Origin of the sequence: Companilactobacillus formosensis (genome assembly GCF_005405305.1) — a bacterium.
Taxonomy (GTDB): Bacteria; Bacillota; Bacilli; order Lactobacillales; family Lactobacillaceae; genus Companilactobacillus; species Companilactobacillus formosensis.
Genome location: NZ_BJDU01000005.1, coordinates 1 through 115,343 on the forward strand (window position 1 = coordinate 1; position 115,343 = coordinate 115,343).

Below are 115,343 nucleotides of genomic sequence, written 5' to 3' on the forward strand. Positions count from 1 at the left end.
AATCGTGGTTATAAAGGATATTATATATGTCCTTTTTTAATTGGTATAAAAAAATCGCGCCAGTAGAATTAATCTACCAACACGATAAAGTGTAGACCCGAGGATCGATTCTAAAAGAATCGACCCTCTTTTTGATTAGCGGAAATTAATAAATTTTTTATTTAAAAGATATTCAAATGCATATCTTTCATTTTAATCTTTAATTTTTCAAAAACTGTTTTGTTTTCACTGATACTTGAGATTACATATGCCTTGATGTAGTCCTCGTCAGTCTTTTGACCTTCACGAGTACCGGCATCTGCCAAGTAACAATACATTTCATCGAGTTTGAACAAAGTTTGTTCTCTTCTAGCAATGAAAATACCTTCATTAGCATATTCCATAGCCTTTTGATTTTCTTCAAGCTTCAATGACAAGTCTGCCATATTGCTGTAAATCAAAATACTGTCGTGGTAATTTTCATCACCAATCTTATCAAGACTTGATTTGATCAAATCTTTGGCTTGATTGTAATAAACTCGAGCCTCGTCCATTGACTTCTTATTGATGTAGGCCTTAGCGGTAAAGACGTCGATCAAAATGTCATACATATCAACATTAGCGATATTAACATTCATAGCCCGGTTGAAATCAAAAATAGCTTTGTCATAATTCTTGCTACTTACGTATTCAATCAATCCATTGAAGAAATGAATCAATTTGATTTCTTGCTTGTTATTGACATTGATGTTTTTTAGTTTACCCAGTTTGTCACTGATGCCCTCGAAATCATCTTGATAAAATGATTTCTTAATGTCACTAATGATGGAATATATTTGACTATCGTCATTGACGATTACAAGGTTCATTGTGATACCCAGTCTTTCACAAATGCGAACCAAAATTTCCATACTTGGAATCTTGTCTTTTTTTTCAATCAGGCTGACAGTTGCCTGTGTACAAATACCATCAGCTAGCTCAGATTGAGAAATACCTCTGAGCTTTCTGTAGTGGCGAATCTTTTCACCTAAAATTTTCATTCTAAACTATCCCCATTCATTTATTAATTCCATGGATAATTTAAACAGTTATTAAAAAATGTTGCAAGAAATAAGCAACGATAAAAAGATAAATTTTAAAAATTTAATTATTTACTTCAAAGAACCATGCATCTTTTTCACTACCATTTAATAATTCAGGATTATCATTTAATTTATCGTTCACTTTAACGATTTTCCCGTCAACCGGTGATTCTAGCTCTATTACAGCCTTTTGGGCTTCAATTTCACCACTAGATTCGCCTTTTTTAATTTCAGAATCTAGATCAGGTAATTCAACATATTTGACATCCCCTAAAGCCTCTTGAGCCTCTTTAGTTAAGCCTATACGAGTTGTCTTGTCACCCTTTTTTATCCAGTAATAATTTTTCTTTTCACTCATAAAAATTCCTACCTTTGCTTAAAAGTACCATTTTCAAACATGTAACTCTTATGATGGAACCTCATCGACATCACTAATCCGATACCGATCATATTACCTAACAGAGCTGACCCACCTTGCGAAATAAACGGCAGTGGAATACCCGTCAATGGCAATAATCCAACACTCATACCAATATTTTCGAAAACATGGAACAAAATCATCATAATTACACCAGTTGATACGTAAGCATAAAATTCATTCTTAGTATCAAAAGTAACTTGAACCATTTGATAAATTAATAAGAAATAAAGCAAAATCAAAACACATGAACCGATAAAGCCAAAATTCTCACCGATAACGGAGAAAATCATATCGGACTCACGGACGGGAACATAAACGTTAGAAACGTTAAAACCTTTACCAAATAACTTACCAGACCCAATAGCTTTCATGTTCTGCCAAATCTGATAACCATTCTCTGACGTATCAGCCGAAGGATTACGCCAACTATCAATACGGGCAAATTGGTAAGATCTGAAACCAAAATGTCCTAGGATCTGACGACCCCAATCAGTTGTAGCAAATAACAGAGCTGTTCCACCGATAACGGCAACAATCAGAAAACCAGTTAAGAGGATTCGCCAATCGATTCCAGATACCAAAATCATTCCACCTAAGATGGCAACGAAAACCAAAATAGTACCGAAATCATTTTGTAATTTCAAAAGAACCATGACTGGTAAAGTCCACAAGAATAATTTGCCCAATAAGATAAAGTCGTTTTTTATGGTGTGAACTTGATATTCACTGTTATGATTCGTAATAACTTTCCCCAGCATCAATATATATGCCGGTTTCATTACTTCAGATGGCTGAAACGTAAACGATCCAACGGCAAACCAACTCTTAGCACCAGTACTGGCAGCATACGAGCGGCTATAAAAAATCAAAACTAAAAACAGCAAAGCAATCCCGGCAAAATAAGCATAATTTGCCACCTGCCACAGTTGCTCCGCATCAAATTGCATGATGATTGCTATCCCAATTGCACCGATAACATACCATGCTAACTGTGAAACTACATTTCTTAATGGATTTTGTGAGTCTTGAATCGTAGCTACGTAAATAGACATTAGTCCAATCATCGCAAGCATCATTACAGAAAAAATAATTCCGTAATCGATTCGAGAATCCACATCATTCTTTTTTCTATTTTCTCTTATTTGCATATTTACACCTGCTAATGATTATGTAAATTATATTGCATTAACAATTCATTGATTGCATCGTCCAATTTTACTGATTTGAATGGAGTATCATTACTTTCTACGAATGAAAGATAACGATCTCCATCTTTTTTGATGGTACCAATATATTTCTTACGATCCCAAAGTTCATAAGTCTCAGGGTCGCTACTGATATCTTTTAAGTTGATTTCAACTGTTTTTTTTCTATTAGACATTAAATCTTTCCTATTCTTTGTTATGAAATTTTTTGGCGATAATTTCATCTTCATATTTTTCCGGATGAGGATTTCTAAAAATAGTGAAATTATCAGGTACTGGGTCTACTCCACCACGAACAAAGGGATTGCAACGTAAAATACGTGCCAACCCCATAATCGTACCTAAAATTCCACCATGCTTTTTAACCGCATCAATAAAGTAAGTCGAACATGTTGGATAATAACGACAACTAGGTGGCAAAACTGGCGAAATAAATTTCTGATAAAAACGAACTATTCCAATTAAAAGTTTTCTTAGCATCTAATTACCTTAAAAATTCAAACATGTGCATCCAAGTTCCTGGCCACAATACAGCTAGTGGGTTGGAACCACCTAAAGCTGATCCAATCAACATGCCTAAAACCAAGAAAATGAGCATTAATAGTAATACCCAACCAATTTTTTTAAAAATATCATGACGATATTCTTTGCCAAAGTCTCTTTTCATTTTTCACCCTAGTATTTTTGATGTTTTTCAATATGATCCAATAATACACCTGTACCTAAAGCAACGGAATCTAATGGACTATCAGTCAAAAGAACTGGTACTTGAAGTTTTTCAGACAACAATTTGTCTAAATTCTTCAACAATGCACCACCACCGGTCAACATGATACCTCGATCAATGATATCACCTGATAGTTCAGGAGGTGTTTGTTCCAAAACATTCTTAGCAGCAGCAACGATTTGGTCAACACCATCACGAAGAGCTTCTTGAATCTCTACTTCATTTGTAGTGATTTCTTTTGGCAAACCAGAAACGATATCGATTCCACTAGCTGAAAATGTCTTACTTTCATCAGCATCCATTACACAACCAATTTCAATTTTGATTTGTTCGGCTGTTCTTTCACCGATAATCAAATTGTGGTGTTGCTTAATGTAAGCTTGAATAGCACTAGTCATCTTATCACCAGCGAAGCGAAGCGATTGACTAGTTACAATATCACCCATTGAAATGACGGCAATATCACTTGTACCACCACCAATATCAATGACCATATTACCTTGTGGCTTGAAAATATCCAAACCTGCTCCAACAGCAGCAACTTTTGGTTCCAATTGAAGATAAACTTTACCACCACCAGCTTGTTCGGCTGCTTCGATAATCGATTTTTGTTCAACTGGCGTTACATTTGTTGGTGCACAAATCATAATTGTTGGTTTCGAGAAACGTCCACCAACATTTAGCTTTTCAATAAAATATTGAAGCATTTTTTCAGTAATATCAAAGTCAGCAATTACACCGTCTTTTAAGGGACGTATAGCTTTAATGTTAGCTGGAGTTCTACCAACCATCATATAAGCGTCTTTACCAACTGCTACTACATCATTATTATTTGTATTGATTGCCACAACTGAAGGTTCATTTAAGACGATTCCTTCACCTTTGACATCAATCAGTACATTTGCTGTACCTAAATCAATTCCTAGATATTTCGACATACTATATCCTCCAAAATCTGAACACAAAAAGTATATCATAACCAGCCTAATCATTAAATTGCCAATAAAAAAAGAAAGTGGTTTTTCCACTTCCTTAAGCGAACTTTAAGCCAATTTTGTAACACTTGGTATTGTATTCAATACTAATCTTTCTCTACCAGATTCATCGATTGAGACTCTTCTGATCTTAGCACCTAAATCTCTTAACTTTTCAGTGAAATGATAATATCCACGGTCCAAATATTGAAGGTTAGATACTCTAGTCTCACCTTCAGCGACTAATCCTGCTAATACTAGTGCTGCAGCAGCACGTAAATCAGTAGCAGCAACGTTAGCACCACTTAATTGCGCTGGACCAAACATAATAACTGAATTACCTTCAATCTTATAGTCGGCCTTCATTTTTCCAAATTCTGGGAAATGCATAAATCTATTTTCAAAGACTGTTTCTGTCATAACTGTAGTTCCCACGCTTAATAATTGAGCCAAAGTCATTTGAGCTTGCATATCAGTTGGGAAGCCAGGATGTGGCATTGTTTTAACATCAACAGGTTTTAATTGATTAGTTCCGACAACATGAATTCCTTCGTCAGTTTCTTCAATTGAAACACCCATTTCAATCAATTTGGAAATCAAAGGACGATTGTGAGCACCAACAGCATCCTTAATAAAGATATCACCATTCGTTACAGCAGCAGCGACCATGAAAGTACCAGCTTCAATACGATCTTGCATAATTGAATGTTCACATCCATGTAGAGCAGATACTCCTTTGATTCTTACGGTATTAGTACCAGCTCCTGTAACATCTGCACCCATCTTGCTCAAAACATTAGCAAGATCAACAATCTCGGGTTCTCTAGCAGCATTGTCGATGATTGTTTCGCCATCAGCTAGTGTGGCTGCCATCATAATATTTTGTGTTGCACCAACACTTGGAAAGTCTAGATAAATGTTAGCTCCGTGTAAACCATCAGTTTTTGCGTCAATGAAACCGCCTCTTTGACTGAATTGTGCACCCATTGCTTCTAGTCCCTTAAGATGCAAATCTATCGGTCTAGAGCCAATTGCACAGCCACCAGGCATTGCAACATGTGCTTCCTTGTTACGAGCTAGGAGAGGTCCTAAGACGACGATTGAAGCACGCATCTTATCAACTAGATCTTCTGGTGCAGTTGTAGCAGTTCCATTAGATGTATCAACAGTCAAAATCTCATCAGCCTCATCATAAGAAACTTCGGCATTTAGAGCTTTTAAAACTTTAGACATCGTTATAACGTCCGATAACGGAGGGATATTAGTCAAGAAGGTTTTACCTTTTGATGCTAAAATAGTCGCCGCTAAAATTGGTAAAGCGGCATTTTTTGCACCTTCAATTCTGACAGTTCCTTTTAATTGCGTAGGTCCATTAACGATTATTTGTTGCACAATATTCTCCTCCAAAACCTGGGATCATTTAAAAAAGTAAGGTTATATTTCGAGCTAAACTAAAAATACTCATGAAAAACGAACTAACTGTATAACCTAGAGCGATTGCGATAAACGCTACAAGTAATTGTAACATTTTAGGGTTGGTTTTGTTATAAATCTTTTTCCAATCAACCACTTGCAACACGTTGAAGCTGATCCAAATAAATATAACATGACTTATAAGCGTTATTATGGCATTTATTCCGATATTTGTCATTTTATAAACCTCACTTTTCTAGATAGTAACATTTTTACTTAATTTATTCTGCTTACAGTCAAATACTTTAAAATTATTTAAAACAAAAAGGATTAGGTTTCCCTAATCCTTTAAGTTAATTTCTATGCGAACTTACGTTAATTCTATTAATAGCCTTACGCAAGGATACTTGAGCACGAGCCAATTCATCAACGTTGTGTTTCTCTTCCGCAACTTTGATAGTATCTTCGGCCTTTTGCTTAGCATATTTTGCACGTCTTAAATCAATGTCTCTAGCTCTCTCAGCACTGTTGGCGACGATTGACACTAGATCATTGCTAAACTCCAAGAACCCGCCATTTACAGCGATTGAATCTTCATGATGGGGCTTATCCACACGACGGACACGAACCTCATCAATAACCAAAGGAGCGATAATTGGAGCATGGTGAGCCATAACACCAATTTCACCATCAATGGTACTTAAAACAACGAGTTTTGCATGATGATCATAAACAACACCATCGGGAGTAACAATATTGACCGTCATAATGTTTTCAGCCATATTATCTCCTCCTATCGTTAATTGGCAACTGCTTGATCAGTATTTTCATCTTGGCCATCAGCTGGTGTCCAGCCCATATCCTTAGCCTTGTCGATAACATCTTGAATTCCACCGACACCATTGAAGGCATCTTCTGGAACGTCATCGTATTTACCGTCTAGGATAGCGCGGAAGTCCTTAACTGTTTCTGCAACAGGAACATAAGAACCTGGTTTACCAGTAAATTGTTCAGCAACACTGAAGTTTTGTGACAAGAAGAATTGAATACGTCTTGCACGAGCAACGACTGTCTTTTCTTCATCAGACAATTCGTCCATACCCAAGATAGAAATAATATCTTGAAGTTCGTGATATCTTTGAAGAACCTCTTGAACTTGTGTAGCAACATCATAGTGTTCTTGACCAACAATTGCTGGATCAAGGGCTGAAGATGTTGAAGCTAATGGATCAACAGCTGGGTAAATACCTTGTTGTGTCAATCTACGTTCCAAGTTAGTAGTTGCATCCAAGTGGGCGAATGTTGTAGCTGGAGCAGGATCAGTATAATCATCGGCAGGAACATAAACAGCTTGAATAGAAGTGATTGAACCCTTCTTAGTTGATGTAATACGTTCTTGTAATTGACCCATTTCTGTAGCTAATGTTGGTTGATAACCAACGGCTGAAGGCATACGACCAAGCAAGGCAGAAACTTCTGAACCAGCTTGTGTAAATCTAAAGATGTTATCGATAAACAATAGAACATCTTGTCCTTCAACATCACGGAAGTACTCAGCAATTGTCAAACCTGTTAAGGCAACACGCATACGAGCACCAGGTGATTCGTTCATTTGTCCATAAACCATGGCTGTTTTAGAAAGAACACCGGATTCCTTCATTTCATAATAAAGGTCATTACCTTCACGTGTTCTTTCACCAACACCAGTAAATACAGAAATACCACCATGTTCTTCAGCAATATTGTGAATTAATTCTTGAATCAAAACGGTCTTACCAACACCGGCACCACCGAACAAACCAACTTTACCACCACGAACGTAAGGTTCGAGAAGGTCGATAACTTTGATTCCTGTTTCAAGAACTTCTGTTGATGTATTTAATTGATCATAAGCAGGTGCTTGTTTGTGAATACTATCTCTTCTAAAGTCAGCAGGGAATTCCTTGCCTCCATCGATAGATTCACCTAAAACGTTAAACACACGACCTAAAGTTTCTTTACCAACTGGTACAGAAATAGGCTTTGCTGTGTTAAGTACTTCGGCACCTCTTTGAAGTCCATCAGTAGAACTCATGGAAATAGCACGCAAGGCGCCATCACCTAGTTCTAGAGCAACTTCAAGGGTAATCTCTGATCCGTCGTTTTTCTTAACTTTAAGAGCATCATTGATTTCTGGCAAATCTGCATCTAAAGAAAATTCAACATCGACAACTGGACCGATTACCTGAATAACTTTACCTTTGCTACTCATTAATTTGGCTCCTTTCTAAACTATTCAAGTGCAGCAGCACCACCGATAATTTCGGTGATTTCTGTTGTAATTTGAGCCTGACGAGCACGGTTATAATGTAATGACAAACTTGAAATAAGATCGTCAGCATTATCACTGGCACTCTTCATGGCTGTTACAGAAGCGGCATGCTCTGCTGTTTTTGCATCCATCATTGCTCCTAAAACTAAACACTCAATATATTGAGGCACAATTGCAGATAGAACTGCTTTAGGGTTTGGTTCTGTGATGTATTCAGTTGCAACTTGTTGTTCTTCTGGTGTAACGTCATCAGGATCTGCCAATGGCAAAAGTTTCTGATTTGTAAACTCAGAAACCAACGAGTTAACGTGATGGTTATGACAAATATCAATTTCATCGAACAATTCTGCTTGATACATTTGTAGAATCGTCTTCATGATTGGAGTGATATCTTTAACCGTTGGAATATCAGGTAAACCACGATATTCATACGATACGTCATATCCACGTGCCTTGAAGAATTCTGTTCCAGTAGCACCTAAGGAAATGATAGTAAATTTACTTTGATCACCATGATACTTCTTTTCGAATAATTCCATCATAGCTTTCAAAATATTACTATTGTATCCACCAACAAGACCACGGTCACTAGTAATAACGACATAAGCGGTCTTTTTGACTTCACGAACTTTTAGAAGACTGTTTAGACTCAATGGATCATCGGAGTCATCAGCGATTGACAATTCTTTGAAAACATCAGCTGCTTTCAAATGTCTAACAATATCTTCAACCTTTTTTTCATACAATTGATAAGCAATAGATTTCTTTTCAATACGAGAGAGTTTAGCACCAGATACCATTTGCATGGCCTTTGTGATTTGACCGGTTTTCTTAGTAGAAGAAATTCTTCTTTTAATATCCATAAGGGACTCAGCCATTATTTAAACCTCCTGTATTATTTTTCTGCTTGCTTGCTATCTGAATCTGTTCCTGATTTTGAAGCTAAGAAGTTTTCTGTAAAGTCCTTTACAGCAGCTTTGAACTTATCTTCGTCAGGCAATGTACCTTTTTCTTTGATTGTTTGTAAAAGATCTGCATGGTTTGCATCGAAATATTCAGAAAGTGAAGTTTCATATTCTTTAATATTATCTACATCGATCTTATCCAAGAATCCTCTTGTCAAAGCAAACAAAATCAAAACTTGTTTTTCAACAGGAACTGGTGAGTGTACAGGTTGTTTTAGAACTTCTTCTGTACGACGACCACGATCTAGTTTTGCCTTTGTAGCTTCATCAAGATCTGAACCGAATTGAGCGAATGATTCCAATTCGTGATATGAAGAAAGATCTAGACGCAAAGTACCAGCAACTTTCTTCATAGCCTTAATTTGGGCATCCCCACCAACACGAGAAACAGAAGTACCAGCATCAATAGCTGGACGTGTACCTGAGTGGAACATATCACTACTCAAGAAAATCTGTCCATCAGTGATAGAAATTACGTTAGTTGGAATATAGGCTGACACATCACCGGCTTGTGTTTCAACAATAGGTAGAGCAGTCATTGAACCGCCACCTAATTTGTCACTCAACTTAGCAGCACGTTCTAGCAAACGTGAGTGCAAGTAGAAAACATCACCGGGATATGCTTCACGCCCAGGTGGTCTACGAAGCAATAGTGATATTTCACGATAAGCATTAGCTTGCTTGCTTAAATCATCATAGACGATCAAAACATGCTTGCCGTTATACATGAAATATTCACCCATTGCAGCACCAGCATATGGTGCAAAGTAAAGCATAGGTGCTGGTTGACTAGGACCAGCTTCAACAACGATTGTGTAATCCATTGCGCCATGCTTTCTTAAGGTTTCAACTTGGGCTCTAATTGTTGATTCCTTTTGTCCAATTGCAACATAGATACAAATCATATCTTCATCTTTTTGATTAAGAATTGTATCAATAGCAATTGATGTTTTACCAGTTTTACGGTCACCGATGATCAACTCACGTTGACCACGACCAATAGGAACAAGTGAGTCAACTGATTTTAAACCTGTTTGTAGAGGTTCAAAAACTGACTTACGTTGCATAACACCGGGTGCAGGTGATTCAATAGGTCTTGTTTTGTCTGTCTTAATATCTCCTTGACCATCAACTGGTTGACCCAAAGAGTTTACGACACGTCCAATCATTGCTTCTCCGACTGGAACTTCCATGATACGACCTGTTCTCTTAACAGTATCGCCTTCACGAATTTTATCGTAGTTACCTAGAATGATGATACCAACATCATCACTTTCAAGGTTTTGAGCCACACCAAAAGTACCGTCTTGGAATTCTAGCAATTCACTTGCCATAGCATTTTCAAGGCCATTAGCACGAGCAATACCATCACCGACGTATGTAACTGTACCTACTTCATCAACTGAGAGTTCATTTTTATAGTTCTTTAACTGTTCTTTGATCAGTGAACTAATCTCTTCAGTTTTGATGCTCATTCTTTTCACCTCGACTTAATTATTAACCAATAGTGTTCTCTTGATGTCATTAAATCTCTTAACAACACTACCATCGATAACTTGATCTCCCACACGGATCACAACTCCACCGATAATAGTAGGATCGACTATTTTCGTTAAATTTACTTTATTTACTGAAAATCTCTCTTTAATTACGGATTCAAGATGACTGATTTGTGCTTCATCCAAGTCAATCGCTGTTTTAACTGTTGCTTCAACGATACCGTTAACTTCATCATATTTTTCAATGAATGCATCAGCAATATCAGTAACACAGTCCATACGATTGTTGTCAAAAACTAATCCCAAGAAATCTTGCATCAATTCACCAAATTGGCTCTTCAATGTATCCAAAATTTTGATCTTTTCAGTGCGAGAAATAGAACGTCCCGCAAGAGCAAAGCTCAAGCTAGGATTTTCTTCATAGACAGTTTTCAAAGACTTTAAATCTTCAAGTACTTCTTCTATGGAATTTTGTTCTTCGGCTACTTCAAAAAGTGCCTTACTGTATCGTTTTCCCACTTGAAATTTACTTAGTTTCATTTACCGTCAACTCCTTAATATAAGAGTCGATTAGTGACTTTTGATCGTCTGCATTAAGTTCTTTAGAAATAACTTTTGAAGCAATTTCCAAAGACAAGTTTGCAATGTCATTTTGAGCATCTGACAACGCATCTTGTTTAGCCTTAGCTGCATCAGATTTAGCTCTTTGTCTTAATTCTTCAGCTTCGCTATGAGCATCGGATACGATAGACTTCTTTTGAGTCTCACCGCTTTCCTTTGCTTTGTTAACAATTTCAACTGCTTCAGCACGTGAATTTTTAAGAGCATCTTCACGTTCTTCAGCCAACTTTTTAGCACGTGTGCGTTCCTGATCCGCATAATCAAGATCGCCAGTAATCTTTTCAGATCTGGCATCCATCATTTTTGTAACAGGACCCCAAGCAAAATGTTTTACTAAGAGTGCCAAAATGATGAAAGAAATAAGAATGAAAAGCATGTCACCCAAAGCTACTTGACCAGCTCCGAGAACTAATAAACCTGCCAATATTCTTCACTCCTTCCTTTCTAATAAATACATAGCATTAAAAGGCGATTATCTTTAGACATCGCCAAATTTAAAATCGTATGTATTAAACGAAAAGAATAACGAACGCAATAGCAATGGCAATGATAGGAACAGCTTCGATAAGACCAACACCAATGAACATTGTTCCTCTTAATTTATCAGCTACTTCTGGTTGACGAGCCATACCTTCAAGAGTTTTTGAAATAACAAGTCCGTTACCGATTGATGCTCCAAGAGCAGCGATACCAGCTGCAAGAGCTGCCGCAATATCCTTCATAATTAAAAATCCTCCAATAAATGTTATTCTTGTTCCATTTTACGTGAAATATAAACCATAGATAATGTGGTAAATACGTACGCTTGGATGGCTCCAATAAATACAGAAAAGCCTTGCCAAATCATGGCTAATGGCATTGCGCCAATAAATGTCACAGCGCCAACGCTTTTGGCAACAGTTCCAATAAGTGCAAGAAGTACTTCACCGGCAAAAATATTACCGTAAAGACGTAGTGACAATGTTAGGAAGTTGGTAAATTCTTCCAGAAGGTTAATTGGTAGTAAAAACTTTACCGGTCTCGCATAATTGGATAAATAACCACCAAATCCAAATTTCTTCACAGCATAATAGTGTGAAAGTAACAATGAAACCGTCGCAAGTCCCATTGTAATCAAAGGATTAGATGTTGGTGACTTAACATATGTGAAACCGTCGATCTTTAGCTGGAAGAATAATCCTAATTGGTTAGAAACAAAAATAAATAGGAATAATACAAACGCGTAAAGATTGAACTGTTTACCTGAACCATCTGGCATTGCCGATTTTACAATACCATTAGTAAAATCAATCATCCATTCAAGTACGTTCTGTGCTTTACCTGGTCTCATTGTGACTTTACGAGATAATGCAAACACCAAAATGAAAACAAGGACTGCAGAGACAAGTACTGACAAGTCATTTGCAACATTGAATCTTAAGCCTAAGAAATCAATAAACTTATACTTATCATCCAATAATAACCCTCCTTTCTTCGCTTATTGAAAACAATTGATACCACAAAATAATAACACTAAATTTTATATATTCAAACAATGAAATTCTTATTTTGTCCCAAATAATCTGTCTCCAGCATCACCTAAACCTGGGAAAATATAACCACTGTCTGTAATCTTTTCATCTAGTGAAGCAGCGTAAATATCAACGTCTGGATGTGCGTCTTGAACTGCCTTAACACCTTCTGGTGCAGCAACTAAGACAACTAAACGCATATGCTTTGCACCACGTTTCTTCAAAGCGTCGATAGCCATATTTGCAGAACCACCAGTAGCAAGCATTGGATCAACGATAAACAATTCACGTTGATCGATATCGCTAGGTAGCTTTACAAAATATTCATGTGGTTTCAATGTTTTTTCATCACGGTACATACCAATGTGACCAACCTTGGCAGCTGGGATCAATTCTAGTACACCATCGACCATTCCTAAACCAGCACGCAAAATAGGAATAACAGCTAATTTCTTACCGGCAAGCACCTTTTGTGTAGATTTGCCCATTGGTGTTTCAACTTCAACATCCTTTAGTGGCAAGTCACGAGTAATTTCATAGACCATTAGTTCACCAATTTCGTTGGCAACTTCACGGAATACTTTTGTACCTGTGTGCTTGTTACGGATAATTGTAAGTTTATGTTGGATCAATGGGTGGTTCAATACTGTAAATTTAGACATTTTAAATCTCCTTAGTTTTTGTAATGTGCATTGCCTGCTGATTTATTCAAACGGTTGCTGTATGCAACTCCATGACCTTCATCAGGAAATCCTTGAGCCAAGATGTAATCCATATGGTCAACATCCAATTGACGCAATCCTGCAAATAATTCTTTGGAAGCGCTATAAACATCATCACCTAAAGAAAAAGTGGTGATGTTTTCAGGTACTTCTTTTAGAATTGCATCAGTTGCTAAAACTCCTAACGAAACATCCTTTTTGCTGTATTCAGCAATCGCTTCTGGAAAGTCTTTGACGTCATCAACAATAATGACTTGAGCGCTTGGTGCATAGTGCTTGTACTTCATCCCTGGTGCCTTTGGAACTTCTGTTGCAGTTACTTTATGATGATCTGAATTGACATTGTCGATAACCTTCAATAGATCATCCGAGTCAATCATCCCTGGACGCAAAATCGTTGGTACATCAACAGATAAGTCAATGACCGTCGATTCTACCCCCAATTTAGTTGGACCATCATCCAAAATAGCTGCAATCTTGCCATGTAAATCGTGGTAAACATGTTTTGCTAAAGTTGGACTAGGCTTGCCACTTGTATTAGCAGATGGACCCACAATTGGTTTGCCAAAAGTTTTAATAAGATCCAAAGTTGCCTTATTGTTAGGCATTCTAAAAGCAGCAGTCGTCAGTCCCCCTGTAACTGCCTTAGAAAGTTTTCCAGGTTGTATTGGCATAATGATTGTCAATGGACCCGGCCAAAAAGCCTTCATCATCTTCTGGGCCAAAGGTTTGTAGCTGTTGTCGGCATATTCCCAGACCATTTCTGGACTAGCAACGTGGACGATCAAAGGATTGTCACTTGGACGTCCTTTAGCAGCATAGACATCTTTGACTACATCAGGTCTTGTCGCGTCAGCACCTAAGCCATAGACAGTTTCAGTTGGAAAAGCAACTAATTGTCCTTTAGCTAGGAAATCTGCAGCTTCTTGAATCTGTGTATTCTCTAGTATCTCAGTTTCCAATACTACATCTCCTTTTTAGCTTTTAGATATCGGTAATTCCCACTTATATCTTTATGAAATTCTACAACATAATTAGGTAAATTATCACGAAAAATCGCTTTTATTGCGTTTTTTTGTCGAAAACCGAACTCCATGTACAAAATACCATCATCAGAAAGATAATTATCGATCTGTTGCGTAATATTCTCATAGAATTCTAACCCATTATCCTTTCCATATAAAGCCAAATCCGGTTCAAATTTAATAACACTTGGATCCATGTCTTTTTTTTCGTCTTCAGCAATGTATGGTGGATTGGAAACAACAATGTCAAATTTTTGCGGATCGATTGCTTTGAACAAATCGCTTTGCTTAAAGAAGACATTATTCGTTTGATAATTATCGGCATTCAACTGTGCCACTTGTAGAGCTTCTTTTGAAATATCAGTCGCCAAAATATCATCTTCGGGGAATTCAATTCCCAAAGTTATCGCAATTATTCCTGAACCTGTTCCAATATCACAAATTGTTAAATTCTTCTTTGGATGCTCATCAATAATTTGTTGGACCATTTCTTCAGTATCATTTCGTGGAATCAGTACGTTCTCATTAACAGAAAAGTTGCGATCCATAAAATATGCGTATCCTAAAATATATTGCACTGGCTCATCCATCCCTAGACGCACCAAACCATCACGAAATTTTCGCATAATGTCAGCTGGAACTTCATCGTTACGATGTAATTGCAATTGGGTATAGTTAAAGCCACTTAACTCTTCCATTAAGTATTGTGCATCTTCAGGAAATTTATTTTGGCTCTTTAACACAGAAAAAGCCCTTTTCAGGGCGTTAGAATAGCTTAGCTTCTCCACTTTGAATTTGCTCCAACTTTTGAGCTTGATCATGAACGATCAAAGCATCAATTATTTCTTCTAAATCACCATTCATAATACGGTCAAGTTTATTCAAAGATAGACCGATACGGTGATCGGTAACACGATTTTGTGGATAATTATAAGTTCTAATACGTTCAGAACGATCACCAGTACCAACAGCAGATTTACGTTGTTCATCGTATTCACTTTGATTTTGCGATTCATAGTAATCGTAAACACGAGACTTCAAAATTTGCATTGCTTTTTGACGGTTTTGTTGTTGTGAACGTTGATCTTGCATGGCAACAACGATACCTGTTGGCAAGTGGGTCATACGAACAGCAGATGAAGTTTTATTGATATGCTGACCACCGGCACCAGATGAACGATAAACATCAGTTCTAATGTCTTTTGGATCGATATCAATATCTACTTCATCGTATTCAGGCATAACCGCTACAGTAGCAGTTGATGTGTGAACACGGCCTTGTGATTCAGTTGAAGGAATACGTTGTACACGGTGAGCACCATTTTCAAACTTCAGTTTTGAGTAAACTTTCGTTCCGGTGATCATGACGGCAACATCCTTGTAACCACCAACTTCAGTGTCAGTTTCATCAATGATGTCAAAGTTCCAGCCTTGTTTTTCAGCGTATTTACTGTACATAGTCAATAAATCTGCTGCAAACAAACTAGCTTCGTCACCACCAGCGGCACCACGAATTTCCATGATAATATTCTTATCGTCATTAGGATCTTTAGGAAGCATCAACAAAGTAATTTGATGTTCAACTTCATCAATTTCTTTCTTGGAACTTTCTAATTCATCTTTGGCCATTGCTTCCATTTCTGGATCATCAGTTTCACGAAGAATCTCGTCACTATCACTGATACTTTGTTTTAATTCTTTGTAATGCTTGAAAGCAGCGACAACTTCACGCATATCAGCTTCTTCTTTTGAATAAGCCATATAACGCTTTGTATCGTTGATAACTTCAGGGTCACTCATTAGTTCTTGAAGTTCTTGATATCTTTCAAGCAATGTTTCTAGTTGTTCAAATATTTTATCCAACTCAACTATCCTTTCTTATTATTAATTTTCATCAAGCATTGGAGGATGGTTATAGTGACGACGGCAAACTGGGTAATACATTTCATTGCCACCAATCACAACCTGTTCACCATCATAAACTGGTTTACCATTAGCCATACGCATATTCATTGTAGCTTTTTTTGTACAGAACCAGCAAATTGTCTTCATTTCTTCCAATTTATCCGCGTACAACAAAAGATACTTTGTACCTTCAAATAACTCATTTTTGAAATCATTCTTCAAACCAAATGCCATAACGGGAATACCTAAGTCGTCAACAACTTGGGTTGCTTGTAAGACTTGGTCCTTAGTCATGAACTCACATTCATCAATCAAAACGCAAGATGCATTGGGATTTTCTTCTTTAACGATTTCATAAACGTTGGAATCATCTTTCAAAGCAATCGCATCACGATTTAAACCCATGCGACTTTCAATTTTTCCATGTCCAGAGCGAGTATCCAAAATACTAGTCATTAAGATAACTGACTTACCTTGTTCTTCATAGTTATGGGCTACTTTCAAAATCTCAATCGATTTTCCACTATTCATAGCACCATATTTAAAAAATAATTGAGCCAAATTTACGCCTCCAAAAATATGTCCTTCAAGATTATAACGAAAAAAATGGCTCTTGAACACAGCAAAGATTTCCCATTTTCAATCAAAAACGGATAAAATATAGTTCAGGTATGATAATATATTTTTAATTAATTCAATTTGGGGTTTTTATTAATGACATTTAAATCAAGTATAGCAACAATTACAGGTAAAACATCATATTTTATTTTAAGCAAATTTTTTAATGGCGGTTCTTCATATCCGGGAAAAATTGCTTATAAAATCGATCCAGATATTTTGAAAAGTCTTGGTAAGGATTACGATTTGATTGTCGTTACGGGTACAAACGGGAAAACTTTGACGACATCTTTGATCAATAAAATGTTGATTCAAAAATATAACGACGTCTTAACTAATCCAACTGGTTCCAATATGATTCAAGGAATCGTTACTAGTTTCGTTACACATCATAAAACAAGCAAGAAACCTTTAGCTGTTTTGGAAGTTGATGAGGCTAACGTCCCTATCATTTGTAAGTACATCAAGCCAAAATATTTCGTCTTAACTAACATTTTCCGTGATCAAATGGACCGTTATGGGGAAATCTACACTACTTATCAAAAAATTGTCGATGGTATCAAAATGGCGCCTGATGCCACAGTTATTGCCAATGGCGATGCTGCTATCTTCTCTTCAAAAGATCTACCTAACAAGTTTATCTACTATGGTTTCAGCGACAAAGGGCATGAAAATGAAGACTTCAAAGCACCAACAAATACTGATGGTGTCTTGTGTCCTAAATGTAATCACATCATTCACTACCACATGATCTCTTACGCTAACCTTGGTAGTTACTTCTGTCCTAACTGTGGTTTCAAACGTCACGAATTGAAATATCAAGTTACAAATATTTCAACTTTGCTTCCTAACAAAACTGAATTTGAAATCGATGGCAATAAATTCACTATGAACATCGGTGGAAAGTATAATGTTTATAATGCTTTAGCTGCCTATGCAGTTGCTTCAGAAATGGGCATCAGTGTTGAACAAATGCAAAAAGCCTTTACCTACGATGAAAAGGTCTTTGGTCGTCAAGAAACTATCAACGTTGATGGCAAAGACGTCAATATCATCTTAGTTAAGAATCCCGTTGGCTTGAATCAAGTTATTGAGACTGTGCTCAGTGACAAAGAACCTTATACTTTAGCATTCTTGCTAAATGCTAACTATGCTGACGGAATCGATACTAGTTGGATCTGGGACGCCAATTTCGAAGATTTTGACTATGATAAATTGCCGCTAGTTATTACCGGTGGTAAACGTGTCAAAGATGTTACTTATCGTTTCAAGATTGCCGGTTTGGATATGAAGAAAAATAAAGAAACTGTTGAAATTGAAGACTTCGTTAAAGAAATACCAAATATTCCAACAGATAAAATTTACGTCTTAGCAACTTATACAGCCATGCTCAGTCTACGTAAGAGTCTAATGGAAAAAGGATATATCAAGCAAAAATAAAAGCAGCCTAACGGCTGCTTTTTTATTTGCTCTCATTTAAAAAAGAATTCAAAATCGTTTCTCGACGTTCCAAAAAAATCTGATTGTGTTCAATTGGGTGAACTCGATTCGTCAAAACGACCATTGCATTTTGGTGTTGATAATCTAAGGCAATGAAATGTCCTGTATATCCGGTGTGAAATAAGACGTGTCCTGATCCATCAGGTTTAACATCCCATCCTAATGAACGTCCCGGATTTAACTCCGTAAAATTGTGATACAAAAATTTCTTATCCGGTTTCAACATGTCTTTGGCAAATTTCATGACATCATCTAAACTTGCAAACATCCCAGCTGAACCACAACGTTTTCCTAATTGACGAGCTTTAGGATCATTGGGTACACCACAAAGCATTTGACCATTAACTTCATACGTTGGAATGCATTTTTGGGGATCAGGTTCAAAAGTAGCATCTTTTAAGCCCTTTGGTTCAATAATGTATTTCATAATCGCATCTTGAACTGGCATATGATAAATTTGTTCAATTATCAAACCTAGAAATATCAAACCGGTATCAGTGTATACGACTTTTTTATTGAAGGTGTCAGTCACTGGCAACTTGATCAAGGCCTGGATCAACTGGTCGCTATCTAAAGAATCCCGATTAGGAATATAGCCATGGATTCCTGAGGTATGCGTCAATAAGTGAAATAATTCAACCCGATCATCCGAAAAATTCGGCAAATATTTTTTAATTGGATCGTGCAAAGCAAGCTTTTTTTCATTTATTAATTTAATAATCAACGGAATTGTTCCCATAACCTTCGTTAAAGAGGCTAAATCGTGCAATTCTGTGCCTCTAAGCGATTTTATTTCAGGACGCCATTCCTTATCACCATAAATATATTTATTCGTCTGAGAGGAGTTTATAAAGCCAAAACTGACTCCTGGAACGACTTGTTTATTAACTAAATCAATAATTTGAGCTTTGGTTTCTTCAAAATTTGCCATGGTTACCTCTCCTACTAAAAAAAGAACGTGTCATAAAAACACGTCCTAATTATAAAGCTTATATTTTTACATTGCGACATTTCCAGCAAATTGTGAATTATAAAGATCAGCATAAAAACCATTCTTTGCCATAAGTTCTTTGTGATTACCAGTTTCAACAATTGAACCATGATTCATCACAATGATCTTATCAGCATCTTGAATAGTTGAAAGTCTGTGAGCAACAACAAAACTTGTCCGATTCTTCAATAGACGTTCCATTGCATGTTGAATGTGCAATTCAGTTCTCGTATCAACTGAACTAGTAGCCTCATCCAAAATCAAAATTTCTGGATCAGCAACAAAAGCACGAGCAATAGTGATCAACTGTCTTTGACCTTGAGAAATATTAGAAGCTTCCTCGTTAAGAACTGTGTCATAACCTTGTGGCAATTGACGAACAAAGTTATCCACGTGGGCAGCTTTAGCAGCTTCAATGATTTCTTCTTTAGTAGCATCTTCACGACTGTACTTCAAGTTGTCATAAATACTACCAGTAAAGAGCCAAGTATCTTGCAATACCATTGCATAGTGACTTCTAACTTCTTCACGAGTCATATTACGGACATCTCTACCATCTAGCTTGATCGAACCTCCGCTAACATCGTAGAAACGTTCTAGCAAGTTGATGATAGTAGTCTTACCAGCACCAGTAGGTCCAACAATGGCAACCATCTCACCTGGTTTGACTTCAAGATTGTAGTCTTTTAATAGGATTGGGCTACCTTCATAACCAAATTTAACATGATCCAAAGTAACCTTGTCATCAGTCTTCACGTCTGGTACATCAACTTTGGTGTCTTCCATTTCAGGTTCATCCAAAATTTCAAAAACACGTTCTGCTGAAGCAATTGTTGCTTGAATCGTATTAGTCAAGTTAGCTAGTTGGGCAATTGGCTGTGAAAATTGATTCATGTATTGTAAGAAGGCTTGAATATTACCAAGAGAAATTCCACCATTGGCAACTTGAATACCACCATACATAGCCACGAAAACATAACCTAAGTTGTTCAAGAAGTTCATCATTGGCATAACGATACCAGAGATCAGTTGAGCTTTCCAAGAAGCCTTGTACAATTTAGTATTTTCTTTTTCAAATTCTTCAATTGATTCTTGTTCGTGATTAAAACTCTTAACAACAACGTGTCCAGAATAATTTTCTTCAACCTGGTTGTTCAAAAGACCTAAGGAATTCTGTTGACGTTTAAAGAATTTTTGTGATTGTGGCGCAATAATTCCAACTACGATCAAACTTAATGGAACAGTTGCTAAAGCAATCAGAGTCAATTTCCAACTAATCGTCAACATCATCCAAATGATACCAACAAAGGTAACTGAACTAGTTACTAATTGAGTCAAACTTTGTTGTAAAGTACCAGCAATATTATCCATATCGTTGATGGCACGAGACATGATATCACCATTAGAATGAGAGTCATAATAGCTAATTGGTAATCTTCTCATCTTACCCTTTAAATCACGTCTTAATTTGTAAACAGTCCGTTGAGAAATTCTCGTCATAACGAATTGTTGAATAAAGTTAAATAATGCTGAAGCCAAATACATCAAAATAACGATGAAAATGATGTGTTCAATCTTGTCAAAATTAATTGGCAAACCATTGATCTTAAAACCAGCTTTTTGCTGTGCTATACCGGTCATTAAACCTTTATAAATCTCAGTAGTAGCTTCACCCAAAATCTTTGGAGTCTTAATCTGGAAAACAGCTGAAGCAATGGCCAAAGCCAAAACAACAATGATTCCGACCACATAAGTCGACATGTATTTTGCTAAACGACCAGTAGTCTTCCAGAAATTCTTAGGTTTGACAACAATATTAGGCCCACGACCAGGACCATGACCGTGTCCTACTGAAGGTGATTGTGTTTCATTCTTCTTTTCAGCCATTACTTATCCTCCTTCAGTTGAGATTTAATAATTTCTTGATAAGTCTTATTATTCTCTTTCAATTCTTGATGAGTACCTAATCCGACCATCTCTCCGTTATCCAAAACAACGATCTGATCAGCATCAGCAACTGTTGAAATACGTTGTCCGACAATAACAACAACGGCTTGACTAATTTTTTCATCATTTTTCAAAGCTGTTCTTAAATTCAAATCAGTCTTGAAATCAAGCGCTGAGAAGGAATCATCGAAGACATAGATTGAGGCATCTTTAACTAACGCACGCGCAATTGCCAGACGTTGTTTTTGACCACCAGAGAAATTATCTCCACCTTGTTCAACTTCACCATCTAATTGTCCGTCTAATTCTTTAACGAAATCAGCGGCTTGGGCAATTTCTAGTGCATGCCAAATCTCATCATCAGTCGCATTTTCCTTACCATAGGCCATGTTTTCACGAATAGTTCCCTTGAAAAGAATTGCCTTTTGCGGAACCATTGAAACTTGGCTGTTGATATCTTCAGTACTCAAAGCCTTGACGTCAGTTCCATTGATACTTACGACACCTGTTTCAGCATCATAGAATCTAGGAATCAAGTTGATCAAAGTACTCTTACCAGAACCAGTACCACCGATAATAGCCAAAGTTTGACCTTTAGTAACTTTGAAATTCAAAGTATTCAAGGCTAGTCTTTCAGCACCATGGTATCTAAAGTTAACATCATTAAAGCTCAATGATGGTTCATCCTTTAATTTGGCAGGTTTTGCAACGACATCGATCTTACTCTTAGTTTCAAAAACTTCTTGAATACGAGCAGCAGATGCAGAAGCACGTGGTACGAAAACGAATACCATTGAAAGAATCATAAAACTCATTAAAATTTGCATAGCGTAAGTCATGAAAGCAATCATATTACCAATTTCCATTGATTGATTAGCAATATAATGTGCTCCTAACCAAGTAATACCAACATTAGTTCCACTCATAACTAATGTAACAACTGGAAACATAACGGCAACGATACTAAATACTTTGACGGCATTGTTAGTATAATCTTCGTTAGCTTCCTTGAAACGATCTTGTTCGAATTGATCTTGTCTAAAAGCACGAATAACACGTACCCCAGTCAATCCTTCACGAAAGACTAAGTTCAAACGATCAGTTTTCTTTTGCATAGCCTTAAACAATGGCACAGCAAAGAACATGACTAATCCAACGATAACGATTAAAACTGGAATTGAAATCAAGAAGATTTTTGTCATTTCAGCATTTTTTTGGTAAGCCATGAAACTCGCACCAATCAACATAATCGGTGCCATGATCATCATTCTCAACATCATAATCATTACGTTTTGAATTTGAATAACATCATTAGTTGTTCTAGTCGTTAACGATGATGTTTCGAACTTGTCGAATTCATCGTGCGTAAAGTATAATATTTTCTTAAATAAATCGGATCTTAACTTCCGACCCAAACCTTGTGAGGCTTGTGATGCCATCAAAACATTTCCAAAAGCGGCAATGGCTGTTATCAATGAAACGACAACCATTTCAATACCGGTATGTATGATATAATCCGTATCACCAGTAATTACACCTTTATTGACAATGTCTGATGTAAGATTAGGAATATATAACGTTGCAACGACTTGGAAAATCATAAAAATGACCGCAGCAAGTACTTGCCAGTTATTAATCCGACCTCTAGCAATCTTAAACATTTATTCACTCCCTTTAAAATTGACTAATAGCATTATAGTATTAAAGCACTAATCATCAAAAAATTCTAATAATTATCCCAATAAAGGTGGTATTTTAATGAACAATACAAAAAATACTTATCATCCTATAAAAGTTATATTTCATATTATAGCCTTTTTGGCATTATTTTTAATGGAACAATTACCGTTAAGTGTTCTGACTTTGACCAAAAAAGAATTGGGCACCAAATATTCATCCTACATTAAAATGGCTCCTTTGGTAACCTTAATTCTATTGATAATTGGCGCAACTGTCATTCTTTTGACCTTCAAAAAAGCCCAAAAGTTCCCCACTTCTAGCTTTACTAAGAGTACTTGGATTATCATAGTAATTGCAACCGTTTTAACTTTTATTATTAATATTGTAACGTTGCCCTTTATGAAAAGTAGCAATGAAAACGTTGAAGCATTACAACTAGTGGCTAATAATAGCATGATTATTTTAATAATATTTACTATTTTTGTAGCACCGATACTAGAGGAAATTCTTTTTCGGGGAATTTTTATGAACTGGTTCTTCGTTGATCATCCCCTAATTTCTGTCATTGTCAGTGGCGTGATTTTTGGTTACGTTCATGCACCCTTTAGCAGCAACACTGATTGGTTTTACGCGCTATCAAAAATTTTACTGGGAATCGTCTTAGCTGGCGTTTACTATCGAACTAAAAATATTAAAGCTAATATAACTGTTCACTTCTTGAATAACTTTCTAGCTATTTTGGCAGGGGCAATTGCTTCAGGGGTGATCCTTCTATGAGAAACAATAAAAAGAAATTTAATGAAATCTATCAAGATTTACTCCGCAAAGTTGTTATGTTTGGTGTTTTATCAATGCTCCTATTAGCTAGTGCACGAGTAACTGGTTGGATAATTATGGAATATGCTGGATTTGTTAGCGCCATTTATACAATTATTTTGATTGGTATGATGGTCTATGTCCTAATTATTAAGACTAAGGACGAGAATAATCGTAAAAAACGATAATTCTTATTGACAGATTTACCCAATTACGGGTAAAATGATGAGTGTTGTTTAATTGCCCGTTGGTCAAATGGTTTAAGACGCCACCCTCTCAAGGTGGAGTTATGGGTTCGATTCCCATACGGGTGATTTGAGAGATTTCGTTAGCTGTTATATCGGTTGAAAAGACTGATATAACAGCTTTTTTGTTTTTTAATTCTATTTTTCATTCGACTAAATTCATAACTCAGCTTAGTCAAAAGCTTAGTCAATTTCTATTTGCTTTCAAGCCTACTTTTAGTGAATAATTATATTAACAAACATTAAGGAGGCTACGAACTATGAGTTTACTAGACGGACTACTCGGTAACGCAACTAATGTCGATCAAGACGCTATCAAGCAGGAATTAAAAGATGTTTTAATCCCCAACGAAGAGGTGGACTTAGCCTTTAAATTAGTTCGCGATTTAGTAGTTTTCACTAACCACCGATTAATCGTTGTCGACAAACAAGGCGTCACGGGCAAAAAAGTTGATTACAAAACTTTTCCTTATAAAAGCATCTCCCGATTTTCTGTCGAAACTACTGGTCACTTCGATTTAGATGCCGAATTAAAAATTTGGATTTCCGGTGCAGTTGAACCGGCTCAAGTACTTCAATTCCGAAAAGACAATAGTATCACTACAATTCAGAAGGCTTTGGCAACTGCAATTTTACTTTAAAGTGTTATGATACAAAAACAAGTAAAATTATTTTCAAAAAATGAGGGAACAAAATGAACCAAACTATTGAAAACTTAATCAAACACGTATCAGTGCGGGATTTTAAAGATGAAACTATTAGTGAAAATACCAAAAAAGAATTAATTGAAGCTGCACAAAGTGGATCGACTTCTGAATTCGTCCAGGCTTTTTCAATTATTGAAATCACTGATCCTGATTTACGCAACCAATTGTCAGATATCACTATCAGTTCACCACACGTCAAAAAAGCTGATACTTTTTATATTTTTGTGGCTGATCTTAATCGCCAAGCTACAATGCTCAAACAACACAACCAAAGTTTAGATAGCATCAAGAATATGGAATCGTTACTAGTCGCTACCGTAGATACTACGATTGCAGCCCAAAATATGGCCGTTGCTGCAGAGTCCATGGGCTTGGGTATTTGTTATATTGGAAGCATTCGTAACAATATCAAACAAGTTGCTGAATTACTAAATCTTCCTAAATATACTTTCCCACTCTTCGGAATGACTATTGGAGTTCCTAAAGTACTTAACCAAACTAAACCTAGACTTCCAATGTCAAACCGAGTTTCCAAAAATACTTATGATAGTCAACTTTTCAATGATTTATCTACCTATGATAAAGAAGTAAAAGATTATTATTCCAATCGAAAGACTAATCCTCAAGATACAACTTGGACTGAAAAAAACTTAACCATTTTCAATCACGTCCACCGTCCAGAAGTTGCCGATTTTTTGTTGGAACAAGGCTTCTCACTTCATTAAATTATAAAAAGCTATTTCCGGATCATCACTGGAAATAGCTTTTTTCAAAATATTTACAAAAAAATTACACAACTTTACATTAATTGAACAGAAAATATACACTCTTTCTATATTATCTAATCATAGAAATAAATAGTGGGTGTTTATTATATGAATAATTTAGGTGATATCTTAAGAGAAACTCGACAACAACAACAATTATCGCAAAGTGAAATTTCCGAAGATATTTGTTCACAATCGACTCTCTCAGAAATTGAACACAACAAATATATTCCCAATACGCAACTACTGATTAATCTTTGCGAACGATTAGCAGTTGATTTTGACGATCTTTGTTTGGTAGGAAGTTTTCAAATTTGTCGCGAAAAATATTTCAACCAAAAAGCTGCTAGTTTTTACCACAAACGAAATTATCAGCAATTACAAGCTTTTTTGAATCGCCCTACTGTTTTAGAAATGGTTCAAAACGACCAACAAACACAGGCCTATTACTTTTATTTGGCATTGTGTTCATTACATCTTGACCGAGGATTTGACAAAGCCAAGGAATATCTTAAATTATCTTTAGCATGTTCAACCAATGGTCGTAAACAATCAACCTTAACTAGGTTGGGCAATATCACTCTAGCTTATGTTTATGCTCAGCAAGGGCTCAAGACCTCGACTTTTGATCAAATTAAATTAGCATTCCGTCATCTTGAAAAATCAAATTATGATGAGAATTTGATTTTGCTGTTTTATATCGCTGCATTATCCTATTTTCATATTTCTAAGTTTGATCTAGCTATTCAGACCTTAGAAGAAGGCATTAAATTCGCTCTTTCCAATAATTCGCATTCCATGATGATCAATAGTCTCTACTTAATGGCAAATATTGCCGAAATGGTTAAAGAAGAAAACGTCGGTCTAACAATTAAAAGCTATAACATTTTCAATTCTTTTATCAGACAGCCGCTTTATGAAGAAGCTACTTAATGAAATCGATTTCTAAAGATTAGTCTTCTAATGATATAATCCAATTAAAGGCGGTATAAAAATGGATGATATTGAATTACTAATCGAAAAATTACAAGCAATTGCCCAAACTGGTAAACATTACAGCAAGGACGTCTTCGATCGTGAACGATATGACCAATTAGAAGATGTCTCAAAGCAATTAATTACTAAATTAATTAAGAACTCTTCTCAAAAACAGCTAGATATTTTCTTTGATGCCGATACCGGTTACGTTACACCAAAAGTTGATATTCGAGCAGCAACATTTAAGGATAATAAAATATTACTTGTTCGTGAAAAAAGTAGCGGCGAGTGGTCAATTCCTGGTGGTTGGGGTGACATTGGCTATTCTGCAGCTGAAATTGCTGTCAAAGAAACATTTGAAGAAGCCGGAATCAAGGTCAAGCCTAAACGTATGATTGCTATCAAAGATATGCAAAAAAACCACTATCCTAAGAAAAATCTCAATTACGTCTACAAATTATTTTTTGAGTGCATCCCTACAGAAGACGATATTCACAGTGGCGTGGAAACTTCCGATGTTAAATATTTCACCTTAGATGAAGCATTAAAATTAAATCTATCTTTAGCTCGAAATATGCCTGATGATTTCAAACGTGCTTTTCAATGTCATAAAGCTGATATTTGGGAAACTTACTTCGACTAAAAAATGTCTAACTGAATTTTGATAATTTCAGTTAGACATTTTTTAGTCAATTAATTTTTTTAAAGCAACTCCAGTTCTTGAGTCTGGACACTTCATACTATCCTTTGGCGTGCCTTCAAAACAAACTTTACCACCATATTTACCAGCATCAGGACCCATATCTATTAACCAATCAGCCTGAGAAATAAGAGATAAATTGTGTTCAATCAAAATTAAAGTGTTGCCATTATCAACTAATTTTTCAAATAGATCAATCAAGCGTTTCGTATCATTCAAATGCAAACCTGTAGTTGGTTCATCTAAGAAATATACGCTACCTTTGTGATCCAATTCCATAGCTAATTTAACTCGTTGTACTTCCCCGCCAGATAGAGTTGTCATCGATTGACTTAGATTTAAATAACCTAAACCAACCTTCTCAAGCAAATCAACTTTTTTCAAAATATTGGGTACATCTTTAAAGAAGTCCAAGGTATCATCAATCGACATGTTCATCACTTCTGAAATATCTTTACCATGATACTTGTATTGTAGGGCTTCCTGACTGTATCTTTTACCTCCGCACAATTCACAAGTTTGAATGACGGGATCCATAAAGGCCATTTCAGTTATCGTTACACCCTTGCCTTTACAACGAGGACAAGCGCCTTTGCCATTATAACTGAATAACTGTGTTGATACTTTATTTGCTTTGGCAAAAAGTTTTCTCAAAGGATTCAAAATATTCAAATACGTTGCAGGAGTTGAACGAATATTTACCCCAACAGAATCTTGACTGAGATCAACGTAATCTATGCCTGACATCTGTTGCTTAAATGCATTAACTAAAGTACTTTTCCCTGAACCAGCTGGTCCAGATACAACCGTCAAAACTCCCTTAGGAATCTTAGCACTGACTTTATTTAAATTATGCGAAGTTACATTTTTTACATCGAGCCAATCAGTTGTCGTTCTAGGTCGACGGAATTTTATGGGAGTTCGTAACATCTGCCCGGTAATAGTATTAGATTTCAATAATTCAGAATAAGTTCCCTTAAAAGTAACTCTTCCGCCACCTTTACCAGCTTTAGGCCCAATCTCGACCACATAGTCAGCCGCCGAAATAATTGTTGGATTGTGGTCGACTAGAACAATCGTATTACCTTGATCTTTTAGTTTTTCTAATGATTTAGTAATCAGCTGAATATCATGTGGATGCAATCCAACACTAGGTTCGTCTAAAACATAAACTAAATCTGACAAAGAACTAGTTAAATACTTAGCAATTTTGATCCGCTGTGCTTCACCACCAGATAATGTATCAGTTCCACGATTCAAAGAAAGATAACCTAAACCGATATCTACCAACGATTGAACTTTACTGCGCAATTCACGGACCATTGTTTTAGCTTTAAAGTCGGTAATACTATCCAAGAATTTCAAAACGTTGACTAAATCCATCTCACCGACTTCAGCGATATTCTTGCCTTCAATCTTAGCAGTTAAGGCTTTACTATTTAAACGAGTTCCATGACATACTGGACAAGTTTTTCTCGTGACAATTTTTTCTAGTGCAGCCTGATGATGCCGACCAGAAGCACTATGAATTACCGAACGTAGCATTCGTGGGACCAAGCCTTCATATTGAGCTGTTCGAGCCCAAGTTTTAGGAGGATTCTTCAATTTTTGTTTGGGAGCATGCATAAACATTTCATATTCTTCTTTGGAGTAATCTTTGATTTTCTTATCAAGATCAAACAATCCACTGTTGCCATACTCCTTCCAACGCCACGTTCCCGGTTGAAATCCAGTAAAAGTCATTGCCCCTTCATTCAAAGACTTGTTAGGATCAATTAACTGACTTTCATCGACCTCATCAACAAAACCCAATCCCTGACAATTAGGACACATTCCTTGAGGCAAATTAAAGGAAAACCATTCAGAATAACCCACCCAAGGCTGACCAATTCGGGAAAACATCAGTCGCAACACTGAATAAATTCCGGTATAAGTTGCCAAAGTGGATCGAGAATTACGTCCGATTGGCTTTTGCTCAACTACGATTGCTACTGGCAAATGTTCAATACTGTCAAATTGTGGTTGACCATATTTAGGTAAATACTGCTGCGTAAAACTGGGAAAAGTTTCATTTAATTCCCTTCGAGAGACCGCCGCCAAAGTATCAAAAACTAAGGAAGATTTACCTGAACCCGACAATCCAGCGAAAACAGTCATTTTATGTTTAGGAATATCTAAGTCAATATTCTTCAAATTATTTTCTCGTGCACCATGAATACTGATGGCACCATTTTTGAATAAATCAGTCATATAAAACTCCTATTTTAAAAATATCATTACAATAGTAATTTTACTCCTCATTAACTTGACGGTATATTTATAGGCTTTATACAAAAAAACTCATCAACGCGTAATTGCGCCAATGAGTCCATTTACTATCTATAACAAATGTGCATCTTTCATTAATTCTTCAATGTAAGTTCCATGGATCTTCTCCATAACTTTCTTTTCTACCATACGTTCTTTGAATGGCAACTTAATATCTTCCAACTTCTTCTTGCCGTCTAAGTAATAAATTGCTCTCAACAATACTCTGACGTCATAAGCTGAACCAAAGACTTCTGGAACACCACGATCAACGTCAAGTAAAGTATAGACAGCTTCCATAGCCGTTCTGACTGAATATTCAGTTGTAAAGACTGTGTCACGTTCAGTTTCAGCAAAGTTTCCAATAAAAGCTAGATTCTTTGAGCCTTTTGGTACTACTAATGGACGATCGCCAACTTTTCTAGGCATGAAGTAAGAAGTGATATATGGCATATGAGCTGGAATCGTATTAGCATGATTCTTAGCGATATCTTCGATTTTATCAGTTGGAACGCCGATGTGATATAGCCATTCTTCACATAGCTCGTCACCACTGCATTCAGTAATCTTCTTGTGAACAAAATTACCTGGTTTATCAGAGAACAATCCATAAACCCAAACAACTAATTCATTATCCTTTTGTCTCTTGAAATGTTTTTGACGACTGATTGAATATCCATACAACCAATTTGAGTCCTTAATAGTTACTGGTCCACTTGTGACGATTGAACCACTATGAGGATCCTTTTTACTAATTTTTTCAATGTATGGAACTACTTGATCATCAGTCAAAGTAATTGTTCCCGAAATTACCCAGTTTGCTTCGGGGATATTCTTACAAAAGACATCTGGATTACCAAAAGCTGGATCTTGTTTTGCCAAATTCTCCCAAAGTGACCAACTGCTTCCTAATTCATGCTCGACTGATGCCGGGTGAGTCTTGTCACCATAAGTAGTGCTTTCAGTAATTGAACCGTTAGTAACAAAGACTAGGTCATTTTCAGTCAATTTGATTGAATTATCCTTGCCATCTGTTGTCATATCAATTTCTGTCGCAACCTTACTATCACTAGAAGTGTCAACTTGGATATTTTCAACGTGAGTATTGTAAGTAAATTGCACACCCTTATCTTCCAAGAATTTGACCATTGGTTGAATAAGCGATTCATATTGATTGTATTTGGTAAATCTCAATGATGACAAATTGGATAATGAGTCAATATGGTGACAAAAGCGCATCAAATAACGTCTCATTTCCATTGCACTAGCCCATGGCTCAAAAGCAAACATTGTTGACCAATAGAGCCAGAAATTAGAATTCAAGAAATCTTCTGAAAATACTTCATTGATCTTTTTACCATCCAAATCTTTTTCTGGTGTCATAACTAAATCGAGTAATTCTTGAACCGCCTTAGGAGTCAAAGTCAAATCTCCTTCAGTTGGTAATTCTTTTCCTTGCTCTTGAATGACACGTCCATGAGAATAACTAGGATCTTTTTTATTCAACCAATAAAATTCATCCAGCACTGATGCATCTGGATTTTCCAAAGATGGAATTGATCTGAACAAATCCCAAAGAGTTTCAAAATGTGGTTCCATTTCTCTTCCACCACGAATAATATAACCTTTTTGTTCATTCCAAATACCATCCATACTACCACCGGGTAATCCTAATTCCTCTAGAATATGGATTTTATTGGGTTTCATTTGACCATCGCGAATTAAGAACGTTGCGGCAGCTAAACCGGCTAAACCTGAACCAACAATATAAGCTGATTTATCATCAACTCCAGCTGGTTTCATTGGTCTTGCAAATGCTTCATAATTTCCATTACTTCTATACATAAGAACCGCCTCTTGTTGTATTAATTTATTTTTGTAATTGTTTACACATAGAATATAGTTCCATTGCTCAAATTTTACAATAGTAAAGTTATGTATTTTGAGACAGAATAGAAAAAGAGTGTTATTTGCGATAAAAACAAATAACACTCTCATTTTTAAAATTCTTCATATACTGCAGGATCTTGATTCTTTGTTCGACCATCTGGTTTAGTTAAAGCATTGATTTGACGCATATCTTCAGCCGATATTTCAAAATCAAAGATATTCATATTTTCACGTTGACGAATTGGCGAAGCTGATTTTGGAATTGGAATTGTCTTCAATTGCAATTCCCATCTTAGTATCATTTGACCAACAGTTTTATTGTATTTTTTGCTTAATTTAATTAATACTTCATCTTGCAACACAGAACTAGCACGCCCAAGTGGACTCCAATCCATCGTCACGATATCGTTATCCGCATCGAATTTACGCATTGATTCTTGATTGAAATATGGATGCAATTCAATCTGATTAACACTTGGCATAACGCCTGTTTCATTTTTCAATTTATTCAAGTGATCTGGTAAAAAGTTGCAAACACCAATTGATTTTACTAAGCCAAATTTCTGAGCATCAATCAAAGCTTGCCAGGCTTCAACATACATACCACGTTTAGGATTAGGCCAATGTAGTAAATACAAATCAAAATAATCCAAATGTGCTCGGTATAGTGATTCTTGTAATGCCGTTATAGCGTCATCATAAGCATAATAGCGGCCTGGCAACTTAGAAGTAACTGTTAAACGATCACGATTGATACCACTCTCCGCAATTGCTTTACCAACAGCACCTTCGTTCTCATAATTATAAGCTGTATCAAGCATCGTATAACCATTGTTAATAGCTGAAACAATACTTTGAACGCCACTACGACCATTTAACTTGTAAGTTCCGAAGCCAAAGCTAGGAATTTCTTGTCCATCATTTAATTTATACATGAATATAACCCTCCTCAATACTTACAAACTACAACAAATTGAGAAAATTGACAAAAGAAAAAGTCCTACATCAATCCGTGATGTAGGACTTTAGATTGCTTTACAGAAAACTTTGGAATGTGCAAAGCAATCATTTTAATTCACAGGTAGGCTACCTGCATAGATAATCATACAGGCATTTATTAAAAATAGCTACCATTTTTTTATTTTTTATTAATCATTTGGTAAATCGTTTTAGCTGTTGGCTTAATATCAGCTGCTAATCTTGAATAATTTTCCAAAACGATCACTGCATTTTTACCATTATGAGAAATATGCATTACAGTTTGGAAACCGTAGCCCCAACCATTAGCAAAGTTGTCGTTTTCACGATGATACAATCCACCACCATAAGTACTACCACTGCCTGGTTTAAATAATTCTTTACGTGACTTCTTACTTAAATAAGAACCAGTCATAATATACTTTTCTACTTTATATAAGTCACTAGCACTCATATAAATTTGTCCAGTACCTAATTCATCAAATTCGAACCACTTTCTCGTATAAAAAGCATTTTTATAATCAAGTCGTGATGATAATGGATCTATATTGTTATAGCCAGTAGCTTTAAGAATATTAGGATTATTGTCATATGCAAAAATCGTATTATTCAAATCAAGTTTCTTAATGAAAGTATCGGTAAATAATTGACGATAAGATTCACCCGTTAACTTTTCCAAAATACCACTTAATAAATTAAAATTAATCGCTTGATAATCCCACTTACCATGCAAAAAATTGGAAAATTTAATATTTGCAATATCTTCATGAATAATATCCTCATCAGAAAGAACGCGACTAGGTCCAATATCGCCTTTCAAAATTAGTCCAGAAGTCATATCCAACATTTGTCTAATAGTTATTTTCTTACTACCAGGAATCTGTGGATAAAATTTAGCCAACTTATCGCTCAATTTCAATTTACCATTTTGAACTTGTTTCATGATCATGGCAGCAGTCATTGATTTTTGTACTGAATCAATTTCATAAGTCGTATCTTCATCGTTATTGACACCATTAGCGTAGTTGGCAAAACCACGACTAGTTTGATAAATTGGTTTACCATCTTTAATGACCAATAACGTTCCAGAATAACCTTTTTGATCTAATAAACTATCAACTTTCTGATTAAATTCACCACCGGCTGTTGAATCAGTCGACTCTGCTAAAGCAGTTTCAGGAAATGCTCCTAAAGCAATTGCCAAAAGCATAAAAAGAACTAAAATATTTTTTTTCATAATATACACACACCTGTGAAACCTGCCTAGAAACCTTCCTCAATTCATAATTATAAAATACTTTCTGAAAAAGGAATACTAATAAACTCATTAATGTTGCTTGTTAAAGACTAGAAAATATGCGATATGGTAAAATGGATTCAATAAGAAAAGAAGGAGATTTAAATGAAAACTATAATAATCATCGTTGTTATTATCCTATTGATTGCTATTTATGCTGGCATGTACAACAGCCTCGTTAAATATCGCAATCGTGCTCAGGAATTCAGTTCTCAAATCGATGTTCAATTAAAACGTCGGACTGATTTAATTCCTAACCTAGTTGAAACTGTCAAAGGTTACGCTAAGCATGAAAAGGAAACTTTAGCTAACGTTATTCAATTAAGAAACAACGTTAATACTGCTGACTCTTTGCAAGACAAAGTTGAAGCTGACAGTGCTTTGAGTGGTGCCTTGAGACAAGTCTTCGCTTTGGCAGAAAACTATCCTGATTTAAAAGCTAATCAAGAGTTCTCTCAATTAATGGAAGAACTATCTAATACTGAAAATAAAGTTTCATATGCACGTCAAGCTTACAACAGTCAAGTCCAGGCTTACGATACAGCAATTCAAACTTTTCCACGTAATATCATTGCAGGAATTCACGGATTCAAGGAAATGAACTTCCTACAAATCCCTGACGCTGATAAGGCCGCTCCTAAAGTTAAATTTTAGTCGAGGACTATAATGATTTACGAACAGATTGACCGTAATAAACGTAAAACCTACTTGATATTTTTTATCTTCTTTTTGATATTAGCCGCTCTAGGCAGCTTTATCGGTGCCTACTTCTTCGACAATATTTACTCAGGTATCGTTATAGCGGTAATTATTGCAGTCGTTTATACATTGATAACCTACTTTCAGTCAACTAGTATCGTGATGCAAATGAATGGTGCTAAAAAACTTAACTCAGCTAAAGATGCACCTGATCTTTGGCACATTGTTGAAGACTTATCGATGGTTGCTGACATCCCATTACCGGAAATTTATATTATTGATGACCCCAGCCCGAATGCTTTTGCAACTGGACGTGATCCAGAACATTCAGCAGTTGCTGTAACCAGTGGCTTGTATAAGATGATGAATCGTGAAGAACTTGAGGGCGTCTTGGCACATGAAATATCTCACGTTAGAAATTATGACATTCGTGTTTCGACCATTTCAGTTGCATTATCATCTGCTATCATCTTGATTTGTTCAATCATTGGTAATGCTTATCGCTGGTGGATTCCGATGAATGATGACGATCGTGACAACAATAATTCCGGTGCCATTCGTCTAGTTCTTTGGTTGGTCGGCCTAATTTTTGCAATTATCGGACCAATGATAGCTACTCTAGTCCAGATGGCAATTTCTAGAAATCGTGAATATTTAGCTGACGTTTCTGGTGCTGAATTGACTAGAAACCCCCAGGGATTGATCAATGCTCTAGAGAAATTAGAGCAAAGCACCAAACCAATGAAACGAGTTGATGATGCTTCAGCAGCTCTTTATATCGATGATCCTAATAAGAAGAAACATTTTGCAGGCTTGTTTGATACTCATCCACCTTTGGATAAACGTATTGAAGCCTTAAAGAAAACTTTTCAGTAAGAAGTTGATTGATTTCAACTTCTTTTTTATTTTTTATCCTTTATTTCCGAATTAAATTTGTTGTTAATGCAAATATTGTTCAATATTTCAGAAAATCTATGATAGAATCATATTTGGAGATTGAAGAGATCTTCATAGTGAGGGGAATTTTTTTATGTATATGTTATTACTCATTGTCATAGGTTTGATCGTCTTGTTTACAGCTTTTATGATCAGACCTAAAAAACGAGTCCAAAAAAAGTTAGTATCTTTAGGAATAATCTTGGTTATTGCTGGAGGTTCAGGAGTTTACCAGACCTACCAGGGAAATCTAAACAGTGGTGACAATCCTAAACGAGTTGGAAAAACTACCACTGCCGATTCTGATTTAGCTAACTTGAATTACCAAGGCACTCAAGAAGTAGAAGTTAATAACAATACGCCTACTTTCACAAAATCCGAACTAACTGTTTCGAATGGTCCTTGGCAAAAGTTTGCTGATTTAGACAATCTAAACCGAGCCATCCAAGCAGATGCTTTATTAAGTAAAAGTCTGATGCCTACTGCTAAACGTGAAGCACTCTATGTTAACCCTACTGGTTGGCACAACAAACGGATCAAAGGTGGTTGGCTATATAATCGTTCACACTTAATCGGTTATCAACTGACTGGACAAAACAACAATCCTAAGAATTTGATGACCGGTACTCGTTCTTTGAATTCACCCGAAATGCTTAAACATGAAAACGATATTGCTTATTATCTTAAACAAAATCCTAATAATTTTATTAGGTATCGTGTCAAACCGATATATCGTGGTAATGAATTAGTTGCTCGTGGCGTTCAAATGATGGCTGAATCCTTGAATAGCAATGGACAGCCAGATCATGAAGTTTCTTTTAACGAATACATTTTTAATGTTGAAACAGGTGTGAAGATTAATTATAGTGATGGTACCAGCGTAGTTAATAATAATTAATGATTAGGAGATGGTCGTAGTGCAATATAGTACAGGTGATAAAGAAGTATTCGATTTAATTAATAAGGAAGAACAACGACAAAATAGAAATATTGAGTTGATTGCTTCTGAAAATATCGTTTCTGACAATGTTAGAAAAGCTCAAGGATCAGTTTTGACTAATAAATATGCTGAAGGTTATCCAGGGCACCGTTACTATGGTGGTTGCGAATATATCGACGGTATCGAACAAATCGCAATTGATCGTGCTAAAAAACTTTTCAATGCTGAATACGTTAATGTTCAACCTCATTCAGGTTCACAAGCTAATGCTGCTGCTTATCAAGCCGTGCTAAAACCAGGAGACCGCGTTTTAGGTATGGATCTTAATGCTGGTGGTCACTTGACTCACGGTTCAAAAGTTAACTTTTCTGGTAAAATTTATGATTTCTTCTCATATGGCGTTAATGATGAAGGTTTGATCGATTACGATGACGTTCAAAGAATCGCCGAAGAAGTTAACCCACACTTGATTGTTGCTGGTGCTTCTGCTTACAGTCGTATCATTGACTTCAAGAAATTCAGAGAAATTGCTGACTCTGTTGGTGCATATTTGATGGTCGACATGGCTCACATTGCTGGACTAGTTGCTGTTGGTTTACACCCTACTCCAGTTGGAGTTGCTGATATTGTTACTACTACTACTCACAAAACTCTAAGAGGACCTCGTGGTGGTATGATCCTTGCTAATGCCGAATTAGGTAAGAAACTTAATTCAGCTGTCTTCCCAGGCACACAAGGTGGACCACTAGAACACGTTATTGCTGGTAAAGCTGTTGCTTTTGGTGAAGATCTTCAACCAGAATTCAAAACTTATATGGAACAAGTTGTTAAGAATGCTGCCGCAATGGCTAAAGTCATCGATGCTGCTGATAACCTTTCTGTTTTAACTGGTGGTACAGACAATCACTTGCTAAACGTTGTCTTAACAGATTGTGACTTGAATGGTATGGAAGTACAAAACTTACTCGATTCTATTCATATCACAACCAATAAGGAAGCTATTCCAAACGACCCATTGCCTCCAAAATATACTTCTGGTTTACGTCTAGGTTCTCCAGCTGTTACTTCAAGAGGCTTTGACGAAAAAGACTGTGAAGAAGTAGCTCACATTATCGTTGATGCTATCAAATACCACGACGATTCTGAAAAATTACAAGAATTAGATGCACGTACTAAAGCCTTGACTGACAAGCATCCTATCAAATAATAAATATTCGAGCAGAGCTTAGGCTCTGTTTTTTTTGTTGACTTTTTTTCGAAGAGTTATTATTATAGGTTTAAACATTTAAACATATCAAAGGAGAACTATAATGGCTGAAGAAACTATGAATCTTTTCAAAAAAGGTATGCCGATTTTTTCAATTTTTCAAGATGAGAATCGTCAAAAAATTATTTTACTACTGTGTAAAAACAAAGAATTAACGGTCAATCAAATCACTGATCAGTTAAATTTATCTCGCCCCGCCGTTTCACATCATCTCAAATTGATGCTAGATGCTAAGGTTATCGCAGTAAATAAAGTTGGCAAGGAAAGATTTTATCGTGTTTCATTAGACGATACTGTACAATTGTTAAAAGAATTGACAGTCTCTCTAGAAAAAAGTATTTCATCCAAATAAGATGAAATTTATTTTTTGCCCATTATGTCTAAATGTTTAAACCTATAATCAGGAGAATACTATGACTACTATATTTGATTCCTTAACCTTAAAAACTAATACTACAATCAAGAATCGCTTCGTAAAGGCCGCTATGAGTGAGACCTTTGGCGATAAAAACTACCAACCAACTGAACAACTTATTTCACTTTATCAAGCTTGGGCTAATGGTGGCACTGGTTTACTTATTACTGGAAACGTGATGGTAGATCGTAACGCCCGCGGTGAATTTGGAAACATCGTTGTTGATCAAAACCAAGATTATCAACTATTAAAAAAATGGGCACAAGCTGGAACTATCAATGACACCAAAATTTTTCTACAATTAAATCATCCTGGAAAACAATCCCCTAAGACTATTACTAAACAACCAGTCGCTCCTAGTGCTATTCCCATGACAGGTTCAAATAGTTTTGCTTTTAATTCACCTAGAGCTTTAAGCCATTCAGAGATAAAACAAATCATCGCTAAGTTTGTCGATGCCGCAGTAATTGCTCAACAAACTGGCTTTTCCGGAGTAGAAATTCACGCCGCCCATGGATATTTGCTCAATCAATTTCTTTCACCACATGATAATCAAAGAAAAGACGAATATGGTGGTTCTTTAGAAAATCGCATGCGCATCATCACAGAAATCTATTCGGGCATCCGAGAAAAAGTTGGTAATAACTTTCCTATAGCATTAAAAATCAATTCATCTGATTTTCGTCCCGATGGCTTTTCTGAAGAAGATTCACTCAAAGTAATCCAAAAAATGGATCAACTGGGTATCGACTTGATAGAAATATCTGGTGGTAATTATGAGAATCCAAAAATGCAAGGAATCGGCAAAGGTGCTTTCTTCATCGACTATGCCCAAAAAGTTAAACAGACAATCAAAACACCTATCATCGTTACTGGTGGTTTTAATACAGCTAATGGTATGGAATCTGCCATCCAAAATAATGAGACTGACTTTATCGGACTTGCTCGCCCATTAGTCATGGTTCCAGACTTGCCCAACCAGCTCAAATGGGGTAACTTTACTTCTGTAAAACTAAATCATCTGACCACCGGTTCAAAAAAGTTGGATAAAAAAGTCGGTTCTTTGATTGGGTTAAGTTTCTATCAACAACAGATGTCACGAATTGCTGAAAACAAAAAAGTTCAACCTACCACAAATGCCTGGGGTGCTTTACTATTTTCTCTTAGACATCAAGGATTATCTGCTTTAATGCCACAACGGAATAAGGAGTAATTTATGAAAAAAATCTTAGTTGTTCTAACAAATACAATTAAATACTTAGGTACACAACAAGCTACCGGACTCTGGTTGGGTGAAGCTACCGAATTTGTCGACGAAGTTACCAAAGCAGGTTTTTCAGTTGATTACGTCAGTCCCAAAGGTGGTTTTGTCCCCTTAGATCCTCGCAGTTTCAAATATACTGACAAATCTACTATGGATATTTATAGTAGTTCTGATTTTCAACAACGAGCTCTAACTAATTCATTAAAACCCGAAGAAATCAATCCCAAAGATTATCAAGCTATTTATTATACTGGCGGTCACGGTGTAATGTGGGACTTCCCTACCAATCAAAAATTACAACAAATCACTAACGATATTTACCAACAAGGTGGCTTCGTAACTTCAGTCTGTCACGGTATTGCTGGATTACTAAATGTCAAAGATGATTCAGGAAATTATTTGATTGCTGGTAAAAAAATTACTGGTTTCACAACTGCTGAAGAAATTCTCGCTGGTAAAAGAAAGGTTGTTCCTTTTTTGAATGAAGATGTTGCCAAACTACATGGCGCTGATTTTCAAAAGAAACGAGCTTATAAAGAATTTGCTATCCAAGATGGACAATTGATCACTGGTCAAAATCCATTCTCTGCTCGTGCAGTTGCTAAGTTATTAATCAAAAACAAGAATTGAGTGTATACAAAAAAGATTCCCTACTGATTTAGAAAAATCAAAAGGGAATCTTTTTTCATAATTATTGAATATCGCTTGCTTTAACCCATTCATTTGTAGCAACACGATACATTTTTTCGCCATTAATTGTTGCACTTTGATCTGTATACCAAGGAGTGTTGGCAGCCAAGGCACGATTCGTTACCTTTTTACCATCTTTCGTATACAAGGAAGCTTGATTCTTTGTTGTAACAACATTAGGATTTGCTGCTTGTTCTGTTCCATCTCTCTTATCGACCCAAACATTATTACCTACACGATAATATGTTTCACCATACATAAACATCTTACGGTCTACTTTCCAAGATGAACCTGCAGGCAATTCTGAAAAGTCTCTTGTTCCAGTTACTTGATTTGGCAAACCAGTATCATCACAAGTTATTGCATCTGTTGTTAATGTAATAGTAGTTGAATAAGGAACCCCAAATGTTTTATTTTGTTCAGCGGTCGTTGAGTTCGTTGGTTCATAATTGAAACCACTATACAAATAAACATTTCCTTCTCCATCTAAGTCCAATTGATATGTATCATTTGAACCATATGTGTATCCATCAAATGTTGGTGCTTTCAACGTTATTATACCTTCAGAATCAACTTTCATTCCTTCGAGTGAAATTGGTAAAGCATTTCCTGTTGGATGAGATTTATCCCCACCTGACCAAATATCGCCATTAAGAGTACCGTGCAAAGTATAAGTTCCATCACCATTGTCTGTATATGATGCATCTGGTTGAATAAAGTTTCCATCAACGTCTGTTGAAGCAGAAACTGATGTAGTACTCAATACTGGCGCAGCAATTGGTGCTACTGCCAATAAAGTAGCAGCGGTAATTCCCATAAATTTAACAAATTTTTTCATAATAAATTCTTCCTCCCTGTAACATTTAATTACATCCATATGTTACCTCCAAGGGGTGTCACCATATGACATTTTGCGAGCGTTAACAAAACTTTTTGAAAAAAGTTTAAATAATTTTGATTTTCCCATAATATACTTAAAAAATGGTTCGCAAGTCGACACAAGGTCGCTTGCATAACACACTCTAAGCGGCTTAGCCACACGACGGAATACGGAAGCTAAGGCTTCCCCATAACACACTCTAAGTGGCTTAGCCACACGACGGAATACGGAAGCTAAGGCTTCCCCATAACACACTCTAAGTGGCCTAGCCACACGACGGAATACGGAAGCTAAGGCTTCCCCATAACACACTCTAAGCGGCTTAGCCGCTAAAAGTGTGTAAAAAAAATAGACCTTATCAAAATTGATAAGATCTATTAATAATTAATCTTCTGTATCCATAGAAAGGTTAGCTTTTTTAACTTTATGTTCATAACGATAATAAAGCGTGAACCCAACTAATCCGAAGACTACTGGGCCAAGAACGGTCCAAAGAGCATCAGTATAAGTACCTTCCATTAATGGTTGTAGTAATGTAAAGATAATTGCAAAGGCCAATACTAAGAAGACAATTATCGAAACTGTCCACATAGCCTTCTTATTCTTATAGAACAAGTATGGCTTTTCGATGTCTTTGTTCATGTTAAAGAATGGATATGCTCCTACTAAGAACAAGTATGGAACAGTCGTTGAAACGTTAGCCATCAATGTCAAAACATTGTATAGAGCTTTGGCATTCTTACCACCCATATCAACGATTAAGATCAATACGATAACAACGATTGCTTGCATCCACATTGCAAAAGCAGGCATACCATGTTTGTTTAATTTAGTAACTTTTTCAGGCCAAAAGTCTTTTGGTGTACCCAAAACGAATGATTTCAATGGTGAATAAATCAAAACGAAGAAGGAACCCATGTAAAGGATAAACATATCAAAACCAGTGAAACGTGCAAGCCACTCACCTAAAGTAATAGCTGCAGCACTGCCCATTCCGGTATGAATCCCGAATTGATAACCAAGGTTACTCATCATAACATAAGTAATATTTCCTAGGTTAACGTTACCTTTGGCAATAACTGAATTCCAGTTGGCACTCATAGCCCAAAAGAGAATTGTTAGTGAATAAAGTACTGTGATAACAATAGCCGAAATCAAAACACCACGTGGGAAATCACGCTTAGGATTCTTCATACTATCAGTAACACCACCGACAGATTCCATACCACCGTAAGCAAAGATTGCATAAACGATGAAGGAAACCATCCCTAATGGTGAAGCGAAGGCTGGATTTGCCGAATGGATAAAGGTATCTAAGCCTTGAATTGGTTCAGCTGTGTGGAAGCCTGACATGAATAAAACTGCCAAACTTAACACAAAGAAGATAACTTGCAACAGAATCATCATGATACCACCAAAGTTTGAAACCTTAGTGATTTTTTCAATACCTTGCGAAGCTGTGAATGTAACGAAAATGATCCATAAAACAGCTAAAACACCAATAACTTGTGTGGCACTCAAGCCAAACATTCCCCAAGTTTGAGTTGTATCATGTCCAGCAAAAGTCGTAGACAATGGAATCCAAACTTTTGAAGAAGTAGAGACTAGCCAAACTTCCCATGAAGCCAGCCACATAAAGGTACCGATGAAGGCCCATTTAGGTCCAACAGCCCCATCGATCCAAGAATAAATTCCACCTTTTGCTTCATTAAAAGCGGAACCATATTCTGCCATCATAAATCCTACTGGAAGGAAGAAGAAGACAGCCGCAAAAACATACCAAACAATACTTGCCAATCCCATCTGTTCATATGCAACAGTTGTATTAGCGAATCCAAAAATAGCCGTGAAAATCATCATTATTAAACTAAATAACGTGATTGTTTTCTTCGGCGAATTACCATCATTCATTTTTAAAACCCCTCATTTAATTTTCAATGTACAAATTTTTATAAATTCATATCTGTCTTGAAGTTTAGAGGTGAAAAATCAGTCGAGTCCGTAATTAATTGAGCAATTAGCTCTTTGTAGCCATCAAGTGAAACTTTAGCCATTTCAAATGAAGCTTTTGTTAAATAATTAGGTAATTTATCATCATCTTTGCTCAAGGCCTCTTTATCAAAATCATGTAACTTCTTACGAAGCGTGATATTGATGTCCTTTTGCTTGGCTTGGAAGTCTTTTCCAAGTTCTTTGTAATGACCATCTAATAAAACTCCGGCCAATTTATAAGTCCAATAAGCTGACTTGCTATCATATGGTAATTTCCCGAGTTTGTATTCTTCTGGAGTGTCAATGCTTCCCATATAAAATGGTACATAAACGCTTTGAGAAGCTACACCCATTGCTAACCATTGAACGCAAGCAATCTCAGGAGCCATATTAGGTCTAATCTGTAAGACGTGCGACTCTTGAGTTTTAGCTAAACTAATTGGACGATATTTCTTATTATCAGTAGACTTATTCAACGGATCGAATGGAGTCTTTTGATAATGTGATGCCAAATAATCTTGAGCATCATCAACACTTAACAAACGATTTGCCTTTTTGATAAAAGCTAAATCTTCACTTTCTGGGCTTTCATTAGTTTTTCCCGAAAACTGTTGTTGCCCCCACCAGACACGAGGTGTGCTGTATATTTCATCAGACAAATCATGTGTTCCAAAAATTTCTCTAAAATTAAAACCATTGGGTTTAGTATTCAAGTGATTGTCTTCGACAAATTTTTTAATATCTTTACGATATAAGAAATTATCTGGATCATCGAAATCAATTTCTTGAATAGCTAGTTGATTGGCGACAACTGCATAACTATCGTCGGGGATACGTTGTGCAACCCAATAATGCCCTGATCCACTTTCAAAGTACCAAACTTCATCTTTATCTGAGAAAAGTACTCCGTTAGTTTCACAAGTTCCATAATCTTCAATAATCTTACCTAGTCGTAAAACACCTTCCCGAGCGGTTTTGACATAGGGTAGAACTACTGTGATCATGGCCTCTTCACCAATACCATTTTTATCAAGAGGATCAACGCCTAAAACACGTTGGTTAGAATAAGCACTTTCTGTGGCACTCATTCCTACTCCGTATTCGTTAAATCCATCCTCTTCAAATAATCCTTCTTTAAAGGTCCATTCAGGAGTGGCAGAATATTTATAGCGAATTTTAGGTAGGTCCATTTGAAAGTCATTAGCTTTGGAGACAAATTTTTGATCATCAGTAAATTCTTTATGTTCATGGATAACGAAATGCTTAGGCCATGAAGCCATCGCATCTTCGTTACGTCCGATGATAGTTGAACCATCAACGGTGGCTTTTTTACCAATTAAAATACTAGTACAAGCCGATAAAGAACTTTTATTATAAACTAAAGCCATCTAATCACCTTACTTAAATTTTACTGCGGTACCATAAGCTGCAACAGTTTCCATGTCAGCACTGATCGAATCAGAATCAAAACGCATCATAACGACAGCATCAGCATCCATATCTAAAGCATTTTGACGCAAACGGTCAATCGCAATATCACGTGCTTCTGTTAATAGTTCGGTATAGGCTTTGATCTCGCCACCGACGATGTTTTTGAATCCAGCTCCGATATTCTTTACGACGTTCTTTGATTGAGTAGTAAGTCCGAAAACTTCACCAATAATCTCGTAATCGTGACCTGGAATATGTTCAGTCGTAGTCACTAATATCTCGCTCTTCTCCATTGATTCACCTCACAAAAATAATTATTTCACTCCATAAATAATGTAACACATAAATTGCGTCAAATGATTATATCTCAACAAATATTCCCGACAAAATGCAATTTTTGTTGGATAAAAATATCATGAATATAAAAAAATTAAACGTAAAAAAAGAACCTTGCGAATTAACTCACAAAGTTCTCTTCCTATACTATTAATTTTTTTGATTGATTTTTTCGGCAACCTTGTCAACTGTCTCATCAACTCGTTCTTTTGCTTTGCCGATAGCTTCTTGGGCTTTACCTTTTAATTCCTGCTTATCATTGCCAGAAGCTTTGCCAACTGCTTGATTCGTTTTACCTTTAATCATATCTTCTTTACTTTCAATACTCATACCATAAAACTCCTCTCTGATTTATCTATAAACAAAGAATAGCAAGTTTCTGGTAAATCAAGCAATATTTTAGTTCTTCAAAATATCTTTAAAGAAATCAACCGTAATGTCAAAAATTGGTTTCATAATTGCCAAAATCATTAAAAATAGATCGACAAACAATAGTTTGATCATCCAGGCAACCGACATGCTAGTTGTAAAGTGGAAATATAGGGCAAATAGTCCTAAAAATATAGCCACGAAAGCAAAAATATAAATTACAACCAGTCCTATTAAGTTTTCTGTTTCAGTTTCTTCATGTTTCATGGTAGTTTCCCCCTCATCTGGATCGATAAACAATTTATTTATCAATCTTTGTTAACGCTTACATTATAACATCGTCAGGGTTTGCTTGATAAGTTTTTTGAAAATAATTGCTTATTATTTGCTTATTGACATCTGAGCGTCTAATATAAGTGTAGTTAAAAATGATGAGATTAAATTAACAGGAGTTCCTTTTTTATTTCGGGGGTCAATAAAATGAAATTATCAAGACTTATTACATTATCAGCTGTAGCCGTTATGGCTATGTCTAGTTCGTTTGCCGTTACACAAAAAAATGCCGATGCTTCAACTGTCGCAACCACAAATGCCAATGGTATTGCCAAATTGTACACAAAAAATGGTAAACAAATTTCCAATCGTGCTTTAGCACCTAATACTAAATGGGCTGTTGGAAACGTTATTACAATTAATGGAGAAAAATTATATCAAGTTGCTTCTAATGAATATTTAAAAGCTAGTGCCTCTAGTCTTTCTGGAGACGCTCCTGTTGCTGTTGCCACAAAATCAGATGCTACTACTGAGTCACAAAGCGATACTGACTATACTCCAAATTTGGCCAATATTAACAGTTACTTTGCCAAATACGTTAACGCTTTGCATCAAGCCAATGGTACTGGTTCTGTCAATGTTTCTAATGACGTCATCTCTTATGCTACACAAAGAGCTGATCAACAAAATGGCAATAACCTAGATCACAATACAGCTACTAAGAATATGTCTGAAAACCTTTCTGGTGCTGGATATGATTATATAATAAAAAAAGCCGGAGCTAAGTCCGACAAAGATGTTGCTTATTTCTTATTAAAACAATGGTATGACGAAGATAATTGTGTCGATCCATTGGGTACAGCCGGTCACTTTGGCCACCGTGCTGCTTTAATTTATGCTGGTCCTAACGTTGGTCTTGGAATCAACGCTAAAAACTCTGCTTTTGAAGCCGATTGGAATGTTGATAACATCTCCGCTCAAAAACAACTTTACAATTATACTGGTACAAATCCTAATACTAAGTTTATTTCTAAAGATGCTGTTCAATAAACTCAATCCTAATAAACTCGTTGTAGATAACTTCTACTTCGAGTTTATTTTTTTATATATTTTTTTGAGATCATCATCTGATCTAATTCTAAGAAAATTGATGAGATTAAATTAGCTTTTAGAATCAAATGAAATTTATTAAGCTCTTTCTTGATTACAAATAGAATTATACAATTCATTAAATTGTAAGTGCATCCAAGTTTGAAAAAAATTGTTTTCCAAAAGTGAAATTTTCGTTAACAAATCAAATATGATGTGTTTTTTGAATTCAGGAATCATTCCTTTATATATAAACCATTTTTGGTTTTCCACATAAAAATACTGACGTAGCAACGTTTTTAAGTCTTTTTGTCATGTATACCTTTCAAATCAGAAAATATTTTTTTATGTATTATGAACATTTTTGTGTCCAAATCGTACCTATAATACGAGTTGTAAAGCAAAAGACATAACAAAATATTTATAAACATACACATGCAGAACTGCGAGGGATATATTATGACAACAAAAGAAAACGTAAATAAATTTAATAAGAAATTTATCGTTACTGCCCTTGGAGTAGCAGCCTTAGGTTTCCAATTAATGCAAACTAACAATGTTAAAGCTGACACTACTACAGATTCTAAAACTGGCGATGCCGCTTCTGAAGATACTGTTGAAACCAAAGATAGTTCTGTAGCTGACGATTCTAGTATTCAAAAAAATGCTGATTCTACTACTGATACTGATGGAACTGATAATACAGATTCAGATAGTAAAACAGATACTGATAATGACCAACAACAAACTGACAATACCGATACTACTGGAGAAAATTCTGATACTCAAAACCAAGACGTTAACGAAAGCAATGACCAAATTCAAACTACTTCTCTTTCAGCCACTGATCCAACTACTGGAAATGAAGATAAAAGTTCCACTGATGATCAACTAGCAAATTCTGACGAACAAACAGATTCTCAGCAAAATGCTGTAGAGAATGATAGTTCAACAACCACCGATACAGAAACTAATACTGATCCAGCTATTATTGATGGAACTCCAGCTAACAGCCAACCTGCAGTTACTAATGGTGACCCAATCCAAAGCACTATTGCTGTTTCAGCAACAAATTCTACCGGAACAATGACTTCTGTATCTACTGCTACCAATGGTGCATCTGCTTTAATTAATTCTGATGCAACTTCAGCAAACATCATTGTAACTATTACTAATACTTCAGATGAAAAACAAGGAGACTACGGAGAAACTGTCAGACTTCCAAAAAATGTTCAAGAAGTTGAAGGTTCAGCGAATAGAACTTCTAATGTCGTATTATCTGATGATTTTGATAATACTGCATTTATTACGGGACTTCCTGAAGGAGCAGAAGTTGTTTACTCTACTTCAACACAAAATAACTGGCAAACTGCTGAAGAATTGACTGCAGACCCTAATTTCAAATGGTCTGATGTTAATGCGATTGAAATTAATTCAAACATTTTCCATTGGAATATACCTACAGCTTATCTAGAACCTGGAAAATCCATCGTTATGACAATTCCTATTACAGCAAAGACAACCGATCAAACAAATATTACAGGAGTCTCTGCAGTAACAACAGAATATAATAGAGCAAGTGGCGATTATCGCAGAAAATCTAGTGTATACAGTTTTAGATACGCATCAGTTGCTGGCGAAGCTTCATCTATTTTAAGTGGTCAGTATAAAGCTGTCCTTACAAATGGCGATGATGCACCTACAGAAATTCAAAACATTATTCCAAATTACAAAGATGGAGACGCAACAATTGATAATTTCTTCGGGTTTGACACCGTTAATATCGATAAGAATCTATTAGCAAATGGTGGATACGTCTACTTGAACTTAAACAATCTAGGAATTACTAAAGAACTGAATAGTTTAGGATATTCTTATCTACTTCAAGACGGTACTGGTTTTCAACAATCTTCATATACTTATCAAATTGGTGTTAATCCAGTTCAACTTATTTTAAGACAAGTTATCAATGCCCAAAATAGTACTACTAAAGTCGGTCAAGATTGGACTGCCGAAGACAATCTAACTTCAGTTCAAGATAACAACGACAATGTCCTAACGGGAAATGATGCAATCAGTGCCGTAACTACAACAATCAACGACCAAGATGGCGTTCTACAAGATGGCAAAGTTGTCAAAGCTGGTACTTTTGAAGTCACTTACACATACAACTTAAAAGATGGCACAGCTATTACTAAGACCGTCACAGTTACTGCTGATCCAGCAACAAATAATTCTAGTTCATCAAGTTCTAGTTCTTCTTCTAGCTCCAATACTTCATCAAATTCAAGTTCCAACAACAGCTCATCAACTACTGATCCAACAGATCCAGTAGTATCCCCTGATTCACCTGACAATATCAATGATCAAGATCGTCTAGTTTCTACTCACCCTGCAGATGGCGTAGTTTCACTCTACAAACTAGACACAACTAAGATTACTAACCGTAGTTTGAACACAGCTTCCGATTGGTACAGTGACAAAGATATGACCTTTGCCGGAGAAACTTATTATCGTGTTGCTACTAACGAATGGGTCAAAGCCTCAAACGTTTATGTTTACCAAAACAAGAGCCAAGTTATTCAAACAAACAACGATCAACAACTAGTTGATTCCAAAGGTAACACTGTAACAAATCGTTCATTGCTTGCTAATACAGCTTGGTACACAGACCGTATCGCAACCATCAATGGCAAGAGTTATTATCGTGTTGCTACTAATGAATTTGTTCCAGTTGATGCAGTTACAGTTATGTAATAAAGCTATAAAAATAGAGTCTTCACTGAAGTGAGGGCCCTATTTTTTTAACCATTGATCGATTAATATTTCATATTCTGCTATGAGCTGTTCTTGTTCAACAAATTTTCCTAAAGTATTAATAGATTCCATTTCTTGACTCAAAACTTGGTTATGAATACAAATTTTTCGTGTTCTTTTTTTATCAGTTTTACCAAATCTAATTAACCAGTTAAAAATTCTTGTTGGGGTTTGAATACTAAACAACTCAGTATTCAATACTGTAAAAAGATGATCAGCAATTCTAATTCCATTACTATCTAAATCACCCAAATATGTTAATTTCAATCCATGCTCATCAACCAAATCTTTCAATAATTCATTATAAGATTCATTGAAATCATTCCCGGATTGATTAATCAATGGCCATTTAGGATGCAATTTATGCAACCAAATAAAGACTCCATTATTCTCAATAACAACCGCTTTTTGAGTCATCAATTTAAACTCGTGCATTTTATCAATTTGCCAAGGATTTAAAGTAATCGGTTGCGGCAGATTAGTTTCGAAAATATTAGCACTAACAAATGACATCCCTATCAGTTGCGAACCTAATTCGTTTATCGGTTTATTCTTAAAAAAATTCTTCAAAATCCATTGATAATAATTATAAATTTTGGGATTTTCACTAGAATCATTCAAAGCATGTGCCGTGAATCCTAAATCTACGGCTTGTTGACCTCGTGGAGGCAGTGCTTTATCACTTGAGATAGCATCAAACAAACTGTCTAATTTTTCAGCATCTTTGGGAGCTTTTTTATCAGTCCTTTTTTCAAAAAAATCTATATAACAACTCATTTTACGCCTTCGTCCAAATCATCGCTGGTCGAACAATATTCTTATGAAATTTTCCATCATCTTTTTTGGCCGGTGCAATCACATCATAAGCAATATTTTCTACTCCGTCAGCTAAAATTTTATTTTGTGCTCCACTAGGCATGGTAGCAATAAAATTAAATCCAAAATGATCAATAGTCCTAGCAAAAGATTTTGCAGTCTCTGGATCAAGTTTATCAGCAAATTCATCAAACATAACCATATGTGGTGTATCTGATCTATTGGAACGATGCAGTACCATTTTAGGAACTAACAATAATGGCAAGACCATTGCTTGGGCTTTTTCAGCACCAGATCCACCTGATTGCACAAATTTATCGTCTACAAGTTCAAATTCTCCAGTTTCTGCTTGTTTTCGATGAATCCAAATTTGAAAATCGGACCATTGTCTAATATCCAATAACTGATGAGCTTCTTCTGTAAATAATTCATCATCATCTGCCACTTTAACATCATTGGCTAATCTTTCTAAACGATTCTGAACCTCTTTCAACAAGGCTGGTCGTTGTGTTAAATGTGTATTGCGAGCTTCCTTAATAACTTGCTCATCTATGTCTTTAGGAACCAATGAAACCTTTAACTGAATTCCTTGTGATGAATGTACTCCCCGTGCCAACATTTCATTGTAGCCATCAATTAAATCATATTGATCAGAAATTTGATGAACTGCGGCTTCTAAATAAGTCATTTGAGCCACTTCATTTCCCGAGTTTAATTGTTCAAGTGATTTTTCAACAGCATTTTTATCTTTGGCTATCAAATCTTGTGCCTGATTGATATCAAACGGTACAACTCGTAAATCACCTTGATCGACTGAACGTTCACGTCTCATTGCACTAGCAATCTTGGCATGACCACGGTCTTCAAAAATGGTATCCAAAGCATACGGATCAATTCCATTCTCATTATTAGTATGAATAAGTCGGCCAATCTTGTCAGATAAATCCCCAAAACTATTATTTCTGATTTCACTACGATGCTGATTCAAAAAATTCATTGCTTCAGAAACTGTTTCAATTTTAAATCCTTCAATCATATAAGGATTTAAAATTTTCAAGTCTGTCTCTGTTTGCATTGTCAAATCATCAAGAGTTTGGGTAAGCTCTTTTATTTGACTATTAATATTTTTAATTTCTGTTTCTACTTTAGTTTTATTAATACCTAGATCTTCTTGTGATTTTTGATATTGATTTAAAGTCTCTTTAGCTTGCGCAACTTTAAACTTCAAATCTGGATCAATCACCAATTTGGCAATTTCTTGTCTTAATTTAATTATTTTGTCATTTTGTTCATCTAAATCAAAGTTTTTATAGTTTAATTCCAAAATTTCATTTGTTCCTGAAATTTCTTTTTCAATATTAGAAATATTATTGGTTTGACGTTCAATTTTATTATCTACGTCTTTCAAATCATCATTTAATTGTTGTAATTTATCAACAATATTTTCAATTTTTGACCATAAATCTTCGTGATTTAAAAATTCTTGCAAATCCGGATTCATTTCTAGTAAATCTAAACGTTTCTGTTCCAATTCGGCGTGGCGAGTATTCATTTTAGCTGCACCAGCATTATGAACATCTAAATTATCTTGATGCAATCCTTCTCGAATACGTCCAACAACTGGACCATTAGTTCGTAAATCAATTTTACCGTCCATATTTTCACGTATCTCTGAGACAATTTGAACATCCTCAGTCAAATGCTTTTGATTATTTAAAATATTGTCATAATCTTTTTGTAAATTTTTTATTTTTCTCAAATAGTGTTTTAGATCTTTTAACATAGAACTCAAATCCGATTGATCAACGATATTTGTTAATTGTCCTAAATTAGTCGCTATTTCTGACAAAGTATTTTCTAAAGGTAATATCTCTTTATTTAAAGACATTCTATTATTTTTTAATTCATCAAACTTCTTTTGAGCTTCTAATAAACTTGATTTTTGTTGCGTTAGTTTTTGCTTAGTTAATTTATAACTGGCAATTTTACTTAACAAATTATCCACCAAGTCTTGTTTATCCTTACGCTGATTCTCAATATTTTTTTGCTCAGCTTGACGTTGTTGCAACAGTTGAAATTGATTTTCAGCCTGCTCTAATTGTGGCTTCAATAACTCTAGTTGATGAATATAATCGGACAAACGATGTTGAGAACGTTCTTTGATACTTCGTTGATTATTTAATTTTTGATAATTATTACCATATGGATCTAATGTTAATTCCTTTAAACGATTCAAATTTCGCCAAAATATTTCTTTTTTTAATCGATATAATCGCTTTTGTGCTCGTGATAATCTTTCGAAGATAGCCTTTTTACGATTAACCTCCCGTTGCGTATCGGCAACAAAGTCAATAACTTGACTATCGATACCTTCTTGAGCATTTTTCATAGCTTCCAAAATTGGTGTCAGACGAGCATTTCCTGCCGTCAAAATTGGTGAAGCTAATAATCTGTATGTTGCGGCCAATTGGTGCAAACTTCTGAGGTCATTAAACCCATAAATTTTATCCGAAACATAGTTTTGAAATTCACTAACTTGAGAAAATACTCTAAAATTAGTTCCCCAACTTTCATTAGCTTGAACAAATTCTTCTCTTTCTAAACTTTGTCCCTGATTATTAGCAGTTACTAAAGGCATCTCCTCATTAAGATTGGTACTAGACATAACAAACCACCAAGTAGGTTTCCTAGTTTCACCAACTGCTCGATGTGCGCCAATCCCTACTATTACTTGCCTTTTATTAGATTTCATTAGCATATAACTGTAGCCGGTTCTAACTTTCATACTTCCGCGGCCCCATCCTAGAAGCATCCCCTCAAAAGTACGAGTATCATTTTTAGAATTGCGAATCGTCGTCTTATCTAATTTGTCAGTCCCTTTGGCAGGATTAAAGGAAGGTGTTGCGATTGAACCATCAATGAGCATTGGAAAGAAACAATTAGCTAAGGTAGTTTTTCCAGCCGCATTTTCACCGATTAGTGTCAAATTACCATTTTGGGAAGCCAAAATATCTAGACTTGTATAGTTATTAAAATTTCTCAAATGAAAACTTACTGGTGTTAATATTTCTTTACTCATCATAAGTACTCCTATTTTTTTTACTTACTGCAAATCTCTGAATTATAGGTGTAGGAAAAATAAAATCATCATGTATATTTATCAAGCCAAAATCAATCAACGATTCCTTAACTAGGCTTAAACCAATATTATTATTAGGAAAAATTTCAGCGATTTTTTCCTTGATTACTTCATTCAAATCCACTTCGGAAATTCCGGTATGAATTGCCCGTGCAACAGCAATAGCTACAACTGCTGGTTTAGATTTTGCTTGCTGTCTTTTTTTATCTAGTAATAAAGCGTAATTATCACCAATTTCAATATCAAATCTATCTAAATTAGCCCATTGCTCGGCAATTTTTTCCTTTTTATCTAACAAACTCTTCCATAGCTGTGGAGATTTTTTTGAGCTGATAAAACGTTGTAATAGCAACGCGCGATTAACTCTCTGCTCATCATTAAGAGTTACAGCATTTGAACTTGTCATTTGATTTACCATAGCTTGCGCTACCAAATTAAAATCAGGACTAATATTCCAGTATTCAGTGACCTCTTGATTTTGTTCACTTTGAATTAATTCTGGGTAATCCAATTTAAACAATTTGAATCGATCAACAAATAGTTCTGTTATTATTCGACGAATTTCTTTTTCATCTAAATCCACTACTTCACTATGAACTTGTCGAATAATCGTTTGTGCCAAAACAGACCGATCTGTTTGACTAGCTTGTAATTCAGGTAAATTTATCACAGCTTTTAAAGTAGCCAATAAAACGTGAACAGTCTCACTAGATTCATAATCAGAACCAATCATTAACAAAAGATTTTCTTGGACATTTTCCGGGTAAACGCCAATTAGATTATTTATATAACTATTAATTCTTTGTTGACCACGCGGTCTCTTGAGAACATTGATGGCATTAACCATTTCTTGCGTTGGATGATTCGGATTACTAGTAAATAAACCATTATCAATCAATTGATTTATTATTAAACGTTCTGGATTGCTGAGTTTCGTTACCATCTAAAATCCTCCTTTTTTAGAATTCAAACTTAAATCCACAAGGTAATTGAACACTATAACTTTCATTTTTACAGTGGAGCCAAATTGGTCCAGTTTCTTTTAATGCTGTCACCTTTTTTACTGGTCTCCCAAAAGGTGCAAAACTATCGTAATGATCATAATTTGTTGCACTGTACAGACGCATTATTTCATCACGTGCCATAATCGTTTGCAATTCTAAATTTCGATCCAAACATCCATTATTTTCATCAACCATGACTAACTTTTGAAATTCCGATAAAGCTTCAGAAATGTCTAAAGCTACTTCATCGTCTTCGGCAATCGTTGGATTATCTTCAACGGTAGCGACTTTCTTAGTAGTCATATCAGCTTGGTAAACAACCGGTCCTAAGACACCTGCCTCTAACAAATCATTAGGATCAGAAACTTGTCGGTCCTGTGCTAAATGACGCGGTATTTGTTTAGGTATAGAAATAGAATGATAGCTAGTCAATAATTCATCGATTTGGTTAGTCAATTGTTTAATATCAACAGTTTGCGAGTGAATATGATCATACTCTTTACTTAACAAATTAATGGAGTCCAAAATTGTTTGGAAAATCAAGTAAATAGAATCGTAACTACTATCTATTGCAGATGATGTAGGTTCAAAACTAGTCGTTAATATCTGTAACTGCTCCTGCACATAAATTTTATCTTGATGCATTTGAGCGGATAATTTTAACTGATTATTTATCGCTTGATCAATTTCTAAACTATCAGAACCCTGGCGACTACGAGCTACTTGATCAGAGAAACTTTCGCTTTTAGCCAAATTTTGTATCAATGAACCTTGTTTGATTAATTTTGTATATGCCGGTAAAGCTTTCTTGTTCAACATCTGATTCAAATGTTCAGCTACTTTGCCTCCATGATTGAAAGCTAAATCATTAGAAACTTCATCCAAATCTTCGCCTAATTTATGCATTCCTTTCATAACATCTGAATATGCTGAAACCATGTTATGAAAATCATTGAATAATTTGGTACTAGTGGCATCTAAATGTGGTGAATTTAATTTAGCTATTAAATTGCAGTATTCTTCTATACGTGCCGTATTAGCAGTAACCGTACTCTCCGCATCTAAAACTTTCGGAATCATTGTTAAATATTCGATTCCTCGGCTGGTAATTCGATAAACCGGTGCCTGTTGCATATGATAAGCTCCACTAGCCATGCGAACCCGGATTTTACGTGGTGAAACCTCTACAAAACTGGCTTCTTCTTCTAAAACTTTTAAAACATTTTTTAAGACAGCGTCAGTAATCATTTTTTCATTAGCTTTACCATCTAAATAATTGATATTGTATTGTTCAACTATAAATCCTAAAGTACGAGGTATATCAGCGCTTGCTCGATTTCCATAGAGAATTGTCAAGATATTCCACCCCGCTAAAGGATGATCTCGACTACGTCCCAAATTAGTTGCTAAAAGCAAATTTCTTAAATCATCATTAATACCTAACATTATCCTGAATTCTCCATTTTGCATTTAATTTAAATTATGAAGAAAAAAATTAACTTCTGCAACGATATACTCAAATAATAAAATATCGTTAATATAAACTACGTATTTTTAATAAAAAAAACCGCTAATCAAATGATTAACGGTCAAAATATCATATTTAACTTTAAAATTTTTTATTGGGCATATTGGGTTCGAACCAATAAATTGCGGATTCAGAGTCCGCTGCCTTACCATTTGGCGAATGCCCATTAATAATAAAACTAACAGTAAAATGTTATAAAAAAAACACTTCAATGTCAATAGTATTCCTGATATAACCACTTTTAAACCGAAAAAAAAGACCATTCAGCTATACATTAGCCAAAATGATCTCACTAATACTATTTATTTTCAGCTACTTTAGTTACCTTGGCTTTAAAAGCAGGTTTCTTAACTTCTGCTTGTTCCATGCCATTTTCTAAAATATTAATGGCATGATCTAATGACTCGAAGGATTCGTTATTTAGTAGCTCAATTATAGGACTTAATCGCTCAAATTCATTTGAGAAAAGTCCTTTGTTGATTTGTTCATTATTAATGCGTTTTAATTTTAAGTTAAAGTCCATCAATGCATTAATGCGAATTTTTGTATTGTCCAATTCACATAATAAATCATCGATTTTATCCATATCATAAGTTCTGCTTAGTTTATCTGTATTATTCATAACAATACACTCCTTGTTTTATTTCTTGTAACTGGTTATACCAAATCTCTCTGACAACTATCATTCTAGCGACTTTACTTAGAAAAGATAGTCTATTATCCAGAATGTACATATTATTTTTAGATAAAATGATACTGATTTTTTTGTACAATTAATTTGATTTTAATATAAATATTCTTATAATATATCAATTTGATATATTTTTTTATATCTAAATTATTTTCAGAAAGTATATAGATATGTTACACTAATTTAGTTTTGCGAGAGACTTTCACAAATAGAGGAGATATCAATTTTTACATGCACTTATCAACTATCGAAAAAAGAAATTATTTAATTGGCTTTCTTTTTATTATTTTCATGGTTTCAATTGCGACATTCTTAAATGATTTAGAAATTATTCTGCCAGAAATAGGTGCTTTGACTGCCGGTACTTGGATCTATCAAAACGATGGCTGGATCCACCAACCTGTCAAAATTTTCTTGGCACCTTCGGGAACAGCTATTATTGGCTTCTTAGTCAATCAACTATCTATCGGCTATGCCCAAAAGGTGCTGATTGGTTTGTTACTAATGCTAGTTTTATTAAAAATTCTTCGATCAAATTTAGCACCTTCATTTGCAACCGGACTATTACCTATTATTATTAATGCAACCCATTGGTCCTTTATCGTCGCCATCTTACTGTTCACACTAGCTTTGATGTGCGGTGTTTTCCTTCAAGGAAGTTACAAAAAAACTATTCCTGACAAAGCTATTCAAAAACGTCACATGATGATTTTTACAATTATGGCAGTTATATGGGTCACAGCAGTGTGGTTCTTTGGCTTTTCACAAATGGCTGCTATTCCGCCAGTTATGGTCGTCTTCTTTGAAGTAATGCAAAAGCCAAATTATCAGTGGCGCATGGCCGCTAAACATTTCATTGCTTTAGTTGGAGCTGCTAGCATTGGTGTTTTCATTCATACTTTCATCGCCTCATGGATTGTTTCAACATTGATCGCTATGCCACTAGTTTTCATACTATTACAAATACTGAGAATTAAATTGCCAGCTGCATTTGCCTTTCCGCTTTTGGCTTTAGTTTTGCCTAAATCAATGTTTCATATGTTACCAATCACCGCAATTTTAGCATCGATTTTCTTCTTAGGCTCAATTGCAGTCTTGAAAAAAATAAAGCCAATTTTACAAACGAAAACCGAATAATCAAAAAAAGCATCCCTGAACATACTCAGAGATGCATTTTTTATGCGTTTTCTAATAAGTTAATCAAACAATTAGTAATATATTGTGAGTCTTTTTTTACATCATTTAAAGGCAATTTATTTACTAATTCCTTAGTAGGATTAAAGAAAACAACTTCCTCATTTAAAGCTTTACCCACTGGAAGCTCCATATCTAAGCCCGTTTTCTTAACCCGACGATATTCAATATTTCGAACACGTAAGACAGTTTCTTTCAAAATATAATTTTGAACATTTTCAAAACTAACCTTATCACCATAATTTTGATAAATTTTCTTCAATTTTTGTAATAAAACAATATTATTATTCATAGCTTCATCTCTCCCAATCTGTATATTACATTTTTAATTTTATACTATTGGGAGATTTATTCTGTGCCGTTACTGAATAAAAAAACACCTAATTATAAAAATTAGATGTCTTTAATCTTATTCGCCAGGATCGATACGATCAATAATCGCCCTAGCATCATCAGTTGTTTTAGTTTGCATCAAATCATTTCGAATAGCAGAAGCACCCTTCATGCCACGAACGTAAATCTTAAAGAAACGTTGCAATGGAGCAAAATGTCCCGGAATTCCTTTAGCGACAAATTGGTCATACAAATCAAGTTGATAACGTAGCAAATTCAACAATTCATGTTCAGAGTGATGTTGAGGAGTTTTTTCAAAGGCATACGGATTCATAAAAATCCCTCGTCCTATCATAATCCCATCAACACCTGGATGAGCATTAGCTAAATCAATCCCAGCTTGATAATCAGCAATATCACCATTAATCTGTAACAAAGTATCAGGAGCATAAGTGTCACGCATTTGAACTAAATCATCGATCAATTCGTAGTGAGCTGGCACTTTACTCATTTCTTCTCGAGTTCGCATATGAACTGTTAAAACTGGAACTTGTTGTTTCAATAAGAATGGTATCCAAGTTTCATATTCGTGCACATCACTGTAACCAATCCGTGTTTTAACTGTCACAGGTAAATCGCTTTGACGAGCACCTTCAATGACCTCTTTAGCAGTATCAAAATGACGAATCAAATCACTACCACTGTGGTTTTTGATAACGGCAATGTCTGGACACCCCATGTTGATGTCAATTGCTTCATAGCCTTGCTTTTCTACTTCTTTAGCAGCTTTGGCAAAGTCAATTTCTGAATTACCCCACAATTGCACGATTGGCTTAGGATTTTCAGCTGGATCGATGTACAAACGACCCTTAGTAGTTTCTTTAGCTAACGGATGAGTAATACTCAACGCATTAGTAAATTCAGTATAAAAATTATCCGGAGCTGCAGCCTTCATCACAACTCGACGAAAAACTGAGCCGGTTACAGCTTCCATTGGTGCCAAACTAAAGAAAGGACGATTCTCATCTTTAGCTTTTTTGGCGATGCGATTCCAGTATGCTGACTGGGTCACATTCTCACTTCCTATCACAATAAATTACAATACTATCAACTATACCGAGTTTGGTCAGTTCATTGCAAGCTTTAAGTTTTAATTTGCATTGTAAGCGTATTAATGAAATACTAAAAACATAATCTTTAAGGGGGCTAATTATGGTCGAACTATATATCGTAAGACATGGTGAAACTGATACTAACTATACTGGTAAAATCAACGGTTCAGCAACCGACTTGAGTTTAAATGAAACTGGTAAAAAACAAGTTGAACATTTAAAAGAACATCTCAACATCAACGACTTTGATGAAATTTATGCCAGTCCATTAAAACGTGCACAAGAAACTGCCGCTATCTTAAATCAAGATACATTAGAGATTCAAACTGACAAACGTCTCAGAGAAATCAATTACGGCTCATGGGACGGTCTTTTGGCTGACGACGTTCACGAAAAGTATCCTAATTGTTTCGACGAAAATGGCTATTTGACTAAGAATTATTCAGACTACTCGCAAAATGCTGAAACTTATCAATCCGTGTTAGATCGTTTACAATCATTCATTAACGACATGAGTGATAAAGGTAACAAAAAGATTCTAGTTGTTTGCCACGGTTTCGTAACTCGTTCTTTCGTACAACTAGTTACCGAAACACCAGACATTGAAGATATTTTAGAACCAATCAATGCTTCAGTGACGCAAATTAAGATTTCCAACAAAACTGGTCGTACTTATTTAGGATATTACGGTCGACTAGAAAACATCTAATCAAAAAAATGAAGACACAAAAAGAGCACTAGGTGACCACACCCAGTGCTTTTTTGGATACGGAATAACCGAGAATAGTCATCCCTTGTTTGATGTATCAAATATATTATAACAGTAAATAATAGTTATTACAGCATTTTTTAAACTAAACATTAGCCTAACATTTAAAAAACAAGTAATATATAATGATGTAGTTAATTTTTTCAAATAGTAAGGAAGTAATTAAACGTGACAAAATCAACTTTCTGGCCGGATATTGCCGCCAAAGCCAAATCAGAACACCGTCCCTTTTTTACGATGGCACCAATGGAAGCTGTCAGTAACACTGTTTTTCGCCAAGTAATCACTAAAGCCTATGCTCCAGATACCTTTTTCAGTGAATTCGTCTACGCTAAAGGTATCACCGATCCAACGACCAAATTTCCTGTTGATGGACGTTTGTACGTCGACAAAACTGAATCAAAGAAGCCTGTTGTTCAATTGTGGGGCAACGTCGCCGAAGACTTCGAATCTGCTGGCAAAGCTGTTCAATCACAAGGTTTCCCCGCAATCGACATTAACACTGGTTGTCCCGATAAAACTGTTATCAAGAATCACGGTGGTAGCGACTTGATCAGACACCACGACGACTTAGTAAAAATTGTTGAAGCTGCCAAAAAGACCGACCTAGCCGTCAGCATCAAAACTCGTCTTGGTTACAGTAAGGCTGAAGAATTTAAAGAATGGATTCCTTTCTTGTTAGAACAACACGTTGATCTATTGACGGTTCACCTACGCAGCAAGATGGAGATGAGTAAAGTTCCAGCCCATTTTGAAGTTATTGATGATATTATCAAAATGCGCGACGAAATTGCTCCAGAAACTCTTATCCAAATCAATGGTGACGTCGAAGATTTCCAAGCAGGATTAAAACTAGCTCAAGAACATCCCGGACTAGATGGAATCATGATTGGCCGTGGCGTTTTCCACAATCCTTTTGCCTTCGAACCAGTACCTAAAGAACATTCATTAAATGAATTGTTGGGACTTTTGAGAATGCAACTAGACTTATTCGATAAGTTTGCCACTCATTACGACGTACCACGATTCCCAGCCTTGAAACGTTTCTTCAAAATCTATGCTCGCCCAGAATTAGGCGCCACGGATTTGCGAAACAAAATGTTACAAGCAAACTCAACTGACGAAGTTAGAAAGATTTTGGATGATTTTCAAAAATAATACCCCCTGTTTCATGAAACATCGCTTTAATTGACTTGTATTTTTCCTTGATTTACATTGTGTATAGTTTAGAAATTGACTTCTGTCCAATGAACTGAAGACAAAAAAAGCTGTATATTGAAAGGAAGTCAATTTTATTGCAGAGGGTAAGTTCAGAGAAAGTCGAAAAAATTGGGACAATAGCCAGTGTGATGTCCGTGTTAATGTATGTTTCATACGTTCCACAAATTATATCAAATTTATCTGGAAGTAAAGGCAACCCTATCCAACCATTAGTTGCTTTTATAAACTGTACTATTTGGACGGCCTATGGCTTATTAAAGAAAAAAAAGGACTGGCCGATTATTTGGGCCAATGTTCCCGGAATTTTTCTAGGTGCTGCAACATTCATCACCGCAATTTTTAACTTTAATTAAACAAAAACTCTATTAGATGTTTTAACGCATCTAATAGAGTTTTTTTAGTCTTTTAACAAATTATGTTTAACTAAATAATCGTGAGCTACGACACTAGCTTTTTTATTCTTAACCGAAACTTGATAATTCATCTTCTGCATATCTTCAGCCGAAATCTTACCAGCCAATTTATTCAAACTCTTCACTACCTTAGGATTCTTCTTAGCAAAATCGCTATTCATCAGAGGTGCTCCTTGATATGGTGGGAAGAAATGCTTATCATCTTTCAAAACAACTAAATGATACTGTTGAACCTGTGGATCAGTCGTATAACCATCGACCAAATTGACACGTTTGTGGGCAATCGCCTTATAACGCAAACTTGGTTCCATACGATTAATTGAAGCAAAGTTTAGATTATACTTTTTCTTCAAGCCTAAATATCCATCTGGCTGATTAGAGAAGTCGGGATCAAAAGCTGCTTTAACTTTATCATTAACTCGCTCTAGATCACTTAATTTAGTAACGTTATACTTCTTAGAGAATTCTTTAGTAACGGCCAAATCATAGCCGTTTTCGTATTCCATCGGTTTCAAGAAAGCCATATTTTCTTCCTTAGACAATTTATTTTTAGCCAGTTTGTAAGTTGTCTTCGGATTTTTTGGCGTTGGTTTGTCGTAATTGACTAAAGCTTCCAAAACCGTTCCTGTAAATTCTGGATAAATATCGATTTGATTCTTCTTCAAGGCTTTAAATAAGAATGTTGTACCACCAAAATTAGGTTTTAGAGTAATGTTGGCATTTGGTTGGTCTTGTTTGATCAAATCTTTATACATATTCATCAGAATTTCTGGTTCGCTACCGAGTTTTCCGGCAATTGTAATATTCACTGGTTGGGGCTTAACTGCTTGATATACTCGACTACCACCGATACCCAATAGAAATAGCAGAATAACGATTCCGCCACCATAAATACGTTTTTTGGATGAACCCATATACTTCAATAAACCACTGAAAATAAAGGCCAGTAGCGCTGATAAAACACCACCAATAACCAAATAGTAGTTATTGTTTTGTTGAATACCGAGCATGATGTAATCACCCAAGCCACCAGCACCAATGAAGGCGGCTAAAGTGGCAGTACCAATGATCATAACTAAAGCGATTCTAATTCCGGAGATTATCATTGGTAAAGCTAACGGAAATTCTAGACGTTGCAGTCGTTTCCACTTAGATAGGCCAAAGGCTACTGCTGCTTCTTCTAGATTGGGATCAATATTAGTCAAACCGGAATAAGTATTTTGATACAACGGCATAATGGCATACATTGTCAAAGCCACTACTGCTGGTACTGTACCAATACCCACGATTGGAATTAGCAAACCTAATAAGGCTAAGCTGGGAATCGTTTGAATAATTCCGGCGATTTGTAAACCAATTTCACCAAAGCGGCGATGATTTCGTAACAATATTGCCAATGGAATCGCAATCAACATTGCAATTAATAAGGAAATAAACGAAATTTCAATATGTTGATACAAAGCTTTTAAAATTTCTCCTCGTTGATCAACAATCGTCTGCATTAACACTTGCATTAGCGACTACCCCCTTCTTGACCCAAGTAGGCAATCAATTCTTGAGCAGTCATTGAATAACCTTTATTTTGATATTGAAAATCAAACTTACTAACATCTTTAAGCTGATTCATCAATTGTTTAAATTCATTAACAACTGGTAATTTATCATCAAATGGAATTTCTCTTAGTAAACCTGACTCAATTAAAAAGTCCATATCCCACCAGTGCGGTGTTTTCGTATCAAAAAATTGACGAACAAAGTCAGTTGCCGGATTTTGCATAATATCGTGTGGCGTCCCAACTTGTTGAACAACACCCTTATTTAACACGGCAATTCGTTGTCCCATTCGCAAAGCTTCTTGCATATCGTGGGTAACAAATACAATTGTAGTTTGATATTGTTGATGTAGTTTCAAAACTAAATCCTGTGATTTTCTTCTCAAAACCGGATCCAAGGCACTAAATGATTCATCCATCAAAATCAAACTTGGTTCCGTTGCCAAAGCTCGAATGATAGCGACACGTTGTTGTTGTCCACCAGACAATTCTGAAGGCATTCTTTTTGCGTACTTATTTGGATCTAATTCTACCGACTCCAATAATTCAGCAGCTCGTTGATGTCTTTTAGCTTTAGAAATCCCCTTTTGTTCCAATTGAATTGCAATGTTATCTTCAACGTTCAAATTTGGAAACAAACTACTATCCTGTAAAACATAGCCCATATCCAAACGTAATTTCTGAACGTCATAATCTTTTACTTTACGATTGGCAAAATAAACATCCCCGTCAGTTGGCACAGTCAATTGATTAAGCATTCTCAATAAAGTGGTTTTACCGCTACCACTAGGACCAACGAGAACAAACAGTTCACCATCATTGATTGTTAAATTGATATCATGCAAAATCGTGTTTTGACCGTACTTCATCCCGACATTCTTATAAGTTATCAATTTATTTCCCCTCTCTATTAACTTACTTTAATAATAATTATCTTCTGACTTTTAGACAAAAAATTAGCACAGTAATATTTCTGTATTTGCTGCTACCACCTATTTATCAATAATTCATCATATAATATAGTTATCTTAATGGAGGAACAACATGGACAACATTGATCAAAAAATACTCAAAGAATTAAATCGCAATTGTCGCATCACTAAAACTGAATTAGCCAAAATCGTCAATATGACTCCTCCGGCCGTAAATACTCGTATTGAGCAGTTAGAAGCTGAAGGCATCATCAAACGTTACACAATTGAAGTTGATTTAGACAAAATGGGCTATACGCACCAAGTCTTCATCGAAACACAAATGGAATATTATAGTCACGAAAAATACTTACAATTCATCCATTCTCAAAGAAATTCCATCCGTCATCACTACAAAATATCTGGTGAAATGAATTATATGATTCATGGTGCTTTTCATTCCAATGATGAACTAAATACATTTTTAGAAAAATTAAACAAATATGCAAATTACAAAGTTTTAGACGTTATTTCCGAATTAATTTAAGCAACTGAATAAGTTTAATCGAATCTTATTAAATTCTACATACATAAAATAAAGTATTTCCATTGAATATTTTATTTTTTAAAGTGTACAAAACCTACCAAAAAGGCCTCATAACCGTTAGACTAACTATCGATTATGAGGCCTCTTTTTATGGTAAAACTACAACTTTGCCGGGTTTAATTTGATTTTCCAAAAATTCATGTGCTTCAGGAAGTTGCTTCAATGAGAAAACCTTAACTGGATGAACATCGACGTCTTTATCAGAAATCAATTTCAATAAATCGTTCAACTGACCTTCGTCAATTACGTAGCTGGCAAAAGATGTCATATAACGATCATTGGGAATAGCGGTGACAGGATCAAAATGATCAATATCCCAAACTCCACCCATATCACCAGTAATACTGGCAATACCAAATGGCTTTAAATTATTCATCGAATCCAAAGCTGTTGCTGCACCGACTAGATCAAAGATTCGATCAACTTGTTGATGCATTTGCAACTTCTGATGATCATCCAAGACAAAACCATCGTAGCCTAATTGAAAGATTGCTTCTTTGGCAGTTGCTTTTCTAGATGTACCAAAAACTTTAATATTGGGATTGATTGCTCTAGCTAATTTCAATCCGGCTATTCCAACTCCACTAGTTCCTCCACGGATCAATAATGAATCAGCCTTATCGATTTGAAGCTGTAATAATGCTCGATAAGCAGTGTGAAAAGTTTCTGGAATGGCTGCCAAATCTTCCCAAGGAATATCCGTTGTAACCGGATGAATTATTTCATTTGGCAACAGTGCATATTCAGCGTAACTACCATCAAAATCACGTCCCATTTCACCGTTCATAGCGATAATCTTTTGTCCTACTGGTAAACGCTTGGCATCGGTAGTTTTTTCAATAACTCCGGCACACTCGATACCCAAAATTCGTGGAAACTTGACTGAAGGAGACTTACCTTGTCGAGTAAAAATCTCAGAATGAATGATTCCAAATCCTTTGATTTTTACTAATGACCAACCAGTTTTTGTTTCTGGTGTCGGAATTTCTTTATATTCCAATACCTCAGGACCACCAGCTTTAGAAACGACAACTGCTTTCATAAATTATTACCTCTCTTTTTTTATTGACCAGCTGAAAATACACCAAATTGATGACCAGTACTGTCATTTAATCTGGCAAAAGTTAAACCTGTCTTATCAGTAACAGGACCCCAAATAACGGTTGCCCCTTTATCCTTGGCTGCCTTAATTGCCTTATCAACATCACTTACTAACGTATAAAATGTTGAATATTCAGCAATTTTACCAGCTGTACCCAAAATACCACCGGTTGGATATTCATTGCCTGGTTCAATAATATTATAATATTCATTTTCCATATCTGTATATTCTTGAAACTTCCAACCAAACATTTTGCCATAAAAATCCATTGTTTCTTGAGGATGATCTGTTCCAATCTCAAACCAATTTACGTTATTGTTGTTCATATTAAAATTCCTTCTTTCTTAACTGTCTAAAACAGCTTAAGACAAAAGTTTTAATAACCGAATACATAAAATAAAGTGTTCTAGTAAAATATTTTATTTTTTAAAGTAAAATAAATAATAAAAGACGTTTTCCAGTCGGGAGTGGCAGCTTTGTGGATGCTCAGTACTGAAATTTTGCTTAGCGATTTATCGCTTAGCAAAAGGTCAATCTTGGAGATGATTCCCGGTTCTGGAATTAGCTTCAAGTTGCGCCCAGTACGTTCCAGCATCCACAAAGCAGAACGGACGACGACATCTAGCGGTAACCTAGCTTAAAAAAGAACCCAGAAAAATTAATTTCTGAGTTCTTTTTTTATTATCTATTAAAATTCAGCGTTACCAGGTGTTCTTGGGTAAGCAATGACATCTCTGATATTTTCCATACCTGTGATGTACATAACTAATCTTTCAAAACCAATACCGAAACCTGAGTGAACTGTACCACCGTACTTACGTAATTCTAAGTACCACTTGTAGTCTTCTTCGTTCATATCAAGTTCAGCCATTCTAGCTTCTAGTTTGTCTAAACGTTCCTCACGTTGTGAACCACCAATCAATTCACCAATTTCAGGAACTAACAAGTCAGCGGCAGCAACGGTCTTGCCATCGTCATTAGCACGCATATAAAATGCCTTGAAATCCTTAGGATAATCAGTGATGAAGACAGGCTTCTTGTAAACTTGTTCTGATAGATAACGTTCATGTTCAGAATCAAGATCTAGTCCCCAGTAAGGTTTAACTTCGAATTCAACGTCAGTAGCTTTTTCTAGGATGTTGATAGCATCAGTATAAGTTACGTGAGCAAATTCTTCGTTAGCTGTAGCTTTTAAGCGGTCGATCAAAGTATTATCAACGTTTTCGTTCAAGAATTCTAGTTCTTCTTTAGCGTGATCCATTACGTAGTTGATAACGTACTTCAACAATGCTTCTGAACAATCCATTTCATCTTTCAAGTCAGCAAAAGCAAGTTCTGGTTCAATCATCCAGAATTCTGAAGCGTGACGTCCAGTATGTGAGTTTTCAGCTCTAAATGTAGGACCGAATGTGTAAACATTTCTAAATGCCAAAGCAAATGGTTCAACTTCTAGTTGTCCAGAAACAGTTAAGTTTGTTTCTTTCTTGAAGAAGTCTTGGCTGTAATCAACCTTGCCATCATCTGTCTTTGGAACGTTGTTCATATCTAAAGTTGTAACTTCAAACATTTCACCAGCACCTTCAGCATCAGAACTAGTAATGATTGGTGTGTGAACGTAAACGAAGTCATTGTGTTGCAAGTATTCGTGGATAGCAAAAGCAGCTAGTGAACGAATTCTGAAGACTGAGTAGAATGTGTTAGTTCTTGGGCGCAAATGAGCTACTGTTCTCATAAATTCATATGAGTGAGCTTTCTTTTGCAATGGATAATCAGCGTTTGAAGATCCTTCTTCGATTATTTCTGTAGCATGGATTTCAAATGGTTGTTGAGCTTTAGGTGTCAAAGCTAATTCACCAACAACTTTGATAGTTGTACTGATTGGGTACTTAACTACTTCAGCGTAGTTTTCCATGTCGCTAGTCATAACAACTTGCACATTCTTGAAGAATGAACCGTCGTTTAATTCGATAAAACCAACTCTCTTTGAACCTCTGATTGTACGAATCCAACCAGAAACAGTGATCTTGTCACCGTCAGCAAATTCTTTTTTGTATAAATCTTTAACCAAAACGTTTTGCATTGTTTTCTCCTTTTAAAATCCAGAATACTATAAACTAAAAAAAGATCCTCCATCCCTAATAAAAGGGACGAAAGATCTTTTCCGCGGTACCACCCAAGTTTTTTGTAAAAAACACCTCAAAGTACATAAATATACTCTCCAATTGTAACGCATTGGGTCACGTCTGTACCTACTCTACCTCCATAGATGTATTTCAGCCAGAAATAACGAAGATGTTTTTCCTATATACCGACACGTTAAGTTCTCACTTGCCTTAACTCCCTGTGGATAAAGTATACAGTACTCCTTCTTCTAATATTATTCATATTGATTTTCTTAAATGTAGCATATTTTCATACCAAATGTAAAGTACAATAGAGAAGTATTTATAAGGGAGGATTTTATGAAGAAAAAAGTATGGAAATGGCTATTAGGGATCCTAATTGTTCTATTAGCAGTCATTTCAATAATGGTCATAGTGGTTAAAAATAAAGAATACCAACCAAGCAAAACGGCTGTCTCTACTTCACAAGAAGCTTCAATCGTAGATAATGTTATTCGTTTTGAGGGCGACAACAACAAACCAAAAGTGATTTTTTATCCAGGTGCTTTAGTTGAACCAGCAAGTTACAGTATTTGGGCTCAAAAAGTAGCTCAAGCCGGCTATTCAGTTTATATCGTCCACTTCCCACTCGATTTAGCGGTTTTGAATAGTAACGCAGCTAATAAAATTTCTAAGAGCAATGGCTACGTTATCGGTGGTCACTCGCTTGGTGGAACGATGGCAGCTAAATATGCCAAAAATAATCCTAAGAATCTTAAGGGGCTCTTCTTTTTAGCAAGTTATCCTGAAAACAAGACTGATTTACATGAAATAAATGTACCAGTTCTCTCACTAACTGCTACAAAAGATGGTGTTTTGAACCATACCAATTATCAGAAAACTAAAAAACTGCTACCAAATAATACAATTTATGAACAAATAAACGGTGGTAATCATGCTGGCTTCGGTAGCTACGGCAAGCAAAAGGGTGATAATGCAGCATCTATCAGTAATGCAAAACAGCAAAATATTATAAGCACACTTTTAATAAATTGGTTAAATAGCTCAATTAGTGAATAATATAAAACGTTTTCATAATTTTCCACAAAAGCGCATACATTTTTGTTATACTAACATTAATCGTTACAATTTTTGGGGGAATTATGACAGTCTTATTTAATGAAAAAATAAATTTAACTGAGGATGCAACTGGATTTATCAATAAATATATCGACTATGTCAAAGAACTCAATCATAAGGATCTCTTTGAGGGATTAAAAGATAAACAAATTCTCAAGAACAAGTTCATCTTTAAGATGTACCAATTAGAAAATTTGGATTCTGCGACAATCGACATCCACGTTGCAAATAATCGTGTTTATGTTTTGGCAAGTGTCTGGACTTCTAAGGTCATTACAATTGGCTCAATTCCTCTCACACCTAAACTAAAAATAGCTTTATCAAATAATTATTATCCAAAACTAAGCATCACCGGTGGCTTCTTCAAACAAGTCGTACCGGATGATTTCGATAAGGATAAAATTGTCGACGGCTTTGATCCATATCAACTAACATTAGAGATTCACAAAGCTGACATGACCGTCTACAAATCACAAAAAATCGATACAATGTATCACGCTGCTTTCAAAACTGAGAATAGCTTGATCACAGTATCAAAAAACTTAATGCGCTGTTTTGCGGTCTTTGGATTATTATTAGGCTTAGGATTCATGTTCTTAGGCTACATGTTAACCGGCTTACTAGTTATCATTGCCTTCTTCGGCGTAAACTCCTATACCTTAATAATTGCTGATACGCACATGCAAACACAACCACAGCGACAAAGGATCAGTTAATATACAATTTATGTAAAATCCTCATAAAAATGTTGGTAACTTCATTTTTATGGGGCTTTTTTGCGTGTTTTATAGTATTATTATGATAAATATTTCCAAAATCGTTCGCTATTCACGAACAATGGGGGTTATGAGAGGGTGGTATATCTTGGAAAAAAAATCATTAAATAGAAGTCTGTCTTCAAGACAAATGCAGATGATTGCTTTGGGTGGAACAATTGGCGTTGGTCTATTTATGGGTTCAGCTTCGACTATCAAATGGACAGGTCCTTCGGTTTTAATCGCATATGCTATTGCAGGTTTGATTTTGTACATGGTTATGCGTGCTTTAGGTGAAATGATTTACACAGATCCATCTACAGGTTCTTTTGCAAAATTCGGCTCCGAATATATCCATCCAGTTATCGGTTATTTGACTGCTTGGAGCAATGTTTTTCAATGGTTAGTCGTCGGAATTTCTGAAGTAATTGCGGTTGGAACTTACCTAGAATTTTGGTGGCCCAATTTACCACAGTGGCTCGTTGGAATTGTCGTTGTCGCCACACTTTGTCTAGCTAATTTAACTTCTGTTAAAGCCTATGGCGAAATGGAGTTTTGGTTCTCACTGATCAAAGTTATCACGATTATTTTTATGATCATCATGGGACTTTTAGTTATCTTGTTCGGTGTTGGTAACAATGGACATCCCGTTGGTATCAGCAACCTTTGGACTAATGGCGGTTTCTTCACAGGAGGTTTGAAAGGTTTTATCTTTGCCCTTTCAATCGTTGTCGCTTCTTATCAAGGTATCGAAGTTATTGGTATCACGGCTGGTGAAGCAGAAAATCCTCAAAGCAGCATCGTTCATGCAATTCGTACTATCGTTGGAAGAATTTTGATTTTTTATATTGGTGCAATTTTTGTTATCGTTTCAATTTATCCTTGGAACAAATTAGGTACGATGGGCTCCCCTTTTACCGAAACCTTTGCCAAAGTCGGAATTACCTTTGCGGCTGAAATCATCAATTTTGTTGTTCTAACTGCAGCTCTTTCTGGGTGTAATTCAGGTATGTTCAGTGCCAGTCGAATGCTTTATACGCTTGGCTTAGAAAATAACTTACCAAAGTCGTTCAAGAAAATTTCTAAAGCGGGCGTTCCTTATATTGCCGTTATCACTATTTCACTGGGTATCTTAATTGGCTTGATCATCAACTTCTTACTTCCCGTTTTATTCCACACTTCTAGCGATATCTTCGTAGTCGTCTATAGTTCCAGTGTCTTGCCGGGTATGGTACCGTGGTTCGTTATTTTGTTCAGTGAGCTTCATTTTAGAAGACTTAACAAAGATAAAATGAAAGATCATCCCTTCAAAATGCCACTCTATCCTATCAGCAATTACTTAGCTATTGCAGCATTGTTAGTAATTCTAGTCTTCATGTTCTTAAATCCAGAAACGACTATTTCATTGTTGATTGGAGTTGTTTTCTTGGTATTCATGACTTGCTTCTACTTTGTTCGTGAAAGATTTCAAACACATAAGGAAAAATAAAAAACTTTGACTGTTTTTAAATAGTCAAAGTTTTTTCATTACAAAATAGAATCTAAATACTCTACTTTTTATAAATCCCCTTATCCTTAATATACCAAGCTACGTCATCAGGAACGTAATACTTCAACGACTTACCTTCACGAACTCGTTGTCTTATCACGGTTGAACTAATTTCAATCACTGGTGTATTGACCCACATGATTGGATATTGGGATTTTTTTTCGTAGCCTTTACGACAGACCCCGACAAAGTGAACTTCCTTAACTAATTCATCAATATGCGACCACTTGGACAAACTCTCAACAATGTCATAGCCGACAATCAAATAATACTCAGTATTAGGATTGCGTTCTTTTAGTCGTTTAATCGTTTCGTAAGTGTAACTGACCCCACCTAGATCAATATCAGTCATATCAAGTTGAAAATTAGGATTATCTCTAATGCCATATTTGATCATATTGATACGGTCATCGACACTGACTTTAGGAATATAGCGGCTAACTCCACGATGTGGTGGCACTTTACTAGGAATAAATAAAATCTTATCCAAATTCAATTGTTCAAAAACTTGTTGAGCAATCATCAAATGACCATTGTGAATCGGATTGAATGATCCACTGAGAATGCCGACATGTTTCTTCTTAAAATTAAAATCTAATTGCGGTTGGACTTTTGTTCTAGTTAAAACTGCTCCAGCTGTATTCATATTTCTCGCCTGCTTTAACAAATTATCTTTTGTTATATATTATACCAACTGTACAAAAAAATCTCCCACAACTAAATTTGTGAGAGATTTTTGCTATTTTTGATAATCATTAAGCGATTTTTCTAAACGATTCAAACCATCTTGAATCATACTTTCGGGACTAGCGATATTCATCCGAATAAAGTGTTGACCGTCGCCGCGATAAACAGAACCAGGATTGATGATCAAACCACTGTCGTCTTTAATAAACTGAGCTAATTTATCAGCATCATCAGTGATTTCTGAAATATCGAACCACAACAAGTAAGTTGCTTGACCTGGTACCCATTTGAGTTGTGGAATTTTTTCTTCGATGAAATCTAAAACTAATTGGCGATTCTTCAAAAGTTGTTCTTTCAAAGCCTTTAGCCATGGACCACCCTTTGTATAAGCGGCAATTGTTCCCGGAATAGCTACGAAGTTTGGTTCAGCTAGTTCTTCACTATTTAAACCACGACTCACTTGCGCACGAAGATTTTCATTAGGAACAATAATCGTTGCTGCATGCATGGCGGCCACGTTGAAAGTCTTACTTGGAGAAACTGCTACAACAATATTGTCGAGATACTTACTGTCTAAACCAAAGATAGGATTATAACCATTTTCAGTGAAGGTAATATCACCGTGAATTTCGTCACTGAATAACTTAACGTTGTATTTCAGACATAAGCTAGCAATTTTTTCTAATTCGGATTTTGTCCAAATTTTGCCAACTGGATTGTGAGGATTGCAAAGAATCATCATGTTAGTCAACGGATCACTTAATTTTGCTTCCAAATCCGTGAAATCGATTGAATAAGAACGAGTTTTATCATCGTAAATTAAATCATTAGAAACCACATGGCGACCGCTGTTGACGATAGAATTGTAGAAAATATTATAAACTGGTGCTTGAACTAAGACGTTATCGCCTAACGAAGTTAATCGTCTAACCGCTGAAGAAATAGCTGGAACTACTCCGGTCGCAAAAATCATCCAATCCTCTTGTGGACGAGCGTGATGTTCTTTTTCATACCAATCAGCCACGGCTTTGAAATATTCTGCTGGAATTTCTTCATAGCCAAACAACCCCATCGAAATTTTTTCTTGTAAAGCCTCGATAATCTCGGGAGCTGTTTGAAAATCCATATCGGCAATCGTCATTGGTAAATCACCGTTTGGAACATCCCATTTAGCTGAATTACCAGCTCGCTTTTTATTTAGAGTTTCAAAATCATATGCCATCAAAACACCTCATCATTGAACTTTATTGTACTTTTTCAGCGACTTCAATTTTAGTTTTATCAGGATCGATTTGAGGATCATCGAAGATTACTTTATCAACAGATTTTACTTTGATTGATCCACTGATAGGATTCTTGATACTCATCACATTAGTTGTAATGTCGGCATCAATATTTGAACAGTATTCGAAGGCCAAATCAGTCCGCAAAACTTTACAATTGATCATCTTGAGACCATCGATGTAACAAAGTCCCTGATCACTTTCGATTGTACAATTAATCAAAGTTAAATTCTTAGTATTCCAAGCTAAATATTCACCACTAATTTTTGAATCATAAATCGTTACGTTCTCACAGTTCCAAAAAGCATCTTTAGAAACGAAAGTTGAATTATGAACTTCAATATCCTTAGCACCATCGAAAACGTAGTTCCCAACGACATTTAAGTTTTCTGCATAAATATTTGAGCTATCCTTACCGAAGTAATTTCCGTTAACCTGGACATCTTTTAATTTGATATCGTCACAAGTCCACATTGTTTCTTCAGCGTCGGCAAAATGAACATTATTCAACCGAATATTAGAAGCTCTTCTGAATAATTTAGGTGCTTGTAAAGCTGAATCGTTAATTTCAATATCGTGAGTATACCAAATTCCAGAACGGGACATAGTTTCAAAAATACTGTTATTTACAACGACGTGATTAACGTACCAAAGTGGATACTTCCATTTGAAAACCACATCGTCTAAATTGATATTACTAGCTTCTTTTAGTGGTGATTCACCTTGTCCAAAAGTAGTATCAACGATTGTTGCATCATTGATTTTGAACAATGGACGTTCACCGTCAAAATATCCTTCATTAATTTCTGTTGTCATTTATTTTATCTCTCTTTTATTTTTCTTCATTATTTTGTAATTCATATAATTCTGCATAATGTCCACCAAGCTTCAATAATTCTTGATGAGTTCCTCGTTCAATGATGCGACCTTTATTCAACACTAAAATCAAATCGGCATCTTGAACGGTGGATAAACGGTGGGCAATAGCAATTGTTGTTCGGTCATCACGCATTTTGTGCAATCCATTAGTAATACTTTGCTCAGTCTGGGGATCAATATTGGCTGTAGCTTCATCAAGGATCAAAACTTTTGGATTTCTAACAATGGTTCTGGCAAAAGAGATCAATTGTCTTTGACCTGTTGAAAAACTGGCACCTCTTTCACTAACCTTGGCATGATATTTACCAGGAAGTTGTTGAATAAAGTTATCAGCGTCGACAAATTTTCCAGCTTGTTCAACTTGTTGATCGGTAATTGAATCGTCAAACATGCGAATATTTTTGGCAATGTCACCGTAGAACAAGTAAGGTTCTTGAATGACCAAGCCGAGCTTCTGACGTAATTCTTGAGTTGAATAGTCACGAATATCACAATCATCGATTAAAATCTGACCTTCTCCAAATTCATAAAATCTCAACAATAAATTGATGATAGAACTCTTACCACTTCCTGTGTGACCGACAAAAGCTACAGTTTGACCAGGTTGAACAGTGAAAGAAATATCCTTCAAAACTGGTTTGCCCGGCTCATAACTAAAAGTCACGTGACGAAATTCGATTTTTCCTTGAGTAATTTCCTCGCGACTATTTTCGAGTTGTTTAGGAGCAGTTGTCTGATTGTCGAATAATTTCATGATTCTGAAACCAGCTACTAAACCATCTTGGAAAAATGACATGTAGTTCATCACATCAGACAGTGGATTGAAGAAGTTTTGTTGGTAGGACAAGAAGGCATAGATAACACCTGCTTGTACTAGAAAATGCATACTATCCCAACCAAAACCACTCAAAGACACGACTTCAGCTAAAATGAACATCAAACTGATTGTCGGATACAACAAGAAAGCATTAACGTTGATCATCTTGTTACGCATTCCAAAATAGGCGTTATTTCGATCTTCGAATTCAGCGGTCATTCGTTTTTGTTGACCAAATTGTTGGATAATGCTGATACCCATCAACGATTCGTTCAATTTTGTATTGATTTGACTCAAGAATTCACGCAAATTTTGGTAAATTTTAAAGCTTAATTTCTGATAAAGCCACACTAAGAAGTACAACACAATCACAAATAAAGCAGTCAACAAGGCCAAAGTTTTGTTAACTGACATCATCGCTACAAAAGCTGAGACCATGGCGAAAAATGCCACAATGATCATCAAAAACAAAGTCCAAAAATTATACAGTGTCTTCGTATCATTAGTAACTCTTGAAACGATTGACCCCGCTGGTGTGACGTCAAAGTAATTTAACCCTAAGGTATGTAATTTATGAAATAATTTGCTTCGGATTTTTTCTAGTGTTCGTTCGGCACCCATTGCAAAGGCAAACTCCTCAACGAATTGAACGATTGCTTTGATGATTGTGCCGATAGCATACAAAATGGCAAATGAAATAATTAAGCGCACGCCGGTACTTTGGTCAGTCAAATAATGATCCATGTAAAATTGCAGCATTCTTGGTAATAACACATTGACAACACTCAATAAAATAGCAAATACAATTGCAATACCAAATTGCTTCTTGAACAACCAAGCAAATTTAAACAGACGTTTTAAAATTTGGCGTTGGTCTTTTCTAGTCAATGAATGAATCTCTGCAAGTGTCTTCTCATTCTCATTTTTCATCATTTAACCTCCCCTCAAGTTGTTCGTTTCGAGCTTGTAAATTATACGTATCAGCGTACCACCCAGCTTGCTGTAACAACTCTTGATGAGTACCTTTTTCAACGATTGTTCCATTTTCAACAACGATAATCTCATCAGCATCTTCGACTGAACTCAAACGACTAGCAGCAATGATAGTTGTCCCCTGCCGGCGATTTTTGGCGATTCGAGATTCAATGTGACGTTCAGTTTTAGAATCAACCGCTGAAAGTGAATCATCCAAAATCAACAACTTAGGATTACTCAAAATAGCTCGTGCAATCGCTAAACGCTGCTTTTGACCACCAGATAATGAAACTCCGAGTTCACCGACTTGGGTATCATATCCCTCTGGCATTTGCTTAATATCAGCATCCAAATCAGCAACAAAACTAGCTTGTTCAACTTCTTCTTGGGTAGCATCGATATTAGCAAATCTAACATTATCTCTGATATCTGTTGAGAATAAAAAGTTGGTCTGAGGTACGTAACCAATCGTATTTAAATAGCTGTTTAAATCAAATTTTCGAATATCGACTTTGCCAACATTAATTGATCCTTGATAATGATCAAAATCACGCATTAATAAACTAATAATGGTCGACTTACCACCGCCAGTTGGTCCTACTATTCCTAAAGTCTGACCTGGCTTTAATTTGAAATCAACATCATGTAAGGTAATCTTTGGATCGTCTGGGTAGGCAAAACTTTCAACTCGAAAATCCAACAATCCATTTGGAACAGTTGTGAGACTATCCTTAGTTTTGACAGCCGAAGATTTCTCATTCAACAAATCACTGATTCGATCGTAACTAGCTGATCCTCTTTCCAATAAGTTGAACAGACTACCGACAGCATACATTGGCCACATCAATTCGGCCATATAAGTAATGAATGATACAAGTTGACCAATCGTAATTCTCTGCTGCAATACCGCTAATCCACCAAAGATAATCGTTAACGTATACGAGATCCCCATTATCAAAGTCGTCAGCGGATCAAACATTGCATCTAAACGATAAGAACGTTTATTGGCTTTGATATTTTTGTCAACATAACGGTCAAAATCTTCTTCATCTTCAGTCTCCTGACCCAATGCTTTTAAAACTTTAATTCCGACGACACTTTCTTGAGTTTTATTGTTAATACTCGAAAAAGCCGCTTGGGAATTACGAAAAGCGACATGGATTTTTCCACCAAGAACATTTGCCATAACTGCTAATAACAATAACGGTAAAACAGCCATCAAAGTCATCTTCCAATTAACAAACATCCCCATTGCTAAAATCATCGAGACACCCGTAATCAAAGAATCCGCTAAAGTCAAAATTCCTGGTCCCGGAACATCTCTGACAGCATCGATATCATTAGTCGCATGAGCCATCAAGTCACCAGTCCGCCACTTCTGATAAAAAGTTTTATCCATCTTCATAAAATGACGAAAGAGTCGACTTCTCAAATCACGTTCCAGCACATAGGAACTTCCATAGATCATTTTCTGCCATAAAAAGCGCAACAAATACTGCATGATAGCAACGACAAAAAGTGTCACCATGTTAATGACTAAAAATCTCACAGTCATATTCTTATTGCTGACAGAATCAACTACATTCCCAATAATCCGTGGTGGTATTACATTACAAACTGCCACTAAAATTAAGGCCACCACACCAATTAAATATTGTTTCCATTGGTGTTTAAAAAACCAACTTAAACGAGAAAAGATCCCCATATATTTCACCCACCTGTTACTTCAAAAATGACCTCAAAAATAACTCTACACCCTAAAGTCGACTTTAACTCAAGCGTTAATTTGAGATTATTTTTAGAAAAACGTTTTCTATACAAAAAGAACAATCCTCAAATTAATTCTAAGGATTGTTCTCTATGATTAAATTCATTTTTATACTATTACAACAATTATAATAAATCAACGTTCTTGACGTCATGAATCGTTTTAGTTCCAGCCAATTGCATTGTAATTGAAAGTTCTTTGTTCAAGTGTTCAATGACATCTGTGACACCTTGAGCACCACCAAGATTCAATCCATAAATAATTGGACGACCAACGGCAACTAAATCAGCACCACTAGCCAAAGCTTTGAAGACATGTTCTCCACGACGAACGCCACTATCAAAGACGACTGGAACACGTTTGTCGACAGCCTCTGCAATTGCAGGTAATACGTCAAATGAAGCTGGACCTCCATCTAATTGACGGCCACCGTGATTTGATACCCAAATACCATCAGCACCAAATTCGATAGCAAGCTCTGCATCGTCTGGTGATTGAATACCTTTAACAAAGACTGGCAAACCAGACATATCTTTGATTTTTTGAATATCTGAAGGTACGATACCCTGCTTAGCGGCAGCATAAATTTCAGAGATTCCCTTACCTTCACCATCGCCGTTAGAAAAGGCAGCTAAGTTTGGCATTGGTAGTGGGAATTGGAATTTGTTGATAACATCCTCTTCACGATAACCACCAAGCGTTGAATCAACCGTCAAAATGATAGCCTTAACACCGGCTTTGACAGCTTTCTTGATCAAGAATTCATTAAATTTGTCATCTTTACTCATGTAGAGTTGGAAGAATTGTGGGGCATCCGGAGCAGCTGCAGCACCATCTTCAATAGAAGTACTACCGTAAGTACTCATTGAGAAAATTGAACCAGCAGCAGCCACACCTTTAGCAGTATCAACTTCGCCTTTAGCATGAGCCAAACCATGAGCAGCTGAAGGAGCTTCAATGATTGGAGTCTTCAAATCAATATCCCAAAGCTTAGTACTCAAATCAGCATGATCGATACCTTGCAAAACACGGGGCATAATTCTCTTTTTGTTGAAGGCCTCAGTATTTTGCTTCATTGTCCATTCGTCTTCAGAACCTCCACGAATATAACCAAAAGCACCTTTTTCATTGCTCATATGATCCTTGACACGTTGTTCCAAACTAGCAATATTGACGATTTCAATATGCTTTTCTTCTGTACTTGCTTCATATTTTGCCATAAAAATCCCCATCCTTTTTTGATGTTACTTTTTATTTAACAGGTACATTCTAGTCCATATCGACATATATTGCAGAAATTTATTCTTTGAAAAAGATATTTTTATTAATTTGTCTCTTTTTGTCCACCACTAATAATTTTGTTGAACAGCGTTGGTCCAATCAAACACGTTATAATGGCTGCCAAAGTGATTGCTCCAGCTTGAGCAGTATTGATCAATTTCAAATTTTGACCAACTTGTAAAATTGGCAAAACCAAAGTAATCGTAGTCGAAGTCAAAATTGTCGCTGCAGCTGAATATCTCTTGCCAAACTTTTTTCGAAAAGCTACGTAGACAATCATCTTAGACAAAATGAAAGCAACGAAGAAAACAGGAATCAAAATTAAAGCTTGCTTGTTAGTCAACAAAGTTCTTAGATTCAAATTGACACCGGTAGTAATGAAGAAAACGGGAATGAAGAAACCATATCCCATCGAACTCAATTTCTCTTCAGTATCTGACTTAGGCTTGAGTAATTTCATAACTGCTCCAGCTAAGAAAGCACCTAAGATATTTTCAGCACCAATTTGTTCAGCAAATGTGACTAAGATAAAAATCAAAAAGAACGCCAAACGAATATCTAATTGTGTCGTACTCTTATCAATACCTTCGAAGAAAACATAAATCCGATTGAATCTCCGCAATAAAATAATGGCAATGATAAAGATAACTGGCAATCCCAAAACGGATAAATAGTTCTGCTGCTTCATAGCTGAATAGACTGTCAAAGCTAGTAGGGGAATAAACTCTCCCAAAGCACTAGTCAACAGAATCGTCTGTCCATAGTTAGTCTGCAACAACCCAACTTCTTTTAAGAGTGAAATAATAACTCCTAAAGCAATCGTACTGAATAAAATAACTGCCAAGATAAATTCACTAAAAATGCCAGTTGCATACAATATCGTACTCAAAATCAACGACATGATTAGAATTGAAACAAAACCCCAAATCGAAGTTCCTAATGGTGAAAAAGTATTTTTATCTTTCTTAGGCTCTAACAACGAAAAATCAATTTCCATCCCACCTAAAAAGATCAACATAATAACACCTAAACTAGAAATGTAACGTAAACTAGCATCGGGTTGAACAATATTCAAACCAGTTTTTCCGATAATTATTCCCATAATAATTTCCGAAATAGCTGTCGGCATTCGCGTCAAATGAAACCTTGCGGTAATTAAAGGTGTCGCTAAGGCCGCAAACAAGACGATTAATAATGCAAATCTCTCCATAATTTATATCCTCGTATCCTCTGATAATTTCAACACTTGATGATATAATATTTTATTCAAAATATAAAATAAAACGATTTTTGAGACCCATTACACAAAAAAATACCTATTCAAATCTCTTCTAATTACTAGATTATCTGAATAAGTACTATTATTCTTTTAGATTAAAAACACTTGACTAATCGTAGGATCTAGTCCGGAATAGCAAAGCAAATTGGCTCAAATGTGAAATTTCACTTGGCAATTTATTGCCTAGTGAAAGGTCGAGCTTGAAGACTTTGCCCGGTTTTGGGCTTAGCAAAGGCTCCAAGTCGTGCCCACATTGTTCCAGCCAAATTTGCTTTGCTATGGAGGACGGAATATTACAGTTCAAAAAGAGCTATTTTACATTATATTAGAGCCTAACCATTATTCTTCAGTATTTAATTTCTGAGGCTCACCAACAATCAAGTGATCTAAAATCGAAATTACTAAGAATACAAAAGCTACAATACAAACTCCGGACCAACCGAATTGTCCCCAAGCCCAAGTAGCTGACAAAGTTCCGATTGAACCACCTAAAAAGTAACTGAACATGAAAACTGAATTATTACGACTGCTTTGTTTACGATTAATCGATTGAACAATCGCTTGATTAGACACTTGACTGAATTGTGTACCTAAATCTAGCAAAACAATTCCGACAATCAAGCCAATGATCCAAAAGCCAACTAGCCAAAAAATCACAAAAGCTAAACCAGAAAAAATCATACTCAAACTAATTGTCAGTTTAGGTGATTTTTGATCGACTAAATCTCCAACCCAAGGTGCTACTAAAACTCCGGCAATTCCAAGTAATCCTAATAATCCAGCAACATTACTACCTAAATGATACTGGTCTGCCAAATAGAAGGCTAACGTTGACCACAAGACATTTGACATTCCAAACATACAAAAGCCGTTGATAGAAGATCCACGTAATTCTTTTTGAGAAATAAATAATTTTGGTAGCATTTTGATAACTAACAAATAGTTTAAATCTTGATGACCACGCTGATCTTTTGGCATAAAGCGATGCACAATAACTAAAAAGATTAAATCGATTACCGCAGCGACTAAATAAATATCTTGCCAAGGCATGATGCTTCCCAATAGGCCACTAAACGAACGTGATAACAAAATACCAGTTAACAAACCACTCAAAACAATTCCCAAGACTTTTCCACGTTGTAAAGCTGGTGCTAAATAACCTGCATATGGAATGATAATTTGCGGTGCGACTGATGTGATACCAATTAAAGTTGTGGCAATCGCAAATACTGCAGCATTTGGTGCTAAAAAGGCTATCATTAATGAAATAATTGACAAAACCATCATGAATTGAATCAAGTGATACCGATCAAAAATATCTCCTAATGGAACTATTAGCAATAAGCCAAAAGCATAACCCAATTGCGTTACCATCGCTAATATCCCAACAACTGCTTTAGATACTCCAAAATCAGTCGCAATCAAGTTTTCAATCGGTTGAATAAAATTTAAATTAGCAACGATGACACCTGTTACTACGGCCATCAATAAAATGGTCTTTTTTGACATAGTTTTTTCCACAGTTAATTCTCCCCCTCATTTAACTGTTTAATCGATTCTCTTACCCAATCTAAAGCTGCTTTCATCTTCATTTGTTCTAATTCGATGACCCATCTGGCATTCTTCAAATCAGTTTTTGAAATCTTCGTATTTTTTAAATCTTGTGCTTGTTGAGTCAATAAATTCTGGCTCTTCAATAAATAAGTCTGATAATCATGTAAAATTTGTTTTTTCAATTTTAAATCTACTTGATGAAAATTACGGAATTTCACGCTATAAGTAAAATCTAAATTTGGATTTAATGGAACTTTTTGCGCCATTAGTTCATAAAAATGCTTTTTACCTGCTTTAGTAATCGTCGCAACTTTAATAAAGCGATTATTCTCTGATTTCACCTCAGAAATCGTAATATAACCAGCTTCGTTCAAGCGATTGAACAACGGATAAATCATCCCAAAACTAATTTTTCGTTGTCGTCCGACAATCTGTTGCAATATATTTTGCATCAAATAACCACTCATCGACTCATCCATTAATTGACCTAAAACGAATAAATCATACATAATCTCACCTCTATATCAGTCTGATATAAACACAACTTTTTTAATATATATCAGACTGATAGTTGTGTCAAATTACATTAAATTATTTTTATTAGCTTATACGATTTTACAATGGTCTAGCCCTATCTTTGATTAGAATATTCTTGCTATAATCGAAATGATCAAAATCAAAATAAGGGGATTAAACTTATGCAAACCAATTTGATTAATCATCGTACTAACGAGATTAAAAACGTTAAAGTAGGTTTCTCATGGACTGTTTTCTTTTGGGGGTTCTTTCCAGCTTTATTTAGGGGTGACTGGAAATGGCTTGCAATTATGATTGTTTCGAATATTTTAGTAGGATCTATTACTTGGGGCTTTGGGTGCTGGTTGGTTTCACTAGTATTTTCGGTTATTTACAACAAAATCTATGTGACTGATTTAATGAATCAAGGTTTTGAACCTATCGATGAATCTGCAGCCAACATTTTATTATCCAAAGGATACATCACTAACTCTAATCAATTTCACCATTAAAAAAACTCTTAATTCTCATCTAAATTGTATGAGAATTAAGAGTTTTTTAAATTACCAATCTAACTAATGCCAGAGAAATAATCCCGACAACAACAATCAGCAACAATTTCTTAGTAAGAATAGCTGTCAAAACAGTTGGTACTGAAGCCAACAAATTAGCAAAGTCAATCTGTGGTAGATGCCCAATTTGTTGGTGGAATAAGTTTTCAAACCATAAGGCAGCCATGATAGTTATTGGTACGAAGCCCAAAAATTCGACTACTTTAGGTGATAAGTTAAACTTTTTTAAAAGGACAAATGGCATGATTCGAGACAGCCAGGTCACTAAACCACATGCAATTAAAGTCCATAAAACAAATTTAGTCGATGGCATGTTTCAAAATCACCCCTATCGTGCAACCAATTAAAGTTACAACTAGAATTAATAAATCACTGGAAATAAAAATCAATCCAAAATATACCAGTGGCAACATGATACCAACGACAATCAATTGAACTTTCAAAGAAATCGATTTGTCACTGATTAGTTGTAAGTATAACAATCCAATAAACATCGCCACTAAAGCAAAATCTAAACCGAATTTTTCTGGATCGGTGATAATTTTGCCCAACATTGCTCCCACTGCAGTCGACACTGCCCAGACTAGATAGGCCATCACATTAACAGTATTAAACCACTTGAAAGTCAATTTACCGTCAGTGTAATTGAGCTTATTCATACTCAAGGCAAAACTTTCATCAGTAATCAGACTTCCTAGTAAGATATTTTCAAATAACGAATTCTCTTTAAAGAAATTTGCTGTTGTCATGCTCATTAAGATCATCCGTGAATTAACTAAAAAAACTGACAAAGCAATTGAAACAATCGGCGTTCCAATTACTAACAAACTGACTAAAATAAATTGCGCCGAACCTGCATAGACTATCAAAGACATCAAGGTTGCCATCAAAACGCTCATTCCAGCAGACGCGGCCACGATGCCAAAAGACAGACCAATTCCAATGTAACCAAATACTGTTGGAAGTGTATCTTTGACAGCCGTCTCAACACTTAAACTATCATCCATAAACTTTCCCCCTCCTCAGTTAAATGATTATAATAATTTTAATTTAGTTAAATGTCAATTAGATATAAAGAAATAATCTAGAAACAAATAATTTTAAAAAAACGTTATAATCAAAGTGATAAATCAATGGAGGTATCGTATGAAAAAAGCTATTTTTGAAAAAGTCGGTCAAATGAAGATCGAAGATGTTGCAAAACCTACTATCCAAAAAGATGATGACGTCATTATCAAAGTTGTCCGTGCTTGTGTCTGTGGCTCAGACCTTTGGGCTTACCGTGGTCTTGAAGATAAAGCTCAACACTCTGAAAATTCTGGTCACGAAGCTATCGGAATCGTTGAAGAAGTTGGAAAAGATATCACAACTGTCAAACCCGGTGATTTCGTAATTGCTCCATTTACTCACGGTTGCGGACATTGTCCAGCTTGTTTAGCTGGTTTTGACGGCGACTGCCAATCACACAAGGATAATTTCAGTAATGGTAACCAAGCTGAATACATCAGATTCCAACATGGTCAATGGGCTTTGATCAAAGTTCCCGGTCAACCTAGCGATTATAGTGAAGGCATGCTCAAATCACTTTTGACTCTAGCCGATGTTTTGGCAACTGGTTTCCATGCTGCTCGTGTTGCTCACGTTAAAAAAGGCGATACAGTTGTCGTTTTAGGTGATGGAGCTGTTGGTTTGTGTGGAATCATTTCCGCTAAACTACTCGGTGCTAAGAAAATCATTTCTACTAGTCGTCACCCTGATCGTCAAGCACTCGCTAAAACTTTTGGTGCCACTGACAACGTCGCTGAACGTGGCGATGAAGGTGTCAAGAAGATGCTTGACCTAACTAACGGTTTTGGTGCTGACGCTGTACTTGAATGTGTCGGAACTGAATTATCAACCGAAACTGCACTACGCGTTGGTCGTCCTGGTAGTGTCGTTGGTCGTGTTGGTTTACCACATACTGGTAAGATGGATATCGCTACTCCATTTGAAAATAATATTTCAATTGCCGGTGGTCCCGCTTCTGTTTCAACCTATGATAAACAACTTCTTCTAAAGGCAGTTCTAGATGGAAAAATCAATCCTGGACTTGTCTTTACAAAGAGTTTCAAACTTGACGATATCGATGCTGCTTATAAAGCAATGACCGATCGTAAAGTCATCAAATCATTAGTTGTCGTTAGTGACTAATTAAAAAATGGTCTCGCCAAATTTGGTGAGGCTATTTTTTATTAATAATTTCGATGATAACTTTTCTTATAATAATGACGTTGTTGATAAGGGTTCTGCACTTCTGGAACTTGGAATTCCAAATCGACCTTTGAGCGACCAGTTGTATAGTCGAATTGTAAGTGATTTTCAACATTCCATAAATAGCGATTCAATTTCATACTTCCATCAGTCGCCAAGGCTTGGACCCAAATACCTCGAGCCATCAATTCATTGCCACGAAAAACTGGCGTAACTTGATAAATAACTTTTTTATTTTTGGCTAAGGAATTTCTAACCGTCTGTTCAATTTGAACCATTGTTTTCTGATTGGAAAAACTCGTTTGCGTGAACAAATTATATGGATTATCGATACTTCCTAATTGGCCTTGTTGAACTTGTCCGGATTTATTCAAATTAAAGGTCATTGTATAGGCTATCAGGTGTCCTCGATTTTGAGGAATTATACGCTGCCCTTTTACGTATTTAGGTTGATTATTCCATCCCGTTGGACGCCAAGTTTGTTCAGTCCGAGTATTAGAACGTCCCAGATTATTTCTCGTCAAGTAAGCTGTTGCTGTTTTAGTTCGATTGAGTTTGTCCAAACCACCATAGTCGATATGCTCACTCTTGAAATCGGACGCTTTAATTGTTGAAGGTCTGTCGTCATTTAAAATTTTAACTGGTTTATCTCCTGACGAATAAGTCCATTGACTTAACTTTTCAGCACTAATAACCGAGTCAACTTTCGTCTGTGTATTGCTTTGCTGACTTTGATCATTGGTATTAACTGCACAACCACCTAGAAGTAACGGTAATAATAACAATAGTAATTTTCTCAAAATAATCTCCCTTTAAAAAGCCATTCGTGACTTAATTTTCAAATAACTATCCACTAAAATTTCATCGTAAGCTTTGATGTAGTTAACATTGTCAATATCACAAATATTATCTAATTTATTCGTAGCAACAATAATCGTCTTATCCAATTTCACTAATTCTCTGATCCAACTAAAAACTTCCTGTGACGAAGTAAGATCTAAACCCATTTCTGGTTCATCAAACAAATATAATTCTTTTTCTACCATAATGTTGAGATATATTATTACGAGCTTTTTCTCAATCATCGATAATTCTAGAAACTTTTGTTGTTCCAATTGTAAAATACGCAAAGGTGGCGTAAATTTTTTAGTTCCCGCTAATTGCCTGATAAAATTCAAAATTTCTGCCACTGTCAAATTAACGTAGAAGTCATTTTGTTGTGCCAAATAAGCAATTTCAGATGTCTTAGGAAAGCCGATTAAATTATCTTGTGCTTCATTCTGGGCAATCTGATCCAGTAATTCGGTTTTGCCACTTTGACGTTTACCAAGCACAAAATTCAACTGACAATCCTCAAAATAGAAATTAACATCTTTAAAGATGATTCTTTTTTGCTTAGATAAATTAAAATTTTCGATTTTCATCGTAATTTTTCTCCAATCGAAAATTTCTTGAAAACTAATACGCTAATTATTAAGTATAGCAAACTACAAAAAACTAGAAAAACAGCGTATTTGATAGTCGAACAAGGTACAACATATAATCCATAAACAAATTGAAATGGACTAAACAATGTTAAAACCGCTTTGTTAAATCCTTGTGGATGGACTCCCAACAATAATATGCCAATTGTAAATACACTCCCAGCTAAGCAATTAAAAATAACGCGCCGGATTTTTAGAATAAAAAAAATTGACGTCATCGCGATACATAAAACAGTTATTAGTGAAGACGTCAAAAATCCATATACAAAAGTCAATGAAGATACGTGTGTAATAAAAAAAGTAACGTATAAATTAAACAGAAAAATCTCCAGTTGCACAATTACTAACTGAACCAATAAATTAGCTAAAACAATCGAATGCCGTGAACCACTCAAATAAGTCAGCGTTTTTAAGAAGCCACTCTCACGTAAGCGAATTAAATTCAATAAAAATCCATTAAAAACAGTCGTCACAACAATATATGACCAATATACATAGATTGATTCATTATCTTGAAAATCTAAAGTTTTATTCAAGAAAACCATAAACATCGGTACGATCAAGGTGTAGACAAAGTAAAAACGTTCTTTAAAAGCTATTGTTAGCTGTATTTTAAAAAGTGCCCAATCATTTCTTAATTCCAAATTTAATCCCCATTTTCCTCAAAAATCATCAATTAAATTAATATATTTTAATCTAACTGTCAATTACGATTCTGATATATTGAAAATTAAGAATTATTTATAAAATCACATAAAAATGAATTTCTGGATTTTAAAAATAATTCGTGTCTTTTTAGAAAAAATCGGGTATGATATTGAGAGAAAAATTTTAACCGAGGAAAAGCTTATGAATTACTTACTACTACTAGTATCAATCGGTTTTGAAGTTTTGGGGACTTCACTTTTAAAGAAGACGGATGGCTTCACTAATTTGTTACCTACATTGGGTACATTATTGTCTTATTTCATCTGCTTATTCGTCCTCTCCCACGTATTGAAAAGATTACCTCTCAGTTTGACATATGCCACTTGGGGTAGCGTTGGGTTGATACTAGTCACAATTGCAGGAATGGTCTTTTATCACGAATCATTGTCAGCCGCTTCAATCGCTGGACTCGTTTTAGTAGTATCGGGAACCGTTCTAATAAATGCATTCTAAAAAAACGTGTGAATCCTAAAATTCACACGTTTTTTTTATCTTCTTTTTCTATAAATGTAAATGACACTACCAGCAATTATTACCATAGCTATGATTGCACCTAAAATAATCCATAGATCATGAGAACGATTTGGAACTTTCTTATTTAATTGTTTATTCTCACGACTGCTGATTGTAAAGTTACGTTTCATTTTCCAAGCATTTTGACCATTATTAGCTTTAACATTCAAATACATTGTATAAGTACCGGGTTTTAATCTCTTATTCTTCCCAGTGCCACTAGGTGTATTGACATTAACTGGATAATCAAATTTGCTATCAGGTGCAATGGACATATTCTTCTTATCAGATTTCAAAATAATCTTTTTACTATTTTTAGGAGTAATTTGAGCATCTACCGAAACTTTCTTCTCCAATTCTGGGACATCATTGTCCATTTGACCCTCAACGGAAATTTGGTCACTATTAGTAGTTACTTGAAAAGCTTTGTCAAATTTCAAATCAGGTTTTACAGTATCTGTACTTTGTTGAAGTTGTAGACCCAAAACATAATCATATTTATTTCTTAATGAGACACCTTTTACTTTCTTCTTATTATTTATCTGATTATTTTCTTCAACTAAAATACCTCCTAATAGTTCACCTTCAAAATGACCACTAGGTGCCTGAATACCGACTGTTACTTCTTTAGAAGATTTTGCGGGTACATTCACATTCTTTGGATAAGTTACTAAATTTTCAATATTGTACTTTAGATCGTGATCAGGCTTTACTCCGTGTTTATTATAAACAATTACACCATTAACATCAGTTGTAGCACGATTGATCTGAATATCATAAGATTGCGTTGAAGTACTATTATTATTGATCTTAAATTTAATATTTTCTCTCTGGTTAGGACTAACCTTCAGATCATAATAACCTACTTTTTTATCAATTTGATTAGTCGCGCTCTCTGGACTCACGCTGTAATTGACCGTTGGCGTGACTGCAGCTTGAACTGGAGTATTTAAAAATTGAAAACCAAGAAACATCGATATAAAAATCAAAAATCCCACTAACGACTTTTTCAAAATAATTCCTCCAAAAAAAGAGAGGCATAATTAAATACCCCTCTTCTTTGTAACCTAAAATTGTAACTCTTTATTTTAGCTAGGTGCATTGGACAAAGTCCAAGTCAATGTTGAACTATATGATCCACCGACATTCCCAGCTGGAACCATCAATGAAGCATCGCCAGCATTGTATGTTGCAGTATAAGCACCAACGCCATCACCAGCAGCGGCGTCAACTACAGTTGCTGGAGCTGTTGACAATGCAATTGTTGGACTAAATGTTGGTAATGCAGAAACGTTATCAGTAGCATCGGCCGTCAATGCTGGTGACTTACTATCAGCAAGTGACAAAACTGCGCCTTTCAAACTACCACCAGTCGCATTACTAAAAGCACTATCTGCAACGGAAACTGACCAACCAGTTGGTTCACCAGGATTAGTTACGTGCAAATCGCTAGAAATACTTGTTGACTTGTATGTAGCGTCACTAGCACTTGATGCAACCGTACCAAAATCGATTCCACCGGGTGTCGTTGTACTTGTTGAGCCACCAGGTACACTATCCAACGTAATTGTTCCAGGCGTCAAATCTGCCGTCGATGTTGATGTTTCTGAAGGTGTCGTTGTTGTTGCAGCCTTCGTGACAATTCCACCTGCACCAACAGAACCAATTCCTAAAATTGCAGCACCGATTAACAAACTATTTTTTAATAATTTTTTCATTATATAATTCCCCTCCATATGCGATTTTTTTCGATATGAAACAGAGCCAACTCTCAAGATGGTTTTCCAGGACCCTTTGGGGAATAACTTTTGCCATCTTTTTTCTTGGAGACCTCTCAACCTCCATTTCCGTTATATAATCCTTTTTAATTATTAACAAGTAAATCTAATGCTACTGTACGAAAAGTAAATTATAATAAGTATAGTAATAATTAGAAGGTGTCATAATACATGGTTGAAACTAATTTAAACAACAATTTAATCATCAATGTCGCTAATATTATTTGGAGTTTTGATCCAACTAATAAAGAAATACTTGTCTTGCTAGTTAAAAACTCATTGGGCCAAAATGTCGACAAATGGGGCTTACCTACGACGATTCTTCGAAAAGAGGAAAGTGCTGAGGAAGCTTCTTTGCGTTTGATTCGAGAAAAAATTGGCATTAACTTACCGAAGTTTTCGACTGAACAGCTAGCAACTTTTAGTAACGTTAATCGAACTCAAAAGAATCGTGAAATTGCTTTAACTTATATGACTTATCTTCCACAAAAAATCGATTTAACAGCTGGCTATGGTGCTAAGGATGTTGAATGGTTTCATGTTCAATATTCAGCAGATCAATATTTATTGAAATACCAAAATTTAATTTTTAAAACTTTATCGGATAAAATATCGGAAAGTGATTTTTATAACAATATCGATGAATTCAATACTGACAAGCATTTAATGGCTGATCATGAATTGATCCTTCGTTTAGCATTTAATAGAATTACTAATCGTCTAGATTATTTACCAACAATTTTGCTGATTTTGGGAGACCATTTTACCCTCAAGCAAGCTCGTGAAGTTTACGCTACTTTTTGGAAAGAACCGGTCACAAACATTGATAACTCAAACTTTCGTAAAACTCACTCTCATCTCTTTATTGAAGTAGGCATTGAACATGGTAAGAGTGGTCGACCAGCCAAATTGTATAAACTTCGCGGTCTACTTGACCAAAAATAAGGCTTCTGCTAGTCTTATTTTTAAGCTATTTAAGGTAATTTTTACCTTTAATAAAAATAGTTATTATTCTTTATAATTTTGGAGGTAGATCTTGAAATCACAAGAAATAAATACCAAAGACAACAGTGGTTTAAAACTACTAATGGTCATTGGTACGGCTTGGCTATTTGATGCTGCGGACGTAGCTCTATTATCATTTATCATGCCTTTATTGAAAAAAGAAATGCTATTAACTGACGGACAAGTTGGACTAGTTAGTTCCATTACAACCGTCGGTATGATTATTGGTGCCATTCTATTCGGTTACTTGGCTGATAAATTTGGCAAAAAAAATATCATCATCATTACGTTATTATTGTTCTCCATCAGTAATTTAGCACTGGCATTGACACAAAACTTGCCACAATTTCTCTTAGTCCGTTTCATCACTGGAATTGGACTTGGAGGCGAATTACCAGTAGCTACAACTATTATTGCCGATTCATTTTCAGGTCATCGTCGCTCGAAAATGTTAATTTTAGTCGATAGTTTTTGGGCCATCGGTTGGATTTTGGCTTCTCTATTAGCCTTTTTATTCATGCCCGTTTATGGTTGGCGTCCTACAGTTATTATCACTTCGGTTATGGCTCTTTACACACTAGTAATCAGACGCCATTTACCAGAGCAAACAAATATCAAAAATGACAAATTGAATCTAAAAGTCGCTTTTGGTCAAATTTGGTCTAAGGATTTTCGCCGCGCTACTATTTGTTTGAGCATCCTTTGGTTTATCATCATGTTCACTTACTACGGTATGTTTTTGTGGCTACCTAGTGTCTTGATCAAACGTGGTTTTTCAGTTGTTCATATTTTTAAATATACTTTATTGATGAGTTTTGCTCAATTACCAGGATATTTCTTGGCGGCTTATTTAATGGGAAAACTCAGTCGAAAAAAAGTTCTCGCTATTTATCTAACAGGTACTATCATCGGAGCGTTTATGTTTGCCACTGCTCAAAGCGAGTTCTTAGTTGTCTTCAGTAGTTGTGTTCTCTCCTTCTTTACTTTAGGTGCCTGGGGAATCATGATTGCTTTGACACCAACTCAATATCCGTTAGAGATTCGTGGCGTTGGTATTGGCTTTACTCAATCGATCGGTCGAATCGGTGCTACAATTGGACCTTACTTGATTGGTTTTTCATTAGGATTAGGTATCAGTGTTTCAACAGTCTTCTCTTATTTCGTTGTCGGCTTAATTATCGGTATCATCGTTCTAGTCTTTGGCATGGTCGATAACGATCAAAAATAAAAAAGTTACCTTACTTTATTTATTCCAATAAATCAAAATAGCATCAATTCAGATATAGTCGATTTGCGATAATTAACTATTTATCTGAATTGATGCTTATTTATTTGATCGTAAAAATATATGATCACTGCCTAGTCCGGATTTTTTATTTTATAATTGTTCAGTTTCTGGATGGTCTTTTGTCAAATGTTCAATCTTACCATCAACCTTGAAATACTTCTCAGTCAATTCCTTTAATTCTTCAATTGCTTCACTAGCACGTTTAGCTTGTTCTTCATTGATAGCTTCAACAACCAAAACTGAATCAGTTGTGTCTTCAGTCAACATAGTTCTTTGAGCTTCACGCCAGTTAAGGCAACGACAAATAGCACCGGAATTATCATAATAAATAATTTCTCCTGGTAAAGCTGGTGAATCCTCTGTTGCACCCAATGGTTTAAAACCTTCGCCACCTTCAGCTTCTCCCAAATGCATATCGCCATCGAAAGCATTAATATTTTCTCCACCACAAGGAACGCCATATTTTAGAGAAACACTGTTATAAATATCAACTAGGGGATTGATTGGTGAAAATTCATGTCCTTGACTAACCCGTTTTAACAAGGCTTCAATTGAACAACGAGCACCTTTTTTAGTCTTAAATTGGCGAAAAGCTTGACGCCATTGATCAATCACATCATTTTCACGGAAAACATCATTGGTGATAAACTTCTTCGATTCTTCTGAACCCTCGTGCAACAATTTGGCAAAATATGGATCGTCTTTTTCGTCCACATGATTGTCAATCCCATGAATTGTTAAAGTGCTAATTTGTGCTTCTGGGAATAATTCAAAAAACTTTTTATCTATAACTACCTTTGTCATTACTATTTCCTCAATTCTTTTTTTAAAATGAAATCTGTTTGTACTGAATCGCCCATCGTAAAACGGTGAGAACTATACTTCTCAAAGCCCAGAGAATTATAAAATTTTTGGGCTGCAAAGTTTTTCTCCCATACGCCTAACCATAAACGATCTTTGCCTAAATCACTGGCTCTTTTAATAGCAAATTCCAACATTTTTTTGCCAATGCCGTGACGCTTAAACTTCTCTCTGACATAGATTCGTTGAACTTCCAAAAAATCATCGGCCATTTTTTCGCTCTGGGCATCTAAAATATTAATTTTTAAATATCCAGCCATTTCACCATCTTCATAAGCAAAATAGAACTCGGAATTCAGATTGCTTAATTCTTGCTCCAAAACTTTAATATCATAAGCTTTTTTCAAATAGCTTTTTAAATTTGTTTCTGTATTATAAGGACCAAAAGTTGCCGAAAAAGTCTCAATACTGATATTTTGCAAAAGTTCAGCATCCTTTGGCGTACATTTAACCAGTTTTATCATCAATACACCCGTTTATTACCTTTTTTTACGTATTCCCAATTTTCAGAAATATTCTTCTCAACTACTTCCAAAAGTTCAAAAACTTGCTCTTTTTGACTATCTGATAATCCCCTTAAGGCAATCTCATTAGAATAATTTTCTTCACGAGATAAAATTGGATAAGTTTCTTTACCTTTTTTAGTCACGTAAAGTTTTTTCTCTTTCTTGTTGTCTGGAGCTTGTTTACGAACAATAAAGCCATTATGCTCAAGTTTTTTAATGGCCCGGGCTGCAGTCGTTCGATCAACTTTGATCATTTCGGCTACTTTTTCTTGAATAATACCAGGGTTCTCATAAATTCGTGCTAGATAAATATACTGTCCTTTGGTTAAATCATACTGCTTAAATTCAATATTACTGATTGAATCCAATGATCTAGCAATCACTCCAATAGATCTCAAAATGTCTACCACAAAATCCTCCTCTTCCAAACAAATTGTATTGTATAATCATTTTATTGCGTTTGCAACAAAAATATAAATAAAAAAATTAGCAACCTTTAATCATTGCTAATTTTTTTATTATATTAATGAATTGCAAAGTTTACATTATGAGCAAATTGGTCGATTTGTTCGATATAGTCTTCACCATTTTCCAATTTAGCAAGTGTGGCCTGAACGTTTCTGTCATCCCGCAATCGGCTAAACAAGTATTGGAAGGAATAATTCTTGTCCAACAAATTATATGTTTTTAGAACAAAATCCTTAGAATAATCTTCTTCGTCGATGTCTTTTTGATTATTAATATCGGTATATAGCTCCGATAAAACTTTCTTTGCTTCAGTATTGTCATTTAGTTTCATCAATACGCACCACCTAATTAATTATTAATCTCTCGACAGAACTACGCTTTTATGTAAGCGTTTACCAAGTTCCGTATTTACATTATATAACTTCTAGGTAGAAATTTCATTGAAATGCCAAATATCATAAATTTAATTATTTTTGGTTTTAAAATTATGTTTTAATGCTGGCCAAATCCATTTATCGGCACTAGCTATTAAAATCCCGTTAAAAACAAAGGAGAAAATAGTCCCAATATTAACTGAATAAACTCGACCGATGGCAATTCCGGCCACAATGATAATAATAATTGGTGGAATAAAATCGATAATTTGAGCTGCTGTCGAATTACCTTTTAAATATAAAAATCTCAAAATATTAGTCGTATCATCATTTGGATGCATTACGATATTAGCTCTCTGATACAGAGAAATTGCCACGCAGAAAAAGACGACGCCTAAACAGGATAAAATAATTCTAATAAAGATTGGTAAGCTTGGCACGCCTAAGAAATTGAGTAAATTTGTAAACACATTTACAAAATAACTGAAAAACATAACATAAAGTACCTCACCAATCAGACGTCTTGCATCCAATCGCTTGATCAAAAACTGATTCGTGATTGCATTAATAACTCCGATAATAAACAACAATAGTCCCGTATTCCAACCAAACCATTTAGTCATGTTGACCGCCGAAGCTGTCCACAAACCACTACCCATATCGGCTGAAATACACAGACCATTTCCAAAAGCATTTAAAATCAAACCAGAGATTAATCCGATAACTCTAGTTTGGATTGAATTTTTGATAGTATCACCTCTTACACAATATGCTGTCTATCATACAACAAGATGACACATCGATTCAAAAAAGCTACTTATTTATAGTTAACGTTTAAAAAATCTACCAAATCTTGAGCTGGATGTCCCATAATGGTTTGATAATCGGAACTAACTTCATCTAACAAACCTAATCCTCCAGCGGCATACATTGAAGATAACATGTGTCCTTCATTACCCTCATTATAGATTTGAGCAAATTCATCGAGACTAACTGGTTGATAACCAATTTTGCTACCTGAAACTGCACTCAAGACTTCAGCTAATTGTGGCATCGTATAATTTCTTGATTGAGTTAATGTATAAATTCTTCCATTCTGCAACAAAGTCTTTTCACTAGCAACTTTAGCAAAAGCTTGAGCACTATCTTGTAAGCTAATGAATGACAAAGCTTGATCCTTTACTGGATAAATTATATTTTGACGTTCAATCAACTCTGGTAGATAAGGCACTAATGGATCTGCATACAAGGCATTACGTATAATCGTATAAGGAATGCCACTAGCAGCTAATCTACGTGGCAAGTAACCATAAAAGGCAGACAAATCAAACGGGTTATTAACTTGATCAGCAATAAATCCCATCGATAAAATATGCCCAACATTAGCTTTTTTGGCGGCCACCAAAACATTTTCCAATTCGCTGACCCGACTAAAACTATCATGACTCTTACTTGGAACATAAATTAAAACATCGACATTTTTAAAAGCTTCTAACAAAGTATTTTCTTTTAAGAAATCAATTCCAACAACTTTGGCTCCAGCTTCTGACAAAGATTTAGCCTTAGAAATAGTGTGAACACCTACTGTAATATCACTACTTGGTACTAATTTAATTAATTCGTTAAAAATATGACCACCCAAATGGCCTGTTGCTCCAGTTAATAAATATTTCATGATCATTCCTCCATTTTCATCACAAATGTTACTATATAAATAACAGGATATCAAATCAATCGTCTTTATTTCTTTAAAAAATATATAATGAAATCAAAAGAATAATGGAGGGATTTTAATGCAAAAAATTATAATTGATCAAGCTTTTTGGGATTTGTTTCCCGATGTAAAAATTGCCGTAATGACAGCCCACAATGTCGACAATAAGGAGCAAAACGTTCCAAGTGATTTAATTCAAAACGCCAATGAGATTGCCAAAAAATGGGTACCCGATGACCCAATCAGCGCTAACCCAGTAGTCAAAGCTTGGCGTGAGGCTTATCGTAAATTCAAAACTAAAAAAGGTGCCCGCAATGCCGTAGAAAATCTTCTAAAACGAGCCAAAAATAACAAAGGTGTAGGCAATATCAATCCTGTCGTTGACGTCTACAATTCAGTTTCCCTAGAATATGCCTTCCCAATCGCTGCTGAAGATTTGGATAAAATTGTTGGCGACGTTCATCTGACCGTTGCTAAAGGTGGCGAAACCTTCACCCCAATCGGTGAAGATGAAATTGAAGAAGCTTTGCCAGGGGAAGTAATTTATCGCGATGATCAAGATGTAATTTCACGTTGCTGGGCTTGGCGAGACAGTGCTCGTGTAGCCGATACCGATGAAACAAAAAACTTACTATTTTATATGGAAAACATTCAACCCGAAAGAGACGATGATCACCTAGCTGCCGCTCATCAACTAGAAAAACGATTCCACGATTATTTGAATATCGACATCAATGACTTAACAATCCTTACTCGTGACAATCCAGAATTTATCTTTGCTAAATAACAAAAAATAATCCGCCTAATATTAGGTGGATTATTTTTTACCATTGTTCATGATTCCAAAGTCGACCGTCAACTTCACCTTCTAATTGTGCTTGACGTTGGTTTTGTTCTTCAATCACTTTTTTCATAGCTACCAAAAAGGCCCGATTTTCATATTGAGTCTGTTTAGTAGATAAATCTTTAACTGTTTGACTTAACCATTGACCAGTTTCACTCATAATTATTCATCCTCACCTTGTTTAATTAAGCTAATCGTACTTTTCAATTGTGAAATATCTTCTCGTTGTTGAATAAAAGTATTCAAAATTGTCTCACATTCGTTGCAATTCGTACCATCGAAATTCTTAAATCGATCAGCAAATTCTCTCTCAAACCACAATTGACGATTTTGTAAACTATCAGGATATTGTTGAGTCAGAAAACGTTGATAATCAATCAGTAATTGCATCTGTGCATTTTCTTGCAAATATTGGAATTGAGCTATCGTAAAGACAGGCAAGATTTTCATCTTAGCACGTTGAGCAATAGCAAAATAAGGTGCCATTATTTCATCAATTGTAACATTCTCACTGCCACCACGTTGAAAGTCTTTTAGAGGCATCCCAGTACTTACAACGATACCAAATTCCTTTTCAGCTAAATTATCATCACCATCGCCGTAGACAAAGTTTCTCGTTAGGACGTTATCTTCCCAATGTTTTAAGCCCTCTGGAGCTGCATACCAGTATAAAGGAAACTGAAAAATTATTCGGTCATGTTCTTTTAGCAAAGCTTGTTCTTTTTCGACATCAATTTCTGACAATTCTTCCACATGATGCCAAGTTACGTCTTGCAACTTAGCTCCCTGCAACAAAAATTGTTGTGTCTGTGAATTATTGATTTCTGGGTGTGACACTACTACCAAAGTTTTCAAAATTAACATCTCCAATCAACAATAGAATAGCAAAAAATAGCACTTTATAACAGTTGAAACTATTTTTTAGAAATTAATTCCAACGACAAAATCCAATGATATACTGAAGAAGATACCGATTCGCTTAAGGAGTTTATTATGGAAAAATATTATATAGTTGATAGCTCTATTCTTCCTGAATCATTTGAAAAAGTTATTGAAGCGCGTAATTTATTAGAGACAAAAAAAGTCCACAACGTCAGCGAGGCTGTAAAGGTTGTGGGTATCAGTCGTGGTACATATTATAAATATAAAGACTTAGTTTTTAAGCCCGACGAAGAGAGAAACGAACGTAAAGCTGTCATTTCAATGATGTTAAAGCACCAGCAAGGTACTCTCTCCAAAGTTCTGGTCGATATTTCGGAATTGAACGCTTCTATTCTGACCATTAATCAAAATATCCCAATCCACAATATTGCAACAGTCGTCATTTCTCTAGACATCAGTCACCTAAACGGGACTATGGACGATCTAATTGACACACTGCAACTGTCAGATTCGGTCGAAAATGTGCAATTAGTTGCGATTGAATAAGCTCTCAATGAGGGCTTTTTATTTTGGCCAAGCGATGTACATAGCCATCAAAACGCTCAAAGTCCCACAAGCGAATAACGATTTTGAAATAAAACGACTTTTAACATGTCCCGCATAAACTAATAAAAACAATCCTAAAGCAAAAACAATTACCATTTTCAAAAAACTCATTGCGTCACCTACCATTTAAGATTTTCATTCAAAAAATACTTTAAAGGATAAATGTGACTAAATAATGAATTTGTTATGGAGAATCTGTTCTTTTAATTTCGTTGCCACAAAAAATGCTCGATATCATGCAATACTTTGGGATTTCTTCTCGTCAAAGCACTGTGTTCTGCCAAACGTCCAGTAAACAGTCTGGCCTCATAAGTTTGATGTGGTCCCTTAAAAACCTTCTTCAAAGACTTTGCAGATGATACAGGTACCGCTTTATCAAAATGGTCTTCTTTGGAAAGTTGACCCATGATATTCAACTCCCGAATGTGCAGCTGACGCATAACTGAATCAGGATGAGTATATTTATCAAAGTCTCTAGTCAATTGATCAGAATAACGCCAAGGATTACGTCGATAAATATCTCTGTTTAATACTTGCATTGGAGCCGCAATATTTACTAATGAATCAATTTGTGGCTGATTTTTTTTATCGCTATATTTGAACAAATAATACATAACAGCGTTATTGCCCCAAGAATGTGCCACAGCATTGTATCTAGTTATCTGATATTTTTTTTGCAATGTCAAAATAACCGTATTGATCCACTTAGCTGTCTTATGATAATCAGATTGATGATTATTACCAAACAAAACTTGAATTTCGGGATTTTTTGCATTTTTAGGCCAAGTTCCATCAAAACTGAGCTTGCCTTTTTTTGACACAAAAATAGTCAACGTTCTAGTAGCATAACCGTCAGCTTGTGATTGATCGATTAAGTAGTCCATTGACCGCACCGTACCACCAAAGCCATGAAAAAACAAAGTTGGAATTTCTCTTGGATTTTTAGAACTAGCAAAAATAGTTTGAGAATTGATTAAGAATCCTACACTAACTATGAAACTGATTAAAAATATTCTGATTAATAATTTATTTTTCATTATTACCAAAGTTTAATGCATTTTGACCTCGAGTCAACAAAAAAAGGCTTAGATTGCTCTAAGTCTTTTTGATTACAAATTTTGACCTTTTTCCCAAGTAGTCTTTGAAAGTAATAAACCTTTTTTGACTAAGTTGTTAAACAATTGATGCGTACGAGAAGAAATTTCACCAGCTGTTGTTTGGTTGCTTGCTGTCAAAAATTCAGTAACATCATCAGTTTTTGCCACTGCTTGATCAGTCTCTTCAACTCGTTGACGAGCAAATGATTGGCAGCCATCTAAGTATGCATGAATCATGTCAGAATATTCATGATAATGTGGTTCGATGATAACTGACAAAGTTTTCTCTAGCCAATAAACATTGTCGACTGAAACTTCAGTAGTTGTATTTTTGTAATCTTCTGGAGTATCAGTAATGTTAGTAAAGAATGGTACATAAGGACTGTAAGCAAAGAATCCCATTGACAACCATTGGATAGCAGCGTGGTCGTCATCAACGTCATTTCTGATTTGCAAAATTGATGATGCTTGATTTCTATCCATAGCGATAGAACGGAATTGACGTTGTTCTTTTGGAGTTCCTGAAGCAAAAGTTCCAAATGGATCATATTTCGTACCATTGTAATGTGATGACAAGAAAGCTTCAACATCTTCGATAGCTAATTTCTTGGCAGGTTTTTTGCACATTGGCATATCTTGAGCGGTTGGCATTTGTTCAATTTCTGGGTTGAACATCTTTTGTCCATACCAAGTACGTGGTGTGTTGTAATAGGCATCAGCTTCACTTTGTGTTCCAAATATTTCACGGAAATTAAAGTGACCTGGTTGTGGATTTAAATGATGCTTTTCAACAAATTCAACCAAATCAGTCGCTACTAAGAAGTTATCAGTATCATTGACGTCAACTTCTTGCATAACAGTTTGATTAGGCACGATAGCATAAGTATCTTCTGGCAAACGCATAGCAGCCCAATGGTGACCACCCGCTGTTTCTAAGAGCCAAATTTCATCTTTATCGTTGAAAGCAATACTGTTGCATTCACCAGTACCGTATTTTTCCAACAAGGCTCCTAATCTCTTGGCACCTTCTTTGGCAGATTTAACGTATGGCAAAACTAAAGTCAACATGGCTTCTTCATCGATACCATCATGAACTAATGGATCGTATCCTAAAACACGAGCATTAGTAGCAGTAGTTTCAGTTGAACTCATACCAACATTTAGTTCATTAATACCGGCTTCTTCATATTGACCATCACTTTGGTCTGCCTGTGGTGTAGCGGTGTATCTTAGAGCGTGTTCAGGTAGTGGCACTTTAACACCTGTAGTTACTGAAGTATAAAAGGCGTTCTTTTGATCTTTAGCAACGTGTGCAACAAATTTAATGGGATTGATTGGACCATAACCGTCTTCATTACGGGCGACAATAGTGGAACCATCCATGCTAGCGGCTTTACCAACTAGTATCTCAGTACAATCGGAACTTGGATTTATCATTTTGTTCCCTCCCTTTAAAATAAGTATAAAATTAAAAAAGCTTTTAATCTAGTAGCTATATTAGAAATTTTATAATTATACAAAAAAAACAGAACAAATTAATGTTCTGTTTCTCAAATATTTATCTTAAAGTACTTCAACAGATGCAGTAGTTACACCGTATGAAGGAATTTGGTTATTTGGCATAGCAACGTCTAATTGGTTAGGGTTACTGTATGCAAATGTACCTGTATCATTAACTGTTCTGATCAATACTGTACCATCAGAAAGTGTGATCTTAAGTGTTGTACCCTTAGGGAATACTGAAAGGTTAGCGGCAACACCACCATAACCCATGTTTGAACCTAGTACGGCTGGATCATAGAAAGAAATCTTGAATGTTCCTTGTGATGTACCAGTTTGTGTTGTTGATGATTGTGTTGTTGTAGCAGCACTTTGAGTTGTAGCTTGTGCTTGGTAACTTGTATCTTCAGTAGTTTGTGTTGCTTGAGCTGTTTGTGTTGTATCTTGTGCAGCTTGTGTTGTTGTATCAGTAGTTGCTGTAGTTGTAGCACCTGGTAATGTTACTGTTTCACCAGGGAAGATCAAGTCGTATCCGCCAACTTCACGGCCGTTAGCTTGTTCAAGTTCAGCGATTGTTACGCCAGCATTTTCAGCGATGCTCTTGTATGTGTCGCCTGCTTCAACTTGGACATGGTTACTGTCGAGTTGTACTGCAGCTTGAGCAGTTTTTGTTGTTGCAGAAATTGCTGTTAAAGCCATAGTACTTACTAAAGCGATAGATAAAACTTTTTTCATGAATTAATTACATCCTTATATTTAAAATTGTTTAGCCCTCATTTGCTATGTTGCATATACTAACAGGTATTTATTACACAACAACGTCTGTAAAGTTACAAAAAAGCCATTTTCTGTAATTTTAGTAATACAAATGAAACAAACATCCGTTCTATCGTTGGTATAACCCACTTTTGAATTTCATAAAATTGCCAATAAAAAACTAAATTATTTCGAATTTTTTCGTACTTTTTTGAATTGTCAACTTATAAAAAGATTAAAAAAACACCACAAATCTTGATTTAACAAGGTTTATGATGTTTTATTCAAAAAAATATAATTAAAAATATCGGTCAAACTAATTATTGTGCTTCTTTTGAAAATCAGCAATTGCTTTATATTCTGGTTCTAAAATCTTGGAAATACGAATCCAAATCGGTAATAATTCTCGATAAATTTTGGAATTTTCATAATTTGGTTGATGTGTATCAGTCACACCGACCATATTTTTGACAGCCGATAAATCATCAATATAACCTAACGAATACATTGCTAAAACAGCTGCACCCAAACAAGAACTTTCAAAACTCTCAGGAATCGAAACTTCCTGTTCAAAGATATCTGCCAACATTTGTCTCCATAAAGCAGATCTTGCGAATCCACCAGTGGCCTGAATACTCTTAGGTTTTCCAGTAATCTTCTCAATCGTTAGCATTACAACGTATAGATTGTAGACAATTCCTTCAAGAGTTGCACGTAACATGTGAGCTCTAGTGTGTTTTCTCGTTAAGCCAAAGAAAGATCCTCTGGCATAGGCATTCCAAATTGGAGCTCGTTCCCCGCCTAAGTATGGATGAAAAAGTAATCCATCTGATCCGGCAGGAATCTTTTGAGCTATTTTTGTCAAGATATCATAGGTAGAAACTTGCATTTGCTCGGCAGTAATTTTTTCTGGAGCAAATAACTGATCTTTGACCCAACGAAAGACGATACCACCATTATTGACTGGACCACCGACGACCCATTTATCTTTGGTCAAAGCGTAACAAAATAACTTTCCATCTGGATCAACGACCGGCTTATCCACGACAACTCTGACAGCTCCACTAGTTCCAATCGTAACAGCCACCACTCCAGGATCGATAGCATTGACTCCCAAATTAGACAAGACACCATCACTAGCACCGAAAATAAATGGTGTTGTTTCTTCAAGACCTAACAATTGAGCATATTCAGATTTCAAACCTGTGATTTGATCAGTTGGCTCAACTAATTGTGGCAGTTGATTCCGGTCAATTTGTAAAACATCCAAAGCTTGTTGATCCCAATCGAGCCTAAAAATATTGAACATCCCCGTAGCTGAAGCAATTGAGTATTCCATTTTATAGACGCCAAATAATTTAAAGAAGACATAAGTCTTCAAATCGATAAATTTTTTCGTCTGTTTGAATAAATTATTTTTCTCATGACGTAACCAAAGAATCTTTGATAATGGTGCCATTGGGTGAATTGGTGTCCCAGTTTTTTGATAAATTTGTTGGCCCAAACCATTTTCTTTTAACTCCTCACTATACTTGGCAGCTCGGTTGTCGGCCCATGTGATAGCTCGAGTCAATGGCTGATCATTTTGGTCCATTAAGATCAAACTGTGCATCGCTGAAGAGAACGAAACACCCTTTATTTCTGAAACTTGGACTTGAGATTTACGAATAACTGAACCCATCGTTTCCAAAACGGCCCCAAAGATTTCTTCAGGGTCTTCCTCGGCCATATCAGGAATATCTTGATAGAGTTGATAACCAGAATTGGCATAGGCAATCACTTTACCTTTAGTATCGTAAAGTACACTTTTAGTACTCGTTGTTCCAATATCTACACCAATAATATAATCCATTATCAAAACTCCTTTATAAATAGTAGAAACTTGTTTAATTGTAATAATAGATTTCTAAAAAGTCTACTTTCTATTCATCCATTCTGACCTCAAAATTCCATACACCACTGAATCATAATACTTGCCATTGTAATATCTCACCGAACGTATACGAGCTTCCTGTCGCATACCAATTTTTTCTGCTAAATGCATCATTCTAGGATTACCTGACCAAGTAGTTAAACCTAGATGAGGTAAATCGTAAATTTTAAATAGATAATCAAAAAATAATTCCAGTGCTTGGGTACCTATATGCTTGTCCCACATTTTTTCCGGATAAATTGTGATTCCTACATCCAACCAACGTTTTAAATCACCATCTTTAAAACTAGCTCCTACTGAACCCACTATTGTCCCGTCAAAGGTTATTACAAGATGATCTTTGTTATTGAGCCAATACTTCTTTGCTAATACTTTCTCAAAATAATCTTTTGTTGGTAAATCATCATGAAAATATGGGCCATTTAATTTTGTCCAATCAGCATCAGCATCACTAAATGCCAGTTTCCAAAAATCTGCTACTTCATTTGATTGTAACTGTCTTATTTTAACTACCAATTTAAAACACCCCTAACAAAAAAAGATTTGCCATATATTATACGACAAATCTTTTAATTAGCATCTTATATTAATTAGCTTGTGCAGGTTCACGGCTACCTAATCTTACTTTTTCTACAGCGTGACTGCTTTCCAAATCTTCTTCTTTAAATCCGAAGAGATAAGTACATACAAATGAGACGACAATTGTTGCAGCTGAAGCGATTAAGTATCCAGTGAAACTAGCATCGATACCTTTAGGGTTAATAAATGAAGCAAAACCAATCAATGATCCAGCAAAGCCCCACATATCGACGTGAAGTAAACCTGTTAACAAACCACCGACGGCACTACCGATATTAGCAGTCCAGAAAATTCTACCGTACTTCAAATTAATACCGTACATTGCAGGTTCAGTTACTCCGGCAAAAGCTGAAAGTGTAGCAGCACCGGCAATTTGTTTCATATCGATATTCTTCTTAGTTTTAACAAAGACAGCCATAGCAGCGGCACCTTGAGCAATCATTGTAGCTGAAACAATGGCATTCAAAGCACTGTGTCCAGTCGTGGCGATTTGACTGGCAACAACGGGGATAACTGCCCAATGCAATCCGAAGATAACCAAGCATTGATAAAATCCACCGATGATCAATCCTGAAATTGCGGGACTGAACTTCAATAGAGCAACAATACCACTAGCTAAATATGAACTTAATAACGTAATAACTGGTCCAACGATTACAATAATAATTGCACTGACAATGAATACTTCTAGCAAAGGACTAAGAATCATTCTTAGAGACATTGCGATATGTTTCTTGAGCCAAGGTTCAATTTTTGAAGCTAACCAAGCAGCTGCAATCATTGGAAAAATTGAATAAGTATAGTTGGCAATGTGAATTGGAATACCAAAGAAATCTCCATTGATATTCATAGAAGTACTTGCTGTCTTGCTGGCAACTTGTACTAAAGTTGGATAGGCTAGAACACCACCAACAACACCCATGATAATTTGGTTAGCACCTAATCTCTTAGCTGCAGTAAATCCAACTAAAATTGGCAAGAAGTAGAAGACTGAATCTCCCATCGCATTGATGATCATGTAAGTAGAACTCTTAGCTGATAACCAATTAGCTGAAACAATTAAAGCTAGTAATCCTTTCAAAATACCAGAAGCAGCTAATAGCCCGATAACAGGCATCATGCTGGCTGTAATAACACCAATAAGAGCACTAAAATAAAATTTGGTTTTAGGCCAAACACCCTTAGGAGCTTTAGCTTTGGGAGTTTTGGCTTCAGAACTTCCACCAAAACTAGGTCCTAAAGCTTTAACAACGGCATCATAAACATCATTTACGGCCGGTCCAATAACAACTTGATATTGTCCACCGGCTTTAGCAACATCTAATACACCATTCATATTTTTGATGACTTCATCATTAGCTTTATTGTCATCTTTTAAATAGAAACGAACACGTGTGATACAGTGGATAACGTTCTCAACATTGCTTACTCCACCAACGTTCTTAACAATATCTTTACCTAATTGATCATAATCAACTTTGCCCGTAGGTCTAGCTGTAGCTTCTCCTGGAGCCATTGGTTCAACTTGAGCAACTTCTTGACCAGCTTTGACGTCACCAGAATTGATATGGATTTCCTTAACTGTCTTAGCTGTATTAGTAATAGCAACAATAACATCAGTTACCTTACCGGCTTTTTTGACTGCTTCTGTATCCATCGTTGCAATCTTTTGACCAGCTTTGACTGAATCCCCTTCTTTAACGAATAATTCAAAAGGGGTTCCATTCAATTCAACAGTATCAACACCCATGTGAACTAGTACTTCAAGCCCATCAGCAGTACTAAAACCAATTGCATGTTTAGTTGAAGCAACTAACATAACTTTACCTGAAACTGGAGCCACAATTTCATGGCCAGTGGGAAATACCCCGTAACCTTCACCCATTGCTTTTTCTGAAAACATTGGATCATGGACTTCAGTTATCTCAACCGCTCGCCCAGAAACTGGCGCAAGCATTTTAACTGTACCTTTCATAGAAAGCACCTCCAAAAATATTAGTAACCGATTACATACTCTTAACATATACTATATTACAACTATTCCTGTATAAACATCAAGTTTTGTAATAATTTATTATAAAAAGCGCGTTGAAACACTAATAATTGGGTGTATAATACGTATTGTACAGATATGTTTAAACACATGAATTACGCTTTTATTCTGCTATTTTATGGAGGAATTAATTATGAAACCTTTGTTTTTAAAAATTACTGAACATCATCTAGTCTACTCAGACGACATAAATACTCTAGATGAAGGTAGTTTTGAATTAGATTCAAATTTGGAACTTAAACAAAATTTTCACAATTTTAAAGAAAATATTTCTGATTCCATTGATATAATTGTCATTATGAATTCTCCACAAACTATTTTGAAAAAAAACATTTTTCGATTCAATAATGAGGTCTTTGATTTTGGTGAAGAATTAGAAAATACTTTCCATATTCCAGTAATTAATTACGCTGATTTAAAAAATTCAGACTTAGATACCCTAGCTCAAAAAGAAATCGACTACTCAACTTGGCATCTTGATTACTATGGAATTGCACATACTAAACGTCAATATGGTCAAGAATCAATGCAAACAATCGGAAATGGATTTCTAGGATTACGTGGTACTTATTTAGAAGCCAAAGCCAATGTTGACAACTATCCTGCTACATATGTTGCTGGTGTATTCAATCAATTAGCTACTCCCGTTAACAATCGTAATGTTATTAATGAGGATCTAGTCAACTTACCTAATGCTCAATATTTAAGTTTTAAAGTAGACGATGGTGATTTCTTCAAGATTGATCAAAAAACTATTCAAGAATCACTACGTTCACTTGATTTAAAAACTGGCATCCTAACTATTACGAATCTAATCAAATTAAACGATGGTAAGGAATTAAAAGTTGTCGCTAAAAAGACTGCAGATTTAAAGAATTATCATAATTACTATTTGCAATATGAAATTCAGCCTTTAAATTTCTCTGGTAACGTTACGGTAATTTCGCAAACTGATGCTTCAATAGTCAATAGTAACGTCGAACGTTATAAAAATTTGGCAAAGAAACATTTATCAGTTGATAACATTGAAAATAACGATCATGAAACCATTTTATTGGCCCACACTAATCAATCTAAAATTAAATTAGCCCTTAAAACTTACCTACGTTTTTCACAGATTGCCAATGCAGACTATTCCGTCAATAATACTGATGAGATAGCTACTCAATTCATTGAATTTCCTGTTTCTGAAGGAAAAACTTACTCAATTGAAAAAGACGTTGCTATCTTTACATCCTTAGAAACAAAAACCGATATTGAACAAGTTATCAACAAATATCACTTTATTAACGACTTTGCCTTTAATCAAAAACAAGCTCAAATAAACTGGCAACAAATTTGGAATAAGGAAGATGTTATCGTTACAGGTGATATAACGGCTCAGAAATTGCTTCGATTAAATAGCTATAGTATGACTACAGCCGCACAATCGCACGCTAATAAGGATCTCGATGCTTCCGTTGGTTCTCGTGGTTTAACAGGTGAAGGTTATCGTGGTCACGTCTTCTGGGACGAACTCTTCGATATGAACTTTTACGTTTTGCACGCTCCCCAACTAGTCAAATACTTGCTTATGTATCGTTATAACCGTTTAGGAGCTGCTATGGATTACGCTTCTGATGATGACTATAACGGTGCTATGTATCCTTGGCAAAGTGGTATGTATGGTGATGAACAGTCGCAAGAAGTTCACTTGAATCCAATCACTAACAAATGGGACCCCGACAATTCGCGTAAACAACGTCATGTCTCCTTAGCAATTGCTTATAATATTTGGAATTATTACAACCTAAGTGAAGACGAAGAGTTTATGAAACAATATGGTCTAGAAATGCTACTTCAAATTGCTAAATTCTGGATCGATATGGCTAAATTTGATGAAAAAACTGGTAAATACACAATCGAGAACGTAATGGGACCAGATGAATTCCATGAAGATTACCCTGGAAATGACGACGGTGGTCTAAAGAATAATGCTTATACTAATATCATGGTCAGTTGGCTCTTCAAACAAATCACCAAAATGTTGCATACTCAGTCAATTGACAGCATTAAAGACAATCTAAAGCGGACGGATTTCAATCCTGACTATCTCGAAAAAATGGATAAGATTCGTCATAACCTCAAATTAGATTTCCAAGATGATATTTTAGGCCAATTCGAAGGCTACTTTGATTTGAAAGAATTAGATTTTGACAAATATCGTCAACAATATGGCAATATTTCGAGAATGGATCGTATTCTTAAGGCTCATAATGATTCTCCAGATAATTATAAAGTCGCCAAGCAAGCCGATACTTTAATGGCACTCTTCAATATTAGGGAAAATGATTTTCTCGATATCATGAAGGATCTAGGATATCCCATCACTAACCCAAATAAATTCATCAGTGACAACATTCAATACTACATTCAAAGAACTACTCACGGATCTACCCTCTCCAGAATTGTCTATTCGATGTTGCTTCTAAAAGTTAACGATGACAAACAGGCTTGGAAATTATTCTACGAAGCTTTAACTAGTGACTATTACGATATTCAAGGTGGTACTACTGCTGAAGGAATCCATTTAGGCGTAATGGGCGCCACTTTGAATGTTGTTACATCATATTTTGCTGGAATTGACTATCGTGGTGATCAACTAGACATCAATCCCCACATGCCAAAGCAATGGAAAAAAATCACCTTCAACATGCTCTTTAAAGGAGTTAAGTTTGCTTTTGAAGTCACTCAAGATACAATTACCATCGTGGCTGATAAAGATACCGAAGTTCAATTCATTGGCAAAGACTTGCCTTTAACAGCTAATCAAGAAATTGAATTAACTTATTAATTATTTAAAAGAAAAACTTTATTAGAAAATAAATAAGCAGCTGTTCAGATGATAGTTAAGACTATGTCTGAATAGCTGCTTATTTTTGATTTTAAAAGATTATTTTATTCTCTAAGCGCGATGCCAAGCAGCATAACCGATTGTTGGGAATAGTCCAATCAAACGACTAACTTGTTGACGGTCGAATTTGAATTCAATTGCTGGCAACAAGGCATTGATAGCATCTTCAGCTTGATCACTGATTTCTGTAACACCAACCAAATGTCCTTCTTTGTCATGAATTTGAGTACTGTGGGCAATTGGTTCTTTATCAACAATATAATACCAATAATTAGCTAAATCATTTTCACTAATTTGATAGCCCTTCTTCTTACCTTCATCAACTGAAATTCCCGCTTGAGCAATTCTTGGAGAAGTGAAAACTACTGTTGGGATTACTGGGAACTTAATTGGATCAGTAGTTTGCCCCGAGAATAGAGACATTAAATACTTAGATTCAAAGTAAGCTGCCGGAGTTACTTTAGGTTGATCACTTGAAATAACATCCCCGGAAGCATAAATATTTTCGATATTAGTTTGTAAATAATCGTTTACCAAAACACCGGTTTTATCATGTTTAACGCCAATTTCATCTAAACCTAAATTATCAACATTTGGAATTCTTCCTGTAGCATCCAAAATCCAATCAGTAGTTAATGTTTCATCATGACCATAGTGGATTAGATAGCTATCATTTTCTTGTTCAAAGGATTGAACATCACTATTCTTGATAAATTGAACACCACGTTTTTTCAAATCAGCAACTACTTGTTCAACATATGGTTGGTAAAAATCTCTTAAAACCTTATCAGAATGCAACATTACTGTAACCTTTGAACCCGCTTCATTAGCAATCGTAGCGAACTCCATTCCGATATAGCCTGAACCAATAATCGTGATGTGTTTTGGTAATTTAGTCAAATTCAAGAAGTCTTCACTATCATGTGCTAATTCAGTACCAGGAATATCAAGACGATGTGGTTTCAAACCTGTTGAAATAACAATCTTTTCAGCTGTAACTTTCTTATCATCATCAATAACAACAGTATGATTATCAACAAATTTAGCATGACCGTGCATCACCTCAGCACCGGCATCTTCCAAACGTTTCGTTAATCCTTCTGGCAAAACGTCAATAATTTCTTGCTTATGTTCCATATTTTTTGCCCAATCAATGGAAATATTTCCTTGCAAAATATCACCCATTCTTTGAGCCTCACGAGTCATTTTTACCGGTTCATCAAGCGTTATCTTCGCGTTACAACCACGATTTGGACAAGTTCCTCCGACTAGTCCGCTTTCGATAACTCCGACAGAGACTCCTGTTTGAGCCAAGGGAGCCGCCCCGTCAAAAGTACCATGACCTGCTCCAATATAAAGTACGTCAAAATCAAATTTTGCTGACATTAAAACACCCTCCGATCTTTTTATACCTTTAACATAGCTTATTTCTATTATCATGACAATTAATTTAATTTATAAAAAAATGGTTCTCTAAAAAAATAATATTTATGTGTTCCATTTATAACTATTGATTTTAAACATGCTAGAATGGTCTTAATTAGATAAAGGGGAATTTGTCATATGATAGATCTGACTCGTGGAAGACCTATGAAAGTCATTTTTCTGTATACAATTCCTTTACTACTAGGTAACTTTTTCCAACAATTTTATAGTTTCATCGATACCTTAATCGTTGGGAAAACAATCAGTGTTAATGCTTTAGCTAGTGTTGGTGCTACTGGTGGTTTGACCGGTTTGATCATCGGTTTTGCCCAAGGTATGACCAGTGGTCTAACTATTTTAACGGCACAAAAACACGGTGCTCATGATGAACAAGGTGTAAAACAAAGTTTTGCCTCAGGAATAATCATTTCCTTCTGGATCACAATTATTTTTACTTTGTTAGCCTTAGTTCTTGCCTACCCACTATTAGTCGTTATGCAGACACCTAAAGTTTTAATTCATGATTCATTTATCTTCTTGGAAATTATTTTTGCAGGAATATTCTCTTTCGTTGGGTTCGATTTTTTAGGTAATACAATGCGGGCACTCGGTGATTCACGTGTACCATTATTTTTCTTGATCATCAGTACCGTTTTAAATATTTTATTAGAATTAGTCTTCATTTTATATTTACGCATGGGTGTAGCTGGTGCCGGATTAGCAACCGTTGTCGCACAAACGATTACATTTATAATTCTTTATTTCTATATTCGACATCACATTCCATATTTGATTTTGACGCGAAAAGATTTCAAAATCGACAAAACCGAAATCAAAGAATTACTCCACATCAGTTTACCAATGGGATTTCAATCTTCTATCATCGCCATTGGTTCCATCATCTTACAAGTAATGTTGAATACTCTTGGTGCTAATGCTGTTGCCGCCTATACTGTTGCTGGACGTGTTGAACAAATTGCCACTTTGCCAGCCTTTAGTTTTGGCTTAGCTTTGGTCAATTACACAGCTCAAAATCTTGGTGCAAAGAAATTTCAACGAATTCTACGTGGTGTTCGTGATGGCATCATTATTTCCGTTTCTTCCAGTCTTGTGATTGGTGGACTCCTAATTGTCTTTGGACGTGCCATTTCGCACCTATTCATGAATGGTTCTCAAAACGCCGTTTTAAATTTGGTTCAAATCTACTATTACTTCAACGGTTCGACTTACTTTATTTTGTCGATACTATTCATTGTTAGATATACACTTCAAGGTTTAGGCAATCAAAAGGCTCCTACTATTGCGGGAATCGCTGAACTATTGATGCGGGTCTTCGCCGGAATCGTTTTAGTTCATTTCTTTGGTTTCTACGGAGCTGCTATGGCCAATCCATTAGCTTGGAGTGGATCAGTTTTAGTTTTAGTAAGTACGTGGAATATTCAAATTAAAAAACTTAAAAATATGAGTAACCTTCTTGGTGAAAATGTTTAAAAAAAGCAATCTCACTTAACCGAAAAAGTAAGATTGCTTTTTATTTGTCTTCATTTAAATATTGAGCTGACATATTCAGAGAATCTTCGACTGCTGGAACTTTACCAATATAATTTAGAAAGGCATGTCCTAAGCCACCATAACGAATATATTTAGCATCACAACCAGCCAAACCAATTTTTTGAACAAATGCTTCATCTTGTAATCTAAATGGATCAAATTCTCCCGTCAGCATTAGTACTTTTTTAAAGTTTAAAGGTTGAGCGTACAAAGGTGAAATAATTGGTGCTTCTAAATCTATGTTTTGTCCATTCACGTAATACTTTGTCATAATAGAATCCAATTGCTTAAATTGCGTATAATTATTGTGCAAAATACGTTTTTGATCTTCTTTAATCGAAATGTCATGATCATTCCAAAAACAACCTTGATGATTGGAACCATGCACAACTGTGGGATAAAATAGAACATGCTTATCTATTTCACAAAGTCCTAAATTATGGCACAATTGACTGACACCTAAAGCAATTGCACCACCAGCAGAGTCTCCCGCTAATGATATTTTTTCAAATGATTTATGAACTTCGGCTACAACGGATAATGAATCCATGATGCCATTTGGATAAGGTTTTTCTGGTGCAATTCCATAATCAACGCTATAAATTACTCCAGCAAATTTAGTGGCTAAAAAGGTTAAAAATGGTAAAGTATCTTCTGGAGTACCACCGTAAAAAGCTCCGCCATGCATGTAAACAAGCGCCTTATTTGAAGATACATTGTTTCTAAAAATTTTCAAATAACGAACCTTACGACCTAACTCATAAGTAAAATCATTTTCTACAGTAATATTAGGATAAGAATTCTGGACAACATCATGGTCATTGCCATCGCGTAATTTTGTCAAATCATCTGGCAAATCAGGATCATCTGGTAATTGCTTCAAATGGTCAAAAATTATTGGATCATAAGAATGTGCATCCACTCGATCTTTAACTATCATTTGAACTCTCTTCAAATGTGGTATATCAACAGATTGAATTTGATTTAATCGTTCAAGTTCTACGTTATAATTGTTTTTTATCATAAACGTCACCATTCTCTAAAAAGTAAATTTGTTATCCTTATAACTGAATACATTATATTATATGTTTAAACATGTATGACTCTGCTTTATAATAAATATTTTTATCAAATATGACAAAACGACAATTAGGAGGTTATTTTTTTGACAACGGAAGTCAGATTATCTACCCGCCAAAGAAATTTACTAACAATGATCAACTTATTACAGCAAGATAGCTCTCAATCGGCCAAGGACCTATCGATTCAAACTGGCTTGAGTATCGTTAGCATCAATAAGTTGTTAGATGTACTAGATAATAAACACCTTATCACTAATGGTTTTTTAAATACTCCTGGTCGACGTGCTAAGACTTATCAATTACGGGCTGATGCTGGTAAATTAGGGATTTTACAATTAGTTGAAATTGATGGAAAAATTCAATTGACTTATTTTCTTTGCGATTTACTAGGACAAGTTTATGTGCAAAAGAAAGCTGATAAACCTTTGGAATCATTAGATTATTTATTAGATTTCATTAGGAATGAAACCTCAAAAGAACGACCTAACAAAATTATTGTTGGTATTCCGGGTGTGGAATTGAATACTCTTTTACAAATCAGCGATGTGCAATCACTTCAAGGTATTAACTTGAGTGCAGCAATTACTACTACCACTGGTATTGATTCTTTAATCGTAAATGATGTTAATGCTAGTACTTATGGTGCCAATGAAAAATCTCCCCAAGAAAATATTACGGTTGGCATTTACTTCCCTAAAAATTTTGGACCGGGCGTTGGTATCGTTATTAACAATCATTTAATACATGGTGCTGACGGTTTAACTGGTGAAATTGAATTTGGTACTGTTTCTTCGAAAAATAAACCTCAAGAAATAATTCAACATTTACAAAATATCATCAGCTTACTAAATCCCAATTTAGTAATCGCCTATGTCGAAAAATTAAACCTATCAGACGCTGAAATCAGTCACATCAAACAAACTATCGATCGTAAGTTACCCTTGCATCAAAACTATTCATTAAATTTTGATCATAATTTTGAAAATGATTATCTGACTGGTCTAATCGCTATTGGAAGACGACAGTTTTTGCGTGACCAAGTCTTAAATTGAAAACGTTTTATCAATTTGGTACAATATCCTTATCTTAATTAACTAAATTAAAAAAGGAGTACTTATGATTAAATTAATCGCTATTGATATAGATGACACACTTTTGAATTCACAAAATAAAATTACCATTCAAACAAAAGAGGCCTTGCAAAAAGCCCTTCAAATGGGAATCAAAATCGTTCTTTGTTCTGGTCGACCTTTAGCTGGGGTAAGTCCTTATCTTAATGAATTAGGTATCAGTGGTGATGAACAATATGTAATTACTTACAATGGTGCTTTAGTTGAGACCGTCTCTGGAAAAATCATTTCTAAAAATACTTTGGACAATGATAGTTATCAAAAAATTGTCAGTTATGCCACTATCAACGATATGCCATATTATGTCCTAGATGATAAAAGTACTGTCTACACTTCTGATCATGATGTTAATCGCTTTGCTGTCATTCAGGCTTGGGAAAATAAAGCAGGTATCTTAATTCGTACTCCTGATGAGCTAGATGATGACTTTGAAATAACAAAAGCTGCTATTGTCGGTGAAAAAGAACAGCTTGATCAATTTGAAAAACCTGTTAAAGATCAATTCTCAAATGACTATTATGTCGTTCGTGCTGGCGGCAACTTTTTGGAAATTATGCACCAAGATGTTAACAAAGGTAGCGGTCTGAAAAAATTAGCCCATGCACTCAAAATAAATCCGGATGAGATTATGGCTCTTGGCGATGAGCAAAACGATATTCCAATGTTCAATTTTGCCAAAACAGCCGTAGCCATGGGTAACGGTTCAGATCTTGCTAAATCCCATGCTGACTACATTACTGATACCAATGATAACGATGGAATTGCCAAAATTTTAACTAAAAAAGTTTTTTAAAAAATTAATTATTTCGATTGCTAGTTCTTTGAACTCTCCTCTACAATTAAGTCAAACTTGAAAGGATTTAATAATATGACAATCAAATTAGTTGCAACCGATATGGATGGTACTTTTTTAACCGATAAAAAGACCTTCGATAAATCTAGATTTCAAAAAGTTTATGATTATATGCTCCAAAATGACGTTCAATTCGTTTCCGCTAGTGGAAATCAATACGATCAATTGAGAAGTTTCTTCAAAGATTTCCCAGAAACTTTATTCGTAGCTGAGAATGGTGCTTTAGTCGGTAGTCACAATGAAGTTTTTCGTTCTGACGTTTTCAGTGATGATTTGAAGATGCGTGTAATCGATCTTTTAAACAGTCTGGATGAAATTCAAGTCGTCATGTGTGGCGAAAAATCTGCTTATGTTTTAAAAAGCTCAACTCCCGAATTTATCAAAATTAGTACCTTCTACTTTCCAACGATTAAGTTAGTTGACGACTTTAAAACAGTTGATGACAATGTTTTGAAATTTTCTTGTAATTGCCCCGATGATG

The 115,343-nt window shown here is 35.5% G+C and carries 116 protein-coding genes, 2 tRNA genes and 1 other annotated feature (1 of these 119 running past the window's edge); of the genes, 37 read left to right on the forward strand and 81 right to left on the reverse strand.

The genetic code is table 11. The features are described from left to right. Positions 1–161 precede the first annotated feature (161 nt). From FFM65_RS06525 to FFM65_RS06630, 22 genes are all read right to left on the reverse strand, one after another. A complete protein-coding gene (locus FFM65_RS06525) occupies positions 162–1,019 on the reverse strand; it encodes a helix-turn-helix domain-containing protein (protein ID WP_059074146.1) in 858 nt (285 codons plus the stop codon). Positions 1,020–1,122: 103 nt separating this feature from the next. Further along, entirely contained in the window at positions 1,123–1,419 is a 297-nt protein-coding gene (locus FFM65_RS06530; RefSeq protein ID WP_059074145.1) for a glycine cleavage system H family protein, read from the reverse strand. A gap of 8 nt (positions 1,420–1,427) precedes the next feature. Continuing rightward, positions 1,428–2,630: an FtsW/RodA/SpoVE family cell cycle protein gene (locus tag FFM65_RS06535; protein ID WP_059074144.1), complete on the reverse strand. Its 1,203-nt coding sequence runs from the start codon at positions 2,628–2,630 to the stop codon at positions 1,428–1,430. A gap of 11 nt (positions 2,631–2,641) precedes the next feature. Next, entirely contained in the window at positions 2,642–2,863 is a 222-nt protein-coding gene (locus FFM65_RS06540) for a DUF2969 family protein (RefSeq protein ID WP_059074143.1), read from the reverse strand. Between the two features lie 10 nt (positions 2,864–2,873). Beyond that, complete coding sequence (gene yidD / locus FFM65_RS06545) at positions 2,874–3,167, reverse strand: membrane protein insertion efficiency factor YidD (RefSeq protein WP_119318392.1); 294 nt, start codon at positions 3,165–3,167, stop codon at positions 2,874–2,876. Between the two features lie 4 nt (positions 3,168–3,171). After that, on the reverse strand, positions 3,172–3,354 hold the full coding sequence (locus tag FFM65_RS06550; protein WP_010020162.1) for a DNA-directed RNA polymerase subunit beta: 183 nt from the start codon (positions 3,352–3,354) through the stop codon (positions 3,172–3,174). Positions 3,355–3,362: 8 nt separating this feature from the next. Beyond that, positions 3,363–4,352, reverse strand: a complete 990-nt coding sequence (locus FFM65_RS06555; RefSeq protein ID WP_119318391.1) for a rod shape-determining protein — start codon at positions 4,350–4,352, stop codon at positions 3,363–3,365. Between the two features lie 105 nt (positions 4,353–4,457). After that, positions 4,458–5,780: a UDP-N-acetylglucosamine 1-carboxyvinyltransferase gene (murA, locus tag FFM65_RS06560; protein WP_119318390.1), complete on the reverse strand. Its 1,323-nt coding sequence runs from the start codon at positions 5,778–5,780 to the stop codon at positions 4,458–4,460. 28 nt (positions 5,781–5,808) lie between these two features. After that, a complete protein-coding gene (locus FFM65_RS06565; RefSeq protein WP_010020165.1) occupies positions 5,809–6,039 on the reverse strand; it encodes a DUF1146 family protein in 231 nt (76 codons plus the stop codon). A 115-nt stretch (positions 6,040–6,154) separates the two neighbouring features. Then, positions 6,155–6,583 (reverse strand): F0F1 ATP synthase subunit epsilon, encoded by a 429-nt coding sequence (locus FFM65_RS06570; protein ID WP_057812090.1) that lies wholly within the window; start codon positions 6,581–6,583, stop codon positions 6,155–6,157. A 17-nt stretch (positions 6,584–6,600) separates the two neighbouring features. Continuing rightward, a complete protein-coding gene (gene atpD, locus FFM65_RS06575) occupies positions 6,601–8,052 on the reverse strand; it encodes a F0F1 ATP synthase subunit beta (protein ID WP_119318389.1) in 1,452 nt (483 codons plus the stop codon). Between the two features lie 20 nt (positions 8,053–8,072). Beyond that, positions 8,073–8,990: a F0F1 ATP synthase subunit gamma gene (locus FFM65_RS06580; RefSeq protein ID WP_119318388.1), complete on the reverse strand. Its 918-nt coding sequence runs from the start codon at positions 8,988–8,990 to the stop codon at positions 8,073–8,075. Between the two features lie 17 nt (positions 8,991–9,007). Then, entirely contained in the window at positions 9,008–10,552 is a 1,545-nt protein-coding gene (atpA, locus tag FFM65_RS06585; protein ID WP_059074476.1) for a F0F1 ATP synthase subunit alpha, read from the reverse strand. Between the two features lie 15 nt (positions 10,553–10,567). Next, on the reverse strand, positions 10,568–11,116 hold the full coding sequence (gene atpH / locus FFM65_RS06590) for an ATP synthase F1 subunit delta (protein WP_119318387.1): 549 nt from the start codon (positions 11,114–11,116) through the stop codon (positions 10,568–10,570). Then, complete coding sequence (atpF, locus tag FFM65_RS06595; RefSeq protein ID WP_371851279.1) at positions 11,103–11,624, reverse strand: F0F1 ATP synthase subunit B; 522 nt, start codon at positions 11,622–11,624, stop codon at positions 11,103–11,105. The genes atpH and atpF overlap by 14 nt, the downstream gene beginning before the upstream one ends. An 82-nt stretch (positions 11,625–11,706) precedes the next feature. Next, positions 11,707–11,919 carry a F0F1 ATP synthase subunit C gene (gene atpE / locus FFM65_RS06600; RefSeq protein WP_010020175.1) on the reverse strand — a complete coding sequence of 71 codons (213 nt, stop codon included), beginning with the start codon at positions 11,917–11,919 and terminating at the stop codon, positions 11,707–11,709. Positions 11,920–11,942: 23 nt separating this feature from the next. Next, complete coding sequence (gene atpB / locus FFM65_RS06605; RefSeq protein ID WP_059074478.1) at positions 11,943–12,653, reverse strand: F0F1 ATP synthase subunit A; 711 nt, start codon at positions 12,651–12,653, stop codon at positions 11,943–11,945. An 87-nt stretch (positions 12,654–12,740) separates the two neighbouring features. Then, positions 12,741–13,370: a uracil phosphoribosyltransferase gene (upp, locus tag FFM65_RS06610; protein WP_059074479.1), complete on the reverse strand. Its 630-nt coding sequence runs from the start codon at positions 13,368–13,370 to the stop codon at positions 12,741–12,743. 11 nt (positions 13,371–13,381) lie between these two features. Then, positions 13,382–14,392 (reverse strand): L-threonylcarbamoyladenylate synthase, encoded by a 1,011-nt coding sequence (locus FFM65_RS06615; protein ID WP_119318386.1) that lies wholly within the window; start codon positions 14,390–14,392, stop codon positions 13,382–13,384. A gap of 2 nt (positions 14,393–14,394) precedes the next feature. Beyond that, positions 14,395–15,276 (reverse strand): peptide chain release factor N(5)-glutamine methyltransferase, encoded by an 882-nt coding sequence (gene prmC / locus FFM65_RS06620; RefSeq protein WP_255311490.1) that lies wholly within the window; start codon positions 15,274–15,276, stop codon positions 14,395–14,397. Beyond that, positions 15,221–16,318, reverse strand: a complete 1,098-nt coding sequence (prfA, locus tag FFM65_RS06625; protein ID WP_119318384.1) for a peptide chain release factor 1 — start codon at positions 16,316–16,318, stop codon at positions 15,221–15,223. Before prfA ends, prmC begins: the two co-directional genes overlap by 56 nt. Positions 16,319–16,339: 21 nt before the next feature. Further along, positions 16,340–16,921, reverse strand: a complete 582-nt coding sequence (locus FFM65_RS06630) for a thymidine kinase (RefSeq protein WP_119318383.1) — start codon at positions 16,919–16,921, stop codon at positions 16,340–16,342. A 153-nt stretch (positions 16,922–17,074) separates the two neighbouring features. On the opposite strand from FFM65_RS06630, the gene FFM65_RS06635 reads away from it, so the two are divergent. Next, positions 17,075–18,418, forward strand: coding sequence for a Mur ligase family protein (locus tag FFM65_RS06635; protein ID WP_119318382.1), 1,344 nt, complete (start codon positions 17,075–17,077; stop codon positions 18,416–18,418). Positions 18,419–18,440: 22 nt separating this feature from the next. On the opposite strand, the gene FFM65_RS06640 is transcribed toward FFM65_RS06635, so the two are convergent. The 3 genes from FFM65_RS06640 to FFM65_RS06650 all read right to left on the reverse strand — a co-directional run bounded on the left by FFM65_RS06640 (position 18,441) and on the right by FFM65_RS06650 (position 23,077). After that, complete coding sequence (locus tag FFM65_RS06640; RefSeq protein WP_119318381.1) at positions 18,441–19,409, reverse strand: serine hydrolase domain-containing protein; 969 nt, start codon at positions 19,407–19,409, stop codon at positions 18,441–18,443. 66 nt (positions 19,410–19,475) lie between these two features. Continuing rightward, positions 19,476–21,356, reverse strand: coding sequence for an ABC transporter ATP-binding protein (locus tag FFM65_RS06645; RefSeq protein WP_119318380.1), 1,881 nt, complete (start codon positions 21,354–21,356; stop codon positions 19,476–19,478). Beyond that, a complete protein-coding gene (locus FFM65_RS06650) occupies positions 21,356–23,077 on the reverse strand; it encodes an ABC transporter ATP-binding protein (protein ID WP_119318379.1) in 1,722 nt (573 codons plus the stop codon). The genes FFM65_RS06645 and FFM65_RS06650 overlap by 1 nt, the downstream gene beginning before the upstream one ends. 97 nt (positions 23,078–23,174) lie before the next feature. On the opposite strand from FFM65_RS06650, the gene FFM65_RS06655 reads away from it, so the two are divergent. The 7 genes from FFM65_RS06655 to FFM65_RS06685 all read left to right on the forward strand — a co-directional run bounded on the left by FFM65_RS06655 (position 23,175) and on the right by FFM65_RS06685 (position 27,252). Beyond that, positions 23,175–23,873 carry a CPBP family intramembrane glutamic endopeptidase gene (locus FFM65_RS06655; RefSeq protein WP_119318378.1) on the forward strand — a complete coding sequence of 233 codons (699 nt, stop codon included), beginning with the start codon at positions 23,175–23,177 and terminating at the stop codon, positions 23,871–23,873. After that, positions 23,870–24,100 (forward strand): hypothetical protein, encoded by a 231-nt coding sequence (locus FFM65_RS06660; RefSeq protein ID WP_119318377.1) that lies wholly within the window; start codon positions 23,870–23,872, stop codon positions 24,098–24,100. The genes FFM65_RS06655 and FFM65_RS06660 overlap by 4 nt, the downstream gene beginning before the upstream one ends. Before the next feature lie 53 nt (positions 24,101–24,153). Then, positions 24,154–24,226: transfer RNA gene (locus tag FFM65_RS06665), tRNA-Glu, on the forward strand. 191 nt (positions 24,227–24,417) lie between these two features. Further along, complete coding sequence (locus FFM65_RS06670; RefSeq protein ID WP_119318376.1) at positions 24,418–24,798, forward strand: PH domain-containing protein; 381 nt, start codon at positions 24,418–24,420, stop codon at positions 24,796–24,798. Positions 24,799–24,851: 53 nt separating this feature from the next. Then, positions 24,852–25,589 (forward strand): oxygen-insensitive NADPH nitroreductase, encoded by a 738-nt coding sequence (gene nfsA / locus FFM65_RS06675; protein ID WP_119318375.1) that lies wholly within the window; start codon positions 24,852–24,854, stop codon positions 25,587–25,589. A 150-nt stretch (positions 25,590–25,739) separates the two neighbouring features. After that, a complete protein-coding gene (locus FFM65_RS06680) occupies positions 25,740–26,564 on the forward strand; it encodes a helix-turn-helix domain-containing protein (protein ID WP_119318374.1) in 825 nt (274 codons plus the stop codon). A 61-nt stretch (positions 26,565–26,625) separates the two neighbouring features. Continuing rightward, on the forward strand, positions 26,626–27,252 hold the full coding sequence (locus FFM65_RS06685; RefSeq protein WP_119318373.1) for an NUDIX hydrolase N-terminal domain-containing protein: 627 nt from the start codon (positions 26,626–26,628) through the stop codon (positions 27,250–27,252). A gap of 42 nt (positions 27,253–27,294) precedes the next feature. On the opposite strand, the gene FFM65_RS06690 is transcribed toward FFM65_RS06685, so the two are convergent. From FFM65_RS06690 to FFM65_RS06705, 4 genes are all read right to left on the reverse strand, one after another. Then, complete coding sequence (locus FFM65_RS06690; RefSeq protein ID WP_119318372.1) at positions 27,295–29,559, reverse strand: ATP-binding cassette domain-containing protein; 2,265 nt, start codon at positions 29,557–29,559, stop codon at positions 27,295–27,297. Between the two features lie 129 nt (positions 29,560–29,688). Continuing rightward, on the reverse strand, positions 29,689–31,461 hold the full coding sequence (locus FFM65_RS06695) for an oleate hydratase (RefSeq protein ID WP_119318371.1): 1,773 nt from the start codon (positions 31,459–31,461) through the stop codon (positions 29,689–29,691). Positions 31,462–31,616: 155 nt separating this feature from the next. After that, entirely contained in the window at positions 31,617–32,441 is an 825-nt protein-coding gene (locus FFM65_RS06700; RefSeq protein WP_119318370.1) for an aldo/keto reductase, read from the reverse strand. Positions 32,442–32,644: 203 nt separating this feature from the next. After that, positions 32,645–33,721 (reverse strand): serine hydrolase domain-containing protein, encoded by a 1,077-nt coding sequence (locus tag FFM65_RS06705; protein WP_119318369.1) that lies wholly within the window; start codon positions 33,719–33,721, stop codon positions 32,645–32,647. A gap of 165 nt (positions 33,722–33,886) precedes the next feature. Here FFM65_RS06705 and FFM65_RS06710 point away from each other — a divergent pair, with 165 nt between their 5' ends. From FFM65_RS06710 to FFM65_RS06740, 7 genes are all read left to right on the forward strand, one after another. Continuing rightward, positions 33,887–34,435: a LemA family protein gene (locus FFM65_RS06710; RefSeq protein ID WP_059074494.1), complete on the forward strand. Its 549-nt coding sequence runs from the start codon at positions 33,887–33,889 to the stop codon at positions 34,433–34,435. A 12-nt stretch (positions 34,436–34,447) separates the two neighbouring features. Then, the gene (gene htpX / locus FFM65_RS06715; RefSeq protein WP_119318368.1) at positions 34,448–35,356 is read left to right on the forward strand and encodes a zinc metalloprotease HtpX; all 909 of its coding nucleotides are present in this window, start codon (positions 34,448–34,450) and stop codon (positions 35,354–35,356) included. 154 nt (positions 35,357–35,510) lie between these two features. Further along, the gene (locus tag FFM65_RS06720; RefSeq protein ID WP_119318367.1) at positions 35,511–36,314 is read left to right on the forward strand and encodes a DNA/RNA non-specific endonuclease; all 804 of its coding nucleotides are present in this window, start codon (positions 35,511–35,513) and stop codon (positions 36,312–36,314) included. A gap of 10 nt (positions 36,315–36,324) precedes the next feature. Then, positions 36,325–37,563 (forward strand): serine hydroxymethyltransferase, encoded by a 1,239-nt coding sequence (gene glyA / locus FFM65_RS06725; RefSeq protein ID WP_119318366.1) that lies wholly within the window; start codon positions 36,325–36,327, stop codon positions 37,561–37,563. Between the two features lie 103 nt (positions 37,564–37,666). Beyond that, positions 37,667–37,975: an ArsR/SmtB family transcription factor gene (locus tag FFM65_RS06730; RefSeq protein WP_119318365.1), complete on the forward strand. Its 309-nt coding sequence runs from the start codon at positions 37,667–37,669 to the stop codon at positions 37,973–37,975. A 61-nt stretch (positions 37,976–38,036) separates the two neighbouring features. Next, positions 38,037–39,251, forward strand: a complete 1,215-nt coding sequence (locus FFM65_RS06735) for an NADH:flavin oxidoreductase/NADH oxidase family protein (protein WP_119318364.1) — start codon at positions 38,037–38,039, stop codon at positions 39,249–39,251. 3 nt (positions 39,252–39,254) lie between these two features. Further along, entirely contained in the window at positions 39,255–39,932 is a 678-nt protein-coding gene (locus FFM65_RS06740; protein WP_119318363.1) for a type 1 glutamine amidotransferase domain-containing protein, read from the forward strand. A gap of 61 nt (positions 39,933–39,993) precedes the next feature. On the opposite strand, the gene FFM65_RS06745 is transcribed toward FFM65_RS06740, so the two are convergent. The 6 genes from FFM65_RS06745 to FFM65_RS06770 form a co-directional block, all read right to left on the reverse strand. After that, entirely contained in the window at positions 39,994–40,830 is an 837-nt protein-coding gene (locus FFM65_RS06745) for an SLAP domain-containing protein (RefSeq protein WP_245954249.1), read from the reverse strand. Positions 40,831–41,256: 426 nt separating this feature from the next. Further along, positions 41,257–42,783 (reverse strand): glutamate/gamma-aminobutyrate family transporter YjeM, encoded by a 1,527-nt coding sequence (yjeM, locus tag FFM65_RS06750; protein WP_119318361.1) that lies wholly within the window; start codon positions 42,781–42,783, stop codon positions 41,257–41,259. A gap of 38 nt (positions 42,784–42,821) precedes the next feature. Beyond that, complete coding sequence (locus FFM65_RS06755) at positions 42,822–44,252, reverse strand: C69 family dipeptidase (RefSeq protein WP_119318360.1); 1,431 nt, start codon at positions 44,250–44,252, stop codon at positions 42,822–42,824. A gap of 9 nt (positions 44,253–44,261) precedes the next feature. Further along, positions 44,262–44,588 carry a heavy metal-binding domain-containing protein gene (locus tag FFM65_RS06760; RefSeq protein WP_119318359.1) on the reverse strand — a complete coding sequence of 109 codons (327 nt, stop codon included), beginning with the start codon at positions 44,586–44,588 and terminating at the stop codon, positions 44,262–44,264. A gap of 193 nt (positions 44,589–44,781) precedes the next feature. Further along, positions 44,782–44,961: a CsbD family protein gene (locus FFM65_RS06765; RefSeq protein ID WP_119318358.1), complete on the reverse strand. Its 180-nt coding sequence runs from the start codon at positions 44,959–44,961 to the stop codon at positions 44,782–44,784. Positions 44,962–45,030: 69 nt separating this feature from the next. Continuing rightward, positions 45,031–45,267, reverse strand: coding sequence for a hypothetical protein (locus tag FFM65_RS06770; protein ID WP_010020219.1), 237 nt, complete (start codon positions 45,265–45,267; stop codon positions 45,031–45,033). Between the two features lie 213 nt (positions 45,268–45,480). Between FFM65_RS06770 and FFM65_RS06775 the strand changes: the two genes are divergently transcribed. Further along, complete coding sequence (locus FFM65_RS06775) at positions 45,481–46,323, forward strand: SLAP domain-containing protein (protein WP_119318357.1); 843 nt, start codon at positions 45,481–45,483, stop codon at positions 46,321–46,323. Between the two features lie 498 nt (positions 46,324–46,821). After that, entirely contained in the window at positions 46,822–49,119 is a 2,298-nt protein-coding gene (locus FFM65_RS12340) for an SLAP domain-containing protein (RefSeq protein WP_162897964.1), read from the forward strand. Between the two features lie 39 nt (positions 49,120–49,158). On the opposite strand, the gene FFM65_RS06785 is transcribed toward FFM65_RS12340, so the two are convergent. The 6 genes from FFM65_RS06785 to FFM65_RS06810 all read right to left on the reverse strand — a co-directional run bounded on the left by FFM65_RS06785 (position 49,159) and on the right by FFM65_RS06810 (position 56,288). After that, positions 49,159–49,956: a DUF2399 domain-containing protein gene (locus FFM65_RS06785; protein ID WP_119318355.1), complete on the reverse strand. Its 798-nt coding sequence runs from the start codon at positions 49,954–49,956 to the stop codon at positions 49,159–49,161. A 1-nt stretch (position 49,957) separates the two neighbouring features. After that, a complete protein-coding gene (locus FFM65_RS12345) occupies positions 49,958–53,074 on the reverse strand; it encodes an SbcC/MukB-like Walker B domain-containing protein (RefSeq protein WP_245954248.1) in 3,117 nt (1,038 codons plus the stop codon). Next, on the reverse strand, positions 53,067–54,077 hold the full coding sequence (locus FFM65_RS06795; RefSeq protein ID WP_119318354.1) for a hypothetical protein: 1,011 nt from the start codon (positions 54,075–54,077) through the stop codon (positions 53,067–53,069). Before FFM65_RS06795 ends, FFM65_RS12345 begins: the two co-directional genes overlap by 8 nt. 16 nt (positions 54,078–54,093) lie before the next feature. Continuing rightward, a complete protein-coding gene (locus FFM65_RS06800) occupies positions 54,094–55,608 on the reverse strand; it encodes a hypothetical protein (RefSeq protein ID WP_245954247.1) in 1,515 nt (504 codons plus the stop codon). Between the two features lie 152 nt (positions 55,609–55,760). Continuing rightward, positions 55,761–55,832 (reverse strand) — tRNA-Gln (locus FFM65_RS06805). Positions 55,833–55,964: 132 nt separating this feature from the next. Continuing rightward, entirely contained in the window at positions 55,965–56,288 is a 324-nt protein-coding gene (locus FFM65_RS06810; RefSeq protein WP_119318352.1) for a hypothetical protein, read from the reverse strand. A gap of 300 nt (positions 56,289–56,588) precedes the next feature. On the opposite strand from FFM65_RS06810, the gene FFM65_RS06815 reads away from it, so the two are divergent. After that, positions 56,589–57,494, forward strand: a complete 906-nt coding sequence (locus FFM65_RS06815; protein WP_119318351.1) for a hypothetical protein — start codon at positions 56,589–56,591, stop codon at positions 57,492–57,494. 40 nt (positions 57,495–57,534) lie between these two features. On the opposite strand, the gene FFM65_RS06820 is transcribed toward FFM65_RS06815, so the two are convergent. Continuing rightward, a complete protein-coding gene (locus tag FFM65_RS06820) occupies positions 57,535–57,843 on the reverse strand; it encodes a hypothetical protein (protein WP_119318350.1) in 309 nt (102 codons plus the stop codon). 117 nt (positions 57,844–57,960) lie between these two features. Next, positions 57,961–58,956, reverse strand: coding sequence for a tRNA dihydrouridine synthase (locus FFM65_RS06825; protein WP_119318349.1), 996 nt, complete (start codon positions 58,954–58,956; stop codon positions 57,961–57,963). 140 nt (positions 58,957–59,096) lie between these two features. On the opposite strand from FFM65_RS06825, the gene FFM65_RS06830 reads away from it, so the two are divergent. The 3 genes from FFM65_RS06830 (at position 59,097) to FFM65_RS06840 (ending at position 61,339) form a co-directional block, all read left to right on the forward strand. Beyond that, positions 59,097–59,705: a histidine phosphatase family protein gene (locus FFM65_RS06830; protein ID WP_119318348.1), complete on the forward strand. Its 609-nt coding sequence runs from the start codon at positions 59,097–59,099 to the stop codon at positions 59,703–59,705. 228 nt (positions 59,706–59,933) lie between these two features. Then, positions 59,934–60,923, forward strand: coding sequence for a tRNA-dihydrouridine synthase family protein (locus FFM65_RS06835; protein WP_119318347.1), 990 nt, complete (start codon positions 59,934–59,936; stop codon positions 60,921–60,923). A gap of 137 nt (positions 60,924–61,060) precedes the next feature. Then, positions 61,061–61,339, forward strand: a complete 279-nt coding sequence (locus FFM65_RS06840) for a SemiSWEET family transporter (RefSeq protein ID WP_255311491.1) — start codon at positions 61,061–61,063, stop codon at positions 61,337–61,339. Positions 61,340–61,383: 44 nt separating this feature from the next. On the opposite strand, the gene FFM65_RS06845 is transcribed toward FFM65_RS06840, so the two are convergent. Continuing rightward, entirely contained in the window at positions 61,384–62,913 is a 1,530-nt protein-coding gene (locus FFM65_RS06845; protein ID WP_119318345.1) for an ABC transporter permease/substrate-binding protein, read from the reverse strand. Then, positions 62,913–63,845: an ATP-binding cassette domain-containing protein gene (locus tag FFM65_RS06850; RefSeq protein ID WP_119318344.1), complete on the reverse strand. Its 933-nt coding sequence runs from the start codon at positions 63,843–63,845 to the stop codon at positions 62,913–62,915. The genes FFM65_RS06845 and FFM65_RS06850 overlap by 1 nt, the downstream gene beginning before the upstream one ends. Positions 63,846–63,996: 151 nt before the next feature. On the opposite strand from FFM65_RS06850, the gene FFM65_RS06855 reads away from it, so the two are divergent. Next, on the forward strand, positions 63,997–64,410 hold the full coding sequence (locus FFM65_RS06855) for an Lrp/AsnC family transcriptional regulator (RefSeq protein WP_119318343.1): 414 nt from the start codon (positions 63,997–63,999) through the stop codon (positions 64,408–64,410). Positions 64,411–64,558: 148 nt separating this feature from the next. Here the strand turns inward: FFM65_RS06855 and FFM65_RS06860 are convergent, their stop codons facing one another. The 3 genes from FFM65_RS06860 to asnS form a co-directional block, all read right to left on the reverse strand. Further along, positions 64,559–65,512: a zinc-binding dehydrogenase gene (locus FFM65_RS06860; protein ID WP_119318342.1), complete on the reverse strand. Its 954-nt coding sequence runs from the start codon at positions 65,510–65,512 to the stop codon at positions 64,559–64,561. Between the two features lie 20 nt (positions 65,513–65,532). Next, a complete protein-coding gene (locus FFM65_RS06865; RefSeq protein ID WP_119318341.1) occupies positions 65,533–65,898 on the reverse strand; it encodes a VOC family protein in 366 nt (121 codons plus the stop codon). Positions 65,899–66,260: 362 nt separating this feature from the next. Next, positions 66,261–67,652: an asparagine--tRNA ligase gene (gene asnS, locus FFM65_RS06870; RefSeq protein ID WP_119318340.1), complete on the reverse strand. Its 1,392-nt coding sequence runs from the start codon at positions 67,650–67,652 to the stop codon at positions 66,261–66,263. A gap of 60 nt (positions 67,653–67,712) precedes the next feature. Next, positions 67,713–67,957: a binding site (T-box leader), on the reverse strand. A gap of 77 nt (positions 67,958–68,034) precedes the next feature. Between asnS and FFM65_RS06875 the strand changes: the two genes are divergently transcribed. The 3 genes from FFM65_RS06875 to FFM65_RS06885 all read left to right on the forward strand — a co-directional run bounded on the left by FFM65_RS06875 (position 68,035) and on the right by FFM65_RS06885 (position 71,058). Continuing rightward, positions 68,035–68,754: an alpha/beta hydrolase gene (locus FFM65_RS06875; RefSeq protein WP_119318339.1), complete on the forward strand. Its 720-nt coding sequence runs from the start codon at positions 68,035–68,037 to the stop codon at positions 68,752–68,754. An 83-nt stretch (positions 68,755–68,837) separates the two neighbouring features. Then, positions 68,838–69,530 carry a hypothetical protein gene (locus tag FFM65_RS06880; RefSeq protein ID WP_119318338.1) on the forward strand — a complete coding sequence of 231 codons (693 nt, stop codon included), beginning with the start codon at positions 68,838–68,840 and terminating at the stop codon, positions 69,528–69,530. A gap of 148 nt (positions 69,531–69,678) precedes the next feature. Continuing rightward, positions 69,679–71,058, forward strand: a complete 1,380-nt coding sequence (locus FFM65_RS06885; protein WP_119318337.1) for an amino acid permease — start codon at positions 69,679–69,681, stop codon at positions 71,056–71,058. Between the two features lie 61 nt (positions 71,059–71,119). Here FFM65_RS06885 and FFM65_RS06890 read toward each other — a convergent pair whose 3' ends face one another. The 9 genes from FFM65_RS06890 to FFM65_RS06930 all read right to left on the reverse strand — a co-directional run bounded on the left by FFM65_RS06890 (position 71,120) and on the right by FFM65_RS06930 (position 82,150). Next, positions 71,120–71,764 (reverse strand): nicotinate-nucleotide adenylyltransferase, encoded by a 645-nt coding sequence (locus FFM65_RS06890; RefSeq protein ID WP_059074530.1) that lies wholly within the window; start codon positions 71,762–71,764, stop codon positions 71,120–71,122. A 93-nt stretch (positions 71,765–71,857) separates the two neighbouring features. After that, positions 71,858–73,027, reverse strand: a complete 1,170-nt coding sequence (locus tag FFM65_RS06895; RefSeq protein ID WP_119318336.1) for a MalY/PatB family protein — start codon at positions 73,025–73,027, stop codon at positions 71,858–71,860. Positions 73,028–73,049: 22 nt separating this feature from the next. After that, positions 73,050–73,904, reverse strand: coding sequence for a DUF3737 family protein (locus FFM65_RS06900; RefSeq protein WP_119318335.1), 855 nt, complete (start codon positions 73,902–73,904; stop codon positions 73,050–73,052). 16 nt (positions 73,905–73,920) lie between these two features. Then, positions 73,921–75,714 carry an ABC transporter ATP-binding protein gene (locus FFM65_RS06905; RefSeq protein ID WP_119318334.1) on the reverse strand — a complete coding sequence of 598 codons (1,794 nt, stop codon included), beginning with the start codon at positions 75,712–75,714 and terminating at the stop codon, positions 73,921–73,923. Continuing rightward, positions 75,704–77,464, reverse strand: a complete 1,761-nt coding sequence (locus FFM65_RS06910; protein WP_119318333.1) for an ABC transporter ATP-binding protein — start codon at positions 77,462–77,464, stop codon at positions 75,704–75,706. Before FFM65_RS06910 ends, FFM65_RS06905 begins: the two co-directional genes overlap by 11 nt. A 188-nt stretch (positions 77,465–77,652) precedes the next feature. Continuing rightward, complete coding sequence (locus FFM65_RS06915; protein WP_119318332.1) at positions 77,653–78,747, reverse strand: lactate oxidase; 1,095 nt, start codon at positions 78,745–78,747, stop codon at positions 77,653–77,655. A 104-nt stretch (positions 78,748–78,851) separates the two neighbouring features. After that, the gene (locus FFM65_RS06920) at positions 78,852–80,018 is read right to left on the reverse strand and encodes a cation:proton antiporter (protein ID WP_119318331.1); all 1,167 of its coding nucleotides are present in this window, start codon (positions 80,016–80,018) and stop codon (positions 78,852–78,854) included. 408 nt (positions 80,019–80,426) lie between these two features. After that, positions 80,427–81,596 (reverse strand): MFS transporter, encoded by a 1,170-nt coding sequence (locus FFM65_RS06925; protein ID WP_119318400.1) that lies wholly within the window; start codon positions 81,594–81,596, stop codon positions 80,427–80,429. 14 nt (positions 81,597–81,610) lie between these two features. Next, positions 81,611–82,150 (reverse strand): PadR family transcriptional regulator, encoded by a 540-nt coding sequence (locus FFM65_RS06930; protein ID WP_119318330.1) that lies wholly within the window; start codon positions 82,148–82,150, stop codon positions 81,611–81,613. Between the two features lie 189 nt (positions 82,151–82,339). Between FFM65_RS06930 and FFM65_RS06935 the strand changes: the two genes are divergently transcribed. Further along, the gene (locus tag FFM65_RS06935; protein WP_119318329.1) at positions 82,340–82,669 is read left to right on the forward strand and encodes a DUF2628 domain-containing protein; all 330 of its coding nucleotides are present in this window, start codon (positions 82,340–82,342) and stop codon (positions 82,667–82,669) included. A gap of 46 nt (positions 82,670–82,715) precedes the next feature. Here FFM65_RS06935 and FFM65_RS06940 read toward each other — a convergent pair whose 3' ends face one another. Further along, the gene (locus tag FFM65_RS06940; RefSeq protein ID WP_119318328.1) at positions 82,716–83,042 is read right to left on the reverse strand and encodes an AzlD domain-containing protein; all 327 of its coding nucleotides are present in this window, start codon (positions 83,040–83,042) and stop codon (positions 82,716–82,718) included. After that, positions 83,029–83,736: an AzlC family ABC transporter permease gene (locus tag FFM65_RS06945; RefSeq protein ID WP_119318327.1), complete on the reverse strand. Its 708-nt coding sequence runs from the start codon at positions 83,734–83,736 to the stop codon at positions 83,029–83,031. Before FFM65_RS06945 ends, FFM65_RS06940 begins: the two co-directional genes overlap by 14 nt. Before the next feature lie 139 nt (positions 83,737–83,875). Between FFM65_RS06945 and FFM65_RS06950 the strand changes: the two genes are divergently transcribed. Continuing rightward, complete coding sequence (locus FFM65_RS06950) at positions 83,876–84,919, forward strand: alcohol dehydrogenase catalytic domain-containing protein (protein WP_119318326.1); 1,044 nt, start codon at positions 83,876–83,878, stop codon at positions 84,917–84,919. Between the two features lie 41 nt (positions 84,920–84,960). Here the strand turns inward: FFM65_RS06950 and FFM65_RS06955 are convergent, their stop codons facing one another. The 3 genes from FFM65_RS06955 to FFM65_RS06965 are packed head-to-tail and all read right to left on the reverse strand — an operon-like array spanning position 84,961 to position 87,107. Further along, complete coding sequence (locus FFM65_RS06955) at positions 84,961–85,779, reverse strand: DNA/RNA non-specific endonuclease (RefSeq protein WP_119318325.1); 819 nt, start codon at positions 85,777–85,779, stop codon at positions 84,961–84,963. Between the two features lie 12 nt (positions 85,780–85,791). After that, positions 85,792–86,403 carry an ATP-binding cassette domain-containing protein gene (locus tag FFM65_RS06960; RefSeq protein WP_119318324.1) on the reverse strand — a complete coding sequence of 204 codons (612 nt, stop codon included), beginning with the start codon at positions 86,401–86,403 and terminating at the stop codon, positions 85,792–85,794. After that, positions 86,400–87,107, reverse strand: coding sequence for a hypothetical protein (locus FFM65_RS06965; RefSeq protein WP_119318323.1), 708 nt, complete (start codon positions 87,105–87,107; stop codon positions 86,400–86,402). Before FFM65_RS06965 ends, FFM65_RS06960 begins: the two co-directional genes overlap by 4 nt. 205 nt (positions 87,108–87,312) lie before the next feature. Between FFM65_RS06965 and FFM65_RS06970 the strand changes: the two genes are divergently transcribed. Further along, positions 87,313–87,624, forward strand: coding sequence for a DMT family transporter (locus tag FFM65_RS06970; protein ID WP_010020278.1), 312 nt, complete (start codon positions 87,313–87,315; stop codon positions 87,622–87,624). 35 nt (positions 87,625–87,659) lie between these two features. Here the strand turns inward: FFM65_RS06970 and FFM65_RS06975 are convergent, their stop codons facing one another. After that, the gene (locus tag FFM65_RS06975; protein ID WP_119318321.1) at positions 87,660–88,697 is read right to left on the reverse strand and encodes a WxLIP family cell surface protein; all 1,038 of its coding nucleotides are present in this window, start codon (positions 88,695–88,697) and stop codon (positions 87,660–87,662) included. Positions 88,698–88,772: 75 nt separating this feature from the next. Beyond that, entirely contained in the window at positions 88,773–89,402 is a 630-nt protein-coding gene (locus FFM65_RS06980; RefSeq protein ID WP_162897962.1) for a WxL domain-containing protein, read from the reverse strand. A 231-nt stretch (positions 89,403–89,633) separates the two neighbouring features. Here FFM65_RS06980 and FFM65_RS06985 point away from each other — a divergent pair, with 231 nt between their 5' ends. Further along, positions 89,634–90,407, forward strand: coding sequence for an NrtR DNA-binding winged helix domain-containing protein (locus tag FFM65_RS06985; RefSeq protein WP_119318319.1), 774 nt, complete (start codon positions 89,634–89,636; stop codon positions 90,405–90,407). A 142-nt stretch (positions 90,408–90,549) separates the two neighbouring features. After that, complete coding sequence (locus FFM65_RS06990; protein ID WP_119318399.1) at positions 90,550–91,695, forward strand: MFS transporter; 1,146 nt, start codon at positions 90,550–90,552, stop codon at positions 91,693–91,695. Positions 91,696–91,845: 150 nt separating this feature from the next. Here FFM65_RS06990 and FFM65_RS06995 read toward each other — a convergent pair whose 3' ends face one another. The 6 genes from FFM65_RS06995 to FFM65_RS07020 all read right to left on the reverse strand — a co-directional run bounded on the left by FFM65_RS06995 (position 91,846) and on the right by FFM65_RS07020 (position 95,639). After that, positions 91,846–92,559: a B3/B4 domain-containing protein gene (locus FFM65_RS06995; protein WP_119318318.1), complete on the reverse strand. Its 714-nt coding sequence runs from the start codon at positions 92,557–92,559 to the stop codon at positions 91,846–91,848. Positions 92,560–92,561: 2 nt separating this feature from the next. Beyond that, on the reverse strand, positions 92,562–93,080 hold the full coding sequence (locus FFM65_RS07000; RefSeq protein ID WP_119318317.1) for a GNAT family N-acetyltransferase: 519 nt from the start codon (positions 93,078–93,080) through the stop codon (positions 92,562–92,564). Then, the gene (locus tag FFM65_RS07005) at positions 93,080–93,532 is read right to left on the reverse strand and encodes a MarR family winged helix-turn-helix transcriptional regulator (RefSeq protein WP_119318316.1); all 453 of its coding nucleotides are present in this window, start codon (positions 93,530–93,532) and stop codon (positions 93,080–93,082) included. The genes FFM65_RS07000 and FFM65_RS07005 overlap by 1 nt, the downstream gene beginning before the upstream one ends. Positions 93,533–93,645: 113 nt before the next feature. Then, positions 93,646–93,921, reverse strand: a complete 276-nt coding sequence (locus FFM65_RS07010) for a hypothetical protein (RefSeq protein ID WP_119318315.1) — start codon at positions 93,919–93,921, stop codon at positions 93,646–93,648. A 132-nt stretch (positions 93,922–94,053) separates the two neighbouring features. Further along, on the reverse strand, positions 94,054–94,686 hold the full coding sequence (locus FFM65_RS07015; RefSeq protein WP_484014270.1) for a DUF6198 family protein: 633 nt from the start codon (positions 94,684–94,686) through the stop codon (positions 94,054–94,056). Between the two features lie 95 nt (positions 94,687–94,781). Continuing rightward, the gene (locus FFM65_RS07020) at positions 94,782–95,639 is read right to left on the reverse strand and encodes an SDR family oxidoreductase (RefSeq protein WP_119318313.1); all 858 of its coding nucleotides are present in this window, start codon (positions 95,637–95,639) and stop codon (positions 94,782–94,784) included. 118 nt (positions 95,640–95,757) lie between these two features. Between FFM65_RS07020 and FFM65_RS07025 the strand changes: the two genes are divergently transcribed. Beyond that, positions 95,758–96,465, forward strand: coding sequence for a B3/B4 domain-containing protein (locus FFM65_RS07025; RefSeq protein ID WP_119318312.1), 708 nt, complete (start codon positions 95,758–95,760; stop codon positions 96,463–96,465). A 37-nt stretch (positions 96,466–96,502) separates the two neighbouring features. Here the strand turns inward: FFM65_RS07025 and FFM65_RS07030 are convergent, their stop codons facing one another. Together FFM65_RS07030 and FFM65_RS07035 are read right to left on the reverse strand one after the other, a co-directional pair. Continuing rightward, positions 96,503–96,682 carry a hypothetical protein gene (locus FFM65_RS07030; protein WP_119318311.1) on the reverse strand — a complete coding sequence of 60 codons (180 nt, stop codon included), beginning with the start codon at positions 96,680–96,682 and terminating at the stop codon, positions 96,503–96,505. A 2-nt stretch (positions 96,683–96,684) separates the two neighbouring features. Beyond that, a complete protein-coding gene (locus tag FFM65_RS07035) occupies positions 96,685–97,377 on the reverse strand; it encodes an NAD(P)H-dependent oxidoreductase (protein WP_119318310.1) in 693 nt (230 codons plus the stop codon). Positions 97,378–97,515: 138 nt separating this feature from the next. Here FFM65_RS07035 and FFM65_RS07040 point away from each other — a divergent pair, with 138 nt between their 5' ends. Continuing rightward, positions 97,516–97,950 carry an ACT domain-containing protein gene (locus FFM65_RS07040; RefSeq protein WP_057813158.1) on the forward strand — a complete coding sequence of 145 codons (435 nt, stop codon included), beginning with the start codon at positions 97,516–97,518 and terminating at the stop codon, positions 97,948–97,950. Positions 97,951–97,968: 18 nt separating this feature from the next. Here the strand turns inward: FFM65_RS07040 and FFM65_RS12180 are convergent, their stop codons facing one another. The 7 genes from FFM65_RS12180 to FFM65_RS07070 all read right to left on the reverse strand — a co-directional run bounded on the left by FFM65_RS12180 (position 97,969) and on the right by FFM65_RS07070 (position 105,850). Next, complete coding sequence (locus FFM65_RS12180) at positions 97,969–98,121, reverse strand: hypothetical protein (protein ID WP_162897961.1); 153 nt, start codon at positions 98,119–98,121, stop codon at positions 97,969–97,971. 92 nt (positions 98,122–98,213) lie between these two features. Beyond that, positions 98,214–99,047 (reverse strand): alpha/beta hydrolase, encoded by an 834-nt coding sequence (locus FFM65_RS07045; protein ID WP_119318309.1) that lies wholly within the window; start codon positions 99,045–99,047, stop codon positions 98,214–98,216. Between the two features lie 72 nt (positions 99,048–99,119). Then, positions 99,120–100,544: a C69 family dipeptidase gene (locus FFM65_RS07050; RefSeq protein WP_162897960.1), complete on the reverse strand. Its 1,425-nt coding sequence runs from the start codon at positions 100,542–100,544 to the stop codon at positions 99,120–99,122. A 126-nt stretch (positions 100,545–100,670) separates the two neighbouring features. Next, positions 100,671–101,342 carry a LysM peptidoglycan-binding domain-containing protein gene (locus tag FFM65_RS07055; RefSeq protein WP_119318308.1) on the reverse strand — a complete coding sequence of 224 codons (672 nt, stop codon included), beginning with the start codon at positions 101,340–101,342 and terminating at the stop codon, positions 100,671–100,673. A gap of 337 nt (positions 101,343–101,679) precedes the next feature. Beyond that, positions 101,680–103,215 carry a gluconokinase gene (gntK, locus tag FFM65_RS07060; RefSeq protein ID WP_119318307.1) on the reverse strand — a complete coding sequence of 512 codons (1,536 nt, stop codon included), beginning with the start codon at positions 103,213–103,215 and terminating at the stop codon, positions 101,680–101,682. A 63-nt stretch (positions 103,216–103,278) separates the two neighbouring features. After that, the gene (locus FFM65_RS07065; protein ID WP_119318306.1) at positions 103,279–103,812 is read right to left on the reverse strand and encodes a GNAT family N-acetyltransferase; all 534 of its coding nucleotides are present in this window, start codon (positions 103,810–103,812) and stop codon (positions 103,279–103,281) included. 70 nt (positions 103,813–103,882) lie between these two features. Further along, on the reverse strand, positions 103,883–105,850 hold the full coding sequence (locus FFM65_RS07070) for a PTS sugar transporter subunit IIABC (RefSeq protein WP_119318305.1): 1,968 nt from the start codon (positions 105,848–105,850) through the stop codon (positions 103,883–103,885). Between the two features lie 211 nt (positions 105,851–106,061). On the opposite strand from FFM65_RS07070, the gene FFM65_RS07075 reads away from it, so the two are divergent. Beyond that, on the forward strand, positions 106,062–108,761 hold the full coding sequence (locus tag FFM65_RS07075; protein ID WP_119318304.1) for a glycoside hydrolase family 65 protein: 2,700 nt from the start codon (positions 106,062–106,064) through the stop codon (positions 108,759–108,761). A 111-nt stretch (positions 108,762–108,872) separates the two neighbouring features. On the opposite strand, the gene FFM65_RS07080 is transcribed toward FFM65_RS07075, so the two are convergent. Next, on the reverse strand, positions 108,873–110,207 hold the full coding sequence (locus FFM65_RS07080; protein WP_119318303.1) for a dihydrolipoyl dehydrogenase family protein: 1,335 nt from the start codon (positions 110,205–110,207) through the stop codon (positions 108,873–108,875). 177 nt (positions 110,208–110,384) lie between these two features. Between FFM65_RS07080 and FFM65_RS07085 the strand changes: the two genes are divergently transcribed. Then, the gene (locus FFM65_RS07085; protein WP_119318302.1) at positions 110,385–111,737 is read left to right on the forward strand and encodes an MATE family efflux transporter; all 1,353 of its coding nucleotides are present in this window, start codon (positions 110,385–110,387) and stop codon (positions 111,735–111,737) included. Between the two features lie 40 nt (positions 111,738–111,777). On the opposite strand, the gene FFM65_RS07090 is transcribed toward FFM65_RS07085, so the two are convergent. Continuing rightward, positions 111,778–112,821, reverse strand: coding sequence for an alpha/beta hydrolase fold domain-containing protein (locus FFM65_RS07090; protein ID WP_119318301.1), 1,044 nt, complete (start codon positions 112,819–112,821; stop codon positions 111,778–111,780). A gap of 141 nt (positions 112,822–112,962) precedes the next feature. Here FFM65_RS07090 and FFM65_RS07095 point away from each other — a divergent pair, with 141 nt between their 5' ends. From FFM65_RS07095 to FFM65_RS07105, 3 genes are all read left to right on the forward strand, one after another. Continuing rightward, complete coding sequence (locus tag FFM65_RS07095) at positions 112,963–113,931, forward strand: ROK family protein (RefSeq protein ID WP_119318300.1); 969 nt, start codon at positions 112,963–112,965, stop codon at positions 113,929–113,931. A 64-nt stretch (positions 113,932–113,995) separates the two neighbouring features. Next, entirely contained in the window at positions 113,996–114,802 is an 807-nt protein-coding gene (locus FFM65_RS07100; RefSeq protein WP_119318299.1) for a Cof-type HAD-IIB family hydrolase, read from the forward strand. A 75-nt stretch (positions 114,803–114,877) separates the two neighbouring features. Beyond that, positions 114,878–115,343 carry the 5' portion of a Cof-type HAD-IIB family hydrolase gene (locus FFM65_RS07105; protein ID WP_119318298.1) on the forward strand. It continues 329 nt past the right edge of the window, so only the first 466 of its 795 coding nucleotides appear in the window; its start codon is at positions 114,878–114,880; its stop codon lies off the right edge, out of view.

Bases quoted from the DNA above. Each gene is read 5' to 3' on its own strand.
- FFM65_RS07010 (WP_119318315.1), bottom strand. From the start codon at position 93,921: ATGAAACTAAATGACAATACTGAAGCAAAGAAAGTTTTATCGGAGCTA.
- FFM65_RS06895 (WP_119318336.1), bottom strand. From the start codon at position 73,027: ATGGCATATGATTTTGAAACTCTAAATAAAAAGCGAGCTGGTAATTCA.
- FFM65_RS06730 (WP_119318365.1), top strand. From the start codon at position 37,667: ATGGCTGAAGAAACTATGAATCTTTTCAAAAAAGGTATGCCGATTTTT.
- yidD (WP_119318392.1), bottom strand. From the start codon at position 3,167: ATGCTAAGAAAACTTTTAATTGGAATAGTTCGTTTTTATCAGAAATTT.
- FFM65_RS07050 (WP_162897960.1), bottom strand. From the start codon at position 100,544: ATGATAAATCCAAGTTCCGATTGTACTGAGATACTAGTTGGTAAAGCC.
- FFM65_RS06745 (WP_245954249.1), bottom strand. From the start codon at position 40,830: ATGAAAAAATTTGTTAAATTTATGGGAATTACCGCTGCTACTTTATTG.
- FFM65_RS06670 (WP_119318376.1), top strand. From the start codon at position 24,418: ATGAGTTTACTAGACGGACTACTCGGTAACGCAACTAATGTCGATCAA.
- FFM65_RS06710 (WP_059074494.1), top strand. From the start codon at position 33,887: ATGAAAACTATAATAATCATCGTTGTTATTATCCTATTGATTGCTATT.
- FFM65_RS06535 (WP_059074144.1), bottom strand. From the start codon at position 2,630: ATGCAAATAAGAGAAAATAGAAAAAAGAATGATGTGGATTCTCGAATC.
- FFM65_RS06900 (WP_119318335.1), bottom strand. From the start codon at position 73,904: ATGACAACAGAAATTAATGAAGGATATTTTGACGGTGAACGTCCATTG.
- yjeM (WP_119318361.1), bottom strand. From the start codon at position 42,783: ATGAATGATGGTAATTCGCCGAAGAAAACAATCACGTTATTTAGTTTA.
- FFM65_RS06700 (WP_119318370.1), bottom strand. From the start codon at position 32,441: ATGTATAAATTAAATGATGGACAAGAAATTCCTAGCTTTGGCTTCGGA.
- FFM65_RS06570 (WP_057812090.1), bottom strand. From the start codon at position 6,583: ATGGCTGAAAACATTATGACGGTCAATATTGTTACTCCCGATGGTGTT.
- FFM65_RS06855 (WP_119318343.1), top strand. From the start codon at position 63,997: ATGGACAACATTGATCAAAAAATACTCAAAGAATTAAATCGCAATTGT.
- FFM65_RS06680 (WP_119318374.1), top strand. From the start codon at position 25,740: ATGAATAATTTAGGTGATATCTTAAGAGAAACTCGACAACAACAACAA.
- FFM65_RS07070 (WP_119318305.1), bottom strand. From the start codon at position 105,850: ATGAAAGGTACAGTTAAAATGCTTGCGCCAGTTTCTGGGCGAGCGGTT.
- FFM65_RS06940 (WP_119318328.1), bottom strand. From the start codon at position 83,042: ATGCCATCGACTAAATTTGTTTTATGGACTTTAATTGCATGTGGTTTA.
- FFM65_RS06770 (WP_010020219.1), bottom strand. From the start codon at position 45,267: ATGAAACATGAAGAAACTGAAACAGAAAACTTAATAGGACTGGTTGTA.
- atpA (WP_059074476.1), bottom strand. From the start codon at position 10,552: ATGAGCATCAAAACTGAAGAGATTAGTTCACTGATCAAAGAACAGTTA.
- gntK (WP_119318307.1), bottom strand. From the start codon at position 103,215: ATGGATTATATTATTGGTGTAGATATTGGAACAACGAGTACTAAAAGT.
- FFM65_RS06910 (WP_119318333.1), bottom strand. From the start codon at position 77,464: ATGGGGATCTTTTCTCGTTTAAGTTGGTTTTTTAAACACCAATGGAAA.
- FFM65_RS06920 (WP_119318331.1), bottom strand. From the start codon at position 80,018: ATGGAGAGATTTGCATTATTAATCGTCTTGTTTGCGGCCTTAGCGACA.
- FFM65_RS06775 (WP_119318357.1), top strand. From the start codon at position 45,481: ATGAAATTATCAAGACTTATTACATTATCAGCTGTAGCCGTTATGGCT.
- FFM65_RS12340 (WP_162897964.1), top strand. From the start codon at position 46,822: ATGACAACAAAAGAAAACGTAAATAAATTTAATAAGAAATTTATCGTT.
- FFM65_RS06990 (WP_119318399.1), top strand. From the start codon at position 90,550: ATGGTCATTGGTACGGCTTGGCTATTTGATGCTGCGGACGTAGCTCTA.
- FFM65_RS07090 (WP_119318301.1), bottom strand. From the start codon at position 112,821: ATGATAAAAAACAATTATAACGTAGAACTTGAACGATTAAATCAAATT.
- FFM65_RS06765 (WP_119318358.1), bottom strand. From the start codon at position 44,961: ATGAGTATTGAAAGTAAAGAAGATATGATTAAAGGTAAAACGAATCAA.
- FFM65_RS06640 (WP_119318381.1), bottom strand. From the start codon at position 19,409: ATGGCAAATTTTGAAGAAACCAAAGCTCAAATTATTGATTTAGTTAAT.
- FFM65_RS07020 (WP_119318313.1), bottom strand. From the start codon at position 95,639: ATGAAATATTTATTAACTGGAGCAACAGGCCATTTGGGTGGTCATATT.
- FFM65_RS06555 (WP_119318391.1), bottom strand. From the start codon at position 4,352: ATGTCGAAATATCTAGGAATTGATTTAGGTACAGCAAATGTACTGATT.
- FFM65_RS06945 (WP_119318327.1), bottom strand. From the start codon at position 83,736: ATGGATGATAGTTTAAGTGTTGAGACGGCTGTCAAAGATACACTTCCA.
- nfsA (WP_119318375.1), top strand. From the start codon at position 24,852: ATGAACCAAACTATTGAAAACTTAATCAAACACGTATCAGTGCGGGAT.
- FFM65_RS06890 (WP_059074530.1), bottom strand. From the start codon at position 71,764: ATGAATACAGCTGGAGCAGTTTTAACTAGAACAAAAGTCCAACCGCAA.
- FFM65_RS06880 (WP_119318338.1), top strand. From the start codon at position 68,838: ATGACAGTCTTATTTAATGAAAAAATAAATTTAACTGAGGATGCAACT.
- FFM65_RS06690 (WP_119318372.1), bottom strand. From the start codon at position 29,559: ATGACTGATTTATTCAAAAATGGTGCCATCAGTATTCATGGTGCACGA.
- FFM65_RS06930 (WP_119318330.1), bottom strand. From the start codon at position 82,150: ATGTATGATTTATTCGTTTTAGGTCAATTAATGGATGAGTCGATGAGT.
- FFM65_RS06865 (WP_119318341.1), bottom strand. From the start codon at position 65,898: ATGAACAACAATAACGTAAATTGGTTTGAGATTGGAACAGATCATCCT.
- FFM65_RS06720 (WP_119318367.1), top strand. From the start codon at position 35,511: ATGTATATGTTATTACTCATTGTCATAGGTTTGATCGTCTTGTTTACA.
- FFM65_RS06815 (WP_119318351.1), top strand. From the start codon at position 56,589: ATGCACTTATCAACTATCGAAAAAAGAAATTATTTAATTGGCTTTCTT.
- htpX (WP_119318368.1), top strand. From the start codon at position 34,448: ATGATTTACGAACAGATTGACCGTAATAAACGTAAAACCTACTTGATA.
- FFM65_RS06800 (WP_245954247.1), bottom strand. From the start codon at position 55,608: ATGCAAAATGGAGAATTCAGGATAATGTTAGGTATTAATGATGATTTA.
- FFM65_RS06980 (WP_162897962.1), bottom strand. From the start codon at position 89,402: ATGAAAAAATTATTAAAAAATAGTTTGTTAATCGGTGCTGCAATTTTA.
- FFM65_RS06735 (WP_119318364.1), top strand. From the start codon at position 38,037: ATGACTACTATATTTGATTCCTTAACCTTAAAAACTAATACTACAATC.
- asnS (WP_119318340.1), bottom strand. From the start codon at position 67,652: ATGCAAAACGTTTTGGTTAAAGATTTATACAAAAAAGAATTTGCTGAC.
- FFM65_RS12180 (WP_162897961.1), bottom strand. From the start codon at position 98,121: ATGAGTTTTTTGAAAATGGTAATTGTTTTTGCTTTAGGATTGTTTTTA.
- atpH (WP_119318387.1), bottom strand. From the start codon at position 11,116: ATGAAACTAAGTAAATTTCAAGTGGGAAAACGATACAGTAAGGCACTT.
- FFM65_RS06820 (WP_119318350.1), bottom strand. From the start codon at position 57,843: ATGAATAATAATATTGTTTTATTACAAAAATTGAAGAAAATTTATCAA.
- atpD (WP_119318389.1), bottom strand. From the start codon at position 8,052: ATGAGTAGCAAAGGTAAAGTTATTCAGGTAATCGGTCCAGTTGTCGAT.
- FFM65_RS06660 (WP_119318377.1), top strand. From the start codon at position 23,870: ATGAGAAACAATAAAAAGAAATTTAATGAAATCTATCAAGATTTACTC.
- FFM65_RS06695 (WP_119318371.1), bottom strand. From the start codon at position 31,461: ATGTATAGAAGTAATGGAAATTATGAAGCATTTGCAAGACCAATGAAA.
- FFM65_RS07055 (WP_119318308.1), bottom strand. From the start codon at position 101,342: ATGAAAAAAGTTTTATCTATCGCTTTAGTAAGTACTATGGCTTTAACA.
- FFM65_RS06580 (WP_119318388.1), bottom strand. From the start codon at position 8,990: ATGGCTGAGTCCCTTATGGATATTAAAAGAAGAATTTCTTCTACTAAG.
- FFM65_RS06650 (WP_119318379.1), bottom strand. From the start codon at position 23,077: ATGTTTAAGATTGCTAGAGGTCGGATTAATAACTGGCAAGTACTTGCT.
- FFM65_RS06970 (WP_010020278.1), top strand. From the start codon at position 87,313: ATGAATTACTTACTACTACTAGTATCAATCGGTTTTGAAGTTTTGGGG.
- FFM65_RS06795 (WP_119318354.1), bottom strand. From the start codon at position 54,077: ATGGTAACGAAACTCAGCAATCCAGAACGTTTAATAATAAATCAATTG.
- FFM65_RS06530 (WP_059074145.1), bottom strand. From the start codon at position 1,419: ATGAGTGAAAAGAAAAATTATTACTGGATAAAAAAGGGTGACAAGACA.
- FFM65_RS06645 (WP_119318380.1), bottom strand. From the start codon at position 21,356: ATGGCTGAAAAGAAGAATGAAACACAATCACCTTCAGTAGGACACGGT.
- FFM65_RS07045 (WP_119318309.1), bottom strand. From the start codon at position 99,047: ATGAAAAATAAATTATTAATCAGAATATTTTTAATCAGTTTCATAGTT.
- atpE (WP_010020175.1), bottom strand. From the start codon at position 11,919: ATGAAGGATATTGCGGCAGCTCTTGCAGCTGGTATCGCTGCTCTTGGA.
- FFM65_RS06935 (WP_119318329.1), top strand. From the start codon at position 82,340: ATGCAAACCAATTTGATTAATCATCGTACTAACGAGATTAAAAACGTT.
- FFM65_RS06905 (WP_119318334.1), bottom strand. From the start codon at position 75,714: ATGAAAAATGAGAATGAGAAGACACTTGCAGAGATTCATTCATTGACT.
- FFM65_RS06705 (WP_119318369.1), bottom strand. From the start codon at position 33,721: ATGAAAAAAAATATTTTAGTTCTTTTTATGCTTTTGGCAATTGCTTTA.
- FFM65_RS06655 (WP_119318378.1), top strand. From the start codon at position 23,175: ATGAACAATACAAAAAATACTTATCATCCTATAAAAGTTATATTTCAT.
- FFM65_RS06755 (WP_119318360.1), bottom strand. From the start codon at position 44,252: ATGGCTTTAGTTTATAATAAAAGTTCTTTATCGGCTTGTACTAGTATT.
- FFM65_RS06915 (WP_119318332.1), bottom strand. From the start codon at position 78,747: ATGGCAAAATATGAAGCAAGTACAGAAGAAAAGCATATTGAAATCGTC.
- FFM65_RS07040 (WP_057813158.1), top strand. From the start codon at position 97,516: ATGGAAAAATATTATATAGTTGATAGCTCTATTCTTCCTGAATCATTT.
- FFM65_RS06830 (WP_119318348.1), top strand. From the start codon at position 59,097: ATGGTCGAACTATATATCGTAAGACATGGTGAAACTGATACTAACTAT.
- FFM65_RS06810 (WP_119318352.1), bottom strand. From the start codon at position 56,288: ATGAATAATACAGATAAACTAAGCAGAACTTATGATATGGATAAAATC.
- FFM65_RS07030 (WP_119318311.1), bottom strand. From the start codon at position 96,682: ATGAGTGAAACTGGTCAATGGTTAAGTCAAACAGTTAAAGATTTATCT.
- FFM65_RS06845 (WP_119318345.1), bottom strand. From the start codon at position 62,913: ATGCAAGTGTTAATGCAGACGATTGTTGATCAACGAGGAGAAATTTTA.
- FFM65_RS06985 (WP_119318319.1), top strand. From the start codon at position 89,634: ATGGTTGAAACTAATTTAAACAACAATTTAATCATCAATGTCGCTAAT.
- FFM65_RS07000 (WP_119318317.1), bottom strand. From the start codon at position 93,080: ATGATAAAACTGGTTAAATGTACGCCAAAGGATGCTGAACTTTTGCAA.
- FFM65_RS06860 (WP_119318342.1), bottom strand. From the start codon at position 65,512: ATGAAAGCAGTTGTCGTTTCTAAAGCTGGTGGTCCTGAGGTATTGGAA.
- FFM65_RS12345 (WP_245954248.1), bottom strand. From the start codon at position 53,074: ATGAGTAAAGAAATATTAACACCAGTAAGTTTTCATTTGAGAAATTTT.
- FFM65_RS06875 (WP_119318339.1), top strand. From the start codon at position 68,035: ATGAAGAAAAAAGTATGGAAATGGCTATTAGGGATCCTAATTGTTCTA.
- FFM65_RS07075 (WP_119318304.1), top strand. From the start codon at position 106,062: ATGAAACCTTTGTTTTTAAAAATTACTGAACATCATCTAGTCTACTCA.
- FFM65_RS06525 (WP_059074146.1), bottom strand. From the start codon at position 1,019: ATGAAAATTTTAGGTGAAAAGATTCGCCACTACAGAAAGCTCAGAGGT.
- FFM65_RS06950 (WP_119318326.1), top strand. From the start codon at position 83,876: ATGAAAAAAGCTATTTTTGAAAAAGTCGGTCAAATGAAGATCGAAGAT.
- FFM65_RS07025 (WP_119318312.1), top strand. From the start codon at position 95,758: ATGCAAAAAATTATAATTGATCAAGCTTTTTGGGATTTGTTTCCCGAT.
- FFM65_RS06785 (WP_119318355.1), bottom strand. From the start codon at position 49,956: ATGAGTTGTTATATAGATTTTTTTGAAAAAAGGACTGATAAAAAAGCT.
- FFM65_RS06995 (WP_119318318.1), bottom strand. From the start codon at position 92,559: ATGACAAAGGTAGTTATAGATAAAAAGTTTTTTGAATTATTCCCAGAA.
- FFM65_RS06925 (WP_119318400.1), bottom strand. From the start codon at position 81,596: ATGTCAAAAAAGACCATTTTATTGATGGCCGTAGTAACAGGTGTCATC.
- FFM65_RS06760 (WP_119318359.1), bottom strand. From the start codon at position 44,588: ATGGAGAAGAGCGAGATATTAGTGACTACGACTGAACATATTCCAGGT.
- glyA (WP_119318366.1), top strand. From the start codon at position 36,325: ATGGTCGTAGTGCAATATAGTACAGGTGATAAAGAAGTATTCGATTTA.
- FFM65_RS07085 (WP_119318302.1), top strand. From the start codon at position 110,385: ATGATAGATCTGACTCGTGGAAGACCTATGAAAGTCATTTTTCTGTAT.
- FFM65_RS07100 (WP_119318299.1), top strand. From the start codon at position 113,996: ATGATTAAATTAATCGCTATTGATATAGATGACACACTTTTGAATTCA.
- FFM65_RS06635 (WP_119318382.1), top strand. From the start codon at position 17,075: ATGACATTTAAATCAAGTATAGCAACAATTACAGGTAAAACATCATAT.
- FFM65_RS07080 (WP_119318303.1), bottom strand. From the start codon at position 110,207: ATGTCAGCAAAATTTGATTTTGACGTACTTTATATTGGAGCAGGTCAT.
- FFM65_RS06740 (WP_119318363.1), top strand. From the start codon at position 39,255: ATGAAAAAAATCTTAGTTGTTCTAACAAATACAATTAAATACTTAGGT.
- FFM65_RS06540 (WP_059074143.1), bottom strand. From the start codon at position 2,863: ATGTCTAATAGAAAAAAAACAGTTGAAATCAACTTAAAAGATATCAGT.
- FFM65_RS06565 (WP_010020165.1), bottom strand. From the start codon at position 6,039: ATGACAAATATCGGAATAAATGCCATAATAACGCTTATAAGTCATGTT.
- upp (WP_059074479.1), bottom strand. From the start codon at position 13,370: ATGTCTAAATTTACAGTATTGAACCACCCATTGATCCAACATAAACTT.
- FFM65_RS06685 (WP_119318373.1), top strand. From the start codon at position 26,626: ATGGATGATATTGAATTACTAATCGAAAAATTACAAGCAATTGCCCAA.
- FFM65_RS06960 (WP_119318324.1), bottom strand. From the start codon at position 86,403: ATGAAAATCGAAAATTTTAATTTATCTAAGCAAAAAAGAATCATCTTT.
- FFM65_RS06550 (WP_010020162.1), bottom strand. From the start codon at position 3,354: ATGAAAAGAGACTTTGGCAAAGAATATCGTCATGATATTTTTAAAAAA.
- prmC (WP_255311490.1), bottom strand. From the start codon at position 15,276: ATGATCAAGCTCAAAAGTTGGAGCAAATTCAAAGTGGAGAAGCTAAGC.